The following is a 113,647-nucleotide window of genomic DNA, read 5'->3' as shown; positions in this document are numbered from 1 at the left end:
GTTTTTGAAAGCTTTCCGATCTTTATTTGTTTCATTTTAAAGTTTTCTACGGGTAGTCTTTTTCGGATCAGGTTAACGTTATTATCAAGCGATTCAACGAATGCTTCTTTCGGGCCGATAACGCTGAATTCAACCTCAGGGGCAGAAACGTTTCTTGTAAAATTTACCGGCGCCTTGATAATGGCGCATTCCTTTCCGCCTTTACCAGGCCTTATTACAACAGATCCATGTAGTAAGCCGTCGTTTATTTTTTGCAAATCATCAGTGATGATAATATTTTCAATCGGAACTTCCGCTTTTAAATCTTCGAGCGTCTGAACAGATTCTTTTTTGATATAAGGCATAATATCCCGATGCAACGTATTATCGTCTACCATCGTTTTCAAGTAATAGATAAGAAACGGCTGAGGATTTTGCGGAAACTCATATTGCAAAAAATCTTTAGACTCGCTGAACAGTGCGATTAAATCCGGCAGCTCTTTTACCCCTGTTTCCTTCTTTTTCTTCAACCATTTGAACATCGCTGAATCACCGCTTGCTAGTTTATTAATAGTAATCAGTCTTACCCTAAGCCTTCCTTTTAAACCGTAAGAGCATAAAAAAATGAACCCTGGATTGAGGGTTCACGCGTTCTTTTTCTCGGATAGTAAGGTGATATTCCGTTCCTTTAAAAAATCTGCTGCCTCCCGGACAATCTGGGGTTGAATGCCATACGTGCTTTCAATCATCTGGATCCACTGTTGTTCATCATTAAACTCGATCATTCTCCGGCTTTTTGCAGCGAAGATTGTTAATGTTGTGTTCCTTAAATAATAGGTGCTCCGATTTTTAAAAATAACAGCTGTAATTCTTCTCATCATATCGTTTTCATCTTGATCGAGATGAGATTCGTTAATATCGTTTGTAAAATCTGCTTCTTCCACAGGTTCCCATACAATCGTTTTGCTGACAAACGTTTTTCCGTTAGACTTTCTATCTATAACAAACCTGTTCCTATCACTTGCAGGCTTGATCACAATCTCTTCCCCACATCTAGAAAGAGAGACTCCGTTCTGTATAAAAATAGGCTTCATAATCGGCGAACCATATCCGACATCAACATAAAAGGCCCTGTTTTCAATGACTACCATAAGTCCTATATGCCCCGGTGATACGAGAACCAGGTGAACATCAAAGCCCAATACCTCAAGCAGCCGTTTGAAATTTATATTTAACGTATAACAATTTCCGCCCCAACCGTTTATCTCCAGGTTTTTTACAAAAGTTTCAAAAGAAGGAACAAAAGCGTTATTTTTTGCGGTTTGATAATAATAAAATTTGCTGAACGTTTCATAAGGAACTGAATGCAAATGATGCTTAACGAGTGCTTCAAGATAGTGATAGGATGGAATTTCGCGGTTCAATTGCAATCGTTTCAAATAGGTATCAACAAGAGAGTTGTTATTGTACTTGACTGTCATTGCGATTCCTCCAGTAAGATGTCGCTTTCATTTTATCATATTATTTTGACGATTCGACAGCTTTTATCTCTTCCTGTCGGTGAACTCGAATACGAACCCCGACAATCCTTGAAACTTTAAGCAGCGTATTCAGGGATAAGCGCACAAAAAAAGGCCGACTCAAAAGCAAAGTGCCAGGCACCTCCAGCACTTTATTCAGATAAACTTTATACCAATGCTTATCTGAATAAAGTGCTAAACGGAGAGAGCCAGACACTTATGAGTCAACCCATTTTTTATTATTGTCCCTGAGCTAACGAATAGCCAAGTTTTCCATTGAATGTATAAAGATTTTCAATTTTAATCCAATCTAGATCTGCTTCTTCTATTCTGGATAAAAGGGAGCGAATCATTTGATGGGTTGTTTCTTTCCCTTCTTCCGGTTGGAAGCGGCAGCGCCAGTGATCGGAAAGAAATGTTTCTGAAAATCCGTTTGGATATACTTTAACCCCTCTGTTCGTCATCATGATGAGCTTCAAATCAGGTCCTGCGATTTCTTCCAGTTTTTCACCTATTTCATTTGCAGACAGCTCATTGTTACATAAGAACACATCTACACCGTCTAATTTACGGTCCACATCGTAATTTAAGCTTTTGGTCGGTTCAGTCTTTTCTTCAGACACAGCTTTGCTGTATGTTACCGGCTGCAGCTTTGATTCAGGCTTCTTGCCAAGGCGCTCTACAACGGCTCTTGCGAATTCAAACGTTCCGACTGATTCCTTCCCTTTTGCCATGTCACCGGTTAGAACACCGTCTTCAATTGTTCTTAACCATGCGTTGTGAATTTCCTCAGCGATTTCTGGCTGTCCGATATGAACAAGCATCATGATCGCTCCGTGAAGCAAACCGGACGGGTTTGCAATTTTTTTGCCGGCAATGTCCGGTGCGCTTCCATGGATCGCTTCGAACATCGCGATCTGCTCTCCGATATTGGCAGAGCCTGCAAGTCCTACACTCCCTGCAATCTGCGCAGCGATATCAGAGGCGATATCTCCGTACAGATTAGGCATCACAAGTACATCGAACTGTTCTGGCGTATCCGCTATTCTTGCCATCCCGATATCTACAATCAAGTGATTGCTTTCGATTTCAGGATACTCTGCGGCAATTTCCTTGAAGACAGTGTGGAATAAACCGTCACTTAGTTTCATGATGTTATCCTTTACAAGGCATGTTACTTTTTTGCGGTTGTTTTTACGAGCATATTCAAATGCATAACGGATAATTCGCTCAGAACCGGGTCTTGAGATCAACTTTAAGCTCTGGACAACTTCTGGAGTCTGTTGGTGTTCAATGCCAGCGTAAAGATCTTCTTCATTTTCTCTAACGATAACCAGATCCATGTCAGGGTGTCTGTTCTCGATAACAGGATGATAAGATACACATGGCCTAACATTCGCATATAGGCCCATCGCCGTACGAATCGTTACGTTAAGGCTTTTATAGCCGCCACCTTGAGGAGTTGTGATCGGAGCTTTCAAAAGAACTTTAGTACGTCTCAAGGACTCCCACGCTTCATCTGGAATCCCTGTAGAATTTCCTGATAAGTAAACTTTTTCTCCTACGTCGATAAACTCCGGATCGATCTCTGCACCTGCTTGCTCCAAAATATGAAGCACTGCTTCCATAATTTCCGGGCCTATTCCATCACCTGTCGCAACAGTAATCGGTCTTTTTTCTGCCATATGGTCCCTCTCCTTTTTTCATGTTGCAGATTGCATATTAGAAACTGTTTTTAATGTAAAAATGCTTTCCATCCAAAAGACAAAGATTCCTCTATATATTAAAAATGTTCCCTGTTTAAAGAGTAATAACCGGAGGAAGGCATTTATTAAAAAGACAGTATGAGAAAACGTGTGCACCGAATACAGTTCTGCACATCAAAAAGCCGGCGTTGCCTAAAGAAAAAAATAACGCTCTTTAGACTTTTGCCGGTTTAGCTGTTTTTAAAACCAACAGAACGAGTCGATTCGGTTTCCAAAAGTTATTATAGGAATGATGAACTATATTGTCAATTTAAACCCTCTGGTTCACCGCATAAGTTGTAACAAAATAATTCTTTCGGACGATTTCCCGGGAAATCCCATGAAAATTGTCGTCTTGCAAATCCTTTGTTTCAACCATTCGACACATCCATTCCCCGTCATCATCGACATGGGGCTATACACTTAAAAAAGAAAAATATATTTTGTCAGCCATGCGACATAATAGGCACCAGGGATAAAGAGTATTTGAGCCAGGAGGGTCCCAGAAAAGCGGGCAAGGACCATCATTGCCGTCATGTTCCTGAGCCTCATATAGGAGCCGGGAGTCTTCCCAACTTCGTCAGCTGTGAGGGAAATCTTTGGATCGACGAACAAAACCAACAGGATGGTAGCGATCCCATTGACCAGACCGGAAGCCATGATTGCAGTAGACGCTCTGTCTGGTGCAAGGAGTGCAGCATAAAGCGCTGACAGGACCCCTATTGTATAGACGGCAGTAACGACCATATTTGTAAAAAATAACGATTTTGGAATATCACGAAAATCGATCGATCTTATATCGCCTGGCGATACACTCCTAAACAGCAATATCATTCTTCTTATATAGGATAGTTTTAACCTTTTCCAAAACAGTCCTATGACAGATCCTTTTTCCATGCGCAAATGAAGGATCGCCCTTGAAAAAACAGCTACAAATGTCGGCAAAAGCAGGATTCCCAGTATCGTGCCTACAGAAGCCGCTCCTATAATGACGCGAAACTGGCTTTCTACAAAATCCAGGCGATTATCCAGAGGCGCTACATCAAGCAGACTTCCGGTAAAAGGCTGTTGAACCATATTGGCCATGCGGGAAACGATCACCATCAAATTGAACAGGGACAGAGCGGAAGCAATAAAACCAACACGAGCACCCGAAATCCTCGTAGAATAGGCAAGAGTTTCTATGCAATGAATCAACAAAATAAACAACGCGATCACAACCACTTTTCCAGTAAGAAAATCCAACTCCCTCCCCCTTTCAAACCTCTCCTCTTAAGACCCCTCTGAACCTCTCAGCTACACTAGAAGTTATCCACACTTTTAGAGGGGTCAGATCCCATTTCCCATCCTTCTATTGCCTTGACCAAGATAGAATTCTTCGGTTCCTTCCTTCAGGGCATTTAGCTTTTCACCAACAGCAAGGCCGAATTGGACGTAGGCGTGTCCCTGGGCGGTGATGACATTTCCAGAGATAACAACTGGTTTGTATGTAAAATTTTTCTCGTTAAAGCAGCCAAGAAATTGCCGTTGTTCTTTCGAAAATGTCACCGTGTACGGGATATGTTCAAGGAGGCCTGCTTTCGCAAGAACATAACCTCCACCACAAATTGACGCAACTAACTTCTTCTGGCTGTGAAACTCCTTGATGAGCGAAAACAATCGGTCTGCATCTTTCACATAGTAAAGGTCTCCTCCGGGAACGATGATTCCTCCAAACTCACCACTTTTGATTTCTGACAGCTCTCTATCAGGCAAAACAGTGATGCCTGATTCTCCTTTTACAGGCTGTCTGCCCAATGCTACTGTTTCGATACTATATTTCTCTTTTAAAACAGAAGCCACAACTGTTACTTCGAACTCACTGAACGTCGGATAGACAAGAAGCAGTATTTTCTGTTTCATCGGCTTCCCCCTGTGCTAATGAATATCTTAATCCTATCACAAAGCTAAAAGTCATTTTGAAATTTTATAACATACTGGAAACAAAAAAAGGCCCGTTCCCTAAGAACAGGCCTGCTTTGCTTATTGTAAAGCAGCTACATCTTCCACAATTTCTTCCGTCGGCACATTGGAAACTCCACTATATTTCTTCACGACCGTTCCTTCTTTATTTACAAGGTAAAAGGAAGTACCGTGCAAGAACTGGTCAGAATTTGGATCTGCGGAAACCGCTGCTTTAAAACTGTTTTTTGCAAATTCTTCAATTTCATCAAGCTTATACCCGGTCAAGAAATGCCAGCTTGAAAGATCGGCATCAAACTTCCCGGCAAACTCTGTGAGCGCTTCTGGTGTATCTCTTTCAGGATCCACACTAAAAGAAACAATTTCATAATCAAGTCCCTTTTCTTCCAGCTTTTGCTGAATTTCAGCCATATTGGCTGTCATTGGAGGACAAACGGTATCACAGTTTGTGAATATGAAATCAGCGATCCATACTTTTCCTTTTAAATCTGATAAACCAAGTTCCTTGCCATTTTGATCGGTATAAGCAAAATCTTGTACTTTCCAGTCAAGATCATTCGGCACATCCTTGCCACAGGCTGAGAGTACAAGCGCTCCAACAAGCAACATGCTGATAAACAGCAAACTTTTTTTATTGCGAACAGAAATCATTCCTTAAAGCCTCCTAAAATTTTCAACTCCATACACTATAAGACTAGAAATATTCAGGTTTGTCAATAATAAAAAACGTTTAAAACTTTAATCAAATCTTCACATCTTTAAAAAGATTAAGTGTGCTTTGTTTGATATGTTAAATCTAGCATACCACTAACAAAATTATTAGGGGGGACGAAACAAAAATGTTTACTAAACTGTTAAAAATAAGTGGTGCAAGTTTGTTGATTTTTAGCATGCTCGTACTGGCAGCTTGTGGCACAACCAATAACGACTCACAAAATGGGGATGGTAAGAATGGCGAAGAGACTGAGCTGAAACAATTAAAAGTCAATGTTGATTTACCGGAAGACATAAAACCCGGCGAGGAAGTAACGATTAAAGCTGCTGTAACTTACGGAGAAGAAAAAGTCGAAGATGCAGATGAAGTTATGTTTGAAATCTGGAAAAAAGGATATGAAGACAGCAGCGAAAAAATCGAAGCGGATCATAAGGGAGACGGTGTATATGCCGTAACTACTACCTTTGAAGAAGATGGCATTTACTATATAGTTCCGCATACAACCGCGCGTGACCAGCACACAATGCCAAAACAGGAGGTAACCGTAGGGAATCCTGACCAATCAGCCGCAGATGATAAAAACGATGAAGGTGACCACCATGCGCATAGCAGTATAAACATTCACTTCATGGCAAGCGAGAATATTCAATCCGGCAAAGAAACAGAACTGATGGCGCACCTAAAAGAAAATGATCATCCCTATGCACAGGCCGAAGTTAGCTTTGAACTGTGGAAGGAAGGCCAGGAAAAGCATTATTTTGTAGAAGCAAAAGAAACTGAGGAAGGCACTTATAAAGCTGCCACAACCTTTAAAGAATCTGGTGAATATACCGTAACCGTCCATGTGAAAAAAGGCGAAACGCATGAACATCAGGAACAACAGGTTACCGTAAAGTAAAGAAAATCTTTCGAATAGCGAGTTTAGCCGAAGATAGAGATGATTGGCTATCTTAAATGCTTCTAAACTGACTGAAATTTAAACACAAGGATGTCCTGAATTGCTGAGATTCAGGACATCCTTTTTAGGTTATAGTTTTTGGCCAATTAGCGACTGTTCCATGTCCCTTATTTTCAAGAAACAAAAACCTGTTTAACGACATTTTCATCCGTCGTCTCTACAAAGTCTCCGCCTGTAAACTCACTGATCGCAGACCGCCAGAAATGCTGTGCAGGCTTATTTGAAAGTATCTGGGTAACGATCCATTTCCCTTTGAACTGTTTAAAAGCCTCAAATGCAGCAAGCTTTCCGACCCCATTCCTGCGGTACCTTTTCATTACAAAAAACTCACTGATATAATATTCTTCTTTATCCTGCAAAACCAGTACAAATCCTGCGAAGTTCCCGTCGACTTTTATAAAAAAAGGCCAGCGGTTCTCATCTGTCCAATAGTGGTCAATATAAGTATAGCCATAATACCCGTGTTCGTTCACGTCGATATTAATAAACTCACTGAAATCATAAAGATAAAATTCCATCAGTTGCTTTAAGACAGATTTATCTTTTCGCAGGGCTTTTTCAATTATTATATTCATTTTTTCCTTCTCCCGTTTTCTATCTTTGGTTAAGCGAGATCACCATTCCCGTTTTATCGTCCGATTTTTTCAAACGGATATATCGTGTGCATTCAGGATCCGCTTCTTCCATTTCTTCGATCCAGCGTGCATACCTCTCCAGTCCCTTTTCTGAAATAATCGAAACAGTTCTTTCCCAGTCTTCTGCAGGCTCTCTCTCTTTTGCAGGAAGGAATAATCCATCTGACAGAATGATAAGGTACCTGATTTGATAAGCATTAATTTTACCGTATTCAAGGAATGACACGGCTTCTTCTTCCCCATTCAAAACCCCGTATCCTTCTAAAGTGTTACTCTTTGTGCGGTTCTCTCTCAGCACATCACGCGTATAATCTAAAAGCTCGGATGCTGTTTTCATTCCTTTGCCGATTCCTTCTTTCCAGCGATTCAGCGATCGCTCTTCCAGATGGCCAACCTGAGAAACGGTTAACGGGCGAACATGGTTGTTTTTATACACAGCAAGGATCATACAATCACCTGACTGGACGTATTCTATTTTTCCTTCGTTTAGTTTTACAAGTGCGAGCGCTGCTCCCCATCTATTTTCTTTATGCCCTGTATCGATCCGAGCATCTTCCATTTCCCGTTGAATCAATTCGTTTCCCCGCTCGACAGCCTTTTCTAAATCTTCACACTGCTTTATGTTCTCCAGGCTTTGCTTAAGTAACCGCGATGCAATATATCCCCCGGTCTCTCCCCTTCTGTTTCTATACTTATCGATCGAACTCACCCCATCGATCACACCAAAAATTCTGGCAGATTCGTTACGTACAAGGGCATCTTCGTTAAATTCGTTTGAACCCTTCCTTGTATAAGCTTCGACTTTATAGTTCACTCAAATCCCTCCTAATGCCTGCTCTTGCTGAAGTTCTGTAACAGCTTCCTCATTTCCTGCTTACCCCTAAGTAAAATTATAAAATGAATATTATCTTCCTAAAATTTCCTTTCAAGGTTATGATAGATTTATCACGAAGTTACTTTGGAATAAGACCAGGGGGATTCCAGGATGAAAAAATTCACGATACTAATCTGCTTTATTTTGTTGATAACAGGATGCACAGAAAATAACGGACAGGTCGAGCTGTCACTCGAAACGAATAAAGACACTTATTCTACCGATGATGATATTAACGTGACCGTGACGGTTAAAAATATAGATAAAGAACCGATCGACTTTACGGTTCTGGATAGCTGTGAGAATGGGATCCAGCTTTCAGTCGAAACAAACTATTCTGCTGCTTTGGTTGAGAAAAACACAAATAAAGAGTGCGAAGAAAACCTTCAATACAAAACATTGCAGCCGGGTAAGAGTTTTTCAATTGAAAAGACCTATCTCCCTGAACTTGATTTCTTTGTGGAAGAAACTATTCCTGCCCCGGATGACGAGTATACGCTCACTGCTGTTTTTCTAAAAGGAAAGCTGGAGACCGCCGGGCCGAACCCTGAATATGATCCCCCTGTAACCCAGAAGAAGATCAAGATCACTGGCGGGCCTCACATTATCTCCTGGAGAAAAGCTGAAGAAACCGTAAAAAAACAAAAAGAATATAGAAAATGGATAAGCGATCATACCGGAAAGAAAGTTGCCAGAAGAAAGGATGGCCAATTTTATGTTAACCAAAATGACCAGTGGACAAAGGTTGGGGAAGAAACGTACCATCAGGCATTAAAAGAAGAGCCAACACTGGAATACTCATTTACAGAAAACAGCTGGCTATTTCACTCCTCGTCAATTCTCGGAACCGCTCCTCATTCTATTGAGATAAAGTTAGATGCAAAAACAGGCAAAGTGCTGGATATAACGAACTAATAATTTATTTAAGGCTTCACATACTAACTTTAAGGAATGAGGTGAAGCCTTGATGTTCGATTTTATACAAGAATACCTTATCGTCATTCTAAGAATCGCAACCATTCTCCCTTTATTGTTAGGGATAACATTGTTCATGGGAAAGCGTTCGGTCGGCGAAATGCCTGTTTTTGATTATTTGGTGATTCTCACACTTGGCTCTGTTGTGGGAGCTGATATCGGCCAGCCGGAAGTTAAACATATGCCAACCGTTATCGCTGTTATTTCCATCGCCTTATTACAAAAGCTGGTAGCAACTTTAAAGGTGAACAGTAAAACAATCGGCAAGCTTTTAACTTTTGAAACGACCATAGTGATTCAAGACGGGAAATTCCTTAAAGAAAATATGCACAAAATTAAGTATTCCATTGACAACATACTAACGATGCTTCGTGAAAATGGCGTCTTTAACGTTGAAGACGTAGAGCTTGCTCTTGTTGAACCAAACGGAAAACTAACTGTTAGTCGAAAACCGGAAGCCTCGTCTGTGACGAAGCAAGAGTTAGGGATACACACAGGCGGAAGTAAAATCGCTTTTCCCGTTATATTTGAAGGGAATATACAACAGGAGGTTCTATCTTCTCTTGGCTTGCCTGAAAATTGGGTACTCAACCAGCTTCAGGCCAATGGGATTTCGGATATTCGGGAAGTTTTTTTCGCTTCCATAACACACAAAAGGGAACTTTACATTTCCCTTTACAATGAGCCTATAAATAATGACTATCCATTAATAAGGTAAAACTTCGCTTCTCGTTTCTTTGCATTGCTTTTCTTCGTTGTACGAACCATTCCAGAAAATAAAAAAGAGCCCGCCTCACCGCTGATGAGAAGGACTCTAATGTTCATTTTATAAATGCCCAGATCCAATATCCGATGCCCCATAATAAAGAGAAAATTAACAACCCGATTAAAAGGCGAAGGTTATTTCTTTCATTCATCTTCATTACTCCTTTTATCCATGACTTGCTCCTGTTCCATTTTTTCGCTTTTTTTCTTAAGCAAAACAAGAAACAGCGCAAAAGCACCGAAGACAACGACAAATATAACAATAGACATTACTAACAAGATCGTGCTTAATTCCATGTTTCGCCACCCTTTCTATCATTCAAGCCGGGGGAGGTCTATTTTAAGAAAGCAAAGCTAAACCACCGAGAATGACAACAGCCAGAAACGGTAAAACAAACGTAAGAATAATTACGGCAGCTTCTGTTTTGTGTTCTTTTATTTTATTTAACATAGAGGCTAGCCCCTTTCATCAGCTATTTCATATCACTTATTATAGTAAACTTGTACAGATGCCAAACAGAAAAATATGAAAGTTTCGGAAACAAATTTAACGAAATTCTTTCCAAAGCATAGAAAAATTTACGGCATTATTTTCTATAAGAATATTGATTATCAGCTTGTGAACCCGTACGGAATGCATATCAGGGACACAGCGCTTATACGATAACTAATTCATTTTTGCCCGTTTGGCCTTTTTCATTTCTCTGAAAAACAGACTCCTCTATTTTTCATCATACCATAATCTTTTCCAATGGAAATTAGAAAGCTTATCCAGCAAGAAAAGAAAATGTTTTAATGGTTATTCTATAAAGGAATACAAAGAATGAAAACCTATTTTACCCTTTTACAGAAGGAGGGACTGGTAATGAATACTTATGCAGAAACATTAGAGGAAGTAGTACAATTCGCAAAAGAAGCAAAGCAAAACGGCGAACAAGGAACGCTTTACTTACATCAAAGAGAATCATCTCCAGAAGGAACTGTATTGTCTGATGAAGACACTGGCACTAACCTTCAACAGCAGGTCAAGCTTGTTTTAGAAACATCAAATGGCCATATTTTCTATGCAGGAGACTTCGAAGAAGAACGTTTTTACAAGATGGCACTTGAACAGATTGACCATATCAAGGAGTACTATCCGATCGAAGAAGCGACCGAGGAATCCATCGAGAAAAAAGCAAATCATAAGTAAGAGACTGACTCAAAAGTGTCTGACTGCCTCCGATTAGCACAAGTTCTTGATAAACGTCTGTTTTTCAAGAAAAAGGCTGGAGGTGTCTGGCACTTCACTTTTGAGTCAATCCCCTTCAGAAAAATTCTTTTTCTATTTTTCGTCTGCAACTTGCTGGCTTTCAGTATGAATCGGAACAATTTCCACTAACTCTGATCCCTTATGGCCACTATTGTCAGCGATCGGATTATCCACCGCTTCTGTATAATGAGCCGTAAAGAACCAGCATACACCTACTACCACACCAATGAACAGTATGGCCAAACCTCTTGAAATCACTACTTTTCCCCCTAAATTCGAATACCTAAAATACTTTCTCATCCCTATAAACGAGTTTAACAAATAAAATGTTTCAAGAATAGACAAAATAACCTAAAAAATAAAACATTTTGATTACTCCCCCCATTCTGGACGAGGGATTTTTTATCCACAGTTTTCTGGGGGTCAGACCCCCTGTGCGGTTTTTCACAAATACTTCACACAAACTTTGGGGTTTTAGTTGAGATTCGCTTCATTCCCCTCTACAATACATAGTAGGACTAAGTATGTCTTATAGCTTAAATTCATTGATTCGTTTCCTTATTTATGGACTTCTGTCATATTCCAGAGGAGTATTAGAAATACTGGAAGAATAAGCAAGAAACAATTAATGTTTTTGCAATTTTGGAGGTGTTCCAAATGTGGGAACAGTTAGCTACTAACTTTAGTTTTAGCGCCATCTGGAGCCCGGCCCTGATGGTTGGTGCAATACTTGTTGCTGGCCTTTACATCATGTTCACAGGTCCATGGCGTGATAGCTTTAAGGAATCGTCCCGGGTTCCTGTATATAAGAAATTCATGTTTTTATTAGGGGTATTTATTTTTTACATGGGATTGGGCGGTCCTCTTTACATCATGGGCCATTTATTGCTGAGCATTCATATGCTTCAAATGGCACTTGTTTATATCGTTGCTCCCCCTTTAATCCTGGCAGGACTGCCGGCATGGATGCTTCGTCCTGTCTTAAACGTTAAGATTATAGGAAAATTAGTCCGTGTCTTTACATTCCCGATCATTTCACTGATTTTGTTTAACGGCCTTTTCTCTCTCTATCACTTGCCGGAAGTTTTTGACTATTTAATGGTACACTATACAGCCCAGACTATTTTTGTAAATGTACTGATCTTTGCTTCGTTTGCTATGTGGTGGCCTGTTGTTACTCCAGTGCCCGAATTCGATACGTTGTCCGGAGTAAAAAAACTGGGCTACATCTTTGCTGACGGGGTGCTGTTAACGCCAGCCTGTGCATTGATTATTTTTGCCACCCATCCACTGTATGCTTCTTATACAGATCCAACCGTGTGGGCGAATGCGATCGGATATTGCATCCCATCTGGTGCTAATGTTTCACCTGAACTATTCAGCCAGATGAAACCGATGGATACGATGGAAGACCAACAGCTTGGCGGCATCATAATGAAAATTGTTCAGGAAATCGTTTATGGTTCTGCCCTTGGATATATCTTCTTCCAGTGGGCTCGAAAACAGCGGGAACAGGATGCTGCGGAATTAAAGGCATCAGATCTTCAAATGAATAAAGCATAAAGCGGCCGGAACAAAAAGTTTTAGCCAAAAGAAAATCCGATCTGTGATTCAAAATTCTTCAATTAGAATTCGAATCAGTTCGGATTTTTCTTTTGGGGCGTTTATTGGATTTCGCCTTCCACGGGCGGCTGGTTTCCCACGTCGTGCCCTCGGGAAGCTAAGGGAATGCAGCTTAATGCTTTTGGTGCCCCAACACCAAAATTATGATTGCACATTTCTTTTATGGATGATCCACAGACGAATGAAGTTTCCGATCCAAACCCCGATCACCATTGCCAGTAAGGGAATAAACGTTGGAGGTATCGGAATAATATACGGAATCGTATCAGAAAACATGACTCCGATTGTAGAAAGGTAAACAGCTGAGACGAATGGAATAGAAAGCAGGGAAGGTATTGACCGATCTGATTGTTTCAGGGCTTCATAATAAGAATCAAAGATAGCGAACAAATAAAGACATGGGTAAAACATAGCCCACTGATAGTCGGTCACTTCAATCGCTTTGTCGATATTCCCTTGAAAGCTATAAAGGATATTAAGATTAAGTTTTGCATTTACATTTATTAAAATCTCAAGGAAAATAAATAATATACCTTTTATAAGCTTTCCGTTTAAAACCTGTCCAAACCCCGGGAGAGCGATACTCCATAACAATATCTCAAGAGGAGAATTTCTTTTCCGCATGTTATCCAATTCCTTTTCCGGTAATAGTTGCAAGGTAAATCCTCCTGCTATCAAAGATACTAATAAACATAGTAAACGTTTCAACAAAGCTTGGAATTTAACGGATGTCTATTTTTTTAGAATGGTAAAACTTTCTACCCAATCGAAAAAAACTATACCGTTTCCAGCTTTGTAGAACACAAAACGAGACCGATCAACGAAAAATAATGGTTCCCCACCATCTATTCACATGACTTCCAACCAGCCATTTTACTAATATTTCCATTTAGACCCATTACCATTCTCCTTCCTTGTTCCTATTTCCTGGAATGATGAAAATGCAATTGAGCCTTCAGTAAACCAAAACAATTAAACGCTTTATTTATGGTTGCCTGTTAAGTAGTGAGGATTCGTCCATTTTATTCCAATTGATCTTAACGAAGAAGGAAACATTTTCAGAACAAATAATCTTTAAAAATAACCATACTAATCATGAACGAACATAAAAAACAGGAAGGAGGATATCTATGCTTACTTCCAACCAACTACAACAATTTAAAAACCAACTGGAAAAAGCAAAGCAGGAACTTTATGACCGGCTTGAAGCAAACGATCATTTTGACCTGGAGAAGGCTTATATAAATGAAACGATGGGCGAATTATCGAATTATGATAACCATCCGGCTGATAATGCGACAGCTCTTTTTGAACGTGAGAAAGATGTAGCATTGAATGAACACCTGGAAAAAGAGCTTAAAGATATAAATGAAGCGCTTGGACGTATCGAAAACGGAACTTATGGACGGTGTGAAGTATGCCGCCAGCCAATAGCGATTGAGCGGCTTGAAGCTCTTCCAACAACGACCCATTGTAAGAAAGACAGTCCGGATCAGTTTGTATCTTTAAAACGGCCAGTTGAAGAGGATATATTAAGACCAGCTTTTGGTGAGTTTGAATACGATGAATTGGATGCCACTTTCTTTGATGCTGAAGATTCATGGCAATCTGTCGCATTTTACGGAACATCCGATACTCCATCAGACTTTTTTGCTCAAAGTAAGTTAAAATACGAAGATATGTATATCGAAGCGGAAGAGCCTGTTGGTTTCGTTGAAGATATTGAAGCATTTCTTACGTCCGATATAGATGGTGAACCGTCCGGAGTCGCTTATAATTTTTACCACCAGCAGTATGAAGATCAATTAGATGCAAACGATGCGATGTCTGTTGTCGGAAATCTTGGCAATCCGGAAATTGAAGGAATTGAATAACATTTTGCGTCGGTAAGGGGCAACCTTCCTTTTATAAAAATGCCAAACACCATGCTGCTTAACATTAGAAGTTATCCACATTTTTGCGGGGGTCAGACCCCCGCTATTCTTTTACATCCATGACCACATACCCATGCTGTACTCCTCCAACATATACGTCCAGACGCCAGAGACCCGGGTATGGGAAAGACATATTGCATGGAAAGTGGGCATCCGCTCCCATGAGTGGCCCTTTTAGCGGTCCTCCCCCATTCACTAATGCCTGCTTCACTTCCCCTGTTCCTTTATGGGTCGCAGTAACTTTCACATCGCCTTCATTTATGTCTCCCCAAAAAAGCCAGGCGAACTTTTCGACTTTTCCTGCGTTAACAACCGGGCTACGGAGTCCTATTTTATTCTCAATCCCCATAACTTTACTTCCGTCTGGAGTTGTAAAATACTTGCTCTCCTGCCATTCCTTCTCCTCTATTTCTGTGTTATCTTTTTTAAAAAGATAACTGATCAGTTGATCCAGTTCCCTGTCTTTTACCATGATTAAATAATAATCCCTGCCAAAACTAAAATAGATCGGCACTCCTGACTCGACCGGTTCCTCTATCCCCTGCACCCGGTAGCGATAGGGGAACTCAATGGTGCTTTTTAATTTCTTTACATTTATACTGTCCGCTCTTTTTTCAGGATAATAAACAACTGTAACCTCTCCGATACTGGTATCCAGGACTGCAGCCTTATTAGCCCCGTTTAGGCCAGCCACCCCAAGCTCCTTAATGTCAAGGATGTTAATTCCTCCTGATTGGACAAGAGTAAGCGCCAAATCCTTAAGGTAGCTGAATTTCCTGCCCTCTTGCAACCCTTCAGGCAGGGAAACCAACATGAACCTTTCAACAACTTCTCTTGCTGACATTTCATTAAAATACGGAGTATGAAAGAATACTTCATAATAGCTATCCGGCTCTTCCACTGACTTTATATAATAGTGAATCGTTTGAATAGCGTTCATGGACTTTACATGCTCAAGTGTCCTCTTTGTCCTGTATGGTAAAAAGTCTACTTCCTCACTTTCAAAGAGCGCCTGGCTGGAGAGTCCCTTTTTAAACTCCTGGTGGGAGATCTTCCTAATACCACCGACTTCTTTTCCACCTGACATAAAGGTTTCGCCGCTATCTGCAGGTACCCGTGTAAATTCAAATGTTCCGCTTAAACGATATGTTTCTTCTTTTACTGCTTTTCCGTTATCTTTGGCGTCCTGCGAAGGGAGAGGTGCTACATTCGGCGGGGAATCTTGCGAAGCACTGTCTCCAGCTCTTCCGCTATCATAGTCCAGGTTATTGAGGCCGATGACAAACGCCGTGACAGCGAGAACACCAAGTAACGGCTTCATCATCATTCCCAACCTGTCATTCTTTCGTTTTTGAGAATCATGTTTTTGCCGTTCCAGTACAATCGATCTTTTTATCTGTTCTTTTGTAGTGGGATTCAGTTTATGCATAGGAAATTCTTTTAGCCGTTCTAATTCATCCCTGTTGTTCTCTTGTTTCATCGATCTTCCCCCTCTCCACGTTCATCATCTGCTTCTTAAGCGCTTTTCGTGCCCTGTGAAAGGTTAAAACCACTTTTGCTTCACTCCACCTGAGCGCGTTCATTGTATCTTCTACCGACATCTCAAGTATTCCCCTCATCACAAGTACATCCCGGTAACTCTGTTTAAGCTTCATGATCTCCGTATAAAGGTCATTTTTTTCTTCCTCAAAAATGATCTGTTCCTCCGGCTGCTTTCCCCCTGACACCTGTTTTATAAAGAATTTTTCAGGAAGGTAACGTTCCCATCTTTTTTTGCGAAAATGATCGATCGCAATGTTTCTGGCGATAGAAATAAGCCAGGTCTTTGGATTCGACCTTGCTTCAAACCGTCCCCCGTTTTTAATGGCTCTAATAAAAACATCCTGGACAAGATCATCCACCTCTTTGGACCCGGTATAATAAACAAGGAAGTTATATACATCATCACTGTACAAGTTAAACCATTCTTCTATTTCATAGGACGTATCCATTAGACCCCCTCCAAAATCCTTTTCCTATGGTATTAGACGTTTCAGAAAGTTAAACATTTCACTTTTTATAAAAAATTTCCAGTTATTTCTTTCGTTGTTGCCAGGGTACCACAATGCTCCTCTATTCTAGATGCAAAAAACTATCCACAAACAAAAAAGTGTGTGCCTACACCGACACACACTACTTTCTTCCCGTATTCTATTTTTCCTCTTTTAAAGAAATACAACTTTCGACTATCGATTTCTCGTTCGGACCTATCCTTTCTACAAGGACACAACTGATTTCTGCTTCAAAAAAGTGAAGAAAATCTTCTGTTTCCTCCAATGCCCCCATAAGTTCGTTCTCATTGTTAAAGCGGCCAACGGTTAAATGCGGGTGGTAGGAAAGCTGCCTGTTTAAGTCCTCCTGCAACATCCCGGTATACAGGGCATCGTGCATAGCGATGATCTCATCGTTTCCTTTTTTTACATTGAGAAACAAATACTCTCCTTCGGAACCTGAAATGCCTCTTAACCGGACTGTAAATGGCTTGATATGCTTTAGTTTTTGCTTCACATGGTTTTCCACTTCTGCTGCTGTCCATTCACTTTCAAATGGAAAAACAAGTGTAATATGAGGCGGGATTTTTCCGAATAAAGGATCATATTTTTCACGCAGCTCATCGATTCGTTCTCTGTTCTTAAAATCGGGAAAAAGACAAACGGTACGTACCGGCATCCGTTACATCTCTTTCGGAGCGTCGATGCCAAGCAGGCGAAGCCCTTCTGTCAATACCACAGAAACAGATTGTACGAGCGATAAACGTGCATACTTCTGTTCTTCATTTTCCAGAATACGTACAGCTCCATAATATTTGTTGAATGCCTGAGCCAGGTCCACAATGTATTTCGCTACCTGAGACGGATCGTAATTGAGAAGGGCGCGACGGACGGCGTCAGGAAACTCCATCAGCTCTGTTACAACAGGCCATGCTTCTTCATCGACGATTTCAACTGACGCATCAGCCGGTTCATAGTTTCCTTTTCTTAATAGTGAGCATGCTCTTGCATTTGTATATTGCACATAAGGTCCTGTTTCCCCTTCGACTCGAAGCATATCTTCTAACGAAAACTCGATATCGTTTTTCCGATCGTTTTTCAAATCGTGGAAAATGACAGCGCCAACCCCAACTTCCTTCGCGATATGCTCTTTGTTTTCAAGCAATGGATTCTTTTCTTCAATGTTGCGCTCTGCAAGCTCGATCGCTTCGTTTAGCACTTCCTCAAGCAGTACGACTTTTCCTTTTCGGGTTGACATTTTCTTGCCATCCTTCAGCATCATGCCGAATGGAATGTGATGCATTTCATCTGCCCAGTCATAACCCATCTTCTTCAGCACTTCAAATATTTGCTTAAAATGGAGGCTCTGCTCATTTCCAACAACATAAAGTGCTTTCACAAATTCATACGTGTCCTGGCGGTAAAGCGCCGCTGCTAGATCACGAGTAGCGTAAAGGGTAGCTCCGTCCGATTTACGGATCAAGCATGGAGGAAGCGTTTCATCCTCGAGTTCTACCACCTGAGCTCCCTCTGATTCTGTCAACAGGCTTTTTTCATTTAATAGGTCAATGACACGATCCATTTTATCGTTATAAAAAGCTTCACCGTGATCGGAATCGAACGTTATCCCAAGCAGTTCATAGATGCGGTTAAATTCCTGTAACGATTCTTCCCTGAACCATTCCCAGAGTGTAACTGCTTCCGCATTGCCATCTTCCAGGCGCTTAAACCACAGTCTTCCCTCCTCTTCCAGAGCTGGATCTTTTTCAGCCTCTTCATGGAATTTAATATATAATGAAAGCAATTCTTTAATCGTATTTTCTCTAACGGCTGCTTCATCGCCCCACTTTTTATACGCAACGATCAACTTTCCGAACTGCGTGCCCCAATCTCCAAGGTGATTGATTCTCACAGGTCGATATCCGGTTTTCTCCAGGATCAATGCAAGTGCATTTCCGATTACAGTGGAACGAAGGTGCCCCATCGAAAAAGGCTTCGCGATATTAGGCGAAGACATATCGATCGTTACGGCACCGCCTTTTCCGACATTCAGGTTCCCATAGTCCTGTCCACTTTCCATCACCGTTTTAATCACTTCAGACGAAACCATTTGTTTATTTAAAAACACATTCACATACGCTGCAACTGGTTCAACTTTTTCAAACAAGTTGCTTTCAATTGCTTCGGCAGTTTCTTTTGCAATTTGATTTGGAGCCTTTCTCTGGATTTTCGCTAGCTCAAAGCATGGAAATGCAAGGTCACCATGATCAGCATGCTTCGGCTTTTCGATCATTGACTCTATTTTCTTTGCATCAAGTGCTCCATTCAAAGCTTTTTCCAGATTTTCTGCAAACTGTTTTTTATAGTCCATGTTATTTCCTCCCTTTTTCGTTCCATAGAATATATACAAACAAAAAACTCCCGCCTCTTTTTATAAAGAGACGAGAGAATATTCCCGCGGTACCACTCTTCTTGTTCTGCACAGCAGAACCAGCTTACATGCATAACGGCGCACTTCCGGCAAATCCTACTAAGCTGTTGTTCAGATTTGCATCGAGAAAGTACGGTTCGTTATTTTATCCGCATCAGGCTCCCACCGCCCCTGACTCGCTGGAGCTTCCTAAATAACTACTCTCTTTCTCATTGACGTTACATCATTAAGTTAATCCTATTATAGCCAAGTCTAGAAAAATTTCAAACAAAAAATGGATAAATTTGAATTCAACCGGTTCTTTTAGCCAGCTCTTGTATGCAAAAAGCGACCTGCTGCAAACACAACTGATCGCTTACTTTATTATTTTACGGCTAATTTATTCTCTTTCACATTCGATGCATGTCCATCTTCATATCCTTCAGAATATGCTTCACGATAAAGGTTGGTCATATACATGTATACCAATTGCTTCACTTTATTGTCAGCCTCAATCACTTCAAGATGTTTTAAACATTTATCAACCGCTAATTTTTCCCTGGTTTCTCTATTATTTTCCAAAGGGATAACCTGCCTTCCAGAATATAAGTTAATTCAAGCGTACCCCTTTGTATATGATTCGTACATCGTTTGTAGCATATTGTAAAACCTTTGTAACACAATTATCGAATTCAGTTACTTTTTTAAATAGACTTCCACAAGGAATCAATGAAACAGCCACAGCTCGGCTTTGCGATCCATTTCCCTAATAAATTCGCTCTTCGACTCCGCATACTTTTCCATATCATCACAATATTTTTGGGCAAGCTCTGCTTTTAAGCTTTCATACTTTCGTGCTTCTTCCGGATGGGCCCTCATATAATCCCTAAAATTAACATGGCGCTTTATTTCCGAGTTTCCCTTTTCAAACACATGGATATGATGCGTTCGATTGTTGCCTCCTTTACGGAAAAATCGCCTTCCTTCAATGCCATGCTCTCCCATAGCTTCATATCCCAGTTGTTCCATTGCGTTGTTCAGCCGGTCAACTTCATGAATATCTTTCACTTCAAGCAGGATGTCAATCACTGGCTTCGCCTTGATTCCAGAGATCGATGTACTGCCGATATGATAGGAATTCTCCAGCTGGCCGCCAAAAATCCCTTTTATCTTTTCCTCCTCCTCTAGATACTTGTTCTTCCATTCTGGATTATGCTCTTCAAGATAAACTTTCCTTTTATCTCCCATCTGCTAGCTCCTTTTACAGTTTATTTTTAAAAACCCTTTGTAAATCGGCTTTGTTCGTGTATGAAAACCCTGCTGAAGAGTACCCACATAGACGGACTCTGCGACTGCTGCAAGCCCAGAATAAGAAAAGAAAACATTGATATTTCCGGGAACTTCTACCTCGACAGCATGCTGAAATTCTGACAAGGACACCATACCATTTTAACTGGAATTGGTGATGCCATCGTTCTCCTGCATCATTTCCTTCTAAAGCTGAATACTATTCCAATCTTCCCGTAAGATACTATACATCTTTTTATCAATATATTGTCCATTAACGTACTTGTTTTGCCTTAACGTCCCTTCATATTCCATCCCAACTTTTTGCATCACACGCTCGGAAGAAGGGTTCGTTTTGCTGCACCTTGCCTGAATACGGTTAAGTCCCATTTCTTCAAAGCCATACTTGATCATCGCTTCGACAGCTTCTGGAGCATATCCCTCACCCCAGTATACCTTCGATAGGACATAACCGATTTCACCCATATGATCACTTTCATTTAAAACGCCAAAACCGCAGGCTCCGATTAACTTATGATCTTCCTTATGGACAATCCCCCATGTAATTGATTTCCTTTCTTCAAAAGATTTCTTTACATGCTCTATGTAGTCGTAGCTGTCCTCAATCGTTTCGTGTTGTTTCCACATTGTTTCTTTTGCAACGTCATAGTCCGAGGCATATGCAAAAATGTCCACTGCATCTTCCTTGTTTATTTCCCTCAGCAGCATCCGGTCGGTATCAAGCTCTAGTAATTCGCTAAATATATCTTCCATTGGCTTCATCCTCTTTCCTCCTTCAGTTTACAACAATATCTGCGTGTCAAAATGCTCTATCTATCATCCATTTACCCTATAATCATAAAATAATGAATAAAACTTTTGTCCCGTTTTTTCAATCCAAGAAAAATAAAAAGACCAACCGATTAAGCTGGTTGGTCACTTTAATAGAGCGTTTTCAAATAAAAATGATCCAGAACACAATCAGGGGAATTGCTATCAAAACTCCATAGAGAAACCATTTTAAAAAACGCACCTTGTTCCCTCCCATATATTAAGACGGTAAGGCTTGTGGACAGGTTGCAATTCCATCCATTTTTTTAGTAATTTTTACCCGGTATTTTTGTAATGCACACTTCTCAATCGGACGATGAGTTATCATCACTTTCTGAAATGAAAATTTTCTTTCCGCTATTCGAATAAGCTTCTACGATTACTTTATTCTTAGAAGCATCCCCTTTTTTGCTTATCAGCCAATAGCGCTTTTGGCGATGGGTTAGAATTTGAGCTTCTTCTAAAGCCTCGCCGAACGAAACATTGACCTTTCCAATATCATGGTCTAAGACTTCCCCATAAAAAACTGTTTGATAAGTTCCGTTTGCTTCTGGAGCATTCTGTCCTAGTAACCATGTTGAACCTATAAAAGATAATGGTTTGTCATCAGTAACACTTCCTGAACTGCTTCCGGTTGAAGACCATCCCTGGTCTGTGTTACGGAAATGGCTGATCCCTATCTCCTCATCCTTTTTGTAAAGAACATAACCAGCATTTTTATCTCTATGTTCGTAAATAACATTCTCTTTGTTAATTCGCGCTTCCAACAGAGCCTCTTGGAATGTTGCAGGCATCCGCTCAGGGTCGGAATCTGTGTTTCCCTGATCCAGGGCACACCCACCCAATATCAGCAAACAAATTAAAATGAACAAGGGCCTTCCCATGCTTATTCTCCCTTTTCCTCTTCTGCTTCAATCTCATCTATTTCCGGGCTCTTTCCTCCAAACCAGGTATACTTTATGTGATAAGGAGTTTCTTTTCTAACAAGATTCCAGGTCGATTGCTCTTTCACTTTTAATTCAACTGGTTCATCATGATTCTTCGATTCCACAATAACAAAGTAACCATCTTCATTGTGGGCTTTTTCTATCACTTCACCATGATGTATTTCTTTCTTATGTAAGTATGTCACTGTTCCACTATAATAGATCAGGGCAATTCCTGCCACAAAACCCGCTATCGTGTACAAAACCTTTCTATTCATCCCTTTATCCTCCAATTAATTACTTTTTAAGCAATTTAAACTTACCATAAAGAAGTTTTCCGAACAAAGGCTCTGGTAATGCAGGGATTTTTTTTATCTGAATCGAAATGAACAGAAAGGAGGTTTGCATATTATGAGACCAATTGCAAAAGAAGCAGCAAAAACCTTCATCTCACACTACTTTCCTACTAGTTCGCTCGCTATTCTTGGCGGAAGTATCCTGAGAGGGGAAGAAACGCCTACATCTGATCTTGACATCATCATTCTTGATGAGACGCTAAATAAAGCTTATCGCGAATCGTTTTTCGAAAACGGATGGCCGATCGAAGCCTTTATACATAACAGAAAATCAATTTATGACTTTATGGAATCCGATTGTAAACGCGGCAGGCCATCCATGCCAAAGATGCTCTTAGAAGGAATCGTACTAAAAGATATAACAAAGCTTGCGGATCAATTAAAAGAAGATGCAAAGAAAATGCTCTTAGAAGGACCAGAACCATGGACTGCAGAACAAACCGCACTCGCCCGTTATAGCATCACTGATTTATTGGATGATCTGGAAGGCTCTAGAGAACCGGCCGAGGATTTGTTTATCGTTAATAACCTTGCGTATAACCTCCATGAATTTATCCTGAGGACAAACAGGCAATGGATCGGGCAGGGGAAATGGATCGTCCGGGCATTAAGAAATTATGACCAGGAGCTAGCCGATCGTTTTGTTTTAGCTTTTGATAGCTTTTATCTATCCAGGGAAAAACGGGAACTGATTGCTTTCACAGATCAAATTCTCGACCAGTATGGCGGACGCCTTTTTGAAGGGTTTAGCCTTGGGAAAGACTAAAGAAAACTCGCTGATCGTCAAACCTTAGGTGAAGAAAGAGGCATAGTTGCACTTGATTTAAATACTTAAACTTTTCCACGACATCGTGCATCATCCTTTCCTATAAGGTAAAACAGCAGGGCAATCTACATCAATCAATCCTGTTCAAGAGATAGCACGATGTTTTCTTCTTCTCCGTTCCATTTCATTGTTAATTCAAGTTTCTCTTTATGGGACGGTTCAAAGCTTTTCACCTTTTCTTGCCACCTTGAAGAATCCTGGTAGCTGTTTTTTTCACCATCAAGTGTAATTCGGTTGCTCGCCGTAACGAATTTTCCTTTCAAATGATATGTGGCATCGCTCACCTTGCCGTCCCCTGTATATTGCAAATAAATAGAATCATAATAGTTCCCTTTTATGTCTGAGACGGTATATATGGCGTGCCAATGTTCACTTTCACCGGTAAAAAAATAGTTACCTGCTTCTTTCGCTGCCATCTCTACCTGTATACAACCAGTTGTCGAAATCAGTAGAAATACAAGAATTAGCATTCCTGTCACTTGCTTCTTCATGAAGTCCTCCCCAGCGCTGTATTGCCAATGTGTTATTTTCTATATTTTAACATTATTCAGAAAAATACCAAAATGAAAGCCCTTACAATTTAGTGTAAAAAAAGAACCTAATCTAATTAACTAGGTTAGGTTCCTATCCGTGCCTGTTAAAGCCTTCTTTCATAAACGCCCTCACGTAGTAATAAAGGGATTCCGTTTAACCTACCTTTAATTTGCCTAAAGGAAGAGTCTTTTGGAATCCTATATTTTAGCGGAACAGTATATTCTCTCGTTTCATGGGGTTTGATGCCCAAATTCTTTGAAGAAAATGCTTCCATTACTAAACTGTAGATCTCATCCTGATAACCATTGTGTAGCTGAGCAGTAAATTGAATCTCTTCATCACTATAATTTGTAATGGAGAATGAACAGCTTCCTGTTAAGATATTGTTTTCAGTATCATAGATGCAACTGCTCGAACCGTTGTTATAAGCAACCGCATAAATACCGTTAGCAAAGGCTGCTTGAAAAGATATTAAAATTAACCCGGTTAAAAATATTGGCGCAAAAAACGCCAACAGTGCCGCTTTCACTCCAAAAAAATGATTAATAAAATATAGTGTGAAAATTAGCAGGAAGAACAAAATTATTCCTGCATAATGGATTCCCTCACCATTCTCTGACCATGCAGGAACTCCCGCCCTCTCCATCATTTCTGCCAGTATAACCTGATCATTTGGATATTTTATAGAAAAAGTTACTAAGATTCCATATATGACAAGTATTCGTGTTTTAGTTAAAAATGGCCTTCTCATTCTCCGGGACCTGCTTCAGGATTTTTAGTCGAAACCATGATCTTATATAATGTAACACGATCATACTTTTTAATATCCTCAAGATAAGAAGGGTCATCATCTACTCCCAACACAGATAACGTTCTCATTTCATTGCCGCTGTTTTCAGCGATCATCGCAAGTGTGGTAGCCTTTCCTTCTTCTAAAACCAGAGGTTCTTCAAGTTTATCAAATCCGCTTATCGCTGGATTTTCAATATTTTCCATTGTGGTAGAGCCACGTGTATAGTCGGTGTCAGTTATTACGCTGATAGCCAACTCTTTGTTATCGTTCATATACGCAGTATTAACAAACAACAGTCGGGAATCTTTGTCTTTTAATTCATCGACCTTAGTCAGCTGTTTTTGGGTTTTCTGTCCTTTTTCCATTACTTCCACCCAGCTTTTAATCCACATTTTCTTATCTGTATGCAAGGAAATTTTCCCGATAAAATAATTGCTGCCCACCGCCGCATTCAACAGGATTTCATCTTCTTTTGATAACTTTGCAGGTGAAATCTCGGCAACTCCTTCCTTGCCGGAACTACAGCCAACCAGCGATAAAACGCCTAAACATAAAAAAATCAGTAACGTTCTTTTCATTTTTCACCCCGTCATTATTTTCCAGAATATTATTATAATTTTACCACCATCTTTCTATGTTGGGAACTACTCAAACGAAGGGGTATCTTATGATTGCTTTAAAGCAACTGAACATATGCTACGAAATTTTGAATACTTGCTCTGAAGGTCCGCATAGCTGCTCTGAAGTCACGAAAATGTTCTCTGAACCCCGGAAACCAGCTCTGAAATTCTTATCACTCCTCAATTATCTGAATCCATTAAACAAGGGACCGACTCAAAAGCAAAGTGTCAGCCCCTTTTTAATTGATGCGATTGTAATTTTCATCATCCAGATAAACTTCTTGTACTTCAAGATTCTAGTAATCTTCTTATTTCCGTTCCTGCCCACCTGCCAAAGAAACGGCAAGTTTAGTACGAATGAAGGAAATCCAGTCTCCCATGTTTTTAATATGTATAATCCGGGAATTAACCTTGTAGAGCCGAAAAATGGAATCCAATTCAACTAGGAAAGGATGAGTTACATTGGCTAAAAGTAATGCTCAATATCAACCAATTGGAGAAGGTGGATTCACGCTTACCGATGCTCAGGAAGTGACCTACGCCCACGAATTTAAAAAAGCAGATATTGCAGGCGGGATCCGCAAGCGAAAAGTACGCAAAGCAAAACAAAAGAATCCTAACTTATTGACTTCTAATGAATAATAAGGAAACTTAAAATTCTCACGAGATAAAAAGGGCCGCTCCATCTTTTGGGCGGCTTTTTTCATTCACTCTTAACCCTTTTTGATAATTGCCTGATATCCCTTTTTGTTTAACTCCTTCAAAAGGGCAGACGCATTTTGCTGATTTTTAAATGCACCAATCTGCACATAGTATAAATCGGTAGCGAGCCCTTTTGCTTTAGAAGTATAAGGAAATCCAAGTGTCGTACACATTACCTGTACCACCGCCTCCGCAAACCTCATTCGATCGCTAAAACTTTTTAGCTTCTTCCTATCCCGGTTTGAATCTAAAAATCCATACTCCACAATAATAGTTTCTACCTTACCGGTTTTTCGATGCATGTAGTAGTAATCGTCCCCAGAAGTCCCCTTTTTGCTAAATACCCTTCTAAGCGGCATTCCTTCTACATTCAATGACCTGCCAATACTTTTCGCCAGTTTCCCATCCGAATGAATCGAATGGATCGTTTCACAACCGGACCCTCCCCCTGAATTATAATGGTTGCTGATACAAAACCGCGCTCCTGACTGCCTTACCTTTGCAGCTCTGGCTTCAGGGGAAAGGGCTTGATCTCTGTCTCTCGTTAATAGAACAGGGATGCCAAGCTCCTTAAAGCGCTCATGCTGGTACAACGAAACTTCAAGCGTCCAATCTTTCTCCCAGATGCCATTCACAACTGCACCTGGATCAATCCCTCCATGCCCTGCATCGATAACTAACATCTCCAACCGCCTCCTTCCTTTTTCAGTTATCCACATTTTTCAAGGGGGTCAGACCCCTTATTGATTCGTTCAATGTGTCCAACTTTTTCTCGATGCGGTGCAATAGGTACAGTGTGACCACAATCGGGAATCCTACGTCGCTTATTAACGGAATCAAGGGTTCCATTTTCCTCCTCCTCTCGGGTAAAATCACTTTAAAGGAAACTAGCAGATCAGCGAGCCCTATATATGAAGGTCGGAGCACTAGTTTCGCTTTTACTATAGCCATACCGTTTGTTATTGTTCTGGATTACTTTTTGTTTCAAATTTATGCATTCTTGTAGTGATAGAAAAGGGAGAGCCCACGCTCTCCCTTCTTTGACTAAAGGATTTCTATATCACTTACATTACGCTCGATAAGACGCGCGCCTTTTTTCCCGACAATATCGCCGCCGCTCGTTGAAAAGATATTTTGAGCAACTACGACATCCATCGCTGCTGCCACTGCAGCCGGGTCGATAGGATCGATAGGGTCGTTAAGTGAAAGCGAAGTTGTTTTGTTATCCTGGGTAATAAATTGCAATTCCAGCGTTTTAGCCATCATATATCCTCCTTTCTCTTATTATTTCCTCCCACTATGCCTGTAGGTCCGAGGAGTCGTTACGCTCGATCTCAAAAAGCACGTGTTGTTGGAGCGGTGATAAGGCTGTTGCCACTGCATATAATGCATCGGATGCAGCGGATGGCTTCACATTGTTAAAGTTCTTGCTGCGAAAGATCGACTTTCCATCCTGATCGACTCCTACTTCAAATACAAGCCTTAACTGAGTGTCCATTAAAGTTACCGTTGCCATGTCGTTCACCCCCTTTCACTTTATATATCGATTCAGCCGAACAAAAAGGGGCAAAGCAAAAAAATAACCGGGTCAGATGGCATAGTGGGAACATGGTATACTAATAACTGTCAAAATTGCCTGGAATAGGCTCTGGCTCTGGAACTTTAAAAAACCTGCAACCTTTTTTCTTTCGGAACGTCTTTATTAATGAAGCATACATAAAACAATGCAATGGAGATGGTGAAGATGGGGGACACCATTAACAACCCGGATCAAAAAGTAAAAAATATCGAAGATTACCATAAACTGAGCAAAATGCAAAAGGCGTTGTTCCTGGAAGAGTTACTGGAAAATTACGGGGAAGCGATCGTTCGCCTTGCCTACACATATGTGAAAGACTGGGGAAAAGCGGAAGATATAACGCAGGAAGTGTTCCTAACCTGTTATTTAAAGCTCGATACATACCGGGGCGAAGCATCCTTAAAAAACTGGATCTATCGAATAGCGATCAATCGTTGCCATGATACGTTAAGAAGCTGGTCGTTCCGTAATATTTTTGTTACTAACGTGATTAATAAATTTATGAGATCAGAAGAAGCCTCACCCGAATTTTCCATTGTCCAGAAAGAAGAATATCGGAAACTAAGACAGGAAATACTCGATCTTCCATTAAAATATCGAGAGCCTTTTATTCTTTTCTATCATGAAGAATTAAGTGTAAAAGAAATCGGCGGTTTGCTAGAGTTGAAAATATCAACTGTAAAATCTCGATTATTTCGCGCTCGCCAGTTGTTGGAAGCAAAACTTGGACCGGAAAGAGGGTGAGAACACTGCAAAACGAGCACAAAGAGTTAAAGGAATCTGTAAAAGCCGCTATGTTTCAAAAAGAAAGGTTAACAGAAACGAAACGGGATAGAATGCTTGAAAATATACTGCTGAAAAGCCACGGCCAGCATCCCAGAAAAAACAGGATGAAAGACTGGCTTAGCGTAGTAGTTTGTGTCGCGCTGCTGGTGGTTGGTTCTGTCAGTGTGTTAGGCAGTGATTTTCATTTCTGGGACAATAAAAAAGGCGACGAGGAAGTAAAGAAGCCGTATATTAGTGCTGCCTATATAAAAAGGGCTGAAGAAATCGCATTGCGTGAAGGAGATATTACGTCTATAGGCTATTATCGAAAGCCAAACTTTTTGAGCCTTCAATTATCGGTGCGGGATGATATCAATAAAGAACAAATGATTGCTGCATCAGAGGACGTCCTTAAACTTCTCTCCCACTTATTTAAGATGGATGCAAACAATTCAAACAACATGGGAGACTTATGGAACTATTACACCGTTGAAATTGAGATCGACTATCACATTAGTGAAAAGAACTATTTTGGGGACGGCAATTCCGTAGTATTAAAGGGATATAAATCAAGAGACTCCAGTGTTATTTTATGGCGCGAACCAGGAGAAAGCGAAAAAAAGGATTCAAAATATAGCCTGCCTGACCTATAGAATCAGACAGCCTGGTAAAGAAAACTTCTTGAATCAATAATCCATTAAACGAGTCTGGCACATAAGTAAGACGCTCGAGTCTAAAACGAATGATTCAGGATAAAAAAGTTTAGAAAGTTACTTCTTTTAGCGATTTAAACTTCATTTGTATATGGTAGAAAATCCGCATTAAATTTATAAAGGGTTTCTCTTACTCTAGTCGAGTGCTTTAAACCGCTTCGGCATAATACTTCGCTGAAGGTGATTTCCTGAAGAAATAACTTTGTTACTCTTCCACTAGCGAAGTGTATTTTCGGAGCGGGTCGAGGTACCCCAGTATTGTTTAAAAATGCAGCCGATATATGATGAACAATTAAACCTACAAAAACGGTTTAAAAGAAAAATCCGATCCTATTCTAGTTCTTATTAAAGAATGTTGAATTAGCTAAAATACTTTTGCCCCAGCCCCGGTTAGTTTTCACCATCTATTCTCCTAGTAATCGATCTGTTTTGTTATAATTTTTTCGATCCACTTCCACGGAAGCGTATTCTTCAAGCGGACAGAAGCCTTTACTCCCTTCCCTATTGGGTAACGTAATGATGGATTAGCGGTATCGGCGACTTTTACCATCAGCTTAGACACCTCTTCAGGATCACCCGCTCCTTTGGAAATTTGCTTCACTTGCCCTAACATACTCGATAACTGGCTCTTATAAGCAGAGTTTGGCTTTTCTGTAAACTCAGCAAGGCTCTTTTCCCATATGTCAGTTTTATAAGAACCAGGTTCAATCAACACAACATGGATCCCATATTTTTTCATTTCCAGCCTTAAAGTCTCACTGTATCCTTCTACCGCAAATTTAGATGCAACATAAGGTCCCATGCCTGGAAATGCAACCCTCCCGCTGATGCTGCTAATATTTAAAATCATTCCGCTCTTTTGCTTTCTCATAAATGGCAGCACTGCATTTGTAACAGAAACGATGCCAAAGAAATTTGTATCGAACTGCCTTTTCCATTCATCAAGTGGGATGTCTTCAATAAATCCTCCAGCTGCATATCCTGCATTATTGACTAACACATCTATTCTGCCAACGCTTTCAATTATCTGGCGCACCTTTTCACTCGCCTGTTCCCCTTCGTTAACATCCAGTTGTACAATCTCTATTAATTCCGTTAGACCTTCTGTTTCTGCAAGCTGGACAAGTTGATTTTGTTTCCTTAAGTCACGCATCGTTGCGATAACATGGTAGCCTGCTTTTGCAAAACTCAGACTTGCCATCAATCCAAATCCGCTGGAGGTTCCTGTAATTAAAACTTCTTTCTTATCTCTCACTCTTTCACCTCATCATTACATTCTTGATTACTATAATTCTAGCTCACCATAAATAAAACTCGCTAATCAGCAATCTTTTTGGGAAGACGGATGCTTAGTTGCGCCTATCTATATTCTAACCTTTTCAGCGGTGTCGAGCATTCTCCTTTGCTAGAAAGGAACGCGCGGAATAACATACCTCCGTATGCCTCACCTTCTTTTTTCAATTCCGCAGATGCCGAGAGACCCGGAAAGACATAAGCATTATTTCCCTTGTTGAACCTGCCATAGTAACTTACTTACTGTAATACAAAAAAATACGGCTGCCCAAGATTAGAGCGCCGCATTCAGCTTTTATCTACTCGAAACAGTCTGCCTCATATCTTCACTTTCAGCTCTTTCCTGGTAAGACAAAAATTGAAAATCCTTTTCAGAAGCATAATTCGATAGAGTCTTCGGCTTTTTCTGTTCGCCCTTTTTCTTCTTTTTTACAGCTACCGCTTCACTCCGTTCAAGAGAAACCTTAATCCCCTCTAACATAAGATTAAAGGCCAGAACAGTAACAGTAAAAAACAGGATTGGAACAAGCGGAATCCAGGTTTGATAAGCAAGGTATTGATATGTAAAGCCGATGAGCCCCGACCACTCATAAGTCGAAGACATATACTCCGTCCCAAGAAGGTCAAAGCTTACGTTCGTTCCTCCAAAAAATAACTTTAACAAACCTAGATGCAGTAATAAAATAAGCACACTAACAATCTGTTGAACAAAAACAAGAATTAACCTCGGCCAGAGATGTGGCATGACATGCTTCCTTAAAATATGAAAACGAGATCCACCAAGTGTCCTAGCTGATTCGATGAACTCCCGGTTCCAGATTGAATTTGTTTCGTTTGATACAAGCAACGTGGTTGTTGGAATAGCTACAAGAGCCATAATGATCACCTGAAAACCGACTCGTTCCAGGAATGTGTATTGATATGTGCCAGTCATTCCATCCGACATAATCACACTGGATAACAAATAATATACGAGGAGCGCAATCGGAACGTAATGCATGGAATCAACAATGCCAGTTAGATATTTTGTTGCTTTCCTAAAGTATGTTCCTGTAATAATTCCTGCCAAAACAGAGAAAACAACTCTCAAAAAAGCGATCACTACCGCCAGGCCGATTGTATATTTTGCCCCGATGAGAATTTGCTCCCACATATGATATCCGTGCTTATCTGTTCCAAGAGGAGGTACTTCAACAGGAGAAAACGGCGATTTCCCTTCAAGGGTCCCGTCTTCGGAATATTTTAAATCTGTCTGAGGCAGATAGTTGTCCTCTGCGATCTGGTAATAAATGCTTCCTGCAAACAATGAGAAAACAAATAAAAACCCGATAATAAAAAGAGGATTTTTAAGTATTTGCTTTGCCATTTTGAACCCCCCTTTGCTAATTTCACTGGTTAGAAGCCTCGTGCAGCTCTGTTTCATAAATAAATTCAAACTTTTCATCCTTAGGCACTGGCACGGACAGGGATGCATCCCTGAAATGATTCTTCCTGCTTGTTCCTGGAGAATCTTCCCGGTCCAGCGTCTGTTTGATCGCCTGCAGCATCAAATTGAAACCTAAGATCGTCACAGCAAAAAACGCGATTGGAGATAACGGAACCCATGGTGTGATGGTTAAATATCTCCAGGTACTCCCTATAAGTCCCGACCATTCATAAGTAGTGGATAAGAAGTCCTCTGCGTTACCTGTTATACCGAACTGGATATTTGTCCCTCCAAAAAACAACTTGAGTAGCCCTAAATGCAACAATAAAAGAAGGGCTGATACCACTTGTTGGATAAAGACAATGGTCAACCTCGGGTAGAGATGGGGAAGTATGTGCTTTATTAAAATATGAAATCTGTTTCCCCCAATGGTTCTGGCAGATTCAATAAATTCTTTTTTCCATACGGAGTTTGTTTCATTAGAAATCAGTAAAGTTGTCGATGGGATCGCGATTACAGTCAGCAGGACGATTTGAAAGACCACCCGCTCTGCAAATGAATATTCAAAAGCGCCTATAGCCCCATTTTCATTTAAAACAGTTAAAAGAAGAAAATAAGCCAGCAGGGAAATTGGAACATACTGAATAGAATCGATAAGCCCAGATAATTTTTCCATTCCCTTTTTAAAATAGGTACCGGAAACTACACCGAAGACAAATGAAAGCAGCACTCTTAACACTGCAATAATCAACGCTGCGCCAATCGTATATTTTGCTCCGATCAGTATTTGTTCCCAGAGATGGTAACCATAGTTATCCGTTCCAAGCGGTTTGGTTTCCAAGGGGGTAAATGGAGGTTTACCAACCAACATTCCATCGCTATCATACTTAAGTTCTGTTTTCGGCAGAACATCACCGCCTATGTAATGGTAAAGTATACTGCCGATAAGCAAGAAAGAAACAAGAATGAACCCAAGAAGGAATAACGGCTGCCGTAATAACCGCTTGATCATTTATACGATCGCCTCTTCCTTCGATACTTTTTCTGCCAGCAGCTGCCACAATGCCAGCAAAATGAATAGAGGAATAAAGAGCAAAATGAAGCTGATTGTAAAAATCTCCGGCGTAGGGTGCTCAAAAATAAACATGACAATCCCTCGCAGGTTGAATACATATTCCAGAATAAACAGGTTAGACAGCGTAAACCAGATAATCGATTTGGAATGGTAAAAGATTCCGATCAACGTGTTCCTGAACACATGTACCATCAAAATCACTTGCCTGTTCAAACCCTTTGTCTTCGCAAGATCGATATATTGCTTTTGCATTTCTTCTTCAAAGACAAGGAGCATGATCCGATAAAAAAATACAGTCGGTAAAATCGCTAAAATTAAAATAGGCAAAGCATAAGTTTTGTCATAAGCCGCCACATCCAAAAGAAGAATATCGGTTTTCTTATAAAACCAGATAATACCTATTTGAGCGAGCGCAATGATAAACACATCCGGAAGCGATTCAAACAAAAAGGCAAACAGCTTAAAACCTTTCTTTCCTTTTCGAGGCAGCATCATCGTAATAAAGGTAAAAAACAATCCTAAGATAAAAGCAAGAAGCAGCGCTCCCAATAAAACGATGAGCGAATATTGAAGCGGTTCAAGAATGTGAGGAAATAAGAAGTATTCTTCCTGTCCCGCACGATACTTTAATTCTCCTATCGTAAAGAGTGTGCCAAACATCCCTTTAACACTTTCAATATAGCCTGCAGGATTTATGGACAATCCGTTGAACAGGCCGGGCAGTGAGCCCAGTAAAATAATTCCCACAAAGGCAGACAGGAATTTAAATGAAAAACGATAGATCCCTCTTGTCATTAAGTTTATGTCCCTCCTAATAACCCGCGATTTTCTGTTTTTTTAACAGCTTGATCTGTGCCAATCTTCCTACACCATTATAGACGGAAATTTTTCCTAAAGGTTGCAAAATTTTTAATTTTTTTAATTTATCCTCCTTCCAGCGTCCAGGTTTAAGAGAAGTTCAGTATGAACCTTATTCATAATGAATACGAATGTAATATCATGATTGTTTTGAAAGGAGGAAAAGAAATGGGCCCTTCCTCATCTATCCAATCTTTCGAAGAAATTAGAACGAAGTACGGAAACGAGAAACTCAAAAAAGCATTCGTAAAAGCAGTGGAAAGAAACGAAAAGCAATCAGTTCAATTATTGAATCATTCCAGCATTGAGTTCGCCACCCTGTATCTTTTACGGGATGAACTTTCTTCTCGTTCGTTGATCCGATACCTTAACGAAAGAAACAAAACCGCCCTGTCCATTGTTAATGACATCCTGTCTGAAAGGCGTACACCTGAACCTGAAACTATGTATGCAATTTGTGATGAACCACAGCATCTCCACAGCATATTGAGCTGGATGTTGTTGACAGGAAAAAATGAAAACCTATCGATGGACTATCGGCTCGTAATCGACAGATGTGCAAGCCTGTTAACTACGATTTATCGAGAGCAGACAATCCTCGAGGATGTCGTGGACCTCATGTTTGTTCGCAATAAGAATAATCATTCCTACCATTACTTGACCTGGTCCCTTTTCGAAGCAAGGGAGCCTTCTGCAATGGTTTATATCGCTGAGTATTTTCGATCGGCTGATTCAGAAGACGTAGATTTTTGCACACAGCTTCTTCGGTTCATCCCTGAAATCAACGAAGACAATAATTCAGAAGCAAATCACACCTTATTTTTGCGATGGTATGAAGCAAACCTGCCGTACTTGTTTTATAACGGGGAAAGTCTGGATACGGCCAAACATCCTGTCCCATATGAAGTGGCACTTGATGCTAAATATCTTGGCAGGCCGGCTAACCTTAACACTGGGGGAATCCTCGGTTTATTAACAGACACCGAAGAACAGCTTTTAAACGCTTATTATAAAATATCGAATAAAGAGCAAATCATGCTTTCAACTTATTCCTTCCGTCTAAGAAAACACGATCTCACCCGATGGCAACAGTGGATACAGACTCCTTTCCACGAGCAACTAGCCCTTGCGAAGGAGGAAACACATGATTAATATCGCAGGAAGGCCCGTTTCACCTGAATCTTTAAGCAACGGCCTGCCAGGCGGGCCGATTGCCAATAAAATTATTGCGATCATGGCGAACAGCCGGGCTGTTTATTACTTTAGTTCTGAATCTGAACTCGAATTCGAGGTTAGAATGAGACTGGCAATCATCGATAGTGCCAAAGCTCTTTTCCAGAGCCGAGCACAATTTGCAGATTTTTACACTTCCCGGTGTAATCCTGCTTATTGGGACTTAACTGAAAACGGGGGCTTCCGCCTCAAGCCGGGCGTACCTGCTTCCGTTGCTATTAATGATATTTTTGTTAACGGAGAAATGTATGCTTTTGAATGTGCGACAGCAATGATCATGATTTTATATAGAGCAACTTTACAGGTCTTGCCTGAGCAGAATTTTAATCGCCTATTTGCGAACATGTTTCTCTGGGGATGGAAATACGACAAGGATCTTGCTATTGTCCACCGGATTCCTGAGGACTATCTTCCGGGTGATATTCGTTATTTTAAAAACCCCGATGTTAACCCCATGACACCGCAGTGGCAAGGTGAAAATGGAGTGGATATGGGCGACGGAACTTATTTTGGACATGGGATAGGAATCAAGACTCCAGAAGGGATCATCGAATCGTTAAAACAGAGGATGAAACCCGGAGCAACTCGCATGCCTTACTTGATGGCTCCGGCTACCCGTCCTGGATTTAAATACCTGTACCGTTTCTCTTATGCTAATCGTGAAGCAGAGTCCGGTACCGAAATAAGAGTGTTTAATGAGGAATTTGTTGAACAGAAGGTTTCTTTGGATGAATATTTCCAGCAAATGGACGATTATGCCACTCGATACATAACCGTCCGGTTCGGATAAAATTGCCAGTTCAATCACTCATAAATTTTGGAGGGAAATAACAAACTATTCCAAAAGGAGGAGTGAAAATTGAATCGATTTTTCCGAATGGCTTTACTTATTGTTTTATCCTTTATACTGCTCGTTCCCCTTGCAGCAAACGCAGCAGAAGATAAAAAAGAACAAGAACCAGAATACGCTAAATGGGGTAAAATCGCTCTCCAGGCTGTAAAAGAAAAATATCCAGACTGGAAAGAGACAGATTTTCTTTTTAAGGAAAAGAGTAAAACGGAAGAAGGAAATGTACAGCACACGTTTAACGTGAAATTAAGCAAAGGAGAAACAACAAAAGAACTCGAGGTTAAAGTAATTCACAATCCCTCAACCGGACAGCCTGTTTTAGTTAAAATTAAAGAACTTTCTTAGCTAAAAGCTTGCAGAAATGCAGGCTTTTCCATTCGCTCACATGGGTAATACCTCCTATTTATATTCTCCTAAATACAGAGCCTATTTATCTATACCTTTTTATTTCGCGGGACGAAATAATTATGTTCTGAAAATATAAAATAGTCCGAATAGAATCTGACATTTTTCGAAAATATCCCCTATACTTGGTATTACAAATATTGAGGAGGTATTTTCTTGAAGAAAAAACGAATTATTCCAGTGATCGCTTTATCCTCTGCACTCCTTGCAGGAACTCTTTCCCCGATTCAAGGCCAGGCTGTTCAAAAACAAACTACTACAGAGGCGATCGCCCAAAAATACGGAATCGAAAAAGGGAATAAACCGCTCTTTGTTGTTGAAAAACAGTCTGCTATGCAAAAAGCAAGCACTCCTCAGGAGGCACTTAAGTATCTTGAAAACAATAAAGAAAAGGTTAAAATAAAAAATCCAACAGCAAGTTTGAAATCAACAAAGCAAATTGAAGATAAGCTTGGTATGACGCATGTCCGATTTCAGCAAACAAAAGACGGTATACCAGTAGAAGGTTCAGAGGTAATTGTTCATTTCGATGAGAATAATGCTGTAAAGTCTGTTAACGGTTACTATAATCAATCTGTTGAAGATACAGCAGTTTCTACAACTCCAGAACTTTCTGGTTCAGTGGCGCTCAGCAAAGCTAAAAAGTCAGTTAACGCTCCAGATCAGCTTGATTATGAACCAGCAACTGAACTTGTCATTTATCCATATGATGGACAAAACTATCTGGCTTATAAAGTGAATGTAAATTTCCTCGGAGAAAAACCAGGTAACTGGTTCGTGTTCGTCGATGCGAAAACGGGTGCCGTTATTGATCAATATAATGCATTGATGCATGCTGATGGCTATAAAGCAACAGAAGGAACAGGAACTGGTATTCTTGGCACTCAACGCAAATTACATACCACTCTTAAAAACGATAAAAAAGATAGAGAAGGTACTGAGTTCTACTTATATGACAAAACACATGAGGATATTGAAGGAATATACACCTATGACTTTAAAAACCAGTGGCGCTCAAGCAGTGTCCAGCTTCCAGGGGAGCTTTTCTCTGATAATGATAACTCCTGGAACACTCAATACGACCGTCCTGCGGTAGATGCTCACTACAATTCAGAAGAAGTGTACAAGTATTACAAAAATGAACATGGCCGCAATTCGATCGACGGCGAAGGCATGGCGATTAAGTCGAGTGTCCACTATGGCGATAACTATAACAATGCTTTCTGGAACGGTTATCAAATGACATATGGTGATGGTGACGGAAGCTTCTTTATCCCGCTTTCTGCAGGGCTCGATGTAGCTGCCCACGAGATGACCCATGGTGTGACAACCCACTCTGCAGGGCTAAAATACCGTTTCCAATCCGGTGCGCTGAATGAGGCCTTCTCAGATATTTTCGGAGCTCTTGTCGATGCGGATGACTGGGAAGTCGGAGAAGATGTCATGGCGCCTGATGCTGTTGCATCAGGAAGAACATCCCTGCGAAGTTTGAGCGATCCGAGTAAATATCCTGTTGGTTCAGCCTATGCCCCATATGGAAACGGTGATGGAATGTATCCTTCCAATATGAGTGAATTTTATGACCTTCCAGTTGGGTTAGATAATGGCGGTGTCCATATTAATTCCTCCATTATTAACCATGCCGCTTATCTGACTGGCGAACAAATCGGAAAGCATAAACTGGGACAGATTTATTATCGTGCACTCACTGTCTATTTAACAGCTGATTCTAATTTCAGCGATGCTAGAAAAGCACTGATTCAATCAGCAGTTGATATTTACGGTGAAGGAAGCGCAGAAGCTGTAGCCACAGAAGATGGACTGAATCAAGTTGGCATAACCGAATAAGGTTAATGTCGGGGATGACTCAAAATGAATGTGTCGGCCCCTCCAACACCTATCTAGAAACAACTTGTACTATGTATAGCTAGATTGTGTGCAAACGGAGGGAGCAGGCCTTTATGAGTCATCTTCTTTTTCATGTTTTAGTTCATGGCTATAAAGGAATTAAACTGTATAAATCATGGAGGTGATTTTCAATGGATAAAAAAAAGCGTGATGATGAAAGGAACACATCCCCTCTTACCGACATGGATGAAGAAAAAAGCCCTGACGATATTGATCCGAACAACCCTGATACAGAGGAAACACCAGAACCATTTGATGAACAAGAGGAAAAAAGCCCTGATGATTTTCAATAAAATGTTGATTTTTGAAAAAGGCTGGAATAAACTATATACAATATAAGGAAAAGAAGCATAGAGGAAGAAGAGTAAACAAAATGAAAGCTTCAGAGAGCTGATGGTTGGTGAAAATCAGTGCGGACATTTTGTTGAATGGGCTTCCGAGCTCCAAACCGAACGGGAAACTAGTAGGCTTTGGCGAATTGTCTCATCGTTAAAAGAGACCAGTATTCGTTGCAGCGCAACCGATACTTCGAGCGGGCTTGAATTAATTCAAGCTAATGAAGGTGGCACCACGGGTCTTCCGTCCTTTACTGGACGGGGACCCTTTTTTTATTTTTTGCTCAGCTGTGCTTTAAAGGGCGGCCTCGGATGTGGCTGAAGTTTCGTCATGCTCTTCATGTAAGAAGCTTTAGTTGCAACCGACTCGCCTGAGCCCAATAAACTGCCTAATATTGAAAGGATGTGATGACAATGACAGATGGCTGGTGGTATATCCAAACATTAACCAGAACTATAAATCCAAAACACTCATGGAGGGATTTCAATGAATAGAAAAAAAATCGTCTCAGGAATCAGGCCGACAGGAAACCTGCACATCGGAAACTATTATGGCGGAATGAAAGGGCTGATCAACCTGCAGGAAGATTACCATGCCCATTTTTTTATAGCAGACCTTCATTCCCTGACAACTCATCCAAACCCAGAAAACCTTAAGAAAAATGTATTACAAATTGCAAGGCATTATCTCGCTGCAGGACTTGACCCGGAACGTTCCGTTTTTTATGCCCAATCAAGCATAGCTCCAGAAATTTCCGAGCTTCATACTTATTTAAGTATGGTCATGCCTCTTGGTGATCTGCTAAGATGCCCCACTTTTAAAGAAAAGGCAAAAAAGCATCCTGACAATGTAAACTACGGACTGGTCGGTTATCCGGTTTTGATGACAGCAGACATCTTGATTCATAACGGAGATTATGTCCCTGTTGGAGATGACCAGCTTGTCCATCTTGAAATCGCAAGAACAATTGTCAGGAAATTCAACCTACTATATGGAGAAACCTTTCCACTCCCCCAGCCTATCAAGGAAAATGCAGTTCGAATTCCGTCACTTTCGGGCCAGGGTAAAATGAGCAAATCGGATTCCCAGGATTCATTTGTCTCAATGGATGACTCTCCTACAGAGATTAATAAAAAAACAAAAAAAGCCTATTCCGATCCAAAGCGCGTTTATAAGAATGATCCCGGTAATCCTACTAAAAACGGTTGTAACGTCTTTCACCTTCATAGTTATTTTACGGATGGAGACCGTTTGAACGCAATTAAGAAACAATGCCTTCAGGCTGAAATTGGTTGTGTGGATTGCAAGGCTTCTTTAACGAGTTCTATTCTTTCGATCATTGAACCGTTCCAGGAACGACTAAGGGGAATAACTGATCATGATGCAGAAGGTATATTGCTGGACGGGAAAATAAAGGCAAAGGATTCAGCACAACAGCTTATAGCAAATGTACGAAAAAAAATAGGTTTACAAATGGTTTGATCTCTTTATTCGTTTACCATAATTTCCGCAGTAGCCCTGCTTTTTCGCCCAACCGTTTTTTGTAAACCTTCATAGGATAATAGTGTAAGAGAACCTTACAAAACTTGCTTCAAGGAGGTTTTTTTCATGAGCTACTATGGATATGGTCGTGGATTCGCGTTAATCGTTGTATTGTTTATCCTACTGATTATCGTTGGTGCCGCTTATGTTTATTAATCTCCTCTAGACAAAGGCTAATTTGCCTTTGTCTTTACATATTTACATGCTTTGAGGTGAGATAAGGGTGAGACAGAGAAAAGTTCTTCCAGAGTTAGAAACCGATCATTTATTGTTTAGGAATTTTCGTTCCTCTGACCTTGAAGAGCTGTATCGATTGTTATCGAACAGGAGTGTTATGCAATATGATGGAACGCCTTTGATCAAAAACAGGTATGAGGCTGAATATTACCTGAAGAATCTTTTAAACCAGGGGAATTCTTCCGGAGATAGTTCAATCAGGTGGGCTGCTGAAGAAAAGAGAAGTCGTGCACTTATCGGAACGATTGGTTTTCAGTTGTGGGACCAAAATAACCACCATGCAGAATTGGGGGGAAATATGATTCCCGCCCGCTGGGGAAAAGGGTTTTCCAGAGAAGCACTTAGTGTTATTCTTCCATTTGGTTTTCAAAGCATGCGCTTGAACAGAGTCAGCGCGGTAGTAAGAACAACAAATCGGCCAGCCTTAGCTGTTTTAAATAAACTTAAGTTTAAAAGAGAAGGAATACTGAGAGATTACCATCATGTAAACGGGAGATATGAGGACGCATACCTCTACTCCCTGCTGAAAAAAGACTATTTTAAAAAAGGTTGACTCTACCCTGATACCACAGGAAAAGTCAACCTCTTTATTATTGGCTATTCCTCTCGGGAGGCGGTGCAAATAACGCCGCAAAAATACCCAGTATCGGAAACAATAACGTTAAGTAGAGGATCTCGGTATATCCGCCAAAAATATCATAGGCTATTCCAAACGGAAGAGGGCCAAATGCCGAACCGATTACCATCGTTGTCATAGCAACTCCTTTTATGCTGCCAAGATGCTCCCTGCCAAAGTAATCAGGCCAGATGATATTTAAGGTAATACGTTCAATACCGCCGATCATTCCCCAGATAATCCCGAATAAAACCGCTAATATAAACGTGTTTACATGGTTCAGCATCAGAATGAAAGTTATCTGCCCGAGAAACGATACCGCAAGGACAATATGAACCTTTACTCTCTCTAAAATAAAACCGGAAACCATCGTAACAGGAAAGCCTACAACAGCCATTATACTAAGAACTGTAGCAGCAGTCGTCGTCGATAGTCCATTGCCCCCGAGAATAGAAACCAGATGAAACGTCAAGCCAGTATTTACAAGCGCCGGAATGCTTACACAGAATAGAATCAGCCAGAACGCCCTCGTTCTCATTGCTTCTTTTAATGTCCAGCTTACGTCTTCATCAATGCTCTGAAGCTCTTCTTTCTCTTCCTTTACCTTCTTCGGATTCGAAGCATCATCAGGCAGTAATCCGATATCCTCCGGCCTATTTCTGACGAAAAAATATGCTAGCGGAACGAACACAATAAGCAATATTGTTCCCCAGATCCTCCATGTTGTTTGCCATCCGAAACTGGTGATCATCCAGGCATTAAGAGGTGGAAATGCAGCAGAGCTTAAGAATCCACCGATAGCCATAAAGCTCAAGGCACGCCCCCTCTTTGCAATGAACCATTGTGGAACCAGGGTATTCGGAACCAGTGTCATCGACCCCTGGCCAAACAGACGGATCAAAAAGAACCCAATGAACATCATAATTGGCCCGATAATAAAACTGTTCCAAAAACACGCGACGGCAAGCATCGTTCCTACTAACACGGCCATTTTACGCTGTCCGTGCTTGTCTACCATTCTTCCTATAACAGACAGTAACAGACCTGCCAGAAGTGTTGCACTAGAATAAATTCCTGATACAAGAGACCTGCTCCATTCAAAGTCTTTAATATAGTAATCTATAAAAACGGAAACAGAGTATGTTTGCCCAGGACCAGAAAAGAAAACTCCTAATGCGGCTATCGCTACTATCAACCATCCGTAAAAAAAAGGAGTACCAATAGGTTTACTAGTTGTTGCTTCTTTCATGATCGCACCTCTTTTTCTAAATCCTTTTTCTGCACCTTTCTCCATTTTATCGAATAAACAGATAATTCCAAAGAAAAACACCCGGATATCCTCCGGGTGTTCTCATGTTAACGGGTGATCACTTCAATGACTTCTACATTTGACATACCTGTTTGAAGCTCGAAAGTTCCCAGCTGAACTGCATTTTCCAAACCTTTATTCTCAAGAACATTTATAAATTCTTCCGCATTTTGAATAATCTTTGCCTGCTGAAGCGCTTCGGCTACTTCACTGCTGGCCATTCCAGACTCAATGGAAAAATTGAGCGGCTTTACTTCTTCTTCCGCTTTCTTTTCCGCTTCTTTTTTATCAGCTTCTTCTTTATCTTTATTAGCTGCAGCTTCCTGTATTCCTTTATTCTCGTCTTTTTGCTCACTTGCAAACTTGCTAGATGTTTCGTATTCCTTCTTATCGACCGCAACTAATTGATTTTTCTCAAGATACTGTTCAGCTATCTGCTTTTCATTTACCTCTTTTTCCCCATCGCTGCCTTCTGCCTTTGTTAATGGAGCAAGCAAAAAATAATAAAATGTTAAAAGCAATGCTGCAATGAACATTCCTGTTGCAAGGCCCCTTGCTTCTTGCTTAGACATTCTTTCCGCCTCCGTCAATCGCATCCGTTCTCTTCTTAATATTTTTAACTTCCTTCATTAACGATATATACACATCGTCAACCTGTCTTTGTAGTTCTTTGGCGTAATCCTTTGAAAAAAAGGAATAAACAAAGAAACCGATCGAACCGAGAAGCAACAAAAAGATAATTACTAACATTTACTCTTTCCCCCTAAAAACTTTTTCTATAGATTTTACCCCCACTAACTCTCAGGAATAATCGAAATATGTAACACATGGTCTTCCCCCTAATCATAGACCATCGTTTACAGGTTTCGAACAGAAGCATAAATTTATAGCCTGTTTAACCCAAATTCACCGATTTTTTCGACAGAAAAAATCGACACTATTCGACTAACTGTTGTTATCTTACTAAACTATTTTGATTGTAACAATGGGTTAACAGCACTAAAAGCGCGAAAAAGCCGTCCAACTGGTTGAGTTGGACGGCTTTTTCAGGTGATCACTTCTACAAAATGATGGAGAATCCTTGCTGTGAGACCCCAGATGACATAATTCTCATAGTGGTAAAAGTACTCATCAAAAGATCCTCTAGACCATTTATAGTCTTCTCCGTTAGGAATAAGATGAAAAGGAAAAGTTTCTTCAGGTTTAATGTGTAATTCAATTGTATGGCAATCTGGCGGCTTTTCTATAAAAAATTGAAGCGGTACTGTGAAAACCTCATGCACTTCCGCTTGATTGAGCGAAAGCTGTGCATCAGCTTCAATGACACCGACAAATGGATAGATCATTGACCGAAAGGAGGTGACAACATAATCTAGCGATGCGAGCGGCTTAATCTGGTCTTTCGTGACCCCCAGCTCCTCACACGTTTCCCTGATTGCTGCGCTTTGTTCATCCTTATCGGCCAGGTCTACCTTTCCACCTGGAAAACAAATTTCTCCCGGCTGCCTTCGCATATGTTTGGCGCGTACCTCAAACAAAACATGAACTTCGCCGTTTTTTTCGATCAAAGGAAGAAAAACAGCAGATTTAAAAAACTTTTCGCTTCCTAAAATTTTGGCCTCTCTGTTCTTAACGACTTTACTTATTTTGTCTAACTCTTTTGCCAATCTTCATTCTCCTCTTTCTGCCTTTATTACTTTTTCGATATCTTTATCTATTATCCTTTTTCCTTTAGAATCAAGATAGAAAAAACTATGATTGGAATGGAGTATGAAAACGTGCAAACTACGATCGCAGTACTAACCGACGTTCACGGTAACTTCCCGGCTTTAAAAGCTGTATTAGATGAAATCGACAAGATGAGTACAGCAGAGCATATCTATTGCCTTGGCGATATGATCGCAATCGGCCCTGACACTAATAAGGTTCTGGAAACCCTTTTTGCTAGAGACGATGTTTCGATGGTCACAGGCAATCATGAGGATGAGGTTCTCAAAATCCTTAATGGAGAAACCCGTACTGCCAGCGGAGGCGAAGGGAAACATCATAAATGGATAGCAGACAGGCTTGATCCTAAGTATATTCCGATGCTAAATGGCTTGCCCCGTGAAATTCGGACTAACATAAACGGCCATAACCTTTTATTCCATCATTATCATCAAAACAAAGAGGGCCAATTTTCACCAATCGAAAAAACTCCGCGCGAAGAGAAGCTGGATTACCTGTATATGGACGAGCAAGTGGATTTTGTTGCATTTGGACACCATCATCCTGTCCATTTTTTCGAAACGAGCAGTGCCATCTATTTAAATCCGGGTTCACTCGGCTGTTTTGATAAACCTTATGCAAGGTATAGTATAGTGAAGATCGATTCAGAAGCGATCAACGTTTCCATGAAAGAAGTGCCTTATAATAATCAAAATTTTTTAGAATCCTACAATAAGCTGCAAATTCCTGAAAGTGAGTTTATCTTAAACATATTTCACGGCAATCAACATTTATAATACAATTGAAAAGGTCCCAACTTCCGATTGAAAAAAATTGGCCATCTGTTAGAGGGGTGTACTGTAATAAGTATTATTGGAAGCCTTTAGTGTTATCATTAAAAAGTTTTTGCAATACTTCTTAATTTTTTCCATATTTTACATTGCAAATTGATGACACCTTTCCCCGGCTTGCAGCGTCTTATTGGCTAGAGGTGATACAAATGAAATGGAAAACAGGCGTTACTTTATTACTTTTTCTTCTCCTTTTAACTTCTTGCGGAGAAAAGCAGAAAGCTACTGGAGAAAATACCAATCCACCAAATGAGAATAATGAACAGCATAACGGCGGAATAGCGGCAGGATCGTTAGAACCTTCCCTGGATTTAATGAGTTCTGAAAAAAGCTCTTTTGTGTTCCAGTATCAAATTAAGAACCAAACGGAACAAGTGCAGCAAATTACTTTCCCGTCTTCTCAGCAATATGATTATGTTTTAAAAGATAAGAATGGGGATGCCTTAAAGCAATACTCTGAAGGTAAGATGTTCACTCAGGCCGTAAAGCAGGTTGAACTTGCACAGGCTGAATCGATGGAATTCGAAATTGAACTTTCGGATTTAAAACCAGGAACGTACACACTTGAAGTATGGCTAACTGCAAACGGTGAAAAGGATTATCGGCAGTCTGTTGAATTTGATGTTTCCTAACCCTAATCCTGTATATGTGAGCATTCTCCTTTGCTAAAAAAGCTATGCTTTACTATACGTTAGAAAAGGACAGGCTTTCGCTTGTCCTTTTGGTTATTGTTGAACTGGCTCTTTCGAAGAAATGCCATGAACCTTTCTTGTTTCCAAAATTTGATCGATATGATGGAGGGCATGGCCCATAAGCGGCCGAATGCGGTGGATAACCTTCACTTCTGTTCCCTCCGGAATTTTAACAGAGCGTTCCAGTGCGTCAGGAAAGTGCCTCAATAATCCACTGATATGCGAACGGATCCCATCGAACAGTTTCACTTCTGCCTCAATCGGCCTGCTGGCATAATCCAGGCCTACAGCCCAAACATCCGGATCATACGAATTGGTGTTTAACGTCCTACCCGGTTCTGCAAGTGCAAATTTTACCCCTGCAAGGGAAGTCGCATCAGAATCGACGATATGAAGAACAATTTGCCTGATCGTCCATTTTCCCGGTGCTCTTGCAAGGTCTAACTCCTCTTCGGTCAAACCTTCAATAGCTCTTTTTAGCCTTTCAGGTGCTTCTTCATAGAAATCGAGAACCTCTTCCGTGCTCAATTCCCTGCCTCCCCAAAAGGATAAAATATAGCCATCAGGATCCTCCACCGTAAAATTTTCATCGCCCCATTCTTTATTCACATAAGACGTTTTATTCTTAGTTGCATCGCTTACTTTTTCCCTGTAACTCTTTAAATCGGATCCCCCGAAATATAAACATTTCCCTGGTTCCGGCTTATCGAATACAGGAGCAAGATAATCCTTTAACTCTTCTTCCGTTTTCTTTTCGGTTATTAACACCGACTGTTGTGATGGAGAAAGAGCCATGGCCACTCCATTTTCTTTATTTAAAAGGTTAACCTTAAAACCAAGAACTTCTTGATAAAACCCAATCGATTCCCCTAAATTTTTTACGATTATCCATTTATCTGCTTTTCCAGCCATCTAGTTTCTCCCCCTTTACTATTTCGCAATGCTTTATTTTTTAGCAATGATTAAAAAACGGTGGGATGGTATGTCGAGATAACCATCTTTTTCAATCAACTCATGGATTGATTTTAAACGGTTAAAGTAGCGATCGATTGTAAAATCAGTTACTTGCCATGGAATTGCTTTTAAATAATATACGAGTGCGCCAATATCATAATACCGAGTATTTGGAAATTGCTCTTGTGCCTTCAGGATTTCAAATCCGGCTTCTTTCATTTCATTAACAGCATAAGCCAGATCCCAATGGGAAAACTCTCCGTTAATAGGAGCTTCCAGCAACGCATTGATCGAAATATCATTTTTTCCGCCAACCTGCTGGGTGATAAACATTCCTCCGCATTTTAAAATCCTTTTCAATTCAGAGACCGAATATGCTTCATGCCTGTTGATAATAAGATCAAAAGTTTCATCCTCGTATGGAAGCTCTTCATCATCACTAATTTCAGAAACATTTACTCCAAGTGGCTCCAGTCTTTTTTTAGCAATTGGAACATTGGGTTTGTATGCTTCCGTTGCATATGTGTTAGCAGGAAAAGGCAGAAACATTGAGAGGAACTCTCCGCCACCTGTCCCCATGTCAAGCATTGAATCAGCTCTCCTTAACTCTGGAAGTATTAAACTCGTATAGCTCCAGTCAAGCGGAGACTCTGCCATTCTTCCCGTTTTAGATATGTAAGAAAAATCCCATCCGGAAAAAGGCCGTTCTGCTTCAGAAATCAGAAAATCGAATAAAGTTTTTTCGGTCATTGGTAGCCCTCCGTCATTTGTCTTTTATATAATTCGATTTGAAATATCCTTCTCCTCTTTTTCATCTTTTCCTTAATAAGAAAGAGAGCCTATCTGATCAGACAGGCTCTCAAAAAAGAATATGTTATTGTCCTCCAATAACACCGCAGGCAATTCTTTCTCCATCTTGTTCAGAAGTTCCATATAAAACTAATGAATTGGCATTGCCTTCTAGCAATGTCTTTCCTTCTCCCTCTTCATCAAAAGTTAAGTTGTCGACGGTAAATTCAGTAACTACCTTTCTATTATCCCCAGCTTCAACTTCGGGAATGTCAGCGGCTAGCTCTTTATTGTCCGCTTCTACGTCTGCCTTGAATTCCGGCGCTTCACATACATTACTTTTAACGATACTCATCTTATGCTTTCCCTGTGGGATATTAACTAAATCCACCTCAAACTGGACACCGCCGCTTTCCTCTCCATTCAAAATAACACGGCCAATGTTTTCCCCTTCAGGATCAGCCATCTCTACTTCTACTTTCTGATTATAGTCTCTATCATCCTCTGCATTGTTGACTGCTTCTTCTTCACTTTCTCCTATATTCTCGTTTTGCGTTTCTCCACTCGTATTATCGGAATTCCCACAAGCCGTTACAAACGTTAAAACCAGGACGAGTAACAGGAAAGATACTAATCTTCGAGTCATAACGAACCTCCCACCAAATTTATCCTTTGGTAATTTCATTCCACTGGTTTGTACAAAATAAACGTTTTTGGGCCTGTTCTATGTATGATACTACTTTATGAAAAATGATGTTGAGTGTAGGAAACGGTATTGGAATAATTTCTTGCGAGCGATTGGAAATAAGCAGTTTGTACCGCTAAAATTGCAATTACAATTGCATTGTCAATGTTCTTTTTCATCTTTGTATTCAAATAAGGAAGGCCTGCCGTATAAAACGCAGCCTCTCTCTCCAGTAGTTTTTCAAAACTATAATCCGGATTATCGCCTGACATTTTCATCAACTCATCAATCTTTTCAAAAATAGTAGAATACGCAAGATAAAAGTCAATAGGATCCATTAAGTCATCAGTTCGGTCCGCTGGATTGTTAAATAACATTTTAAGCAGTCTTCGAATTGACTCAAAATCGAGCACTGTTTTTAAATCTTCGACAATCAAAAGAATAGCCGCCTGTTCGACTGCATATTTCTTTCCTCGCTGCGGGGAGCCGATCAGCTCTTTCACATCTCGTTTCACCCAATTCTGTACTGCTGTAGGAGTAAGGTTCGTAAATGCCAGCTTGTTTCCGAGCGAAACGACTTCATTGATAGAAAAGCCAACGTTTTTGCGATCAGCTTTTAGTAATTTATAAAAAACAGGCGGTAGCACCGTTGATACGAACGACTCAAATTCACCCTTCTCATGGCCAGAATATAAACACATTTCCTTCCATATGCGGTAGAGAATCTCATTTGGTGAATCCCCCGCATTTTCTTTTAATGAAAGAAGTAGGGAAGCCATATCCTTTCTAGCGATTTGTAAATCTTCCATAATACACCTCAAATTTGACGTTCATTTGAACTTATCTTAAGTCTTCTGTAAAAAAATATCAACAATAAAAAGTGCCAAAAAATAGAAAAATAAGTTCAAAGAAAACATGTTCCGTTATTTACTGAAGTTTGGTCCAACATGGATGTTTTACAGTTGTAACGGAACTTGTATCCTTAAATATGCTTTTTCTAAGGCTGTTTTCTAAAAACTTGTTTAGCGCAAAAGCGATAAACCTGCGACGTAACGGATGGATGACCGCTGCGGAAATACACTACACTTTCCGCGGGCTCGCGCTGAGCCTCCTCACTCGCAAAGAACGCCTGTCTGGTTCCGGCTCACAGTACCAGGGGATTTCCCTCACCTCCTTGCGATAAGGCAACATCGGCTCTCTTTCGTTCGTCGTGTTTTCTGTATCTCCATACGGCTCAGTCCAATCCATACGTCCCTGGGCGTTCTTCGCCTTCACCTTTCTACACTTTGGGGTCTCAGTCGTTTTCGCTGCCCCGCAGGACAACGAAGGATACAGCAGCAAGACATCGCACGAAGAAAATGTGAAGTTTATTTTCGAGGAGTCTACGTGTATTTCCTTTGCCCGCGGAAAGCGAACTGCCCGGAGTGGAAATCAATGCTGCTGGGAAGCTTATAAAGAAACAAGGAATGCGAAAAGAGCCTTTTCTAGAAACTTAATGTGAATGTCTTCTTAATTCAAGCTTCGAACCTTTTCCCTCCATCTGAATCGTTGAATGATTGACATCAAATTCCTGTTCCAATAACTCTACTGCATTCTCTAAAATCTCATCTCGATCCTGTGATGGTTCCACAACGAGATGACACGTTAACGAAGGGAATCCAGAAGTAATCGTCCAAACGTGAATATCATGGACACTCACGACACCCTTTATTTTTTCAAGCGCTACCTGGATTTTATCCACTTCTACGTTCGGTGGTGAGCCCTCCATCAAAACATGCACGGAATCTTTTGTTACTCTCCAGCCGCTGATCAAAACAAGTACACTCACAAGGATACTCGCAATCGGGTCGGCATAGCTCCATCCCAAAAACATGATCAGCAACGCTGCAACAATTGCGCCGATCGATCCTAAAATATCTCCAAGAACATGCAAATAAGCACTACGCAAATTAATATTTTCGGATGTATCGCCCTTCAGCAAAATCCAGGCAACAAACAGATTGACCAGCAGCCCGATAATCGCGATGATCAGCATACCCGTACTTGCAACATCTGGCGGAGATAAAAAACGGTGATAGGCTTCCCAGAAAATATATAGGGAGATCCCAAGCAATGCCACCCCATTAAAGAAAGCAGCTAAAATTTCAAATCTTTTATACCCGAAAGTTTTAGCGGGATCCGCGCGTTTTTCACCTAACTTGAATGCCAGGAGACTTAACCCAAGTGCAACTGAGTCGCTTAACATATGAGAAGCATCAGAAAGCAAAGCCAAACTGTTAGTAATAAATCCTCCGGCCATTTCAACGACCATAAATACCGTAATAAAAATAAAACTTATTTTAAGCGCTTTCTTATTGGCACTGTGACTTGAATCATTATGGTTAGCACCCACATTTATCTCTCCTTTCTTCACTATCTTCCCCAAACGACGTCGAGCACTTTCCTCTAACAAAAATTCAATCATTTTTATACGAAAAAAGGGTCCGCAATTTGCACGGCCCCTTTGTGTTATTTTTGCTCTTTGCTTATTAACCTAACGTGTCTATGGCACCTTTTACTTTTTTCGCAAAATCAAGCGGGGGTTCGACAGTTTGAAAATGGATGTAAAGGATAGTGGGCTCAGAGTAGAACCAGTGGTTATGAAGTGCCGTGATCGTTACTTCCTGTTCAAGTAATTTCTTCATAAATGCGGGTACTTCTTCTTGTAAAATAACTAATTCACCCATATTTAAAGCTTTTCCATCCTCATCTAAGGACTCAAAATGAATTTCGCCTTTCACTTCGCTTTTAAACTTCTTCCCCTGCACTTTCACATCGAGATCTCTTGGAACCTCTACTGAACATACTCCTTTTTCTGCTTTACCTTTTCCACCTAAGATTGTTGAAAATTCATCACAGAGGCTTTTCATGTCAGCCATTTTTACACTTCCTTTCGTATTTCTTTCTATATATGGAAATACCACATTACAGGTAAAAGGAAACAAAGAAACATGTATAAGAATGGGCTTATCCAATTCGTATTTATTAAAAAGGAGAGCACAGGGTGGGCATGGGTGAATATCCTATCATAGTAAAGGAGGGAACTTGAATGAATCTTAATTATAATCTGGTTAACCCTTACAGTATGCAGCCTAATAACAATGAATTAGTCAGTCCTTACAGCATGAATCAATCACCGTCCGGCGTGATGGGAATGATGAATAATAACATGGTTCAAGGAGCTATGTTCGGAAATACAGGGCCTCAATCTGTTCAGGGAATAATGGATAAAAAGCCGGAATTAGTTAAGGGTGCCTTTCAAATGATGAACGGAGATATGCATACTCTCTGCAAAAGATATCTAAATTACCATATAAAGGCTCATATGCAAAATGGTATGGAGTATGAAGGAATAATTACAGATGTTGATGAACGAAACATGACGTTGCTAGTTCCAGAAGAAGTGGGCGAAGAACAAGTCGGGAGAGACGGAGATGAAAGGCAATTCGGATATAGAAGGTTCCGTAGATTCAGGCCGTACCTGTTTCCACTTGCTGCTGTCGGCTCAATGAGCCTCGTGCCATTTTTTAGGCCTTACCCTTATCCTTACTATCCATATTACTAGAAGGAACGAGAGCAAAAAACCTGGACGTTTTTTGCTCTCGTTTCTTTTATTCATCAAAATAACCGGTTAGCTGTTATTGGCCGTCTTTCTCTTCTTTTTCTTTCGCATACGGATTTTCTTCAAGATTACTTTTTGGGTCAAGGTTTGTTTTAATCTCTAAAAAGGGACCCTTGGGTACTTCTGCTATCAGCCGGTCACTGAGCTCTTTGAAATCCGGCATCATTTCATTACCTCTTGTCTCTTTCATTTATAGCACCTCCTATTCTTTTTAGGATGATAAAGTTCAGGAAGGACTATGTATGGTGATTTTCTTTATTTTTTTTGGGGGAGGAAAGGAGCCGTTGATGATCTAGCAAAAAAAAGAGGGGACTCCCCCTCAGCCTGTGGTGATATTGTCCTGGCCATCTTTTTGATTTTGATAAGCGATCAAGACAATTTCTTCGTTTGTCTGTTCTCGAAGTTCATTTTCTAACGCTTGCAATTTTTGCAAAGTTTCATTTTTCAAATGTGCGACAGGGAATTCTCTTGGTTCCATACTTTAACTCCTTTATAAATTTTCTCGCTGTTGTGCTATTTCTTTTTCAGCGATATATTCATTACTTTCTTCCATATACTTATGCTGTTCAACCGAGTCACCTGGATAGTATTCTTCGGTTCCGAAGACATTCTTAGAATTCAAGTCTGTTCTCATCGTCATTTCTGGATTCAGTGGAGTGTTTGTGATGATGTCAAACTCTTTTTCCCTTTCTTTCATAGGATTCACCTCCATTATTAAAATGGTACAACTTTAGATTATTCATACCCTTTTCTATGATAAACAATAAAAAGAGCGGCTGGACAAAAGTATTTAGCCAAAAAAAATCTGAACTATGACTCAGAATTCGAATCAGTTCAGATTTATTTTTTGGACCGTTTTAGAAGGAATGTGTATTTTAATTCATTATTATGACTCCTGAATAACGAAGCCTACTTTTCCAAATTGTTCTGCCCGGTCAAGGTGCTTAAAGGCATCTATCGCCTGGTCTAATGAAAACATGCGATCGATAACCGGGAAAATGTTTTGTTCCTTGATAAACGATAGCATCGCTTGGAACTCTTCTTTACTTCCCATCGTTGAGCCCAGCATATTAAATTGCCCATAAAAAAACTTGCGGATATCGATCTTTACTTCATCTCCGGCAGAAGCTCCAAAGGTAACAATGGTTCCTCCAGGACGAAGCTGGTCTAACGACTTATTGAAGGTGGCTTCACCAACGCTATCAATGACAAGATCAACTTTATCAGTAATTTCCTGTCCCCAGTCGCCATTACTGTCGATTGCCAGGTCAGCTCCGAGTTCAAGGGCATGGTTCCGTTTCTGTTCCGAACGAGAAGTAACGATCACGTTTGCTCCTGCTGCCTTTGCATATTGAAGTAAGAATGTGGCAACCCCGCTGCCAATTCCAGGTATCAAAACGGTCTGCCCTTTTTTGAGCTTTCCACGTGTAAATAACGCACGATAGGCAGTTAATCCAGCCAGCCCAAGCACTCCTGCTTGCTCCCACGACAATGCCTGCGGCTTAGGTTCCACATTTTCCTCTGGCAACACAATGCTTTCTGCAAAAGTCCCATGGTCTGGAAATCCAACAATTTCAAAACCCTGAGGAGGTGCCTCACTATTATGGATCCAGCCAAGTCCCGGATTAATGATTACTTCATCGCCTTCTTTTAAATTGTGCACTCCTGCCCCAACTGCTTCAATTATGCCCGCCCCGTCCGATCCGATGATCAAAGCTGGGTCCTCTGGTTTATGCCTATGTAAAACGAACAGATCACGATGATTTAAGCCTGCAGCCTTTAGTCTCACTTTCACTTCACCTGCACCGGTAGTGTTTTCAGGCATCTCACTGTAACTTAATCCTTCTATCCCTTCCTGTCCTGCATGTGTAATTGCCTTCATACTTAACCTCCATTCTTATTCTTGAATTTCAAAATCGACAACAATCGTATCTTCAAGACCTACTTCTTTTAAATAAGTAACCACTTTTTGGTGCTCAGGGTGCGGGCCATATGTTTCCAGGGAATCCCTTGATTCAAACCTGACTGTTAAACCCACACCGTAGCCTTTACTGCGGTCCGAAAAATTATGGTTCGTTTGCAGGTCAACGATTCCAGGTATCACTTTGGCAAGTGCTTTTAACCTGTTCATTCCTTCTTCTTTTTGTTCTTTTGTTGTTTGTTCCTTAAACTTAAACATAACCATGTGTTCGATCACAATATTCTCTCCTCATCTGTTTGGCGTCTATTATTTTTTTGTGTAGACTTCTTGAACCTAGTTTAGCCCATTTAAGAAAGTAAACCAATCCTTCTGCTCTATCCGCTGAAAGGCTATTGGATGGATTGTTTTATTGGGAGAACGATCGAAATGGTTGTCCCTTTCTCGAGTTCACTTTTGATACTAAGTTTTCCTCCATGGTCTTTTATAATTTTAGAACATATCATTAGGCCGAGCCCTGTTCCTTTTTCTTTTGTACTGTAAAATGGCTCTCCAAGTTTGCTGATTCTATCCTCTGCTATTCCGGGCCCTTCATCTTTAATTTCTATCTTTAACTCGTTTTGCTGTTCGTTTGTTTCGGCTGAAACGAAAATTTTCCCATGATTTTGGTTTTCCATCGCTTCGACTGCATTTTTCAAGATATTGATCAAGACTTGCTTTAGATGGTTTTCCTCTGCTTCAATAATCGGTTGGGATAACCGGTATGTTTGAATTATTTCGATATTTTTCAGGTTAGCCTGGCTTGTCAGTAAAGTGATAACATGATTTAAAATAGAAAGGATGTTAACCCGGTCGTATTTTGCAGCCTGAGGCTTTGCCAGGACCAACAGCTCTCCAATGATCGATTCAATTCGTTTTAACTCTGATAGCATAACATTGTAATAGGTCTCCGTTTCATCCTTTGCATCCTTTTGCAGCAGTTGCAAAAACCCCTTCAACGAAGTTAACGGATTTCTAATTTCGTGGGCAACACCTGCAGCAAGCTGTCCGACCACCGACAACTTATCAGACTTCCTTAACAGCTCCTCGGTATTATTTCTTTCGGTAACATCCCTGAAGGAAACAACCGCCCCGGTAATGATACCGTTTTCTTTTATAGGTGTACAAATATAATCCACGATAAAACTGGTGCCGTCCTGCCTTCTGATGTACTGATTAGAAACTTCCACCGCATCGCCGTTAACCAGAGATCTGTAAATCGGATCATCTTCTATTTTTATTAGTGCTTCATCCTGGTTTGTTAACAGTTCACACATCCGCATTCCGATAGCAGCTTTTTCTGAAATGCCGATCATTTCTGCCGCTGACTGATTGATAAAAGTTATTTCCCCGGATTGGTTAACGCCATAGATTCCATCCCCTGCAGACCTTAAGATTAACTGAAGCTGTTCTCGCATCCTTACCCTTTCTGTTACATCTCTCATAATAACCTGAATTGCGGATTGGCCTCTATAGCAAATAGGAGAAGCAGAAACGGAGCTGTTAATAACCTTATTCTTAGGAAGAACAACTTTCAGTTCAATCGATTCCAGCTGATCGCTTGTTTCCATCATTTTGGCAATTCTTTCTCGTACAAGCGGCCGATCTTCAGGATGAATATAGTCAGTAATAGAAACACCAGAAATATCTTCCGCCCTTTTAAATCCGAGCAGTTTTAGCCCAGCAGGGTTCATATACATAAACTTTCCTTTTGAATGAACAGCGATCACATCTGGTGATGTCTCTACAAGGCTTCTATATCTTTCCTCACTCTCTTTTAAAGCACGTTCTGCCGATTTCTTTTCTGTAATATCCCGATGGGTCGTCGTTCCCCCTACGATCATTCCGTTCTCATCAAGTATCGGAGTAAATGTACAGGAGACATCAAGGATACTCCCATCTTTTTTATAACGCTGTGTTTCGAAAGAATAAATTTCTTTCCCATTCAATACATTTTCGAGTACCTCTTTTGCCTGGTCTTCCCATTGATCAGGAATAAAAGATTCCATTTTTGCTTTTTGTCCAACAAGCTCTTCTTTTTTCCATCCGAACATTTTTTCAAACGATCTATTGACCTCTATAATTTTATTTTCGTTATCAAAGATTAAAATCGCGTAGGCAGTACCTTCTAAAATGGACCAGAGAATATTTTCCTCATTAATAATAGACATGTTATGTTTCATTTCCTTCCGTCCTTCTTGTTAGTAATTATTAATGTGAAATTCCAATTAATTACTGTATATTAATTCGAAGTTTTTAAAGCGTTTCCTTTTAAAATATAAAAAAGTTTCACCAAACAAGAGAGTGGCTAACATCCAGAATCTGTGTTTGTGAATTTTGTTGCTATTTAAACAGAGGAGTGGTTGGTTTCCTATTCAGGATGCACGCTTTCCGCAGTTCGGACGGTTAGCCTTTCGCGGCGCAAAGTATCAGGGAGCTGACTTGTGTGTCAGCTTCCTGATTCCATCATTATTAGAGGTCATCAGGTCCGTTATTTGTGAAAAATGGGCATTTTTAAAAAATTATAGGTCATCTGTTCCGTTATTCACAGCCAAAACGCCTATTTTTATTCGATTTTGAGCAAATAGCGGAACAGATGACCTCATTTATTCTAAAAGTAGTGTTTTTTTAAAAATAGCGGATTCAATGCCCTATAATTTCAAACCCCGGATCCCCCTGGCATTACAATCCTACAGGAGAAGCTGGAGGCGTAGTTTCCTTTATCTAATCGTAAACTTTTAAACGACGTCCAACACTCTTCTATGCTAATAAAGTAAGCTTTCCTATACAGCAAAAAAAGAACCTTTCCATAAAATCGGAAAGGTCCTACTCTACTCATCCTTTTTTGACAATGATGTCGCCATCTTGAACGGCAACTTCAACTTCTGTAACGTTTCCTTCTTCCATTACTAAGTCGGCGATTCCGTCTTCAACGTATTCTTCAATCACGCGGCGGAGTGGTCTTGCGCCGAATTGAGGATTGTATCCCAGTTCTGCTAGTTTTGCTTTTGCCTCTTCTGTCACATCAATATCCATTCCCTGTTCATTGATGTTTTCTTTAAGTTCAGCAAGCATCAGGTCAACAATTTGGACAAGGTTCTCTTTGGTCAACTCTTCAAATGGAATGATGCCGTCAAAGCGGTTCAGGAATTCTGGCCGGAAATAGCCTGATAGTGATTCCATTACGTTTGTATAGTTTTCAACCGCATCAAAACCTACAGTCACTTTTCTTTCTGATGTTCCAGCATTGCTTGTCATGATGATAACAGTGTCTTTAAAGCTTACAGTACGCCCCTGGCTGTCAGTCAGACGTCCGTCCTCAAGAATTTGCAAGAACATGTTCTGGACATCAGGGTGGGCTTTCTCGATCTCATCGAGCAGAATGATGCTGTATGGCTTTCTGCGCACTCGTTCTGTTAATTGCCCAGCCTCTTCATGGCCCACATATCCTGGAGGTGAACCGATCAACTTAGACACGGAATGCTTCTCCATGTACTCACTCATGTCGAGGCGAACCATGGCTTCCTTATCTCCGAAGAGTTCTTTAGCCAGCGTTTTGGACAATTCTGTTTTACCTACACCTGTAGGACCAACAAACAGGAATGTTCCGATCGGGCGATTTTTTCGTTTCAAGCCGGCACGGCTTCTGCGGATCGCTTTTGCCACTTTTTCTACGGCCGCTGTTTGACCGATAACATTTTCGTTAAGACGCTCTGCAAGATTTTTCATTTTTGCTTGTTCGTCCTCCTGCAGCTTGCGGACCGGAATGCCGGTTTTCCTTTCGATGATCAATTGAATCATCTCCAGGTCAACAGTTGCCTCTTTTTGCTCACTGTTAACAGCTGTTTCGAGTTGCTTTTCAAGTTCAGCTTCTTCGTCCCGGAGCTTTGCGGCTCTTTCATAGTCTTCTGCTTCAGTCGCTCTTTTCTTTTCAGCCGCGATTTCTTCCAGGCGCTTTTGGATATCGTCATGGTTCCGGCCGGTATTCATTAAGTTCACTTTTGATCCAGCTTCATCCATCAAGTCAATCGCTTTGTCGGGCAAGAAGCGGTCTTGAATGTAACGGTTTGAAAGTGAAACGCAGGCACGGATTGCATCATCACTATAGTTTACATCATGATAATCTTCATATTTAGATTTTAAGCCTTTAAGAATCTCAATGGCTTCTTCAACGGTAGGCTCATTGACCATAACAGGTTGGAACCGGCGTTCTAAAGCCGCGTCTTTTTCAATTTTCCGGTATTCTTTCAGAGTCGTCGCACCAATAAGCTGCAGCTCGCCTCTTGCAAGCGCGGGCTTAAGGATATTCCCTGCATCCATCGATCCTTCTGCAGATCCTGCACCGACAAGAAGATGGATTTCGTCAACGAAAAGAATAACATTTTTTCGCTGCTGCAATTCGCCGATCAGTTGTTTCATACGCTCTTCGAACTGACCGCGGATTCCTGTGTTAGATACTAATGAAGCGACATCAAGCAAATAAATTTCCTTGTTCAGAAGCTTTGATGGTGCATTACCTTCCGCGATACGAAGCGCAAGTCCTTCTGCGATAGCGGTTTTCCCTACTCCAGGCTCACCGATCAACACTGGATTATTTTTATTTCTACGGTTTAACGTTTCTATTACTCTTTCTACTTCTTGTTCACGACCGATAACAGGGTCGATCAATCCAGCTTTGGCAGCATGGCTTAAGTTTTTCCCTAACTGGTCAAGTAAGCCTCCGCCTCCCTGGCCTCCATGTTGGGTTTTGGGTTCGGCATGGTGGCTTGAAAATCCGTTATCCTGGTTCGGGGCTTGCATGAACCCTTTAAAGAAATCATCAAAAGGATTGTGTGATGAAGGAGTCTTCATCTCGTTTCGCACTGTTGAATAACAGCTCTGGCATAAGTGTAACTGCTTTTTGTTCCCGTTGATTTGAATGTTCATCTGTACATTCGCCGGATTTACTTTACAGTTTTCACATCTCATATGGTGTTTCCTCCCTATGAATTTATATATCTTTTATTTATCAACTGTTTAAACACGTTATTTGAAAAAGAAAATGTGTAAGGTTTAAAAGGTCAAAATGTTTCGTTTGACTTTGACTAACTTTGACCTTGTAACCTTATTATACTTTGACCTTTTCTGACTTTCAAGTAGTTTGCCTAATTTTTTTTGTCGAGAACTCCCGGGATTGATTTATCTATGTAAAAACAGGAAGAACATCCCCGGCTGAGGATGCTCCTTTTTATACTATGCATTGCAGTCGATCGGCATGGACCAATCTTTAATCCAGCCTCTTGCTCTCATTGCGTTTGCCAGTCGCCCAACACCTACAAGGTATGCAGCATCACGCATGTGTACTTTCTTTTCCTGTTTCATTCGGTAAACATCATCGAATGCATTAGTCATTTTGGTAAATAGTCGCTCGTTTACTTCCTGCTCGGTCCAAAAATAATGCATGGTGTTTTGCACCCATTCAAAGTAGGAAACAGTTACACCACCTGCGTTACATAAAATATCAGGAATGATGAATACTCCGTTTTCTTCCATCGCTTCGTTGCCTTCCGGTGTTGTCGGACCGTTCGCTGCTTCAGCAACGATTTTTGCTTTAATTGTTGGTCCTGTCATAGAAGTGATCTGGTTCTCCAGTGCTGCAGGTACAAGAATATCGCAATCAGCTGAGAAGAGCTCTTCATTTGAAAGGCCATCATAATTATTAAAGCCTGCTACTGTTCCTTCTTTTTTTACATAGTCCATCAATTGGTCGATATCAAGACCGTCTTCGTTATATACACCGCCGCCTGCATCAGTAATGCCCATCACTTTCACACCGCGTTCTGAGAGAAGTTTTGCAGTTATAGAACCAACGTTTCCGAACCCCTGGATTACTGCTGTCATTCCTTCTAACTCCATTCCAAGCCGCTTTGCTGCATCCGCGATTGTAAAGACAACTCCTCTTCCGGTCGCTTCTACTCTTCCCTGGGATCCGCCTAAAATAATAGGTTTTCCAGTAATCATCCCGGGAACATTCTTCCCTTTGAGCCGAGAAAATTCATCAAGCATCCAGCCCATGATCTCCGGAGTAGTATTGACATCCGGTGCAGGAATGTCTTTTTCAGGTCCTATAATAGGTTCAAGCTCACGAATAAAACCACGACTTAACTCCTCGAGTTCACGTTCAGATAATTCTTTAGGGTTAACGATGATGCCCCCTTTACCGCCTCCATACGGAATGCCTAAAATTGCCGCTTTTAAGGACATCCATATGGACAGAGCTTTCACTTCATCTTCATTTACATCAGGGTGAAACCGAACACCGCCCTTTGTTGGGCCTAGAACATCAATATGCTGAGATCTCATCCCTTCAAATTCCTTTACTTCTCCATTATCCATCCGCACAGGGATAGAAGTTTTTAAAACTCGTTTTGGCTTTTTTAATATCTGATAGAAGGAGTCCGGCAAACCAAGTGTGTCAGTTGCCTCTTCCATCAGTTTCTGAACAATTTCATATGGGTTACTTATCTCCACCCCATCCTTTTTTTCCATGACAGGCATTTCCGATTTGACCTGCGCTTCTACTTTTGGCTTATGTTCCATTGCCATTTACACATTCCTCCTTGTCCGAATCAATTCTTTCATTGTGTATATTCCATTTAATCACGTTTGCCAAACACGGATTTATTTCCATTTATTAAGAAACTTCTTGTTTTAACAAGATTATTGTGATTTTAGAAGGATTTTTGGAAGAAATAGTCCAATATATACAGTAGATGTTTTCGGAAAATTTTAAAAACAAGTATAGTATATTGCTAGTTTGGACATCATAAAGATAGATTAAGAGGGAGGTAAGAATATGAACGATTCAGTCTACAGCCTTATTGTAGAGTCTACTATGATGCGCTTGCCTAATTGCTATGAAGATACAGAGGATTTCTTTATCGGGTTTAACGACCTGGATAACCCTTATCTTTTGCTGCCTACTCCTAAAGAAATGTTTGATAATGATGATCTTTTTGCCATAAGACTTGTTCCTGATCCATTAAATAAGTTTAGATTTGAACTCGACTCAAACTTTACCAGGCTATCGTTCAGTCGATTTACTACTTTCTTTGATGATTTAACGTATTATTTTGGTCCGGATGAGAATATGCTCGAAATGTTTCTGCGCAGCGCTTCCTATAAAACCTATGTGGAGTGGATCAGTAACCTTTATTTTAAGCGTATTGATGATCTGATCGAAAAATATAACAGCTCTGACATTCCCTCCATGAAACTTTCAATAAAAGCAAAACTTTCGAGGCTCCTGGTGGAAGCATAGTCTCAAAAAGTTTCTGTTTTAAAATTCGCTTTGTTGGGGAATTTAACAATGAGGTGAATAATAATGAGCGATAATAAATTTTCCCAACAAGAACTGGAACACTTGCTTAATGAGTGGAAAGGCGATAACGTAATCATCCAAAAAGAAGAAATGGATGATAAAGACAAAACCATTATGAAACTTGAGGATTTTTCATTTCAAGAACGGGATCAAACGATAGATGACTACACATCAGAGATGTTACTTCAGTTAAAAGGAGAAGGAAAAGTCATTTCAGACCAATCAGCCGAGCCTTTGCCTTTTTCCCGTTTTGAGATTCCCCTGGAAGAAGTAAGCCAGATGCACCTTGATGAAACGAGCATCCAATTAAAAACAGAACGAGGATCCTACACCATTTCGCATAACACCCATTCATAGATGTTGTATATAAGTAAATAAGGTACGATATTGGAGGACTTATCTAAGGATGGTTCTCCATTTTTATTGATTTTCTTTTTGTATTTGTAAAGAAAGAACAAGCTCTTATCGCTTGTCCTTAAGGAAATCTATTCAGGGTAATGCTCAAATTCATCGATCAGTGACTCGTAATCTGCCTTGATTTCCTTGAACTCTTTTTGAAGCTCCGAACTAGCAGCGTTGATTCTATTCTTGACTGCCCCTTCGGCTGTATCCATCTTTGTTTGGACATTTGCAATCGCCTGTTGAAATTCTTTCATATATGCGGAATCCGCTTTCGCCTTTGTAAAAAGAATTTTCGCCTTTTCCAATTCATTCTTAAATGTGTTTGTTTCAAGCATATTTTTATTCCCCTTTTCATGATATATTTCTAATTTGTGTAAGAGGAAAAGTATTTATGCCTGGCGTTAAAGTTTCTTAAGATAAGAATATAACGACTGACAGCACTCATAACATGTAAAATGAAAGTAATGATAATGAAAGGAGGAAGACTGATGGAAGTGGAACAAAGCAATCTAACCCAGGAAGAAAAGACATGGGGGATGCTTTCTCATCTAACGGCTTTTGCTGGCTTTTTAATCCCGTTCGGAAACATTCTGGGTCCTTTGATCATCTGGCTGATGAAAAAAGAAACAATGCCTTTTGTAGATGAGCAGGGAAAGGAATCGCTTAATTTTCAGATCAGCATGATGATCTACGGAATTGTATCCGGTATATTAGTATTTATTATTGTTGGTTTCCTGCTGCTTGCTGTTGTAGCCGTTCTGGAAATCGTTCTTGTGATCATGGCATCTGTTAAAGCGAATAACGGGGAAAGTTACCGATATCCGTTAACGATCCGGTTTATTAAGTAAGGCTTATCGATATATGATAAGCCTTACTTCGTTACCCCTGATTCCTGGATGTCTACTTTAACAGAAACTTTGATATCAAGCTCGGGATAGATCGTCTGCCACTCTTCTTTCGTCCAGCTTCTAGAATGTTGTCGCACTTTTTCCCCAATGCCGAACGAGTCCACCCCTAACTCCTGGCATCTTCTTATTAATTCTTCTGCTTTAACCTGTATCTCTTTCTCCATCTTTTTTTCGATGTCTGTTACAATATTTTTTCCGGTGACCTTTGTTCGGTTATATTCTTTTATAATCCCATTCAAATTCAAGTTTACCGTAATTTGAGGACGGCCATCAGGGTGTTTGACTTCCACTTTTCTTTTTGATTTTAGATTTTGGATAAAAACATAAGCATCTTTTTTAAACTTTAACGTATAAGAAGCATTTTTAAAATTTCCTGATAACCCCTTAAACATAAAACCTGCCTTATAATTAATAGCTTCTACATAATTATCACCTTTAAAAAGTCCGAGTTGTGTTATTTCAACCGTATCCTTCCTTTTTTTTATGATCGGCAAGAACGGGTCTTTCCCTTCTTCAAGATAGTCATTTAGAAACAAATGAAGGTTTGTTTTTGGCAGGGATTCTGTTTTGATGTTTTGTTCGATTAATCTCGAAAGGAAAATGCCAAGGTCCACATTGCTGTATTGCTTGTCCATTAACTCTTTAACATTTCCATCGACAATAGCAAGATATACGTTGGCTGCGATGCTCGGATCTCTTCTCAGATTATCCAGAAGATCGGCGAGACCCTCTCTTGCAAGTTCCTTACTGTAAAGTGCGACGAGCAGCTTTCCACTTACAAGCGGCTTAGAGGATTGGGCATTAAGCTTATCTCGATTTTCGTTTATAAGATGTGCCTGTGAAGTATATTGTTCTGTATTAATGGAAAAGTCAGGATTATAAATCGGAATCGACACAGTTCCGATCAATTTCCCATCTTCTCCTTTATCATATCCAACCACTGTTACCAGGCTAATATCATCGATTATTTCAACTTCATTGCCGCACCCGCTTAAAAACAACAATAAAATTACTATGGGGATTAACCATTTACGCTTCATGCTTGTCCCTCACTTTCCGAACAACATGATAGACGACAGCCAGACAGGGAATATACGCATATAATACATAAAACCCAATTGTTGAAACATAATTGTTCAATTGATCGATGGCCTGGCGGTCCTTGAAGGGGAGCATAAGGATAAATAGAGCAATGATGCTAATTTTTAACCCCGTATACTGTTGCATATGAAACACCCTTTTAAGCCCCCTGCTGAAAGCCCAGACTGATATGCACACATTCGGGAGAATAATCAGTGCCCACGAGGAAATACCGATATATTCAAATCTTTCTACAAAAGGCATCTCCACTATTTTAAACATAGTAAGTGTTGGCCATATAGTTGTCGCAAGCTGCTCTTTGCTAAAAAATGCAAAGGTAACGACCGCAACGAGCAAATAAAGTATAGTAGTGAACTGAAAGCCAAGCTGTGCCCAGATATGGGACTTTCTCTTATCATTTATAAATGGAAAATACATTAGCAACGTCGTGAAGCCAAGGTAACTCAATGTCGTACTTTTAACTCCTGCCAAAATGTCGATCGGCGCATGCGAAAAGATAGGAAGAAGATCTCCAAAGTCAGCATAACGTAACGGAAAAACAATTGTCAGGATAAGGTATAAAGGAAAAACGACACCCATGAAAGCAATACCGGTAACCGTCCTAATCCCGCCAGCAACGATATAGTATACTAAGCCCAGAAACGCAAAGGCATATGGAAAGATACTGAGCTGAGGGAACATCCACACTTGAACAACTTCAATATAAGTTCTGAGTACAGCTAAAGCCATCATAAAATAATAAATCAGAAAAAGAACACTAAGAATATTCCCTATTGTATTCCCAAACGCTGTCCGGTGGATTTCAATAAGATCCCCTTCCTCTTTTAACAGCATCGAATACATAATCTTTATAATGATACTTCCTCCTATTCCAGCCAAAAGGACAGATATCCATGCATCGTATCCGGCTTTCTCAGCAATATAACGCTGAAACCCGAGGATTCCCACCCCAACTTGGACAGCATGGATCAGGAAAAAAACCAGATTAGGAGATATTTTGTTTTGGTCGTTTACCTGAACCTTCATATAAATGCTCCTTAACAAAGAAAGTTATCATTAATCATCTATATCTGATTTTCGACTTATATGGTCTCGTTTCTTTTTAGCATGTTGTTCGCTAAATCTTACTGTGTCCTGGGTTTGAAGCTGAACAGGGCGCTTCCCCAAATAAGAATAGGGCAGCCGGATAATAGCATCCTTCCAATCTGTGATTCTTGGCGGATAAATCGGCTCAAGGTAAGGTCTTCCGAGAGAAGTTAATTTTAATAAATGGGCGATTAAGAAGCTAAAAGCCAATACGATTCCAACAAACCCCCAGATTGCCCCCAAAACTAAAAACGGAAACCGGATCAAGCGAATCGTGTTGCCCATCCGATAGATTGGAGTAGTAAAGGATGCAAGTGCTGCGAGCGCAACAATAATTAAAAGGATATTACTTGTTAATCCAGCTTCAACAGAAGCTGTTCCAATAACGATTCCTCCTACGATACCGATCGTCTGGCCAACCTTTGTCGGCAACCGTGCTCCGGCCTCTCTTAGCAGTTCGATCGTTAGTTCAAGAAAGACCGCTTCAAAAAAAGGAGGCAATGGAATGTTGCTTCTAGAAGTGATCAACGTTGATAACAAGTCTTTGGGAATCAGTTCATAATGGTACGTTATAGTCGCCACATAGATCGGCGTTGAAAGAATCGAAAAAGCTACCGCAAAAATACGTATGAGACGAAAAGCTGATGCTATGTGCCATGACAAAAAGTAATCCTCAAAAGCTGAGAAAAACTCGGTGATCGTTGTCGGTCCAAAAATCGCATGAGGGGAGCCATCCACAAGAATTGCCACTTTTCCTTCTGCAAGAATGGCTGCTACCCGATCTGGTCTTTCTGTGTCAATCAACTGCGGGAAAGGAGAGTTATGATTATCTTCAATCATTTGAGCAATGAACGAGCTGTCAGTGATCGTGTCAAAATCAATCCCTTTCACCCTTTGACGAAGAGTGTTCACATTCTCCTCATTACTAATCCCCTCCACATACATAATGTACGTTCTTGTTTTAGATAATTTCCCGACTCTAACTTCTTCGATTCTTAGATTAGGAATCGGAAGGCGTTTTCTTACAAGGTTCAAGTTTGTATCGACCGATTCCACGAATGCTTCTTTCGGCCCAATAACGCTAAACTCAACCTCCGGGACAGATACTTGCCTGTTTTTATGGGTAGCCGCATGGATTATTAGTCCTTCGTTATCATGTTCATGTAACTGGATAAACACATATCCTTGAAGGATTTTATTTTTTATTTTCTTCACATCTGAGGTGATTTCCACATCTTCAATCGGAATCACTTCTTTAAATTTTTCGAGGGATTTTAACGTTTCTTTATTTACATACGGAAGAATATCCCGATGTAGGATTTTTGATTCCACAAGCGTTTGGAAATAGCTGATCCAGTATCCATGAGGTGATTGTTCGTAATGGAAATGGATAAAATCAGAAGAAGCTTTTAGTTCCTTAAGTAAACTATCTAAAGTCTCGACATTGGTTTCTTTATTCTTTTTTCCGAAAAGCCACTTCATTTTCATCCCCCCATTCTGTTTTTCACCATGTCTATAGTAAAATTGTTCCTCACAAGCCATTAAATTATTTACTTTAATAAGCGTTAGGATGTTAATCATTTACGTTAATAACTTTTATTTCACAGGAGATACTATGGTAACTAGTTATCTCAAGAGGGGGTTAAATAATGGAAAAAACGAAGAGCAATAAGGCAACTGTCTGGTGGTTTGTAATCGGAATCTGGCTACTGACGTTAGCACTTATCATCGGTTTGTTTATTACTACTTAATGCCATTGCCGAATTATCTATTGTACGGCTAAAAAAAGTCACATAAAGTTTTAATTAGTTTGACCCCCAGGGTGCGGTTAGGGAAATCACATCCAGGGGGGCAATTTTTTTGCCAGATTCAGTAAAGAAGGAGGATAAAGCCTCCCCTATAAAAGGGTAAAGTTCAATATGGGTTAATAAGGACCCTTTGTGACAAGGAGGCTTTTGATGTTTAATTTTTCAGATATATGGATCTTTATCCTCGCGCTGTTGTTGACCCTCCCGCTTGTGACAGCCATTCATCAGGCAGGCCACGTTTTTTTTGCGCGAATCTTTGGCGGGAAAATCAAATTTGCGATCGGTGCGGGGAAAACGATCATCCGTATTGGTCCTCTGGAAATAAAGAGGATCTATTTTATGGACGGATGGTGCCAGTATAGCGATATATCAGTCAACAAGAAATGGGCTCATTTATTGATATACTTTGGGGGGTCTCTTTTTAATATTGCTTCTATTCTCATCGTGAATTCTCTTATTCATATGGGCGTTCTTCCAGTCCATCTTTTCTTTTATCAGTTTGTTTATTTCTCAATCTATCTCGTTTTCTTTTCACTATTCCCGCTTCAATACCGGGACGGGCATCCAAGTGACGGAAAAGCGATTTATGATCTTGTAAAATATGGCAAGCGAGAAGACCCTGTTGATTAATGTTTTAATAGCCCTTTACAGGGGAACTGAAAAATAAAGGATCAACATAAGGAGGAAAAATAGAATGAACCAATATACGATTACCCCAAACAAAGATGTAACAGGATGGTATGTAGAAATTGAAGATGTCGCACCAACGAATTTGTATCAAACAAAAGCAGCAGCTATTGAAGAAGGAGAAAAAATAGCCAAAAATAATAAGCCAAGCAAACTGGTTATCATGGATGAAGACCATAACGTTGCGGAAGAAAGAACATTTGGCGAATAAGTGTACTGTTAGCCCTCTGCTATACTGGAGGGCTTTTTTGTTTGCCTGGTTTTCGCTTCCTCCAGGTGCACGCTGCTATGTTCTTTTCGTTCCCATTTCCGAAAAAGATTTTGATAATTCCATATTGTTCTGATTCGTCTGCTAGTTTATGATAGAAGTAATAAATAGGTAAAAAGGAGCAATGGAATGAAATTTACGACCTTTAATAAGAAAATGTGGAACCTTTCTCTTTTTGATCGCATTGGCTATGACCATCGTTTAAAAATACTGCGGATCGAGTTTCTGAACGGCCGTAAAGTAGAATTTGATGAAGTGAATGAACATACTGTTTTTCATCTTGTGGTTGCTCCTAACAAAGAGAAGTTTTATTATGATTTCATCAAGAATGTATTTTCAGGCAGAACAATTGAATCATGACCGTTTCTTCGGTATGATTTTATTACGGGGAAGCAACAAAAAAAGGACAGGAATGACTCCTGCCCATTTCTTTAATGCTGTAAGTTTTTATTAGTCACGGTCGCTTCGGCTACCGCCTTTTTCTCCGATTTCTTCATAGAATTCTCTATCATGGTTTTTAGAGGTTGCTTCTCCACCTTTTTCTCCGATCTCCTGATAGAATTCCTTATCATGACTTTCAGATGTTGCTTCTCCACCTTTTTTGCCAATCTCCTGATAGAAATCCTTATCATGGTTTTCAGAGGTAGTTTCGCCGCCTTTTTCTCCGATATCCTGATAAAACTCTTTGTCATGGCTTTCAGATGTGGCATCTCCGCCTTTTTGGCCGATTTCCTGATAGAAATCTTTATCATGTGTTTCCGATGTTTTTTCTCCACCCATGCGACCTGCTTCTTCTACCGACATTTTCTCGTTATCTTTACGATTCTTAGCCATTTTTAACAATCCTCCTTAGAAATTTTTTACAATTTTATTAGTGTCGTTCAATGTTTCACCTCAAAGGCAGGTGATTAGTTTTCTCCGCCTTTTTCACCGATGTCTTCATAAAACTCTCTGCCGTGACTCTCGGAAGTTGCTTCTCCACCTTTTTCTCCAATTTCCTGGTAGAATTCTTTATCATGTGTTTCAGACGTTTTTTCGCCGCCTTTTTTACCGATTTCTTGATAGAAATCTTTATCATGTGTTTCCGATGTTTTTTCGCCGCCCATGCGGCCTGCTTCTTCTGTCGTCATTTTTCCATTATCTTTATTCTTAGCCATTTGAATCATCCTCCTTATTAAAGTTAGTAGAATAGTAAATCTTTAATTTAACTATCGACGTTTTAATTAGTCACGGTCGCTTCGGCTGCCGCCTTTTTCTCCGATCTCTTCATAAAATTCTCTGCCGTGACTCTCGGAAGTAGCTTCTCCGCCTTTTTCTCCAATTTCCTGGTAGAATTCTTTATCATGATTTTCGGAAGTAGCTTCTCCGCCTTTTTTGCCGATTTCCTGATAGAATTCTTTTCCGTGAGTTTCAGCTGTTCTTTCGCCGCCCTTTTGGCCGCCTTTTTCTCCGATATCCTGATAAAATTCTTTATCATGGCTTTCAGATGTTGCTTCTCCGCCTTTATGGCCGATCTCCTGATAGAAATCTTTATCATGTGTTTCGGATGTTTTTTCTCCACCCATGCGGCCTGCTTCTTCTGTCGTCATCTTATCTTTATTGTTCTTAGCCATTTGAATCATCCTCCTTCAGAAAGTTTCTTGTTTTCTTGCGCTACACTTGCACTATTCCACGTAAAGGGAGAGGTCTAAACTAATCTGAGAAGAAGTTAGTAGATTCCTACCACGCAAAAAAACAGCTTTTTAAATAGGAATAATTATGGTTTGCAAATCGTAATTATTACTATATAATAAGACAGAATGAAGCGGAAAGGAGAACTGGCGATGCATTTTAAAAGAGCTATTATATTTCTTTCTTCGATATTGCTAACAGTCGCTCTTTCGGGCTGTTCAGATAAAAATGATAATAGTGCAGATCAAAAGGCAAGTGATGATGGCAAACTCCAGGTCTATACAACGCTATATCCTCTGGAGGATTTCACAAAGAAGATCGGCGGAAAACATGTTTCTGTAGAAAGTATTATTCCTTCTGGGTCAGATGCCCATAACTTTGAACCAACTACAAAGACCATGATGAAACTAGCAGGCGCAGACCTGTTTATCTATAATGGGGCTGGTATGGAAGGCTATGCCAAAACGATCCATGAAGCGATGGAAAATGAAGATGTCACCATTCTTGAAGCTGCTCAGGGAATCGATTTGCTTAAAGATACTCATGAACACGAAGATCATAGTGAAGGGCATGAGGAGCACGGCGATCAGGATCCGCATATTTGGATCGATCCTATCCTGGCTACTGAAATGGCAAAAAACATTAAAGATGAGTTAGTTGCTTTAAAACCTGAAGCAGAAGAAGATTTTGAAACAAACTTTAATTCTTTAAAAGAAAACCTTCTTGCACTGGACAAATCATTTCAGACGATGGTAGGCAACAGCCAGCAAAAACAAATTCTTGTTGCACATGCTGGTTACGGTTATTGGGAAAAGAGATACCAATTGGAGCAAATTAGTGTTACGGGAATATCTCCCTCGAATGAGCCTTCCCAAAAAGAACTTAAAAGGCTAATCGAAAAAGCAGAAAAATACAATATCGACTACATTTTGTTTGAACAGAACGTAACACCAAAGCCAGCAAAAGTAATCCAAAAAGAAGCTGGTTTGAAACCACTTCGCCTTCATAATCTGGCGGTTCTAACAGAAGAAGACATTAAAAATGGGGAAGATTATTTCAGTTTAATGGAAGAAAATCTTGCTACACTGAAAAAGGCATTAAATTAGGCGATAACTACAATAAGTGATTTATTAAGAATCGCTGTTCCTTTTTTATCAAACTTCTGTGAAAACGTTAAATCAACGTCTAGCCCTGTAATTTAAAAAGAGGCCTATCACTGATAGGCCTCTTGTATCTGGTTAAATTGGGTAAATCTCAATCGTCCTCTTATACTTTTTTGAAAGTTTCTCCAAAGACTTTTTGACATTTTCAAAATCATCTTTATCAATTCCACATGCAATGCTTACTGGAAATCCTTTGTCTTCCATTGGAGTTAGCTCTTTGATCATTTTTTCAAAAGACTTGAGCCAGGCTGGATAGTTTGTTTGTAATCCCTGCGGACGATATTGTCCATACAGGTTGGCAATCACTCGTTTATGATCGCCGGAAACCGCGAAAGAACACTTGCCTAGCCTTTTCTTTGGCGGAAATGGAAATTCCTCATCAGCCTTAGCTGCTTCCGGGTACATTTGTTTAACTCGCTTGCCTAATCCTTCTTCCATACTATTAAAGCAATCACACTGATGAGCAATGACAGAACAGTCGCTTTTAAAGATATCTCCCTTTTTAATGCGAATCAACAAAAGCACTCTCCTTTATACCCTTTTGTTTGATTATACTGAAAATTCTACAAAATTCAACCTCTAATTTTTGGGAACATTTTTTGCTTCCTGCCTTTTCTACTAAGTGGTTGACCGCATTTTAAATTTTGTGTCAGGGCTGTAGGCGGAAACGTATGATAACTTTTAAACGACAAAAACCTACAAATCCAGCAATATCAAGCATTATAGTGATAGGCAAACGTTTTTAATGACCCTTTTTGTATGCACCCATTTTTCTTGAAAATGCTTTGCATTGGTATATTCTTCTTATCTGTAGCACCTATATAGTAAGAAGCTCCTGATTTTTTTAAATAGTCAAGAGCTTTTCTATGTATCATAACTGCTATTCCTTTCCCTCTTGCATCCGGTATGATTCCAAAATAAAATATTCTTCCTTCATCTTCTGTTCCGGGTTCGATGACCGGTATCATTATTCCGATTGGCTTCGATTCGTCGTACACAGTTAAACAGGCATGTGCATATGCAGGGCCAATTTCTTTTTTCATTCCCTCAAACTGTTCCTCAATCGTCAGGCTGGATGGTTTATTATAAGAACCTTCAATCACCTTTTGCCAGATCGATATGAACCCTTTTTCTCCAACTTCCTCCAGGTCCCTTATTTGAAAGGGAATCTCTGCTTCTTCCAAACTCTCGAGATTTTTCTGAAATATGAGCATTGAGGATTCGTAAACAAAGTGGTTTTCTCGCAACAACCGTTCCGCTTTTTCTACAAAGGCACGCTCAGTTTTAAGCACCACGCTTAGTTTTTGGATCTTCTTTTCTTCGCAAATAGCCATCAATTGATCAATGTTTTCTTGTTGTGCAGAAGGTATAAGTGCTTCTAAGTTTTCGATGATGATGTAAAATGGCTCTCCGTTCAAGCATTTGATTTTTGAAGAAATTCCTTTCATTGCAATCTTCTCCTTTTAAAAACTCGACGATCGGCAAGTATTCTCCTCTGCTAAAAAGTCCATTCCTATACTGCAATGAAAAAACGAAGCTATTTTTCTTCGTTTCTTCTTATGTCTTGTTAGAATTCCGGCAACTCTTGTATCGGTTTTTTTTGATGATAGGTTACGTTAGGAAGTGTAATCGTAAAGGCTGTCCCTTTATTTCGCTCACTCTTCACCTTGATTTTCCCGCCCATAGCATCGATTACTCTATAACAAACCATTAAACCAAGGCCTGTTCCTTTTTCCTTGGTTGAATAAAAAGCTGTACCTATCCGCGATACCTGCTCTTCTTCCATTCCTACCCCATTGTCAATAATCTGTATAGAGGCAAGCTCATCTTTTGCCTTTAACAAAAGTTTTACTTCCCCCTGTTCTTTGCATGCTTCTATTGCATTTTTTACAAGATTGATCAAACTCTGATTGAACCTCGCCGAATTTCCCACTACGGATGCTTCTCCCTCAAGATCGATCTTCAGCTTTACATTATTGATCGTTGCGTAAGGAGATAGAATATTAAGAATATGCGAGAGGGTACTTCTTAATGGAATCTCTGTTATTTCTTCAGCCTGGGGTTTTGCTAAAGATAGATAATCGTTGATAATCAATTCCGCTCGGTCAAGCTCTGTTATCGCAATTCTTATGAACTCGTTTCTCTTTTCCCCTGTTAGGCCTTCATGGGAGAGCAACTGTAGAAACCCCCTGGTTGAAGTCATAGGATTTCGAATTTCATGGGCCACAGATGCTGCAATTTCGCTTACAACCTGCAGCTTTTCCGTTCGCTGCAACTCAGACTCCATTCTGAATCTTGCAGTAACACTTTCTATCATATAAATTATCGCAAAAAACAACAGCAGCCTGACAGCAAAAAGTATTGTTGCTTCCATTATAAAAAAGAGGGAGGTTTCATAAATATAGAATGAAGACGCAATAGCAGAAAAGGAGATTACAAACGTTAGTACCGTTGCGCTCAGCAATTTCTTCTTCAAATCAAATTCCTGAAAAGGCTTAACCAGAAAGAATGCAATGATGATGAAACTATAAGCAAGGAAAGTAACGAACACTCCGTTCCCTCCGAGATAGAATCTGTATGTAAACATCGTTATAACAGTAATGAGGCCCGCTTCCACTCCTCCATAAAGGATGGCGATCATAACAGGAATGATTCTAAAATCAACGATATGTTCTCCATAGGTGACAATAGGGAACGTCATCACAATTACCGTAAGGACACTGCACAGGATTCCAAATAAAATCTTTCCAGTCTTGTTTCCTATTCCTTGATCTCTAGAAAAGAGAATGTGATAAAGGAAAATAGGGAAGAAAACGATAGAGACTTGAAATAAAACACTTTCAACAATCGGTAACAACATATTGGAAGCTCCTCTATAAATATGATAAAAGTCCTATGGAACACTCATGATTCCATTATAATTTGAAATGTTGTTATTTTTAACTCTTTTTTGATAACATTTTATAAAATCTACATAACTTAAAATATTTCTTATAGCCGTTTCCAATAAAATTAATCGAGTGGAAAGAAAGGATTCTGAATATGGACAGTGTTTTAGTGGGCAGTACCTTATCAGCGCTAGCCACCGGCGTTGGTGCGATTCCAGTTTTACTTTTCCAGCAGGTTACCCATCGCTGGAGAGACATATTGCTCGCCTTTACAGCAGGTATTATGATGGCTGCCTCAGCTTTCAGCCTCATTCCGGAAGCTCTGGATTCTTCTAATTTTTGGGTTTTAGCAGTGGGGCTCCTATTTGGTGCTGTTACTCTTACTGTACTTGAACTATACATTCCGCACATCGATCTTGGCCATGAAAGACGGAAAATACCGTTTGACAGGAAAGCGTTGCTGATTATCTCGGCGATTACATTACATAACCTTCCTGAGGGTTTATCGGTAGGTGTAAGTTATGCTAGTGAAGATGAAGGACTTGGGGGATTAATAGCATTTGCTATCGGATTGCAGAATGCCCCTGAAGGATTTTTGGTCGCGCTGTTTCTTGTACAGCAGCGTGTAAATAAGTTTAAAGCTTTTCTTATTGCAACCATGACAGGTGCAGTCGAAATTATAACTTCCTTAATTGGATATAGCCTTACGTCCATCTTTGGCGATCTTGTTCCGTATGGACTTTCTTTTGCTGCAGGAGCAATGTTGTTTATCATTTATAAAGAATTAATTCCTGAATCCCATGGAGATGGACATGCTAGAGGAGCAACTTTTGCGTTTATTATCGGGCTTTTAGTTATGATTTATCTTATTAGATGGAGTGGCTAAATCTGAAAAAGTTTCACAGAGAACTGAACTGCTAGTGGTAAAACTATTTTTATATTCATAACTGCTTTAAGGGTATACTAAAGCTATATAATGTGAGAATCAGTGAAGCAATTCGAAGCAATACTGTCCGCACCCGATTAAATTTAGTTATCTTTCCAATTAAACCGGGTATATAACGATAAATGCATGATTTCAAAAGCATACATCATACAGGAGGTGGAACATATGATCATTGTTTATATTAGTATTGGTATCGTGGTGGCTGCTCTTCTTTATTTAGGATTTTCAGCATATAACACATTTAAATCAGCAAAACCTGCGTTAAATGAACTTTCTGAAACCGCGGCAAAGTTTCAGAAAAAAACCGAAGCCATTACAGAGGAAACAAACAGATTGTCTAAAAACCAGCAACAGATCAAGTCGGATATCAAATATAAAAAACAGGCCGTTAAATATACGGTTGATGCTGTAAAACAAACACCTGAGCCTTTCAAAGAACTCTGGCAGGATATCAAGACGGTTCCAAATCCAGAACGGATAAACGAACCTCATGCAAGAGAAGCCGAAGAAACCGGGGAAAAGCTGATCGATCTATGGAGCAAATGGAAGCTTAAGCTCTCTAAATAACGAGTAAGAGCGGGGAATACACCCCGCTCTTTATTAGTATATTTTAATTAATATTCTGATCACCATTTTTGTTTCCCCACTTTGTTTTAGGGGTAAATAGTACTACTAATTGAAGGCGAGTCAGGTGAGATGTTATGAAGCAAACAAGACAATTTCTTATGTTCTTGGCAATGGTGTTTTCAGTGTACGCAGTTCTTTTTTTTAGTAGTTTTCCTGTTAAGCTTGCAGCAATTTGTATTTATTTTTTAATTTTGTTATCGATCAGTTATGTGTTAATCCTGGAAAACCGGTCTCCTTATAAAACCCTGCTCTGGATTTATGTGTTGTTCTTCTTTCCGGTTATAGGTTTTATCTTTTTTATTTACTCCGGGCAGCTTGAAGTAAAGGGACATTTGTTTAAATCAAAGAAGGAGCAAAACATGGCTTCCCTTAAGAAGTATATTAATTTCCAGGCTTCTCCAAAATGGCACGATTTAAGTGATAGAGACCAATCGTTTTCCAACCTGATCGCCAGAATGGCAAATAGCCCGATCAGCTTTTATTCTTCTACTACCCTTTTAACCAATGGGGAGGAAACCTTTCCTGCAATCATCAATTCTTTAAAAAGGGCAGAAAACTACATTCATATGGAATACTATATTTTCCGTTCTGATAAGATCGGCAAAACCATCCTCGACCTTTTGATCGATAAAGCGAAACAGGGGGTTGAAATTCGATTTCTTTATGATGCAGTCGGAAGCTACCAGCTATCCAGAGAAGATATACATTCCCTTGAGGAGGCTGGAGTTAAAGTAAGCTGTTTCCTTCCTATCAAGCATGGTTTCTTCAACCAAAAGCTGAACTTTAGGAATCACCGCAAAATCATTGTGATAGATGGAAAGGTCGGCTATGTCGGGGGATTAAATGTTGGAGATGAGTATGCTGGCTATACGAAAGAATATGGTTATTGGAGAGACTCGCACTTGAAAGTCAGCGGGGAAGCTCTCCGCCCCCTGCATCATGTGTTTTTGGCTGACTGGGCCTATCAAACAGGCGAAGAGCTTGATTACGATCATTATCTTGAAACCTATGAGGTAAAGGGGGACGGCGGTGTCCAGGTTGTAGCAGGTGGCCCCGATACAAGGCAGGGAATAATGAGCGACCTTTATTATAGTATGATTACCGATGCAAAGAAAACGATATGTATCGCTACTCCCTATTTTATCCCTAACAAGGCTATTCGAGCGGCTCTGATCATGGCTTCTTTACGTGGTGTGCGAGTCCAGTTGCTGGTGCCCAATATCAGCGATAGTTTCTTAACTGAATATGCAACAAAATCTTACTTTCCAGAACTTATGGCAGCCGGAATCGAAGTCTATGAATACCAGAAAGGCTTTTTGCACCAGAAAGTCATGATTATCGATAGTGAAATCGCAACTATTGGTACAGCTAATATGGACATGCGGAGCTTCCACCTGAACTTTGAAGTGAATGTCTTCCTCTTTCATACGACAAGTGTCGATGAAATGGTCAAAGCATATACGGAAGATTTATTAAAAAGTGTAAAGGTCAGTCCAGATGCATACAAACTTCGGGGATATAGTAGAAGAACAAAAGAGTCTATCGCAAGATTGTTTTCCCCTATCCTATAATCCTGTTTTGATAAGTCAATCTTGTTGAACTCTAGGACTGACAGACTTTTCCCATCTCGAAGTTGTTTTTTTCATGGACAAAGTTGAGCCAGGAAAAATCGAGCTTACTGGAAGGCATCCGAGAAACAGAAAAGATCGGCCAAAGGTCGGTATATTCAGCCAGAGAGCCAAAAGCCGTCCAAATCAAATCGGAGTATCCAGGTGTAGGATTCTTTCTGTTCAAAAGTTGGTGATCATCGTCCAGGGACTCGATGCCATCAACGGTATCCCTGTACTTGACATAAAGCCTTATATGAGGGAGTTCGGCCCTGTTGGAAATGTTATCCAGACAGATTGGGCAACAGAGCTAATGAAAGACTATTATAGATAAAAGAAGCCGGCGGCTGCCGGCTTCTTTTATCATTTATTCCAATCCCTCTTTAAGAGAGCGTGCATCATAAGGTCGAAAAATTTTCCGTTGGAGTAGCCATAGTCCTGAAGAAGCCCTTCTTCCCTGAAAGAAAATTTAGCCAGGAGTTTTCTTGAAGCCATATTTTCTGGAGCAACGGTCGCTCCGATTCGATTTAAGCCCATCTCGTTATAGGCATACGGAATCACCTTATTTAACGCTTCTGTCATAATACCTTTGCGAAGAGTATTAGAAGACAACTCATACCCAACCTCAGCGCGAAAGGATCGCTTGCTCCAGTTATGAAAGCCGATTGTTCCGATTAAGTTATTTGTTTCTTTTAAAATAATTCCCCAACGGATCGCCTGGTTTTCTTCAAATCCCTTTCTAAAAGCGTTAATTAATTGTTCCGCTTCTTCTTCTGTTTCAAAAGGTTCCATTCCATAATATCTCAATGTTTCTTTGTCTGAGAATATATTAAAAATTTCCGGAAGGTCTCCCTGGTTGATTTCTCTTAGCAAAAGACGAGGTGTCTCTAATGTAGTAAAGGATAGTATTGTGGTCATCTTGTCCCTCTTTTCTCTGATTTCTTAGATGGTATTCGGTATCTCTAGTTAAATTCCTTCTCTAAAGAACATCAAAAAAAAGGGGGCCTGAAAAGTAAGGGGGGCTTTTCAGGCAGGGAAAAACTAAATATTTCTTAGGGGGTTCTCTACTAAAGACGAGCCCAGTCAAAAAAAGTTTCATAAAAGATGAAGTTTTTTTGTTCTCGTCCCTTTATTCAAAACTGGTGATCTTTTTTACCCAGTCAGGAAGCTTGCCACTGATATAAACCCTTTCAATTTCTTCATTCCTGATCGCCAGTTCATTTCGTTCCTGTTTCGAAAGAAGCTCAAACGGAATCGGACTTTTTCCTAACTTCACTTCAAAAGAGTCTTTCTCTAGCCTTTCCACCTGTTCTTTTACCTTATTGGCGTAAGCATTCATTTGCTCGAGTTGCTGGATTTGATACAAGTACTCTGCTTTCATCCGCCTTAACTCTCTTTTCTTCTTTTCTACATGCTTTAAAGCTGCATCCATCTCTCTTTTTTCGCCGGCTTTGACAGCAAAGAAAAGATCATTCAACCGATTCTGCCTTTCCTTTTTTAGTTCCTCTTTTTGCTCATTTAAATCCTGGATACGCCAGTTTATCTTTTTGAGTTCATCCCCTGGTGATGCCTTGCTGCCTCTATCGTTCATTTTAGCAAGCAATTCCTGGCGGTTTTGCTTCAATCTCATTTCAAGCTTTTCAATCTTGCCAATCTGGTACTCGTAACTTTGATTCACTTCAATAAAACGATTATATTCCGGAAACACTGTGATTGATTCCTCCCGTATAAACGTTTCGTCAGGAAAGTCCATTTCTCGTCTCTTCCTGGCATTTTTGATTTTGCTTTTTAATGATATGATGGAAATTGAAAATAAAAATAAATATGAATACGACCAACTCCGGGGGTAGTTTAAATGAAAAAACTCTATATTGTCAGGCACTGTGAAGCAGAGGGACAGGAACAGGAAGCCCCGTTGACTCCAACCGGCCGAAAACAGGCGGAAGCTCTTGCTGATTTTTTGGAACCTCTAAATATTGATAGGATTGTCAGCAGCCCTTTCTTGCGTGCTCTCCAATCTATCGAGCCGCTTGCGATTCGGATCGATGAACAAATGTATTTGGATGATCGTTTGGCGGAACGGAAATTGTGTGACCGAGAAATAGATGATTGGTTGGAAAAGCTAAAAGCCTCCTTTGAAGACATGGACATTTGCCTTGAAGGTGGCGAATCCAGTAACGAAGCGATGGACCGGGTTGTCGAAGCATTGGAAGAGTCCATTCGAACAAAGGATGAGCATATCGTATTCGTCTTGCATGGGAATATCATGGCACTGTTATTAAAACACTTTGATCCTTCGTTTGGTTTTAAAGAATGGAAACAATTAAGTAATCCAGATGTATTTGAAGTACAATTAGAAAATGGGAATGCCTCTGTTTCTAGAATATGGAACAAAAGGTAACACAAGTGCAACAAAAAGGAGTCACAGCTATGTCCGTTAACCGATACCACTGTTGTGCAACTTGCAAACACTTTCAAGTGATCAAAGAATCTTCTCGAACTTATCATAAATGTGAAAGACTTGGATATGAAACAAAATCGACCTATCGATTCAACTGTTGGAACCCTAAGGAGCATGTAAAGAAGCTAATTGAAAAGGAAGCTCGGAATACGTCGGGTTGAATCCCCTTCCCGAAAGGTGTATAGATCATAAGAGAAGTGAACAAATTATCTATGAAAACTCTGAGAAAGGGGATAAACATGGATAAATCACAATGGAATGAGGAAGCTTCCCGGAACAACAACCTTAGTTCGGCTACTTACAGAAAAAGCAAGCATGTTCCTGTTTTAAATGAGGAAAAGTCCTATGATAAAAGCACTTCAAAAAAAACTCAAAAATAATAAGGGGCAGACTCTTAAGTGTCTGCCTCCCTCCGTTTATGATCTGCACAAATTTTCCTGGCTGATGAACTGAAGGTGTCTGATACTTGTTTTGATTCAAGCCCCTTTTCTATTCCATTATTTTTTATCTTCAAATCGATCCTTTGCAAAACCAATAATCCCCGGCATCATCAGGCTCTCAGTCTTTGAGCATAAACAAACTCGTCGAGTGTAGCCTGAAGGCAAAACTAAATGAGCTAATTTTCTTTATACTCTTGTCTTAAAACTAGTAGCTTCATCGAAAGACGTTTTGCTGCAATTTATACTTTCTAATAGCGCGAAAAACCTGAAACGGTTGTTTCAGGCGGTGTACGATACATCTTCAAGAAGATGCCTTTTTTTCCATTTTTCCAGTTCGTTTTGAGAAGTATTCCAGCTAATCCAGGAAACCATAATCTTAATCTTTTCAGACTCCACAACCCAGTACTCCCACCGACGTTCAAGGACATTCTTATAGATTCCTGTTCGATTAACGTGCATCCCTTCTCCTCCTCATTTTTGGTATAGTAGTTTATTACCCGTTAATAACAATTTTGTAACAGAAACTTTAATAAAATTACGGGAATTTCTTGTAACTTTCCCTTAAAAGAGAACAATACAGGTAAAAAGGAGCACGAAATAAGAGTGCTCCTTCATCACAGGAGGAAGGATGCAAAGGCTAAAAGCTTTATAGCAATCCTGCAGCAGTTTCTGTAACTTGGCTAACAAAAAAAGAGCTGGCACATCCAAAACCAGACATTCCTAAAATCATGTTTCGATCCATATTGAATCTTCTGGAGGTCTGTACTTTTGAAATTGAGTCATGCTCTTTAATCGAGACGGTCAATGCTTTCTTCCATTTTTTTATAAGTCATTGGTCCAATGACTTTTTCTTTTATAACCCCTTCTGAATCAATAAGAAAAGTTGTAGGCATCGTTATTACGTTGTAGGTTTTCTCCCCTACTTCTCCTTTCAAATCCAGTAAAACAGGAAAAGTAAGCTGATAATCCTCTACAAAATCTTTCACTTTCTCTCTTCGGTCCGGAAGTTCAAACTTCGTCATATTCACAGAAACAATCGCTGCTTCACTGCCATGTTTTTCATAAAATTTCTGCATATCGGGCATTTCTTTTTTGCAGGGCGGACACCAGGTTGCCCAAAAGTTTAACAATACAGGCTTCCCTTTAAAATCTGACAGAGATGCTTTTTCACCAGATAAAGTAGTAAGAGAAAAATCAGGAGCAATGTTCCCTTCTTCAATCCCTACTGCCCTTTCCTGGAAAAAAGCACTGTATATCCCCCATGCTAGAGCAGCTGCAAGTAATAGTACGATGATCTTTTTCATTTATAACCCCTCACCAAACAACTTGATCTAAACATGCTCTTATTTTATCATGGGAAGTTACTGGGCTGCTGCTGCATTTTTAACAAAACAAGAAAGAATTACAGCAATAGACAACATTGCAATTATTACTAAAATAAGGGTTTGAAAAGACAACATTGCCGCTAATACAGAAGCAGTACTCGCTCCCGATAATAAAATGAAAGCATATATCGACAAGGCTTTTCCTCTTTCGCCAGGACTATGTTTGCCGATAAGGGTAACAATAGATGGAATTGTGACCGAGATGCCAGAAACATAGATGACTGAGGCAGCTGCAAGCAAATAGAAACTATAAAGGAACAACATTGCTATAACACCACTTATAGCAACAATAAGACTGGAGGTAAGAACGATATAAGGACCGAATCGATTTAACAAGGTACCTGTAAAGAGGGCAGCTGCCATCCCGATAATTCCGATTGAACGAAACAGGATAATACCATTTGGAGAAAGATAAAAGTTTGCCACGAGATGATCTCCAACCGACCCATACATTCCTACGAATGAGAACAACAAAGAAAAGGTAATCCCATAGCAGTACAATACAATCGGTTTTCTTACAAACTTAAACGAGTTGCTCTTTCTTAGTTGTGTTGTTGCTCGTTCTGAAGGAATACCGAACGATATCGCGATAAACAAAATAACATAACATACGGCTAAAGGGATAAACACAGTTGTCCATCCGTATCGCACTGTTATCCAGGAAGCTACTAACTGCCCAAAAACTCCCGACAACAGGAAAGCTATATTGATTAAGGATAAAACCATCGTTTGCTTTTGTTTCGGGATAACTTCAAAAACATAGGCGTTTGCTGCAGGTGCGAACGAAGCGGCAAAAAAGCCCTGTATTCCCCGTGCCAGCAAAAATAAATAAACGTTTCCCGCTTCTCCCGTCAAATAAGTGATAACAGCTGTAGCTCCCATACCAAACCAAATAATCTTCTTTTTATTGAACCTATCTGAAAGGGCACCAAAAAATAAGAGCCCAAACGCATAACAAAGCGAAAAAGCACCGCTTCCCCATGCCGCTTTTTCAATAGAAGTCCCAAAATAATCGGCAACATGAGCTGTGATCGGTAATAGTAAATAAACGTTCGAAACAATCAGCAACGCTGAGAAAAAGAAAAGCAATGGCACCATAAACGTAATCTTTTTACTTGTTGCTTTTACTTCCCTATCCACTATTCATCCCGCCCTTTGATACATAGGTATGCATCATAAGGACCTGTAGTGTGAATCCTTAGCTCATTTCCCTTTTAAAACGGGCATCCTCCACAAAGATATTCGGTTCGTCAATCGCTGTATCGCTTGCCAGAACAAGGCCAAGAGGGCTCGTTTTGTCTCCCCTGTTTACAATCGTAAACGAAACACCTGATTTGTTAGCCTTTTTTATGTACTTTGACATTGCTTCATAAGGTAGGTCTCCGTTCAAATAGAGATGGCAGTTCTTATTCCGCTCTATTGCCCTGGCCGCTTCCTCGTACAAGTCTTTTGTTAATACCTGGTTGTAGGTCAATGCAATTTTTACCCGTTCTCTGATAGAAGACAAAAAAACGATGCGTTCAGCAGGTTTTGTTTCAGGCGTTCCAGTCATACCCGCATTTAAAATATTTTCCATTTCTTGATTCAATCCAATCCCCCTCCATTTCATCTAATAGTTTATCTCATTGCAATCCTTTTACAAGGAATTTAGGAATGTTCCAGCGAATTGGTAAAAGATAAATTCTAAGGGAGTGAAGATCTCATTAAACTTTTTGAGTTTACTTTAGACACCGCAAGGCATATTTCCCAGTATAATTCAAACTTTCACATGACACCTCTAACAAAGGGGGAAACTGGCTTTCATGCTGGCTGCATGCATATTCAGGAACAAAATATCGTAGGGGAGCATGATGCTGTAGTAAACCAGCTGTTTCTCGTTGTATCAGGAAGCGGCTGGGTGGCTGGCGAGAACGGCAAAAGGATTCCTATAGAACAGGGGCAGGCAGCTTTCTGGATTAAAGGAGAAACGCATACAAGCGGATCAGAAGAAGGAATGACGGTGATCGTACTGGAAGGCGAAGACATCGTCCCTTCTCCAATGATGAAGGAGATCGATTAGCAGTAACGAACACTGTGATCGAAGAGGCAATCTGTACTTTATGGAGAAGGCAAAAAGGACACTCAGTCCGCTATTTATCCATATCAGCTACTTTTTAGATCCTTTTAGGACATCAGATCACTTATTTCATGAAAATCTAATCAAAATGCTTCCAATTAACCTATATAAGAGATCCTATGTCCTATAATCTTGAAAAGGTGTGTTTTTTCACAAAATAACGGAACCAGTGTCCTCAATAATTGGGACTTCATAAGAAAAGAATGGCGCCATAAGTCACGCCATTCTTTTTCATTCCGTTAGTGCGTTCAATTAGAAGGAGCTTTCATTTTTTCCTTTTCTTTCGGCATGTAAGATTCTAAGAGGTGAATCCGTTCCAGCATTGTTGGATGCCCATAGCGGAAGAACTTGACCAGGCCTGGAGGGTTGACCTCACTCAGTCCGTTGATCGTAAGTTCCTGAAACGCTCCGATTGCGGCCTCCGGATCCTCTGTCATTTCAATCGCATATACATCCGAGTCGTTCTCCGCACTTCGCGATACCGCATTTTCAATCGGCCCAACTAAAAAGGAAAGCAAAGAGAAGATTAGCAGAAGTACCGGAAGCGATGCGATATCGTTAATACCGCTTACCCCCCATTTTTCCCCGTATCTGGCTACTGCCCATTTCAGCAGCTTTGCCCCTATATACAGGCCTATTAAGCTAAGGAAAATCGAGGCAAACAAATTAAAGTAAAGGTGATGCATCACAAAGTGCCCCATCTCATGTGCCATTACAAACAATATCTCGTCGTCTTCCAGTGTGTTTAATGTTGTATCCCACAACACTATTCTGAGATTGGAACCGATCCCTGTAACATACGCGTTTAGAGCATTCGTTTTTTCAGACATATCTACTTCGAAGACCCGTTCTGCCGGGATATCGGCTCTTGAAGCCATAGATAATATTTTTTCTTCTAGCTGTTTGTCTTCAAGACGGTAAAAATCATTGTAAAGCGGGTCGATCACTACCGGCTGAATAAACATCATAAATACCGTAAAAGGAACGGAGAGCAGCCAGGCGTACAGCCACCATTTTTTCGGCTTCCGGTTCATGAAAAAATAAATGACAAACACTGTAAGAATCATAAACAGGTTGCTGACCCAGAAGCTGATAAACAAATCCTTCATCCAGCTTGAAAAAGACTGGGTGGAGATTTCATAGGCCTGGGATACTTGATAGTTAATATAATCCAACGGAAAGGTCAGGATTAAATTAATGCACATTAGCAGGATGACATAGATGGCGATTTGTACAAAAGAAAATCTTGATATCCCTTTGCTCCAGTTTCGGAACACTCTCGAAAGGCCAAAATACAGCACAAACAAATATATGCCCCATTCTAATGGAATCGAGACAAAGTAGATCAACGATTTAATTCTAGAAAACTCATGGCTTAGTTCTAGCTGCCTTGCATTCATAAATGTTGCAGGGTCTGCCGATGTTCCTTTATACACATTTGGAAGCTCCGTATTTGCACCAAAGAACAAATACCAGCCAATTAAAAGTGTATAAATAACAAAAAGGACCCCAAACCAGATTGAAAACCGTTTCTTCACATAACTGTCCCCCTTGTCCTCTCTTCTCATTCTTTACTATTTGTACTTGTCTTATCACCAATTAGAACCAAAACCCACTGTTTTATTTTTTTCAAGAAAGGGAAGTATTTTGAATAGTATTTTATTCACACGACTGAGGTGGTACTTATCGGATACCTTTTTATTTTAATATATTGTGTCATTGTTTTCCTTGTAATTGAGATTTCGGTCGTTCTTTTTATTTTGACGGGACTCGAAAAGGATGTAGCAAGGTTCCAGGCGATCTCCATCATTACCAGAACAGGATATACGACAAAAGAGGCTGAAACCGTTTCAAGCCATCCTGTTAGGAGGCATATCGGTGCTTTTCTAATACTGTTTGGATTATTTTCACTTGCTGTCATCATCTCCAGCATCAGCACTCTCCTGGCTGATAACTTTTATACAATGAAATCCATTTATATCACAATTGCTCTTGTTATCATTTTACTTCTGTTAAAAACACCTGTCATACAAAAAAACATCAGTAACAGGATTCAAGAACGAGAATACGAAAAATACGTCCTACAGGATCTGCCTATCGATGAAGTCCTTTTAGTCAGGGATAGTGATGTTTTAATCGATCTTGAAGTATACAGTGATTCTGATTTATTAAACAAAACAATAAAAGATGTGTTAGTAGCCGATGAAGATATTAATTTCTTATTTATTAAAAGAGGAGATGTTGTTATAAGAAAAGAACGATACTTGACAAAAATTTCCGAAGGAGACAAATTATTTCTTTACGGGAACAAATACGATATAAAAAAAGTATTTGATGAAGATTTGAAACGGTATAAAGAAAGAAAAAATATTGATATACCCATTAGCTTTGATTCTAATTAACCTTTCGAACCCGGCCAGCCGGGTTTCTTTTTTTTCAAAAATACAAAAAGAATAGTTCAGGCTAAATAAGAAATACTATTCAAGCGTTTAATTTTTTCTTTTAAAAGGAGTTGTAATTGCCGTTGTCAGCTCAAAAACCAACAGGACTATCCATCACGGCGATCAGTTCAATCCCCTTGATCCTTGTACTCGGGAACTCGATGCTGATTCCGATTTTACCAAAAATGAAATCTGAATTAAATATTTCGCAATTCCAGGTAAGCCTTGTGATCACAGTATTTTCCATTGCGGCAGCAGTTTCAATTCCGATACTAGGTTATTTATCTGATCGTTTTTCAAGAAAAGCGATTATTATTCCCGCTCTTATACTTTATGGATCAGGCGGTTTACTTGCCGGAATGGCAGCTGCATGGTTTGCCAAAGCCTATTTTTGGATTATCGCAGGAAGGGTCTTACAGGGAATCGGTGCTGCAGGAACCGCTCCGATCGCTATGGCTCTGACGGGTGACCTATTTAAAGGCGGGGATCAGAGTAAAGTTCTCGGACTCGTAGAAGCATCCAACGGGTTCGGAAAAGTAATTTCCCCCATTATCGGTTCATTATTGGCACTATTGTTCTGGTATGCCGCATTTTTTGCTTTTCCAGCTTTTGTTATTGTTTCAGTTCTGCTCACCTTGTTTTTTGTCAAAGAAAAAAAGAAAAAGGAAGAGCCTCCAACGCTAAAAAAATACGTCAAAGGATTATTCACTGTATTTAAACATGAAGGAAGATGGCTGTTTACTGCATATCTGGCAGGTTCGACTTGCTTGTTTACGTTATTTGGCATTCTATTTTACCTGTCGGATGTCCTTGAAAAGCAATATAACATAGACGGTGTCATGAAAGGGCTGGTCCTTGCGATTCCTCTTTTATTCATGACAACCACCTCCTATATAACAGGAGCTAAAATCAAGAAAAACCAGTATCTGATGAAGACATTGATTGTTATCGGCCTGTTATTAATGACAAGTTCATTTGCAACGCTTGTGTTTTTCCAGAAGCTGGTGCCATTTATTTCTGTTCTGGTTTTCAGCAGTATCGGAACCGGGCTTGTCCTTCCTTGTATTAACAGTTTTATTACAGGTTCAGTAGGAAAAGAAAAACGCGGATTCGTTACATCTCTTTATGGGTCTGTCCGTTTTCTTGGTGTAGCGATCGGCCCTCCTATCTACGGTTTTCTGATGGGATGGTCAAGGGCAGGCATGTTTCTCTCTACAGCAGGATTAACACTGTTTGTAGCACTTCTCTCTGTTCTTCTTATCCATGTTAAAAAAGAAGGAAGCGAAGGAAAAGAAGCCAAGCTTGGAGATACTTTGTTCTCGAAGCTGCAGCTTAAATAGTTCAACAACGAAATATTTTAAGATGACGATCTCCAGGAGGTAAACACGATGCAAATTTACTTTTCACCGGAACTTTTACAGCCGGAGTCCCAGGTATTAAATATTATTGATCAAAATGGCAAAGCAGTAGGATATTGCGCATTTATCTTTGATGAGAAAAAAATGTACGCTTACGGCCAGGTAGAAGAAAATGTGAGTGAAGACTTTAAAGATTTGGTTTTACCGTATATTAAGGGGCTGTCTAAAACCAAACCGGAGCTCGATGTATTTTCTTATTTAACAGTCGGCGGAAAGAAGCTGGATATCAGCCAGGAAGAGGGGCAAGAAGGATAACCTATCCTTCTTACCTTTTCCTCCATCCCACCGATAAAGCGAGTGGCTGTTTTAGTTGGAATCGATAAACAAAGTCAATGACCTTTGTCGAAAGCCACTGGCATAAAACTGCATACACCACGACCGACATATTTACTACAGAAGCTGTCAAAATAAAAATAATTAAATTAATCCAGAACATTGCCTTTCCCGGGGGACATCTTCTATACGATGCGATTACAAGAGCCGGGATCACCATCCCTCCGCTTGATGCTCCGTTTCTGATCAATAGTCCTACACCTAATCCAAAGACTAGTCCTCCAACTATTAAGTCAATCCATAAAGATACATGGGGCATGTACATTGTCTTGCCAATCACATTCACCGTATATGAAGTGATCGTAACGGAAAACATTGTTCTCATTGTCCATCCGTACCCAAAGCTATTTATGGCAAGAACCAGAAGTAAGAAGTTAACGAGCCATAGTGAAAATCCAAGCGAAAGATGAAACCAATGGTTCAAAAGAATAGCAGTTCCTGCCGCCCCACCGGATGGGATCCCATGCGGAAACAAAAACAAGGACATCGCCAGTCCCTGCAGGACAGCTCCTCCCAGCAAAAAAAAGTACCGGTTTACTTCTCGCTTTATCAGCCGTCTATTCCATAACACTATCACAACCCCTACTCCGTGTTTAGGCTTGTTTAAATGTAATTTAAAACCAGTTTATTTTATGAGCCTGCAACTTATGTATAAAAATAAGCATTCACTTCATGTAAAAATAAAAAGCAGAGCTTCGCCTGCTTTTTTAAACGATTTTTTTCTTAACTAGAAGGCCGATCACCTTTTCTACAGCTTTTGCGATTGATTCTGTGTCCGTTTCAAGGGTCAGCGCTGGGTTTGTTGGTTCTTCATAAGGGGACCCGATTCCAGTAAAATCGTTAATCTCTCCGCTCCTCGCTTTTCGATAAAGTCCTTTAGGATCCCTGTTTTCACAAACTTGAAGGGGACATTTGACATAGATCTCGAAAAATTCGTCCTCATTGAACAACTCGCAAATCTGTTCCCGGTCCTGGCGAAAAGGGGAAATAAAAGCAGTTGTAACGATACTACCACTGTCAACAAAAAGCTTCGCAACTTCCCCTATACGACGAATATTTTCCTGCCTGTCTTCTTTAGCAAAGCCCAGATCTTTATTTAATCCATGTCTTATGTTGTCTCCATCAAGCACATAGCTATGGATCCCCATCCGATAGAGGGCATGATCTACTGCATTAGCAAGGGTAGATTTTCCGGACCCTGACAATCCGGTAAACCAGAGCACACAGCTTTTATGATTATTTAACCGCTGCCGGTCCTTTTTTGTGATTGTTGTTTGGTGCCATTTTAAATTATTGTTCATTGTTTCCTCCCCCTTCCACCTCCTACTATCGTTGGACAGTCACTTCATTCATCCCTCGTATCAACACTTCGATTACTTCCGGACGGCTGAATTGTTTTGGCGGTTTTTCACCGTTCCTTAACATTTGTCTCACTTTTGTTCCTGATAAGATAAGACGGTCCTCAAGCCCATGTGGACATGTTTTATCAGAAGCCATGTTTTCGCATTTGGTACAATAAAAACTATGATCAAAAAACAGTGTTTTAATCCCAAGCTCCTCCTCTGTAAAATTGCTGAAAATCTTCTGGGCATCATATGTGCCGTAATAATTTCCAACACCTGCATGATCACGGCCTACTACAAAGTGAGTACAGCCAAAATTTTTCCTGACAATCGCATGAAATACCGCTTCTCTTGGTCCAGCGTACCGCATTGCAGCTGGAAACACAGATAAAAACACCCTGTTTTTCGGATAATAATTTTCTAACAGGACTTCATAGCTTTCAAGCCTAATATTTGCAGGAATGTCATCCGGTTTTGTTTCCCCCACTAGCGGATGAAGCAGGAGGCCATCCACAGTCTCAAGCGCAGATTTTTGAATGTATTCGTGGGCCCGGTGGACTGGATTTCGCGTTTGGAAGCCTACAACTGTGCTCCAGCCTTTCTCTTTAAAAATCCTTCTTGTTTCTTCTGGTTCAAAATAGTAACCGGTAAAGTTTTCCCTAACCGGTCTTCTTGTTAGGATTATTGGACCTGCAACATACCAATCGGCCCGGTTCATCAGTTTCTCCACGCCGGGATGCACCAGTTCTGTAGTACGGAACACATGCCTGGCTTCTACTGTTTTGTCCGGCTTATATACTTCTTCCACCTTTATATAGCCATAGGAAACTCCGTCTTTAACTAATTTTACTTTCTGGCCTGCCACTAGATCTTCAGATACTTTTTGCGAAACAGGAAGCGTAACCGGAAGCGACCATGGCTCTCCGTTGGCCAGACGCATGTGATGGACAACGGAGTCATAATCTTTTTTGCCAAGAAATCCTGTTAAGGGACTGTATCCACCGTTTGCAATTAGTTCAAGATCACTTAGGGCCATATCATCCAGTTCAATTTCTCTTGCCAGCGTCTCCACTGATTGTGTAACATCGATTCGGTTAACCAGCTTTCCTCCATGCGGTTTGCTTAGACACACAGCTAATCCCCCTATCAAGTCATTCTGTTAGTTACCGAAAGTGTAGCCCGCATTCCGTTTTGGTGTGCTTTGCCCACCTGCCTGAACGGCTGTCGCCTGTTTCAGCTGCCGGGACTGTGCACATTTCACATCCAATACTCGGATATCCACGGTCGTGCAGTTCATTGTACGGCAAATCATTTAAATTAATATAGGTCCATATATCTTCCCAGGTCCACTGGATTAAAGGGCAAATTTTAACAGATTTAAACTTTTCATCTTTGTTAATATATTCTGTTTTTGCCCTTGCAGGCGATTGTTCTCTCCTCAACCCTGATATCCAGGCCTCTGCTCCAGCCAGGGCTTTTTCAAGCGGTTGAATTTTCCTTATATAACAGCACCGATTAGGATCCCTGTGCCAGAGTTCTTCTCCGCATTGTTCTGATTGTTCTTCTAGCGTGAGTTCAGGTTTAAGGAATTGTATATTCAATAATGGGTATTTTTCTTTCATCTGTTGAATTAAACGGTATGTTTCTTTAAAGTGAAGGTCTGTATCAAGGAATACGATTTTCGCGTGTTTTTCCACTTTATAAATCAAGTCGATCAACACGATACCTTCCGCCCCAAAGCTACAGGCATAAACAAGTTTTTCTCCATAAGTCGCGTATGCCCATTTAATAACTTCCATGTAATCCTTCAGGCTTTCTATTACTTCCTGTGCCTTTCGATCGTTCCAGGTGTTGTAAGATAACGCTTCATTCATTCCTATCCCTCCATTTAACGGCAATCAGATAGGTTTACCGGATTGCTTCCGTTAAATCGGCCAAAATTTCCAACTGGTTGTTTTCCATTAGTATCCGATTCATAAGGTTTATATTTCCTACTTTTTCAATCGACTTTACAGCCCTAATCCACGATCCGTGTCCAAATAAGAGAATGCTATCATAGCGGCTGTATTTTTGAAGAAAAGTAATGATCCGCCCTTCAAAATCTACTAACTTCTCTCCAAGTGAAAGCTGTAATGGGTCTTCCACCCACTCGGGGGTTTCGTTTATCATCTCCGATTTCGGTCTTCCTTCGTATATACCGAAATCGAGCTCATCGAGAAGAGGTTCGATCGTTGTGGCCTGATAACCGTATTGTTCAGCAGTTTGCTGGGTTCTGATCAAGGAGCTCGTTAGAATGAGATCAAAAGGCTCTGCCTGCTTTAACTGTTTTTTATTCTCAAAAATTTTAGCTTTATAGTTTGTTATTTCATATAAAGAGATTGGTATATCCCTTCTGCCCTGCAGCAGACCTTTTTTATTCCAATCAGTAGGAAGATGTCTTATCGCAACTAATCTCATTCTGAACCTCCATGAAAAATGTCTCATTCCTTAATCCGCAACGCTGTGCTTCAAGCAACAGAACATCCTGGATTTTTACATTGCCGAGATTTACGTTAGGGCCGATCTGATTAATAAAAAACATCTGATGCTTCGCGTGGGGCGCTTCAAAGATCACTTTTTGTGGATCAATATTTTGAAGTATGTCTTTTAACAAGCCATCCCTTACTTTTCCGGTTTTATCATATATGCCCGCTGTTCCTGAGTCTCTGCCTTCAGTTATGACATATTTACAGCCAGCTTCTAACAGTGCATCTAATTCCGCTGTCCATTGAGACAGAGGCATCACTATTTCTGCATCTTTTGATCCGACTTCACCAATCACGTTGAAGTTTTGTTTAAGAGTAGAAACCAGGTCAAGGCGCTTATCGATATCGATATCGAGCACACCTGTCGAAACTTCAATCCATTCCACATTATGCTTCGCCAGGAATGTCAGGTAATTATCCAGTTTACCCTGGTGATAGAACTTCTCAAACAGGGTTCCGCCAAAATAAGGTTTGACATTATGTTTTTTATATAACGCTAATTTTTCTTCAATGTTTGGTGTTACATATGCAGAGCCGACTCCGATTTTAGCGATGTCGATATAGCTGTGGTAATCCACCAAGATATGCTCAAGCTGTCCTACAGGCATTCCGAAGTCAACGATTGAAGTTATGCCATACTCCCGGTCTTTTTCTGTCCGTACTGGCAAGTTCAAGAATTCCATTAGGCAAACACCTCCTAGTTTCGTATGTTATTCAATGGGCGAATGATGAGTGCGCGTTAGACAATGGTAAATTGTAAGATTTCGAAAAAGGACAGATGGAAGATAATTTGGGAGCTCATTTTTTAGGAGAGAGCAAAGGGTTATCGCTTCGGGGTTCGAATATAAACAAGAGCATAAAAAAAACCGCAAAGTGCGGCGGGTAATTAATTATTAAAGACTTCCTCCATACTATGGATTACGGATAGATCTTTATGCTCTACTTCAGGGCGATGTGGCTGGATAAACAATGCTTTCATGCCCATTGAAAGAGCAGGTGCAATTTCATTGATAAAGTTGTCTCCAATTGAAAGCACATCTTTTGGGTCGAGGTTATATGTTTCAAGCAATGTTTGAAAATGCTTTTCTGTGTTTGCCGGCTTAAGCGCGGATGTGATCTTATGATGGAAAATACCATCTAAGTCAAGCTCATTTAATAGTCGCTCTACATCATCAGCGTCACTGTTCGTCATTAAAACAAGCTGTTTTCCATCCTTCAGTTGATGCAACCCTTCCTTTAAGCCTGGCGTTTTTGTCAGCTGGAATTCATCGGTTACCATGTATTCCTTAGTGGCAATATAACAGGCATATGTTTCCTTTACCGACAATCCAAAATGTCTGCCAGTCACATAAGGAAGCCACCAGCCATCACCGATCGCAATCATGCTCTCAAAATCAAATACCAGCTTGTCACTATAGGTTTTTTCGACTTCCTCTTTACTCCATTCTGTTGCATCCCAGTTATGTACTTGTACAACTTCCAATGATAAGGGATCCAGCGTCAATACTGTGTCCCTTTGGATATCATATGCTTTTCCGATAGACACGATATGTTCTCCTGCTTTCATTCTTTGATAGTTTTCTTCAAACCTCTCTTGAAGTTCATCAGGGAGACGCTCTTTCATCAAATTTCCGTAATAATCAAAGTGATCTGTATCCTCGTAAAGTGTCCCGTCAAGGTCAAATATGATTAATTTAGCATCGTCTATTAAATCTTTCACAATCCTCGCCCCTTTTTTTCAAAAAAACTATACTAAGTTTACGATAAGATACATAAAGAAACAAATTATCAAGCATGAAAAAAATGTAATCTTTTGTACTAAATTGTAAAAAAAGTGTAAAAGTAATGAAAAATATATGGTAAAATTTAATAGCGTCCTACATACTGGGACTTGTGGCATGGTTCTCATGACACCAATCGACAATTTTTAGGGGGAAAAGGAAAAATGAAGAAGCTTTTAAGTCTTATGCTTGTTCTTGTTCTTGCATTAGGTCTTGCTGCTTGCGGAACAAACAACGAGGAAGGCGCCAATAATGGCGGAAACAACGGCGGAGGAGAATCCGGCGGAGAGACACCTGAAAAAATCATTATGGGCTTTGTACCTTCTCAAGATTCTGATGAAATCGCTGGCACAGTTGAACCTCTTGCAAAACAGCTTGAAGAAGAAATCGGAATTCCGGTTGAAGGAAAAGTTATGACAAACTATTCCGCTCTTGTTGAAGCAATGGGAAGCAATCAAGTTCAAATTGGTTTCTTACCTGCATTCGGTTATGTACTTGCTCACCAAAAACACGGTGTTGAAGTAATTCTTAAATCTGAGCGCCATGGAAGTGACACTTACCGTGCGCAATACGTTGTTCGCGCTGACTCTGGTATCGAGAACCTTGAAGACTTAGAAGGAAAAGTATGGGCTGTTCCAGATCTCACTTCTACAAGTGGTTTCTTATTCCCGGCAGCACAAATCATGGACAAGTTTGACGTGAAAGATGTTCAAACTGAATTCTTCAGCGACACAATTCAAGCTGGCGGCCATGACAATGCGGTCATCTCTGTATTAGAAGGCGATGCAGATGTAGCAACTACATTTGACGATGCCCGTACTACTATCGAGGAAGACTACCCTGAAGTAATGGACAAAACAAAAGTTATCGGTTATACAGAAGATATTCCAAACGATACGATCTCTGTGACGAAAGAACTTAGCGATGACCTTCAAAAGAAAATTAAAGAAGCATTCCTTTCTTTCAATGATAATGAAGATATGATTAAAATCATGAACGAAGTGTATAGCTGGGATGCGATTCGTGAAGCAAACAACGACGAGTATAAAGTTGTAGCTGACACATACGAAAAATTCAAAGATACCATTACGCTTGACTAATAAATGGATTGATTAAAGCGGGGAGAAGCGTGCTTCTCCCCCTTTTTTTGGGCAAAAACATAAAGATATTATGCTAAATTGAAGGGGAATCAAAATGATAGAATTTAAAGATGTTTCTCTGGTTTATCCAAATGGAACACAGGGGCTAAAGAACGTTAACACCAACATCAAAGAAGGCGAATTCGTTGTTATTGTAGGCCTTTCGGGTGCAGGAAAATCAACATTTATCCGTAGCATCAACCGTCTTGTTACACCAACGTCCGGCCAGCTTTTAGTGGAGGATGAAAATATTCTAGCCTATAAAGGTAAGTCAATGAGAAAACTCCGTACGAAAGTCGGAATGATTTTCCAAAACTATAATCTTGTAAAACGTTCTACGGTTATGAAAAACGTTATCTCCGGTCGTCTTGGTCACACCGGTACTTTTAAAAGTATCTTTAACCTTTATCCTAAAGAAGACTTTGCGCTGGCTTATGAAAGCCTTAAGCGTGTAAATATAGAGGAAAAAGTTTATTCCCGCGCCGACCAATTGAGCGGCGGGCAACAGCAGCGTGTATCGATCGCCCGTGTTTTAACCCAACAGCCGAAAATCATCCTGGCTGATGAGCCTGTAGCGAGTCTTGACCCACCAACCTCCCACCAGGTTATGAAATATTTAAAGCAGATCAACCGTGAAGATAAGATTACCACGATCGTTAACCTTCACTTTATCGATATGGCGATGGAATATGCCGATCGCATTATCGGCATGCGTGCCGGGGAAGTGGTGTTTGACGGACCTGCAAGTGAAGTAACAGAGCAAACGTTTGAAGAAATTTACGGCCGTAAAATTCGCGAAGATGATATCCGGGGAGGGAAAGAGGAAGATGAGCAGCACTCCTAATGTCACTTCTAAAACGCCGACAAGTGTCGTTTCGGGTAAAACCAAAGCTAGAATGACAGCAATTCTGTCTGTCATAATCGGATTCTATCTCTGGAGTTCATTTGAAACGGATTCGTTTATAACAAACTTTGATGCTGAATTCTGGACTAATACCTGGAATATGGTGATCCAGCTTTTCCCGCCTAACTGGAACTATGCACAGGTTGTATGGCCAAAGCTTATCGAAACGATTCATATGGCGATCATTGCCACAACGATCGCAGCAATCCTTTGTATTCCTTTGAGTTTGCTGGCCGCCAATAACATCGTTACAAGTAAGTTTCTTTACAACATTGTGAAAGCCTTTTTAAACATCCTTCGTACGATTCCTGATATCATATTAGCCGTTATTTTCGTTGGGTTGTTTGGAATCGGTGTATTCCCGGGAATCCTTGCCCTTATCATCTTTTCCCTGGGGATTCTGGCCAAGTTAATCAGTGAGACCATCGAAGCGATTGACAATAATCCTCTTGAAGCAATCCGTGCTTCCGGTGGTAACACGCTTCAAGTAATCTGGTATGCAGTAGTTCCTCAAATTCTTCCGCAGTTTGTTTCATTTACTTTATATGTATTTGAGATCAACATTCGTGCCTCCGTCGTTCTAGGACTTGTAGGAGCGGGCGGAATCGGGTTATTACTGCAGCAACAGATTAACTTTTTGGCGTATCAAAACGTATTCACTTTAATCGTAATCGTATTTGTTGTTGTGGTCATTATCGACTATATCAGTAATAAGCTAAGGGAGGGCCTTCTATAATGGAAATGAACATGCCTCCTAAACCAAAAAGATCGTCAAAAAAGCTAGTAAAAAGGTTTATTATAAGCATTTCGTTAGTCGCCCTGTATCTCTGGACATTTTTATCGATCAACGACATCATCAAATGGGACCGGGTATTCAGTGAAAGAACGATTACAAACTTTGACCGGGTAATACCGAAGCTGTTCTCTCCTGATTACGCTTCATTCGGAAAAGTAATGGAGAAAATGGTCGAAACATTGTTTATTGCTTATGCAGGTTCGCTTATGGCAGCGATTCTTGCCGTACCGTTTGCCTTTCTTGCAGCATCCAACATGGTCCGCAATAAGTTCTTGAACACCCTTGGAAAATGGATTTTAAACGCTGTCCGTACTTTTCCAGAAATCATGCTTGCATTGATCTTTGTTGCGGCGATCGGCCCGAACGCGTTCGCAGGGGTTCTTGCAATCGGACTGCATTCGATCGGTATGCTTGGTAAACTGTATTCCGAAGTAATTGAGTCGATCGACATGCACGTTGTGGAAGCGATGGAAGCGAATGGAGCAAACAAGATCCAGATCCTGTTTTACGGAATCATTCCTCAAGTAATCCCGGAGTTCTTGTCTTATGCGATTTACCGTTTTGAAATCGACGTAAGGGCTTCTACGATTCTTGGGATTATCGGAGCTGGAGGTATCGGTACGCTCATCGTTATCTCGGTTGCAAACCGTAACTGGAACGAAGTCGGCATGATCCTTCTTGTAATTATCGTGGTCGTTACGATCATCGACTACCTCAGTGCCTTCATTCGTAAGCGGATTGTGTAAAAACGTTGGAAAAAATAAAAAAAAAGCAAAGCCGGTAGGGGTGCCGGTTTTGCTTATTTTAATGCTCTCATTTTTGCTTGGCCAATTAAAAAGGTGATGCGCGCATCCAAAGTTGGAAAAAATCATCGTAGGGATTGTCTCCCATGGTAGCTTCATTCCCAGAATTTTGAACAGCCAAACTCTTCCAAATAAATTCAGTCAAATCCTACTATTTCCCGTCTGCCAAAAACTTTTCGATCGCATGTGCTACACCATGTTCTTCATTGCTTTTAGTAATAAACGTGCACATTTTTTGGATTTCTTCCTCTGCATTTCCCATTGCAGCTGAGATGCCGGCTGCTTTAAACATCGACACGTCGTTGTAGTTGTCTCCAACGGCCATCGTTTGTTTTAAAGGAATGTTCTTGCGCTCTGTAAAGTTTTTTAATGCAATACCCTTTTGTGCATTCTGATGGTTTATTTCAAGGTTATTATACCCGGAAGTAGTGACCACTACATTTTCGATTTGATCAATCTGCTCCCTTACCTTTTCAAGTGCAGGGTCTTTTGAAAAGCTAAGCAGCTTGTAAACTTCGATATTGGGCTGTTCTAAAACTTCATTATAATCCGTAACATGGATCAGTTTTAAATCTTCAAACTGCTGCTCTGCCCCTTTTACAAGTTCTTCCCTGGTCATATCAGGATTGGCGTTCTTCATAATACCGATAATAATCTTTATCGTCCCTTCATAATCATCCGTGTATATCCCATTGTTGGTGAAGACCTGATAATAAATATTATTGTCTTCTAAGGTTCTCTTCATCTGTTGAACCTGATCTAATTGAAGCGAAACGCTCGCAAGAACACTGCCGTCTTCATTTCTTATCTCGGCTCCGTTATAGCAAATAGCTGGTAACGTGAGGCCGGAACGTTCGAGCGGACGCAATGCACCAGTGTACGCTCTTCCGGTTGCAAGAACGACAGTAACGCCTTGCTGCTGTGCTTTTTGAATCGCTTCGATGTTTTCTCTACTTACTTCCTGCATTTCGTTCAATAACGTACCGTCCATGTCGATCGCTATGCATTTCATCATATTCATCCTTTTCTAGAATTAGAGTGCAATTTAATATTTACAGTAAACCATATTCCCTTCCATTTTCCAAATGGTTCGTTTTATCGGATGAAGTATGATAGCTAAGTATTCTGCCTAAAAAGGGTTACAGCATTCGACTGGTATAAGGGAAACCCATTACAAAATTAATGTGGATTTCCTATCGGCTTTTTCACAGACAAAGTATATTTTCGTAGCGGGTTCGGCACCACAATATCGTTTTAATGTAATGGATAGTCGAAAAACTAGAAATAAATAATAAAAAAATCCGAACTAATTCCAATTCTGGTGAAAGAATTTTGAATCATCGTTCGGATTTTCCTTTAGCTAAAGTATTTTTTCCAGCCTTTTACTTACCTCTATTTTCAATGTAAAAACTAACAAAAGCACTAACAATCTCAATGGACTGAAAAACCATCAGGGAAACAGCTGTTAACGAGAACAAACCGATTACGATAAAGCGAAACCACATATGGTTCCCTCCCCGGGCGCTTTTTGAACGAATCATTTTGTTCGACCACTTGCAAAAGAAAAAATTATTTATATATTTTAAAAAATGCTACAATCAGATAAAATATGCATAAACACTTAAAACAGCTATCGAACTCAATACTACAAAAATCAAGTTAGCGCCAAAATACGCGGCGATAAAAGCAGCTGCTGCGCCAACAATACCAAACCAAATATCTTCGTTGATTGTCAGGATCCCTGGGAAAATAAGAGCTCCCAGAATCGCAAACGGCACATTTTTTAAAATGTTTTGCACTTTTGGATGAATATGTTCTGAATTAAAAAAGACAAGCGGAACCATCCGGGGTATATACGTTACAACTGCCATGCCAAGGATGATCAATATGACTGATTCATTCAACCGGCTTCTCCCCTTTTCCTGTTAGTATTTCGATGGATACTGCAGAGATTAGGGTCGCCATAACAATCGACCATCCAGCAGAAAAATTCATCACCGTGAACAAGCTGTTTAGAACAGCTGCAACCACTGCAAGATAAAGCACTTTGCGTTGTTTTTTCACCGATGGTACCAACAGGCCTATAAACATGGCGTACAATGCGACTCCCATTGCTTCCTGTAATGTTTGCGGCAATGCAGAACCTATCAGATGGCCCGCACCAGAAAAGATTACCCAGCTGCTGTATGCGACCAGGCATAAGCCGAACATAAAACCAGTCGTTACTGTTCCTTCTCTTGTCGCTGCGACTGTAAATGTCTCATCCGTGATTCCAAAAGCATAGAGGGCTTTTTTCCATATCGAATCTTCTTCAACTTTCTCATTAACGGAAGCACTCATTAACAGATGCCGAATATTTACGATGAATATTGTAAAAACGATTTCCAGTGCACCGGTTCCGATAGCAAGAAGGCTCAATGTGATGTATTGTGCTGCTCCAGCATATACAAACATACTCATGGCGATTGTTTCAAATAGCGATAGTCCTGTTGTCTTTGCCAGCAATCCGTAAGTTAGCGCTACGGGCATATAGCCTATCGCGATGCTAAGCCCTGCCTGGATTCCTCTTATAAAGTCGGAACTCCTTTGCTGGTACGCAGTCGATGCCTGCATATGCTTCCCTCCTCCAACTCACCTGTTATAATATATTAAACATATTGTATGTTATAATAACACATAATGCAATTAATTGTTGGAAAATTTTATAAATGGATACATATCCCTATTTTTAACATAGACAGGAGATTTTTCATGGAAAAAGTAGCGCTCAATCGAATGATCGGAGAGAACTTAAAGAAGTTGAGAGAGGAGAATCATTTGAGTCTGGATAAGCTTGCACGTTTATCCGGAGTAAGTAAACCGATGCTTGCCCAGATTGAAAGGGGGGCATCGAATCCTACTGTGAGCACTCTCTGGAAAATTGCAAATGGACTCGGGGTTTCTTTTTCTACATTTTTAGAAGAGGAAGAACCGATTGTAAAAAAAGTCGACAGGAAAGCGATCGAGCCGTTAAAGGAAGAGACAGGTAAATTTCATGTGATTCCACTCTTTACAATGGAACCTGGAAAGTCATTTGAAGTTTTCTCCGTTATACTTGATCCGGGCTGTGACTATCAATCTAATGCACATCCGAACGGTGTAGAGGAATACATTCTTGTTGAACAAGGCAAGATGGAAATCAAGATTGAACAGGAAACCTATACACTTGAAGTTGGGCAAAGCATTCGCTTCACTGCCGGGTTTAAGCATTATTACTTAAACAAAACAGATGAACCATGCCAGGTTACGATGATTATTTATTACCCTCCGCATAAAAGCTAAAAGATAGTATATTATTTTAGGCTCTTTTCGCAAACTTTGTTGCTTAATAAACTTCACAGTTGAGAGGAACTGCGACGCAATTGCCACATTGATTTCCACTTCGGGCAGTTCGCTTTCCGCAGCGGTCATCCATCCGTTATGTCGCAGTTTATCTCTTTTACGCAATAGCAACAATCTTTTTAGAAAAGAGCCTTATTTTAAAATTAAATAAAGATGCTTTTTAATAAGAAAAGCGGCGTGTGGCATTCCACACACCGCAGCTGGTCAGACGGCATTTTTGATAGCTAGCTTATTCCAAGTGATGACCTGCAAACTTCTTAGCTCCAAAATAGCCTGCAAATATGATCATGATAATCGCGATACTGATTAGTAGTCCAATTCTTTCGCTATCCTGGAACCATGCCCCTGCGATTGCAAAAGCAATTAAGGCGATACCGAGGTAGGAAGAAAATGGAGCACCTAACATTTTAAAATATGTTTTTTTCTCCGGGTTTTCTTCATATCTACTACGCGTCTTTATCTGTGATGCAAGGATTACAACCCAATTTAAAAGCAGCATAATACCAGCAGCTGTTGTCAGGTATTCGTAGACTTTATCAGGGAGTATATAAGAAATAAAAATCATTACTCCGAGTGCAAAACCATTCAGTCCTAATGCTCTCACCGCTACTCCCTTTTTATTAAACTTTGCCAGTTTTGACGGTGCATCTCCGTCCCGCCCTAATGAGACGATCACTTTGGTAACCGAAAACATCGCCCCGACCATAGTTGAAAAAGCAGCCGTGATCAAAATGATGTTAAAGAGGGAGCCGATATAAGGGACATGAAAGACAGACAATGCTGTGACAAAAGGGCTCTCATCTTCACTTATCGCTGCCCATGTAACCATCGAGACAATGAAGAAGAGGGACAGTATATAAATAATCGCCAGAGCGATTACCATTGCGATCCCTGATTTCGGCGTGTCGTTCTTATCTTCCAGTTCGCTGGACATCAAACCGACAACAGCGATGCCCCCAAATGAAAACAGGACAAAAATCAGCGCTGTCCAGGAACCCATCGCACCATGGGGGAACCACTGTGAAAAGCCAACGCCCCCTGACTCAACTGAACTTACAGGATGAATAAAGTGAAACAAATAAAGTAAGCCAAAAACAATAAAACCGATAAGCGTTGCAATTTTCACAACTGCAAAAAGGGATTCAATCGTACCGAAGTTTCTCACTCCAAGAAGGTTGATCCCAATCCCAGTTGCAGTATACAAAACCATTAGCAGCCATAAAGGCGCTGCCGGAAACCAGTATTGCGTGAACAATGCCAGTGCAGTAATTTCACTTGCCATAATAAGAATGCCAGAGATCCAGTACATCCACCCGCTCATGAATCCTAACGGCCTACCGAAAGCTTCTTGCGCATATTTTCTAAATGAGCCAGTCTCTTTATCATGAACTGACATCTCTGCGAATGCACTAAAAACCAGAAATGCTACAATCCCTGCAATCAGGTAATCGATAAGAACTGAGGGTCCAGCTCTCTCGATGGACAATCCTGTACCTAGAAAGAATCCAGCTCCGATAATCGAACCGATTCCAATCAAAGACAACTGCCACCAGTGCAGCTTATGGCCTTCTCCCCTTTTAGCTTTTTGCTTTTGCCGATGCTGGATGGTTTGTTTAACAACATGTTCATTCCGCAAGTTAACGCGCCTTCTTTCTAAAGAAAATTGCTCGATTAGGAGACCTATATCTATACCCTTCCTTGCAAAACTCATTCATGAGAAGCCGACATCCTATAGGATGTTAACAAAATTGCAACAAAAACACCACAACCTTATAGGTTGTGGCTAATTCTAATCGGATTACTTTTTTTGAAAGCCCTGGTGGTGGTTACCTTTTAGTTTGTACTCACGGGCTTTTTCTTTTTGGCAGGCGGGATGTGGATCGCCTTTTCTTTTAATGCTTCACTTGCTTCAAGCCAGCCTTCATTTAAGCTCGGATGAGGATAATAAGGGTACATAATATCCTCGTCTCTAGCAACCATTTCCATGGCGAGAACACCTTTATCGATCAGCTCTATCGCTCCCTCGCTCATAACATGAAAACCTAAGACCCTATCTGTTTCAGCATCGGAAACAAGCTTCATAACACCATCTTTTTTCCCGATAATACTCGCAAACCCGTTTCCGGCCATCGAAAATTGGCCTGTTTTCACATGATAACCTTCTTCCGCAGCTTCTTCTTCTGTTAAGCCTACTGCCGCAATAGGCGGGGCGGTGTGTACAACAGTTGGAATCAAGGCAAGGCTATGCTCAGATGGTATTCCAGCGAGGCATTCTGCCGCTGTCTTTCCCTGCTTTGCCGCTTTGTTAGCAAAAGCCGGTCCTGCAGTGATATCTCCTATTGCAAAGATGGACGGTACTGAAGTCTGGCATTGGTTATTGATTTCAATAAATCCTTCCTCATTTAACGTTACATCTGAAAATTGGATACCGACATTCTCAAGATTTGGACGGTGTCCAACCGAATAGAAGAAGTGGCTTCCTTCTATGGTTATCGTTTCACCGGAGGAATGGACGGTCAGCTGTACACCGTTTTCATTTGTTTTAAGCTCTTTTACTTCTGAACCTTTTATCAGTTTAATCTTATTTTTCTTTAACACTCTTGTTAGTTCTTTTGTGATGGCATTATCGAATTCAAATGTATCTTTTTTATCATCTAACACTAATGTTACATTAGAACCAAGCATACGGAAGCTAGTAGCGATCTCAAGAGAAATATAATCTGACCCGTACACAACTAAATGTTCGGGCAGCTCCTCTAATTGAAACACGGAATAAGGACTTAATATCCGCTCGTGTAGTTCTTTAAGAAATTCCGGAACCAGCGGAGTACTTCCAGTAGCAATTATGGCATTTTCAAAACGGAACGCTTCAAACTTTTCATCCTGTTCGATGCCAATTTTATCATTTGAAGTAAAAGAAGCGGTCCCCTGGATCACTTCCACCCCATTCGCTTTCAGCAGGCCTTCAACACCTTTAGAAAGACCGTCTACCACATTTTTCTTTTTGTTCTGCCATCTTTCAAAAGAAAATTCCGCTTCCCCAACGGATATTCCAAATTCCTCTAAGTTCTTGGCATCCTTGAACTTAGAGGCTGCCTGTGTTAACACCTTGGAAGGAATACAACCATGATGCAGGCAAATGCCCCCTGGCTTTCCTTTTTCCACAAGCGTCACTTCCATACCGAGCTGGGCAGCTCTGATCGCCGCTGAATATCCTCCTGGTCCTCCGCCAATGATGATGAGTTCTCTTTCTTCAAGAATTTCGCCGACAACCATTTAGACCAACTCCAATAGCATGATGGATGGATTTTCAACATATTCCATGAATCGATTCGTAAATGCAACGGAAGCACCGCCATCAATCACTCGATGGTCAAAGGTTACAGAAACATTCATCATCGAGCGAATAACAATTTGATCTTCACCGCGTACGACCGGCATCTTTTTCGTTTTATGGAAGGCCATGAGCGCTACTTCCGGATAATTGATAATCGGTGTGGCACCTGTGCTGCCAAGCGGGCCAACATTGCTCACGGTAAACGTTCCGCCTTTTAAATCCGCATGGGTAAGCTGGTTCGTTTGGGCCTTTTTAGTCAGCTCTTTGACCCTGCTGTGAATTTCTTTAATCGAAAGGTTTTGTGCATCCATTAAAACAGGTACGATCAATCCTTCTTCTGCATCTGTTGCAATGCCAAGGTTTATGTGATCGTGCAGTACAATTTCTTCTTTTTCCTCGTCAAGCCTCGAATTAAAGATCGGAAACTCTTTTAATGTCAGGGCAAGCGCTTTCAAGAGAAAAGCAGGGACTGATATTTTGATTCCTTTTGAATCCTGCAACTCTTTTTTTAGCTCCAGAATGTTGGTAACATCCACTTCATCGAAATGGGTGACGTGTGGAATGGTATATAACGACTGTGTCATTTTTCTGGCGATCTGCTTGCGTCTACCTTTAAACGGGATCGTTTTTCTTTCAGCTGGTGCCCCGGTTTGTGCCTCGGTTTTCTCAGCAACTTGTTCAGCAGAACTTGAAGATGCTGCCTCCGTTTGATATTCTTTGGCCGTTTCACCGTTGTTTAAATAGTTATAAACATCTTCATCGAGTACTCTTCCGGCAGAGCCAGTTCCGGTTACCTTTTCAATATCAATGCCGTTCTCACGCGCAATTTTTCTTGTATATGGAGCTGCTAGCACACGGTGCGTCTTATCGTTTCCCGGAGATCGGCTTAACAACTTTTCAAAAGACCTGGTGTTTGAAGCAGGTTCCTTTTCTGCCTGTTTAGATTTCTGTACAGCCACAGGCTCTTTTGATTCAGTTTCTATCGTAACAAGGGTTGTTCCTACTTCAACAACATCACCGGGTTTTACAAGCAATTCTTTGATTTTCCCAGCAGAAGGAGCAGTTAATTCCGCTGTTACCTTATCCGTTTGCACCTCAAGTAAAGGCTGGTCAACTCCTACCATTTCGCCGGGCTTTACAAGCAAGTGGATTATTTCTCCCTCTGTCATTCCTTCCCCTATATCATGAAGCTTTACTTCTACCATTTTCCCCCTCCTAAAAAGAAACAGCTTTTTCGATTGCCTTTTGTACTCTCGTGCTGTCCGGTATATAGTCATCTTCTAAGTTAAAGAACGGCATCGGCGTATCGAATCCTGCCACACGTTCGATCGGCGCTCTCATATATAGGAAAGAAGTATCGTTGATAAGAGAAACGATATCGCTTCCAACTCCTCCGGATAACGGCGCTTCATGGACAATCACTGCTCGCCCTGTTTTTTGGACGGTTTCTGCAATAATGTCTTTGTCCAGCGGATACAGGGTCCGAAGATCGATAACGTCACAACTTACCCCTTTTTCTTCCATTTTTTCAGCAGCATCCATCGCTACTTTCACCATTGCTCCCCAGGCAAAAATGCTAACATCTTCTCCTTCTTTTAAACGGTTCCCTTTTCCGATTTCTACCGTATATTTGCCTTCAGGAACTTCGCCTTTTCCAGCCCGGTATATTTTCATCGGCTCTAGAAACAGAACGGGATCAGGATCTTCAATACTTGCGATGAGAAGCCCTTTCGCATCGTATGGGTTCGAAGGAACAACAACTTTAATCCCGGGCATATGGGTGAAAAGTGCTTCTGCGCTGTCACTATGGATCTCTGGAGCCCTCACGCCTGCACCATACGGAGCGCGGATAACCATCGGAACGGTAAAACGACCTTTTGTACGTGCCCGGATCCTTGTTGCATGTGTCATGATCTGGTTGAACGCAGGGTAGATGAAGCCCAGAAATTGAATTTCCACTATCGGAATAAATCCATTCATCGCAAGTCCTATTGAGGTTCCGACGATTCCGGATTCTGCAAGCGGGGTATCGATGACCCTTTCTTCTCCAAAAGCTTCGCATAACCCGTCAGTTGCACGGAACACACCTCCGTTCACCCCTACATCTTCCCCAAGGAGTAAAACACGTTCATCCTCTTCTAGCATCGTCCGCAGACCATCAGTCACAGCTTGAACAAGCGTCATCTTTTTCGTATTAATCGCTACTGTCATTATCTTTCACTCCTGTCTGCAAAGAATGCTTGTTTTTGCTCCTCAACAGGCCAAACATCAGTGCCAAACACATAATCGAACATAACCGCTTCGTCGGATTTTTCCACTTTTTCCATTTCCTCTACCGCTTCATCCAGACGGCGTGATGCATCTTTTTGCACCTCTTCGGCCCATTCTTCATCCCAGTATCCTTGCTTTTGCATGAATTTCTCCAGCCTTGTCATCGGATCATATTTTTCACGGCGTTCATGGCTTTCATGCTGGTCACGGTATTTTGTTGGGTCATCTGTTGTCGTGTGTGCACCGTATCGCCATGTTAATGCTTCTATTAAAGATGGACCTTCGCCGTTCCGGGCTCTATCTACAGCTTTCTTTGTTTCAAAGTAAACGGCGAAAATATCGTTACCATCTACTCGAACGCCAGGAATATCATAAGCTAAAGCTTTTTGAGCTATCGTTTTAGACTTCATTTGCTTATTGATCGGGAGGCTGATCGCAAACCCGTTATTCTGGTTAAAAAAGATTGCAGGAACATTAAAGACGCTCGCAAAGTTTAACCCTTCGTGAAAATCCCCTTCAGAAGTTGCTCCATCTCCAAAGTAAACTAGAGAAACGCGATCGTTACCCTTTTTCTTGTCAGCCCAAGCGGTTCCCGTTGCATGGAGGATTTGAGACGCAATCGGCACTGCAGGAGGAAAAATATTCTTTCCTTCCGGCGGAACACAGCCTTCAATAAATCCTCTCCAATATAAAAAGATATTTTTCAATGAATGGCCAAAAGCTGATGTTGCACCGTGGTCACGATAGGTCGGGAACATCCAGTCTCCGTCTTCTAATGCAAGCGCACTTCCGATTTGTGCTGCCTCCTGCCCCTCGAACGGCACATAAGTTCCGATTCTTCCCTGCCGTTGAAGATTTACACCTTTACGGTCAAACAACCTTGCAAAGATCATTTTCTCGTAAAACTTCCGGGCAAGCTCTTCTGTTATTTCCGATTTATAGTCGTCATTGACCATATTTCCCTCTCCATCAATAATTTGATAGGTCGGAAACTGGCTTTCTATGCTTGTATTCATACCGACACCCCTCTTTTTCCCGTAAATTTGTCTTAACTCCGAATCGCCCATTTTGCAGGCTTTGCATGATTAAAAAAGCTGTTCCGTCTTTTTCTGCGTTCGATTCGGTCCTCACAAAATTGGTTTGCGGCAATCACCGTAGAAACATTTCGTTTCTCGGCCTGTTGGTAGATTTCAAGCAACGTATCATAGATTGCTCTTGTCTTTTGTAACACTCTTTGTTTATTTGGCGTATACAGTTCGTCTGCTACCTGGATCAAACCGCCGCTGTTAACGATATAGTCGGGTGCATATAAGATTCCTTTTTCTTTTAACAAGTCTCCATGCCGTGTTTCAAGCAACTGGTTGTTTGCAGATCCAGCTATTGCTTTTACCCTCAACAATTCGATCGTTTCATCGTTGATAACTCCGCCAAGCGCACACGGAACAAAGACATCTGCATCTGTTCGGTAAATCTCTTTTCCTTCCACTGCTCTTACTCTTCCGTTAAGAGATTCCGCCTTCATCAAAAGATTATTGACCGCAGCTTCGTTAATATCTGTCACATAAAGGTCTGCCCCGAATTCAAGAAGTGTTTCCGCTACTTTAAAGCCAACCTTTCCAAGTCCCTGGATGGCATATGCCCTTCCTTCAAGAGAAGTAGTGCCATAAATCATTTTGTTTGTGGCTTCAAGCCCGTAAATTACACCCTTAGCTGTTGGTACGGAGGAATCTCCGTTTCCGCCATACTCCTCTGGAACTCCTACAATGCAATTTGTTTCTTTCAAGGCGTGAACAAAGTCTTCGGGCGTTGTTCCCATGTCGGTTCCGGTATAGAACCTTCCGTTTAAGGACTCCACGAACTGTCCAAAAGCTCTGAACAATTCAGGACTTTTGTCACTTAACGGATCCCCGATAATAACCGCCTTTCCGCCTCCAAAGTCTACATCAGCTGCAGCACATTTATATGTCATTCCTTTTGAGAGCCTCAATACATCTTCCAGTGCATCATCCACCGTTTTATATGGTCTCATCCGGCAGCCGCCAAGCGCCGGACCTAACGTCGTATTATGTATAGCTATAATTGCCTTAAGCCCTGTTTCAGGATCGTTACAGAACATTACCTGTTCATGCTCATTAATACGATCAAACAAAGCTTTCACCCCCTGTCTATGAAATCGCTTTCAAAAAAACCCTTATGAAACACTTAATTCATCCAACTTTTTCTTTATAGCTTCTTTAGGTAGAATGAACTGGGTGACTTCCCCTTTTCCAACCAGTATGTCACCGTTAAACACCTCTACGTCACAGATAACAGCTTTTCCTTTTAGCTTTGTTAAAGTTGCCGTTACCTTAATTTCAGCACCTGCAGGAGTTGGGTTATTATGTGAAGCTGTGACACCGCCTCCGATACCTTCTTCATGGTCTTCCAGATAAGGCAGGATGATCTGTCTTGCTGCCCATTCCATATGATAGACCATCGAAACGGTAGAATAGGCCGGGTGAACAACGTTTCCTTCAAATTGTGCAAACATGTCTGGTGTGACTGTCGCATAAATGGTAGCCTTTTGGCCGATTTCCATTCCAGGTTTCATGCCGTACCTCCTATGACTATCCTCGATATAATGAATAAAATATATGACGTTTAATTAACGCTATAATATCATTTCGTAAAATAATCGTCAATTAGTTGTCACAAAATTTGAACTTTACTGACGTTGTGACGCGTTGCAATGATGGGGAGGTTGGGAGGGTACGAGCACTACTACTTTTTTGCTCTCCCGGGCGACTCTTTTGTGATCTCAGCATCTTACATGCGAGCATGACGCTGCTGAGATCACAACGAGTCTGGTCGCTTCGCTTTTGTAAAGAAGATTTGGTAATCTTCTTTTTGGGGAGAGCAAAGATGTTTCGCTTCGTGGTCTTCGTAAAACCTTTTGGAGGGGATGCTGGGGAGCAAAATTATAGGTCATTTATTCCTCTATTTGTTGTTTAAGCGATGGTTGGGAGAATTTATAGGTCATCTGTTCCTCTATTCATTTAAAAAAGCCGCAAATAACAGGGTTAATAGAGTAATAGCGGAACAGATGACCGTTAATTTTTAATACAGGCCATTTTGTCACAAATAACGGAACAGATGACCTCTTCTACCCACATGGCCGCTCCCTCCGCCTGTTTCCACATACATAAAAAAAACAGCATATCGCCTGGCGATATGCTGCTCTTTTCTCTATTATCCCAGCAAAGCGCGGTCGCTTGCCATTTTGGATCCTCGTATTCTTTGGAATTCGTTCAGGAGGTTTTCGATTGTCAGCTCCTGTTTTTCTTCGCCTGATACTTCAAGAATGATCTGGCCTTTGTCCATCATGATCAGCCTGTTTCCAAGGTCGAGTGCCTGCTGCATATTGTGGGTAACCATGAGTGTTGTCAGATTATATTTTGCTACGATTTCTTTCGTTAAGTTAGTGATCAGTTCCGCTCTGGATGGATCGAGTGCCGCTGTATGCTCATCAAGGAGGAGAATTTTGGGTTCAGTGAAAGTTGCCATCAATAAAGATAACGCTTGCCTTTCTCCTCCTGACAGCAATCCAACTTTAGCGTTAAGCCTGTCTTCAAGGCCAAGGTGCAAAGATTCCAGGTATTCCTGAAAGCTGTGTCGCAGTTTTTTCGTTACGCCTTTTCGCAACGTTCTTTTTTTGTCTCTATTGTAAGCCATCGCCAGATTTTCTTCTATTGTCATCGTTGGGGCTGTACCTGCCATCGGATCTTGAAAAACCCTGCCAATAAACGAAGACCGCTTGTATTCAGGAAGGGAAGTAACATCTTTTCCGTCAATGAAAACCTTTCCTATATCAGGCGTTAAGACACCCGATATCATGTTCATAAGAGTTGACTTTCCGGCTCCATTACTACCGATTACCGTGACAAAATCTCCAGGTTCAAGATGGAGCTGAATATCGTCTAATGCCACTTTTTCATCAAGGGTTCCCTCGTTAAATACTTTGTGAATCCGATTTAGTTGCAGCATATTCTTCCTCTCCCTTCGCTGTAGCTTCCTGGAGCCTTTCAGATTGTCGTTTGCGCTTTCGAGATTTTTCCTTCTGGGCGTCCACCATTTTTGGAACGATCAAGGATAAAACAACGATGGTAGCCGTGATTAACTTCATATCTCCTGTTTCGAGAAAATCAACTCGTAATGCAAGCGTCACAACGATTCGATAAATAACAGCCCCTCCGATTACCGCAAAGGTGGTTACCGCGATCGTCCTTGTTCCAAAAATCGCTTCTCCAATGATAACGGAAGCAAGACCGATAATAATCATACCGATACCCATACCGACGTCTGCAAAGGATCCGTATTGCGCGATCAAAGCCCCTGAAAGCGCTACCAGGGCATTGGATAGTCCAAGTCCTAAAATCGTAAGTTGATCAGTGTTCGCTGAAAAGCTTCTGATCATCCGTTTGTTGTCCCCGGTCGCCCTTAAAGCCAGGCCGACCTGTGTTTTCAAGAACATATCCGTTAAGATTTTAATAATAATCGTAAGAATAATCATGCTGAACAGTACAGACCAGGTAGCCGGCAAACTTTCGCCTAATCCGATAGCAGATCCGATACTGTTGAACAGGTTATCAAGTCCCATAGAAGCCCATACACCTTCTATTTTCGTAAAAAAAGATTCTTCGTTCAATAATGGCACATTCGACCTTCCCATAATACGGAGGTTGATAGAATAAAGGGCAATCATCATCAGGATCCCGGAAAGCAGGGGATTTATTTTTCCTTTCGTATGCAGCAATCCTGTCACACACCCTGCAAGAAAGCCTGCGATAACTGCTACGAAAGTCGCCAGAAAAGGATTTTGTCCATTCACTATCATGATCGCTGCAATCGCAGCTCCTGTTACAAAGCTTCCGTCAACAGTTAAGTCCGGGAAATCCAAAATCCGAAATGAGAGATAAACTCCTAGAGCCATAATAGCGTAAATGACACCTGATTCTACTGCCCCGAATAATGCTGTAATCATGTTATGTCCTCCCCTCACAACTAAGGGCCCGAAAAGAAGGCCTGCTTCTCTTCGAACCCTCGACCTGTTGTATTATTTGATTTCCGCCTTGTCTTCCCACTCAGGCTTGATCTCGATTCCCATTTCTTTTGCCGCTTCCTTGTTGATCACAAGCTTCAAGTTTTGAGGATGCTGAACTTCTAACTGATCAGCCGTTTTTTCGCCTTTTAGGATCTGAGCCGCCATAACGCCTGCTTCATAACCAATGTCAGCGTAATCGAATCCGTAAGCTGCAAAAGCTCCTCTTTCCACAGAATCAAGTTCTCCGGCAAACATCGGAATGTCATTATCATATGCAACGCTGATAACTGACTCAAGAGCCGATACGACAGTGTTGTCTGTAATGATGTAGATCACATCCGCTTTTCCTACAAGGGCTTCAGCAGCCTGCTTAACTTCAGCAGAAGTGGAGACGCTCTTCTCAACAGCTTTTAATCCTGTCCCTTCCATTGCCTTTTTAACAATGTCTACCTGGGCAACAGAGTTTTGTTCTCCAGCGTTATAAATCATACCTACCGTTTTTGCGTCAAATTCATCTGCGATGAACTTAATGGTGTTTGGAATCGCATCTGGGTGTGTATCTGTTGTTCCAGTAATATTTGGACCCGGTTTATCAAAAGATTCTACCAGCTTTGCTCCAACCGGATCTGTAACGGAAGTAAATACGATCGGTATGTCCTGTGTTGCATTTAATGCCGCCTGTGCACTCGGCGTGGCATTAGCAAAGATAAGATCGACCTTATCCCCTACCAGGTTTTTAGCAATGGTGTTGGTGTTGTTCATGTCTGCCTGTGCATTTTGCACATCGTATTCAACGTTATCCCCTTCTTTTAAACCGTTATCCTCAAGGCCTTTCTTAAAGCCCTCAAACGCCGCATCAAGGGAAGGGTGTTCAACGAACTGTGATACTCCTACTGTATAGGTTTTTCCATCACTTTCCCCGCCGCCGGCACTGCCGGAGTCACTATTTGTTGAAGCGTTGTTGCTTCCACAACCCGCTAAAGCCATAACACTGATTATCGATACACCTACAAGCTTTTTCCAACCTCTTAACATCCCTGTTCCCCCTTATATTTAATAGATTCTCTGCCAATTCTATTTGTATAAATGGATTACTTTCACCCCTTTATATATCAAATTAACTAAATAGCGTTATTTTATCGTTATATTATCATTGGAACTAAACGAATGTCAACGAATAGTCTAACAATTTATAATATTTTATATTTTAGAAATTGAAGGTATTTCACCGTTTTTATTTGCTTAAAATACTATTGGAAATAATAGAATCAGAGAGTTTAGTAACGGGGGTCTCCCCCATGAAAAATGGATTATCCGAGTACTTCCTTGATTTTTTCCACTGCAAAATATTTAGGAGTTTTATACCCTGCATAACATTTATTCCACAAAAAAAGCCCCTTCGGAAATGAAGGGACGGAAATTCCGCGGTACCACCCTAATTGACACTAAGGACCAACTCATAATTTTAACGATGAAGAATCACCGGGCCTGTGGCCATGCTCCATATATGAAAATTCATCATCTATTCCCCTTAGTTCACACCATCCACTAAGTCTCTGCTTGCTGTAGAATAACGATTACTTCTATACTTCTTTGCTTTTATAATATTCACATGTCACTTTTACACTTTTATGCTTTTATGCGTTTAAGTATTGATAATATCTTAAATCGCTATAAAGGACTTGTCAAGCGTTTCTAGTAATTTTTCTGAAGATTATTTTTTTTACAGCTTTATTTTAAGAAACCTGCCGATCGCTGTCCTTAAGGAGGATTCTGGGGAGCTGATTGATGGAGACTTAAGTGCGCTTATGTATATTCTTAAACTTTTAACGACGTCGAGTCTCCTCTGCTAAAAGTTTCACTCGCCTATACGGCAAAAAAGATGCCCCTATTAAGGGCACCATGTAATCATTTATTTTGCGTGGACGTGAATTGCTTTAGTTGCTCGCTTGCATTGTCTGCAGCTTCTTTTGCCTCTTCGATCATCTTTTCGATAACTTCTTTTACACTTGGAGCCGAATCGATTAGCCCTGAAATTTGGCCTCCGTTGATAAACCCCTCATCAAGCCTGCCTTCAAGAGCCCCTATCTTATGTTTCTCCTCATTTGTAAGGTTTTGGAATTCTTCTGCAGACAGACCGTTTTTTTCAAGCTCCAAAAGTTTTTGGGAATACGGTGTTTTTAATAGTCTTCTAATTTTGCCTGCACTTCTTCCTACAATATGTGTTTCTGTATCGGATGCGTTTAAGATATGCTCCTTGTAAAGCTGATGAACAGGAGCCTCTTTTGTAGCAATAAACCTTGTACCCATCTGTACCCCCTGTGCACCGAGGGAGAGTACTGCAGCGAGTCCGTTTCCGTTTCCGACGCCTCCCGCAGCAGCAACCGGAATAGATACCGCTTTTACAATCTGGGGAATAAGCGTTAGAGTTGTCGTCTCCAGGTTGGAGTTAATTCCCGCAGCCTCGTATCCTTCAGCTACGATCATGTCAGCCCCAGCCTGCTCAGCCTTTATTGCATGTTTTACAGAAGCGACAACACAGATCACTTTAACCCCTTTTTCTTTAAACTTTGGTATATATGGAGCCGGATTACCTGCAGACAAAGATACAACCGGAATATTATGCTTAAATACCAGCTTACCGAGTTCCTTGACGTATGGTGTAACCGATAGCGGAATATTTAAAGCGATCGGACGGGAAGTTCTTCTTTTTGCTTCCTTTAGAATTTCCTCTACTTCTGCTGGAGCCATCGTGCCGGCCCCGATCGTCCCCAGGCCACCTGCTTCCGATACAGCAGCAGTAAGAGGAGCGTTCGAGATGTTTCCCATCCCTCCCTGAATAATTGGAAAAGATATATCCAGTAAACGACATAACTTATTCATCCTATTACTCCTTTCTGGATGCCGAATATACTTATACGTTTTTTGTTAACGTCGTAAATAAAATGTTATACTAATGATAACGCTTAAAAAAAGATTGAACAATAGAACATTTTAAAATTTTCTACTAATAGGGGGATTTAACGTTGCTATATCCATATAACGGGATGCATCCAAAAGTTGATGACAGTGCCTTCATTGCTCCGGGAGCCAGAATAATCGGTGATGTTTCGATCGGCAAGGAGTCAAGTATCTGGTTCAATACCGTTATTCGCGGAGACGAGGCGCCTATTACCATCGGGGACAGAACCAATGTGCAGGATAATTGCACCTGCCACTTATATGAAGGCTCTCCGCTTGTTCTTGAAGATGAAGTTTCGATTGGGCATAACGTCATCCTTCATGGCTGCACAATCAGAAAGGGTGCACTGATCGGCATGGGTGCCATCATTTTGGATGGTGCTGAAATTGGTGAGGGAGCTTTTGTTGCGGCCAATACGCTTGTACCTCCAGGCAAAAAAATACCGCCCAAAACAATGGTCATGGGTTCTCCCGGAAAAGTGGTCCGTGACTTAAATGAAAAAGATTTTGAATTGAT

General features: G+C 40.6%; 129 protein-coding genes, 2 pseudogenes and 3 other annotated features (2 of these 134 running past the window's edge). Of the genes and pseudogenes, 43 read left to right on the top strand and 88 right to left on the bottom strand.

Annotation, left to right across the window (positions count from 1 at the left end; all coding sequences use genetic code 11):
* The 6 genes from FCL54_RS06685 to FCL54_RS06660 all read right to left on the bottom strand — a co-directional run.
* A protein-coding gene (locus FCL54_RS06685) for a spore germination protein (protein ID WP_138124549.1) crosses the window boundary here: on the bottom strand, nt 1-521 show its beginning. 967 nt of this gene lie to the left of the window's left edge; 521 of the gene's 1,488 nt are visible here — the first part of the coding sequence; its start codon is at nt 519-521; the stop codon falls past the left edge of the window.
* 102 nt (nt 522-623) lie between these two features.
* Nucleotides 624-1,460 carry an arylamine N-acetyltransferase gene (locus tag FCL54_RS06680; protein ID WP_138124546.1) on the bottom strand — a complete coding sequence of 279 codons (837 nt, stop codon included), beginning with the start codon at nt 1,458-1,460 and terminating at the stop codon, nt 624-626.
* 278 nt (nt 1,461-1,738) lie between these two features.
* Nucleotides 1,739-3,184: an NADP-dependent isocitrate dehydrogenase gene (locus FCL54_RS06675; RefSeq protein ID WP_138124543.1), complete on the bottom strand. Its 1,446-nt coding sequence runs from the start codon at nt 3,182-3,184 to the stop codon at nt 1,739-1,741.
* A 483-nt stretch (nt 3,185-3,667) separates the two neighbouring features.
* Nucleotides 3,668-4,489, bottom strand: a complete 822-nt coding sequence (locus FCL54_RS06670) for a lipid II flippase Amj family protein (RefSeq protein ID WP_171016718.1) — start codon at nt 4,487-4,489, stop codon at nt 3,668-3,670.
* 84 nt (nt 4,490-4,573) lie between these two features.
* Nucleotides 4,574-5,146 (bottom strand): DJ-1/PfpI family protein, encoded by a 573-nt coding sequence (locus FCL54_RS06665; RefSeq protein ID WP_138124540.1) that lies wholly within the window; start codon nt 5,144-5,146, stop codon nt 4,574-4,576.
* 120 nt (nt 5,147-5,266) lie between these two features.
* Complete coding sequence (locus FCL54_RS06660; protein WP_171016717.1) at nt 5,267-5,857, bottom strand: SCO family protein; 591 nt, start codon at nt 5,855-5,857, stop codon at nt 5,267-5,269.
* Nucleotides 5,858-6,045: 188 nt separating this feature from the next.
* Here FCL54_RS06660 and FCL54_RS06655 point away from each other — a divergent pair, with 188 nt between their 5' ends.
* Nucleotides 6,046-6,819: a FixH family protein gene (locus tag FCL54_RS06655; RefSeq protein WP_138124538.1), complete on the top strand. Its 774-nt coding sequence runs from the start codon at nt 6,046-6,048 to the stop codon at nt 6,817-6,819.
* A gap of 173 nt (nt 6,820-6,992) precedes the next feature.
* Here the strand turns inward: FCL54_RS06655 and FCL54_RS06650 are convergent, their stop codons facing one another.
* Complete coding sequence (locus FCL54_RS06650; RefSeq protein ID WP_138124535.1) at nt 6,993-7,454, bottom strand: GNAT family N-acetyltransferase; 462 nt, start codon at nt 7,452-7,454, stop codon at nt 6,993-6,995.
* A gap of 19 nt (nt 7,455-7,473) precedes the next feature.
* The gene (locus FCL54_RS06645) at nt 7,474-8,328 is read right to left on the bottom strand and encodes a protein phosphatase 2C domain-containing protein (RefSeq protein WP_138124532.1); all 855 of its coding nucleotides are present in this window, start codon (nt 8,326-8,328) and stop codon (nt 7,474-7,476) included.
* A 171-nt stretch (nt 8,329-8,499) separates the two neighbouring features.
* Between FCL54_RS06645 and FCL54_RS06640 the strand changes: the two genes are divergently transcribed.
* Both FCL54_RS06640 and FCL54_RS06635 read left to right on the top strand, forming a co-directional pair.
* The gene (locus tag FCL54_RS06640) at nt 8,500-9,303 is read left to right on the top strand and encodes a hypothetical protein (protein ID WP_138124529.1); all 804 of its coding nucleotides are present in this window, start codon (nt 8,500-8,502) and stop codon (nt 9,301-9,303) included.
* A 52-nt stretch (nt 9,304-9,355) separates the two neighbouring features.
* Nucleotides 9,356-10,081, top strand: coding sequence for a DUF421 domain-containing protein (locus FCL54_RS06635; RefSeq protein ID WP_138124526.1), 726 nt, complete (start codon nt 9,356-9,358; stop codon nt 10,079-10,081).
* 191 nt (nt 10,082-10,272) lie between these two features.
* On the opposite strand, the gene FCL54_RS23850 is transcribed toward FCL54_RS06635, so the two are convergent.
* Entirely contained in the window at nt 10,273-10,425 is a 153-nt protein-coding gene (locus tag FCL54_RS23850) for a hypothetical protein (RefSeq protein ID WP_171016716.1), read from the bottom strand.
* 568 nt (nt 10,426-10,993) lie between these two features.
* Here FCL54_RS23850 and FCL54_RS06630 point away from each other — a divergent pair.
* Complete coding sequence (locus tag FCL54_RS06630) at nt 10,994-11,320, top strand: hypothetical protein (protein ID WP_138124523.1); 327 nt, start codon at nt 10,994-10,996, stop codon at nt 11,318-11,320.
* Nucleotides 11,321-11,452: 132 nt separating this feature from the next.
* Here the strand turns inward: FCL54_RS06630 and FCL54_RS06625 are convergent, their stop codons facing one another.
* On the bottom strand, nt 11,453-11,638 hold the full coding sequence (locus FCL54_RS06625) for a hypothetical protein (protein WP_138124520.1): 186 nt from the start codon (nt 11,636-11,638) through the stop codon (nt 11,453-11,455).
* Between the two features lie 399 nt (nt 11,639-12,037).
* Here FCL54_RS06625 and ctaG point away from each other — a divergent pair, with 399 nt between their 5' ends.
* Complete coding sequence (ctaG, locus tag FCL54_RS06620; RefSeq protein WP_138124517.1) at nt 12,038-12,943, top strand: cytochrome c oxidase assembly factor CtaG; 906 nt, start codon at nt 12,038-12,040, stop codon at nt 12,941-12,943.
* A 201-nt stretch (nt 12,944-13,144) separates the two neighbouring features.
* On the opposite strand, the gene FCL54_RS06615 is transcribed toward ctaG, so the two are convergent.
* Nucleotides 13,145-13,660 carry a hypothetical protein gene (locus FCL54_RS06615; RefSeq protein WP_246055157.1) on the bottom strand — a complete coding sequence of 172 codons (516 nt, stop codon included), beginning with the start codon at nt 13,658-13,660 and terminating at the stop codon, nt 13,145-13,147.
* Nucleotides 13,661-14,133: 473 nt separating this feature from the next.
* Here FCL54_RS06615 and FCL54_RS06610 point away from each other — a divergent pair, with 473 nt between their 5' ends.
* Nucleotides 14,134-14,877 (top strand): TraR/DksA C4-type zinc finger protein, encoded by a 744-nt coding sequence (locus FCL54_RS06610; protein WP_138124514.1) that lies wholly within the window; start codon nt 14,134-14,136, stop codon nt 14,875-14,877.
* 103 nt (nt 14,878-14,980) lie between these two features.
* On the opposite strand, the gene FCL54_RS06605 is transcribed toward FCL54_RS06610, so the two are convergent.
* The 9 genes from FCL54_RS06605 to FCL54_RS06565 form a co-directional block, all read right to left on the bottom strand.
* Entirely contained in the window at nt 14,981-16,417 is a 1,437-nt protein-coding gene (locus FCL54_RS06605; protein WP_138124511.1) for a hypothetical protein, read from the bottom strand.
* On the bottom strand, nt 16,392-16,928 hold the full coding sequence (locus FCL54_RS06600) for an RNA polymerase sigma factor (RefSeq protein ID WP_138124508.1): 537 nt from the start codon (nt 16,926-16,928) through the stop codon (nt 16,392-16,394). Before FCL54_RS06600 ends, FCL54_RS06605 begins: the two co-directional genes overlap by 26 nt.
* Before the next feature lie 199 nt (nt 16,929-17,127).
* Nucleotides 17,128-17,646, bottom strand: coding sequence for a 2'-5' RNA ligase family protein (locus FCL54_RS06595; RefSeq protein WP_138124504.1), 519 nt, complete (start codon nt 17,644-17,646; stop codon nt 17,128-17,130).
* A 3-nt stretch (nt 17,647-17,649) separates the two neighbouring features.
* The gene (gene argS, locus FCL54_RS06590) at nt 17,650-19,338 is read right to left on the bottom strand and encodes an arginine--tRNA ligase (RefSeq protein WP_138124501.1); all 1,689 of its coding nucleotides are present in this window, start codon (nt 19,336-19,338) and stop codon (nt 17,650-17,652) included.
* Nucleotides 19,339-19,401: 63 nt separating this feature from the next.
* Nucleotides 19,402-19,620: a binding site (T-box leader), on the bottom strand.
* 141 nt (nt 19,621-19,761) lie between these two features.
* Nucleotides 19,762-19,959: a hypothetical protein gene (locus FCL54_RS06585; RefSeq protein ID WP_138124498.1), complete on the bottom strand. Its 198-nt coding sequence runs from the start codon at nt 19,957-19,959 to the stop codon at nt 19,762-19,764.
* A gap of 144 nt (nt 19,960-20,103) precedes the next feature.
* Complete coding sequence (locus FCL54_RS06580; protein WP_138124495.1) at nt 20,104-20,625, bottom strand: GrpB family protein; 522 nt, start codon at nt 20,623-20,625, stop codon at nt 20,104-20,106.
* Nucleotides 20,626-20,871: 246 nt separating this feature from the next.
* Nucleotides 20,872-21,447, bottom strand: a complete 576-nt coding sequence (locus tag FCL54_RS06575; protein ID WP_138124492.1) for a GNAT family N-acetyltransferase — start codon at nt 21,445-21,447, stop codon at nt 20,872-20,874.
* A 353-nt stretch (nt 21,448-21,800) separates the two neighbouring features.
* Entirely contained in the window at nt 21,801-22,379 is a 579-nt protein-coding gene (locus FCL54_RS06570; RefSeq protein WP_138124489.1) for a hypothetical protein, read from the bottom strand.
* A gap of 2 nt (nt 22,380-22,381) precedes the next feature.
* Complete coding sequence (locus FCL54_RS06565) at nt 22,382-22,699, bottom strand: hypothetical protein (protein WP_138124486.1); 318 nt, start codon at nt 22,697-22,699, stop codon at nt 22,382-22,384.
* 133 nt (nt 22,700-22,832) lie between these two features.
* Between FCL54_RS06565 and FCL54_RS06560 the strand changes: the two genes are divergently transcribed.
* Entirely contained in the window at nt 22,833-23,543 is a 711-nt protein-coding gene (locus FCL54_RS06560) for a nucleotidyltransferase domain-containing protein (RefSeq protein WP_138124483.1), read from the top strand.
* A 134-nt stretch (nt 23,544-23,677) separates the two neighbouring features.
* Here FCL54_RS06560 and FCL54_RS06555 read toward each other — a convergent pair whose 3' ends face one another.
* From FCL54_RS06555 to FCL54_RS06545, 3 genes are all read right to left on the bottom strand, one after another.
* Nucleotides 23,678-24,094: a hypothetical protein gene (locus tag FCL54_RS06555; protein WP_138124480.1), complete on the bottom strand. Its 417-nt coding sequence runs from the start codon at nt 24,092-24,094 to the stop codon at nt 23,678-23,680.
* A gap of 146 nt (nt 24,095-24,240) precedes the next feature.
* On the bottom strand, nt 24,241-24,888 hold the full coding sequence (locus tag FCL54_RS06550; protein WP_138124477.1) for a hypothetical protein: 648 nt from the start codon (nt 24,886-24,888) through the stop codon (nt 24,241-24,243).
* Nucleotides 24,885-25,508 (bottom strand): hypothetical protein, encoded by a 624-nt coding sequence (locus FCL54_RS06545; RefSeq protein WP_138124474.1) that lies wholly within the window; start codon nt 25,506-25,508, stop codon nt 24,885-24,887. The genes FCL54_RS06550 and FCL54_RS06545 overlap by 4 nt, the downstream gene beginning before the upstream one ends.
* Nucleotides 25,509-26,012: 504 nt before the next feature.
* Between FCL54_RS06545 and FCL54_RS06540 the strand changes: the two genes are divergently transcribed.
* The gene (locus FCL54_RS06540) at nt 26,013-26,192 is read left to right on the top strand and encodes a YfhE family protein (RefSeq protein WP_425467106.1); all 180 of its coding nucleotides are present in this window, start codon (nt 26,013-26,015) and stop codon (nt 26,190-26,192) included.
* A gap of 71 nt (nt 26,193-26,263) precedes the next feature.
* Here the strand turns inward: FCL54_RS06540 and FCL54_RS06535 are convergent, their stop codons facing one another.
* The 4 genes from FCL54_RS06535 to FCL54_RS06520 all read right to left on the bottom strand — a co-directional run bounded on the left by FCL54_RS06535 (nt 26,264) and on the right by FCL54_RS06520 (nt 27,768).
* Nucleotides 26,264-26,935 (bottom strand): N-acetylmuramoyl-L-alanine amidase, encoded by a 672-nt coding sequence (locus FCL54_RS06535; protein WP_171016715.1) that lies wholly within the window; start codon nt 26,933-26,935, stop codon nt 26,264-26,266.
* A gap of 22 nt (nt 26,936-26,957) precedes the next feature.
* The gene (locus FCL54_RS06530) at nt 26,958-27,101 is read right to left on the bottom strand and encodes a YvrJ family protein (protein ID WP_138124468.1); all 144 of its coding nucleotides are present in this window, start codon (nt 27,099-27,101) and stop codon (nt 26,958-26,960) included.
* A gap of 195 nt (nt 27,102-27,296) precedes the next feature.
* Nucleotides 27,297-27,515, bottom strand: a complete 219-nt coding sequence (locus FCL54_RS06525; RefSeq protein ID WP_138124465.1) for a DUF2922 domain-containing protein — start codon at nt 27,513-27,515, stop codon at nt 27,297-27,299.
* Between the two features lie 34 nt (nt 27,516-27,549).
* The gene (locus tag FCL54_RS06520; protein ID WP_138124462.1) at nt 27,550-27,768 is read right to left on the bottom strand and encodes a DUF1659 domain-containing protein; all 219 of its coding nucleotides are present in this window, start codon (nt 27,766-27,768) and stop codon (nt 27,550-27,552) included.
* A 228-nt stretch (nt 27,769-27,996) separates the two neighbouring features.
* Here FCL54_RS06520 and FCL54_RS06515 point away from each other — a divergent pair, with 228 nt between their 5' ends.
* Together FCL54_RS06515 and FCL54_RS06510 are read left to right on the top strand one after the other, a co-directional pair.
* The gene (locus tag FCL54_RS06515; RefSeq protein WP_246055156.1) at nt 27,997-28,575 is read left to right on the top strand and encodes a sigma-70 family RNA polymerase sigma factor; all 579 of its coding nucleotides are present in this window, start codon (nt 27,997-27,999) and stop codon (nt 28,573-28,575) included.
* Nucleotides 28,572-29,249, top strand: coding sequence for a hypothetical protein (locus tag FCL54_RS06510; protein ID WP_138124459.1), 678 nt, complete (start codon nt 28,572-28,574; stop codon nt 29,247-29,249). The genes FCL54_RS06515 and FCL54_RS06510 overlap by 4 nt, the downstream gene beginning before the upstream one ends.
* Nucleotides 29,250-29,721: 472 nt before the next feature.
* Here the strand turns inward: FCL54_RS06510 and FCL54_RS06505 are convergent, their stop codons facing one another.
* The 4 genes from FCL54_RS06505 to FCL54_RS06490 form a co-directional block, all read right to left on the bottom strand.
* Nucleotides 29,722-30,564 carry an SDR family oxidoreductase gene (locus FCL54_RS06505; RefSeq protein WP_138124457.1) on the bottom strand — a complete coding sequence of 281 codons (843 nt, stop codon included), beginning with the start codon at nt 30,562-30,564 and terminating at the stop codon, nt 29,722-29,724.
* 333 nt (nt 30,565-30,897) lie between these two features.
* Nucleotides 30,898-31,968: an ABC transporter permease gene (locus FCL54_RS06500; RefSeq protein ID WP_171016714.1), complete on the bottom strand. Its 1,071-nt coding sequence runs from the start codon at nt 31,966-31,968 to the stop codon at nt 30,898-30,900.
* Between the two features lie 22 nt (nt 31,969-31,990).
* A complete protein-coding gene (locus tag FCL54_RS06495; protein ID WP_138124451.1) occupies nt 31,991-33,040 on the bottom strand; it encodes an ABC transporter permease in 1,050 nt (349 codons plus the stop codon).
* On the bottom strand, nt 33,041-33,898 hold the full coding sequence (locus tag FCL54_RS06490) for an ABC transporter permease subunit (RefSeq protein ID WP_138124448.1): 858 nt from the start codon (nt 33,896-33,898) through the stop codon (nt 33,041-33,043).
* 168 nt (nt 33,899-34,066) lie between these two features.
* Between FCL54_RS06490 and FCL54_RS06485 the strand changes: the two genes are divergently transcribed.
* From FCL54_RS06485 to FCL54_RS06455, 8 genes and pseudogenes are all read left to right on the top strand, one after another.
* Nucleotides 34,067-35,113: a hypothetical protein gene (locus tag FCL54_RS06485; protein WP_138124445.1), complete on the top strand. Its 1,047-nt coding sequence runs from the start codon at nt 34,067-34,069 to the stop codon at nt 35,111-35,113.
* Nucleotides 35,106-35,984, top strand: coding sequence for a protein-glutamine gamma-glutamyltransferase (locus tag FCL54_RS06480; protein ID WP_138124442.1), 879 nt, complete (start codon nt 35,106-35,108; stop codon nt 35,982-35,984). The genes FCL54_RS06485 and FCL54_RS06480 overlap by 8 nt, the downstream gene beginning before the upstream one ends.
* Nucleotides 35,985-36,053: 69 nt before the next feature.
* On the top strand, nt 36,054-36,389 hold the full coding sequence (locus tag FCL54_RS06475) for a DUF3889 domain-containing protein (RefSeq protein ID WP_138124439.1): 336 nt from the start codon (nt 36,054-36,056) through the stop codon (nt 36,387-36,389).
* Nucleotides 36,390-36,605: 216 nt separating this feature from the next.
* Nucleotides 36,606-38,297 (top strand): M4 family metallopeptidase, encoded by a 1,692-nt coding sequence (locus tag FCL54_RS06470; protein ID WP_138124436.1) that lies wholly within the window; start codon nt 36,606-36,608, stop codon nt 38,295-38,297.
* 191 nt (nt 38,298-38,488) lie between these two features.
* On the top strand, nt 38,489-38,650 hold the full coding sequence (locus FCL54_RS23845; protein WP_171016713.1) for a hypothetical protein: 162 nt from the start codon (nt 38,489-38,491) through the stop codon (nt 38,648-38,650).
* Nucleotides 38,651-38,699: 49 nt separating this feature from the next.
* Nucleotides 38,700-38,947 (top strand) — a binding site (T-box leader).
* Between the two features lie 232 nt (nt 38,948-39,179).
* Nucleotides 39,180-40,175, top strand: a complete 996-nt coding sequence (gene trpS / locus FCL54_RS06465; protein ID WP_138124433.1) for a tryptophan--tRNA ligase — start codon at nt 39,180-39,182, stop codon at nt 40,173-40,175.
* Nucleotides 40,176-40,310: 135 nt separating this feature from the next.
* Nucleotides 40,311-40,391, top strand: a pseudogene (locus tag FCL54_RS06460) (YjcZ family sporulation protein); the annotation flags it as partial.
* Between the two features lie 67 nt (nt 40,392-40,458).
* Nucleotides 40,459-41,025, top strand: coding sequence for a GNAT family N-acetyltransferase (locus FCL54_RS06455; RefSeq protein WP_171016712.1), 567 nt, complete (start codon nt 40,459-40,461; stop codon nt 41,023-41,025).
* A 37-nt stretch (nt 41,026-41,062) separates the two neighbouring features.
* Here the strand turns inward: FCL54_RS06455 and FCL54_RS06450 are convergent, their stop codons facing one another.
* The 4 genes from FCL54_RS06450 to FCL54_RS06435 form a co-directional block, all read right to left on the bottom strand.
* Nucleotides 41,063-42,337, bottom strand: a complete 1,275-nt coding sequence (locus FCL54_RS06450; protein WP_138124885.1) for an MFS transporter — start codon at nt 42,335-42,337, stop codon at nt 41,063-41,065.
* Nucleotides 42,338-42,444: 107 nt separating this feature from the next.
* A complete protein-coding gene (locus FCL54_RS06445) occupies nt 42,445-42,969 on the bottom strand; it encodes an MltG/YceG/YrrL family protein (RefSeq protein WP_138124424.1) in 525 nt (174 codons plus the stop codon).
* Nucleotides 42,962-43,147 carry a hypothetical protein gene (locus FCL54_RS06440; protein ID WP_138124421.1) on the bottom strand — a complete coding sequence of 62 codons (186 nt, stop codon included), beginning with the start codon at nt 43,145-43,147 and terminating at the stop codon, nt 42,962-42,964. The genes FCL54_RS06445 and FCL54_RS06440 overlap by 8 nt, the downstream gene beginning before the upstream one ends.
* Nucleotides 43,148-43,443: 296 nt before the next feature.
* Entirely contained in the window at nt 43,444-44,064 is a 621-nt protein-coding gene (locus FCL54_RS06435; RefSeq protein ID WP_138124418.1) for an NUDIX hydrolase, read from the bottom strand.
* Between the two features lie 111 nt (nt 44,065-44,175).
* Between FCL54_RS06435 and FCL54_RS06430 the strand changes: the two genes are divergently transcribed.
* Entirely contained in the window at nt 44,176-44,901 is a 726-nt protein-coding gene (locus FCL54_RS06430; protein ID WP_246055155.1) for a metallophosphoesterase family protein, read from the top strand.
* Nucleotides 44,902-45,104: 203 nt separating this feature from the next.
* Nucleotides 45,105-45,587 (top strand): BsuPI-related putative proteinase inhibitor, encoded by a 483-nt coding sequence (locus tag FCL54_RS06425; RefSeq protein ID WP_138124412.1) that lies wholly within the window; start codon nt 45,105-45,107, stop codon nt 45,585-45,587.
* Between the two features lie 93 nt (nt 45,588-45,680).
* Here the strand turns inward: FCL54_RS06425 and FCL54_RS06420 are convergent, their stop codons facing one another.
* The 6 genes from FCL54_RS06420 to FCL54_RS06395 all read right to left on the bottom strand — a co-directional run bounded on the left by FCL54_RS06420 (nt 45,681) and on the right by FCL54_RS06395 (nt 50,993).
* On the bottom strand, nt 45,681-46,559 hold the full coding sequence (locus tag FCL54_RS06420) for a VOC family protein (protein WP_138124409.1): 879 nt from the start codon (nt 46,557-46,559) through the stop codon (nt 45,681-45,683).
* Between the two features lie 33 nt (nt 46,560-46,592).
* Nucleotides 46,593-47,351, bottom strand: coding sequence for a class I SAM-dependent methyltransferase (locus tag FCL54_RS06415; protein WP_138124406.1), 759 nt, complete (start codon nt 47,349-47,351; stop codon nt 46,593-46,595).
* Between the two features lie 124 nt (nt 47,352-47,475).
* Nucleotides 47,476-48,036, bottom strand: a complete 561-nt coding sequence (locus FCL54_RS06410; protein ID WP_171016711.1) for a hypothetical protein — start codon at nt 48,034-48,036, stop codon at nt 47,476-47,478.
* A gap of 95 nt (nt 48,037-48,131) precedes the next feature.
* A complete protein-coding gene (locus FCL54_RS06405; protein WP_138124400.1) occupies nt 48,132-48,884 on the bottom strand; it encodes a DUF1836 domain-containing protein in 753 nt (250 codons plus the stop codon).
* Between the two features lie 683 nt (nt 48,885-49,567).
* A complete protein-coding gene (locus FCL54_RS06400; protein ID WP_138124397.1) occupies nt 49,568-50,467 on the bottom strand; it encodes a cation diffusion facilitator family transporter in 900 nt (299 codons plus the stop codon).
* A gap of 136 nt (nt 50,468-50,603) precedes the next feature.
* Nucleotides 50,604-50,993 (bottom strand): DUF1259 domain-containing protein, encoded by a 390-nt coding sequence (locus tag FCL54_RS06395; RefSeq protein WP_138124394.1) that lies wholly within the window; start codon nt 50,991-50,993, stop codon nt 50,604-50,606.
* 170 nt (nt 50,994-51,163) lie between these two features.
* Between FCL54_RS06395 and FCL54_RS24255 the strand changes: the two genes are divergently transcribed.
* Nucleotides 51,164-51,679, top strand: coding sequence for a hypothetical protein (locus FCL54_RS24255; protein ID WP_210238522.1), 516 nt, complete (start codon nt 51,164-51,166; stop codon nt 51,677-51,679).
* 73 nt (nt 51,680-51,752) lie between these two features.
* Here the strand turns inward: FCL54_RS24255 and FCL54_RS23840 are convergent, their stop codons facing one another.
* The 8 genes from FCL54_RS23840 to FCL54_RS06360 all read right to left on the bottom strand — a co-directional run bounded on the left by FCL54_RS23840 (nt 51,753) and on the right by FCL54_RS06360 (nt 60,221).
* Entirely contained in the window at nt 51,753-51,926 is a 174-nt protein-coding gene (locus tag FCL54_RS23840) for a hypothetical protein (RefSeq protein ID WP_171016710.1), read from the bottom strand.
* 129 nt (nt 51,927-52,055) lie between these two features.
* Complete coding sequence (locus tag FCL54_RS23835) at nt 52,056-52,214, bottom strand: hypothetical protein (RefSeq protein WP_171016709.1); 159 nt, start codon at nt 52,212-52,214, stop codon at nt 52,056-52,058.
* A 12-nt stretch (nt 52,215-52,226) separates the two neighbouring features.
* Nucleotides 52,227-52,433, bottom strand: coding sequence for a hypothetical protein (locus FCL54_RS06385; protein ID WP_138124391.1), 207 nt, complete (start codon nt 52,431-52,433; stop codon nt 52,227-52,229).
* A 189-nt stretch (nt 52,434-52,622) separates the two neighbouring features.
* On the bottom strand, nt 52,623-53,618 hold the full coding sequence (locus FCL54_RS06380; protein ID WP_138124388.1) for a zinc-binding dehydrogenase: 996 nt from the start codon (nt 53,616-53,618) through the stop codon (nt 52,623-52,625).
* A 15-nt stretch (nt 53,619-53,633) separates the two neighbouring features.
* Nucleotides 53,634-53,933 carry a Dabb family protein gene (locus tag FCL54_RS06375; protein ID WP_138124385.1) on the bottom strand — a complete coding sequence of 100 codons (300 nt, stop codon included), beginning with the start codon at nt 53,931-53,933 and terminating at the stop codon, nt 53,634-53,636.
* 113 nt (nt 53,934-54,046) lie between these two features.
* Complete coding sequence (locus FCL54_RS06370; RefSeq protein WP_138124382.1) at nt 54,047-55,876, bottom strand: PAS domain-containing sensor histidine kinase; 1,830 nt, start codon at nt 55,874-55,876, stop codon at nt 54,047-54,049.
* Nucleotides 55,877-56,528: 652 nt separating this feature from the next.
* Nucleotides 56,529-58,661 carry an ATP-dependent Clp protease ATP-binding subunit gene (locus tag FCL54_RS06365; protein WP_138124379.1) on the bottom strand — a complete coding sequence of 711 codons (2,133 nt, stop codon included), beginning with the start codon at nt 58,659-58,661 and terminating at the stop codon, nt 56,529-56,531.
* A 264-nt stretch (nt 58,662-58,925) separates the two neighbouring features.
* On the bottom strand, nt 58,926-60,221 hold the full coding sequence (locus FCL54_RS06360) for a Glu/Leu/Phe/Val family dehydrogenase (protein ID WP_246055167.1): 1,296 nt from the start codon (nt 60,219-60,221) through the stop codon (nt 58,926-58,928).
* Nucleotides 60,222-60,528: 307 nt separating this feature from the next.
* On the opposite strand from FCL54_RS06360, the gene FCL54_RS06355 reads away from it, so the two are divergent.
* Both FCL54_RS06355 and ymzB read left to right on the top strand, forming a co-directional pair.
* The gene (locus FCL54_RS06355; protein ID WP_138124376.1) at nt 60,529-60,993 is read left to right on the top strand and encodes a hypothetical protein; all 465 of its coding nucleotides are present in this window, start codon (nt 60,529-60,531) and stop codon (nt 60,991-60,993) included.
* A gap of 63 nt (nt 60,994-61,056) precedes the next feature.
* The gene (gene ymzB, locus FCL54_RS06350) at nt 61,057-61,410 is read left to right on the top strand and encodes a protein YmzB (RefSeq protein ID WP_138124373.1); all 354 of its coding nucleotides are present in this window, start codon (nt 61,057-61,059) and stop codon (nt 61,408-61,410) included.
* Nucleotides 61,411-61,538: 128 nt separating this feature from the next.
* On the opposite strand, the gene FCL54_RS06345 is transcribed toward ymzB, so the two are convergent.
* Entirely contained in the window at nt 61,539-61,790 is a 252-nt protein-coding gene (locus tag FCL54_RS06345) for a hypothetical protein (RefSeq protein WP_138124370.1), read from the bottom strand.
* Between the two features lie 153 nt (nt 61,791-61,943).
* Here FCL54_RS06345 and FCL54_RS06340 point away from each other — a divergent pair, with 153 nt between their 5' ends.
* On the top strand, nt 61,944-62,303 hold the full coding sequence (locus FCL54_RS06340; RefSeq protein WP_138124367.1) for a DUF4870 domain-containing protein: 360 nt from the start codon (nt 61,944-61,946) through the stop codon (nt 62,301-62,303).
* Between the two features lie 23 nt (nt 62,304-62,326).
* On the opposite strand, the gene FCL54_RS06335 is transcribed toward FCL54_RS06340, so the two are convergent.
* From FCL54_RS06335 to FCL54_RS06325, 3 genes are read right to left on the bottom strand one after another with little or no spacing between them, the layout of a single operon-like run.
* Entirely contained in the window at nt 62,327-63,403 is a 1,077-nt protein-coding gene (locus FCL54_RS06335; RefSeq protein WP_138124364.1) for a Ger(x)C family spore germination protein, read from the bottom strand.
* On the bottom strand, nt 63,393-64,490 hold the full coding sequence (locus FCL54_RS06330; RefSeq protein WP_138124361.1) for a GerAB/ArcD/ProY family transporter: 1,098 nt from the start codon (nt 64,488-64,490) through the stop codon (nt 63,393-63,395). Before FCL54_RS06330 ends, FCL54_RS06335 begins: the two co-directional genes overlap by 11 nt.
* 30 nt (nt 64,491-64,520) lie before the next feature.
* The gene (locus FCL54_RS06325; protein ID WP_138124358.1) at nt 64,521-66,032 is read right to left on the bottom strand and encodes a spore germination protein; all 1,512 of its coding nucleotides are present in this window, start codon (nt 66,030-66,032) and stop codon (nt 64,521-64,523) included.
* A 476-nt stretch (nt 66,033-66,508) separates the two neighbouring features.
* On the opposite strand from FCL54_RS06325, the gene FCL54_RS06320 reads away from it, so the two are divergent.
* The 3 genes from FCL54_RS06320 (at nt 66,509) to FCL54_RS06310 (ending at nt 67,673) form a co-directional block, all read left to right on the top strand.
* A complete protein-coding gene (locus FCL54_RS06320) occupies nt 66,509-66,988 on the top strand; it encodes a hypothetical protein (protein ID WP_138124355.1) in 480 nt (159 codons plus the stop codon).
* 64 nt (nt 66,989-67,052) lie between these two features.
* A complete protein-coding gene (locus FCL54_RS06315; protein WP_138124352.1) occupies nt 67,053-67,256 on the top strand; it encodes a DUF2188 domain-containing protein in 204 nt (67 codons plus the stop codon).
* A gap of 186 nt (nt 67,257-67,442) precedes the next feature.
* Entirely contained in the window at nt 67,443-67,673 is a 231-nt protein-coding gene (locus FCL54_RS06310) for a KTSC domain-containing protein (protein WP_138124349.1), read from the top strand.
* Nucleotides 67,674-67,763: 90 nt separating this feature from the next.
* Here FCL54_RS06310 and FCL54_RS06305 read toward each other — a convergent pair whose 3' ends face one another.
* From FCL54_RS06305 to FCL54_RS24795, 3 genes and pseudogenes are all read right to left on the bottom strand, one after another.
* Entirely contained in the window at nt 67,764-68,147 is a 384-nt protein-coding gene (locus FCL54_RS06305; protein WP_138124346.1) for a KGG domain-containing protein, read from the bottom strand.
* 80 nt (nt 68,148-68,227) lie between these two features.
* A pseudogene (locus FCL54_RS24800) lies at nt 68,228-68,470 on the bottom strand (KGG domain-containing protein); the annotation flags it as partial.
* 66 nt (nt 68,471-68,536) lie between these two features.
* Nucleotides 68,537-68,926: a KGG domain-containing protein gene (locus FCL54_RS24795; RefSeq protein ID WP_138124340.1), complete on the bottom strand. Its 390-nt coding sequence runs from the start codon at nt 68,924-68,926 to the stop codon at nt 68,537-68,539.
* Between the two features lie 210 nt (nt 68,927-69,136).
* On the opposite strand from FCL54_RS24795, the gene FCL54_RS06290 reads away from it, so the two are divergent.
* Nucleotides 69,137-70,090, top strand: coding sequence for a metal ABC transporter substrate-binding protein (locus tag FCL54_RS06290; RefSeq protein ID WP_138124337.1), 954 nt, complete (start codon nt 69,137-69,139; stop codon nt 70,088-70,090).
* Nucleotides 70,091-70,222: 132 nt separating this feature from the next.
* On the opposite strand, the gene FCL54_RS06285 is transcribed toward FCL54_RS06290, so the two are convergent.
* The 3 genes from FCL54_RS06285 to FCL54_RS06275 all read right to left on the bottom strand — a co-directional run bounded on the left by FCL54_RS06285 (nt 70,223) and on the right by FCL54_RS06275 (nt 73,007).
* Entirely contained in the window at nt 70,223-70,663 is a 441-nt protein-coding gene (locus FCL54_RS06285; RefSeq protein ID WP_138124334.1) for a macro domain-containing protein, read from the bottom strand.
* A gap of 197 nt (nt 70,664-70,860) precedes the next feature.
* Nucleotides 70,861-71,595: a GNAT family N-acetyltransferase gene (locus tag FCL54_RS06280; RefSeq protein WP_138124331.1), complete on the bottom strand. Its 735-nt coding sequence runs from the start codon at nt 71,593-71,595 to the stop codon at nt 70,861-70,863.
* Nucleotides 71,596-71,714: 119 nt separating this feature from the next.
* Nucleotides 71,715-73,007, bottom strand: coding sequence for an ATP-binding protein (locus FCL54_RS06275; RefSeq protein WP_138124328.1), 1,293 nt, complete (start codon nt 73,005-73,007; stop codon nt 71,715-71,717).
* A 182-nt stretch (nt 73,008-73,189) separates the two neighbouring features.
* Here FCL54_RS06275 and FCL54_RS06270 point away from each other — a divergent pair, with 182 nt between their 5' ends.
* The 4 genes from FCL54_RS06270 to FCL54_RS06255 all read left to right on the top strand — a co-directional run bounded on the left by FCL54_RS06270 (nt 73,190) and on the right by FCL54_RS06255 (nt 76,549).
* Entirely contained in the window at nt 73,190-73,921 is a 732-nt protein-coding gene (locus FCL54_RS06270; protein WP_138124325.1) for a ZIP family metal transporter, read from the top strand.
* A 225-nt stretch (nt 73,922-74,146) separates the two neighbouring features.
* Nucleotides 74,147-74,548, top strand: a complete 402-nt coding sequence (locus FCL54_RS06265; protein WP_171016708.1) for a DUF948 domain-containing protein — start codon at nt 74,147-74,149, stop codon at nt 74,546-74,548.
* A gap of 134 nt (nt 74,549-74,682) precedes the next feature.
* A complete protein-coding gene (gene cls, locus FCL54_RS06260) occupies nt 74,683-76,179 on the top strand; it encodes a cardiolipin synthase (RefSeq protein ID WP_138124320.1) in 1,497 nt (498 codons plus the stop codon).
* Nucleotides 76,180-76,216: 37 nt separating this feature from the next.
* On the top strand, nt 76,217-76,549 hold the full coding sequence (locus FCL54_RS06255; protein WP_281281353.1) for a TrmO family methyltransferase domain-containing protein: 333 nt from the start codon (nt 76,217-76,219) through the stop codon (nt 76,547-76,549).
* Nucleotides 76,550-76,578: 29 nt separating this feature from the next.
* Here FCL54_RS06255 and FCL54_RS06250 read toward each other — a convergent pair whose 3' ends face one another.
* Together FCL54_RS06250 and FCL54_RS06245 are read right to left on the bottom strand one after the other, a co-directional pair.
* Nucleotides 76,579-77,133 carry a GNAT family N-acetyltransferase gene (locus FCL54_RS06250; protein ID WP_138124314.1) on the bottom strand — a complete coding sequence of 185 codons (555 nt, stop codon included), beginning with the start codon at nt 77,131-77,133 and terminating at the stop codon, nt 76,579-76,581.
* 211 nt (nt 77,134-77,344) lie between these two features.
* Nucleotides 77,345-77,968, bottom strand: a complete 624-nt coding sequence (locus tag FCL54_RS06245; RefSeq protein WP_138124311.1) for a hypothetical protein — start codon at nt 77,966-77,968, stop codon at nt 77,345-77,347.
* A 102-nt stretch (nt 77,969-78,070) separates the two neighbouring features.
* Here FCL54_RS06245 and FCL54_RS06240 point away from each other — a divergent pair, with 102 nt between their 5' ends.
* Nucleotides 78,071-78,616 carry a histidine phosphatase family protein gene (locus FCL54_RS06240; RefSeq protein ID WP_138124308.1) on the top strand — a complete coding sequence of 182 codons (546 nt, stop codon included), beginning with the start codon at nt 78,071-78,073 and terminating at the stop codon, nt 78,614-78,616.
* A gap of 779 nt (nt 78,617-79,395) precedes the next feature.
* Here FCL54_RS06240 and FCL54_RS06230 read toward each other — a convergent pair.
* The 4 genes from FCL54_RS06230 to FCL54_RS06215 form a co-directional block, all read right to left on the bottom strand.
* Entirely contained in the window at nt 79,396-79,575 is a 180-nt protein-coding gene (locus FCL54_RS06230) for a hypothetical protein (protein ID WP_138124302.1), read from the bottom strand.
* A gap of 329 nt (nt 79,576-79,904) precedes the next feature.
* A complete protein-coding gene (locus FCL54_RS06225; protein ID WP_138124299.1) occupies nt 79,905-80,420 on the bottom strand; it encodes a peroxiredoxin family protein in 516 nt (171 codons plus the stop codon).
* A 57-nt stretch (nt 80,421-80,477) separates the two neighbouring features.
* On the bottom strand, nt 80,478-81,641 hold the full coding sequence (locus tag FCL54_RS06220; RefSeq protein WP_138124296.1) for an MFS transporter: 1,164 nt from the start codon (nt 81,639-81,641) through the stop codon (nt 80,478-80,480).
* A 58-nt stretch (nt 81,642-81,699) separates the two neighbouring features.
* The gene (locus tag FCL54_RS06215; protein ID WP_171016707.1) at nt 81,700-82,089 is read right to left on the bottom strand and encodes a YueI family protein; all 390 of its coding nucleotides are present in this window, start codon (nt 82,087-82,089) and stop codon (nt 81,700-81,702) included.
* A gap of 225 nt (nt 82,090-82,314) precedes the next feature.
* Here FCL54_RS06215 and FCL54_RS06210 point away from each other — a divergent pair, with 225 nt between their 5' ends.
* The gene (locus tag FCL54_RS06210) at nt 82,315-82,560 is read left to right on the top strand and encodes a cupin (protein WP_138124290.1); all 246 of its coding nucleotides are present in this window, start codon (nt 82,315-82,317) and stop codon (nt 82,558-82,560) included.
* 305 nt (nt 82,561-82,865) lie between these two features.
* On the opposite strand, the gene FCL54_RS06205 is transcribed toward FCL54_RS06210, so the two are convergent.
* A complete protein-coding gene (locus FCL54_RS06205) occupies nt 82,866-84,155 on the bottom strand; it encodes a M48 family metallopeptidase (protein ID WP_246055154.1) in 1,290 nt (429 codons plus the stop codon).
* A gap of 222 nt (nt 84,156-84,377) precedes the next feature.
* Between FCL54_RS06205 and FCL54_RS06200 the strand changes: the two genes are divergently transcribed.
* From FCL54_RS06200 to FCL54_RS06190, 3 genes are all read left to right on the top strand, one after another.
* A complete protein-coding gene (locus tag FCL54_RS06200) occupies nt 84,378-85,019 on the top strand; it encodes a TrkA C-terminal domain-containing protein (RefSeq protein WP_171016706.1) in 642 nt (213 codons plus the stop codon).
* 122 nt (nt 85,020-85,141) lie between these two features.
* Nucleotides 85,142-86,398, top strand: a complete 1,257-nt coding sequence (locus tag FCL54_RS06195) for an MFS transporter (RefSeq protein ID WP_138124282.1) — start codon at nt 85,142-85,144, stop codon at nt 86,396-86,398.
* A gap of 48 nt (nt 86,399-86,446) precedes the next feature.
* Nucleotides 86,447-86,731, top strand: a complete 285-nt coding sequence (locus tag FCL54_RS06190) for a hypothetical protein (RefSeq protein ID WP_138124280.1) — start codon at nt 86,447-86,449, stop codon at nt 86,729-86,731.
* Between the two features lie 10 nt (nt 86,732-86,741).
* On the opposite strand, the gene FCL54_RS06185 is transcribed toward FCL54_RS06190, so the two are convergent.
* From FCL54_RS06185 to FCL54_RS06155, 7 genes are all read right to left on the bottom strand, one after another.
* Nucleotides 86,742-87,380: a YitT family protein gene (locus tag FCL54_RS06185; RefSeq protein WP_246055153.1), complete on the bottom strand. Its 639-nt coding sequence runs from the start codon at nt 87,378-87,380 to the stop codon at nt 86,742-86,744.
* A gap of 136 nt (nt 87,381-87,516) precedes the next feature.
* Nucleotides 87,517-88,110: an adenylyl-sulfate kinase gene (cysC, locus tag FCL54_RS06180; protein WP_138124279.1), complete on the bottom strand. Its 594-nt coding sequence runs from the start codon at nt 88,108-88,110 to the stop codon at nt 87,517-87,519.
* Nucleotides 88,111-88,135: 25 nt separating this feature from the next.
* On the bottom strand, nt 88,136-89,284 hold the full coding sequence (gene sat / locus FCL54_RS06175; RefSeq protein ID WP_138124278.1) for a sulfate adenylyltransferase: 1,149 nt from the start codon (nt 89,282-89,284) through the stop codon (nt 88,136-88,138).
* A gap of 31 nt (nt 89,285-89,315) precedes the next feature.
* Complete coding sequence (locus tag FCL54_RS06170) at nt 89,316-90,026, bottom strand: phosphoadenylyl-sulfate reductase (protein ID WP_138124277.1); 711 nt, start codon at nt 90,024-90,026, stop codon at nt 89,316-89,318.
* A 34-nt stretch (nt 90,027-90,060) separates the two neighbouring features.
* Nucleotides 90,061-90,609 carry a histidine phosphatase family protein gene (locus tag FCL54_RS06165; protein ID WP_138124276.1) on the bottom strand — a complete coding sequence of 183 codons (549 nt, stop codon included), beginning with the start codon at nt 90,607-90,609 and terminating at the stop codon, nt 90,061-90,063.
* A complete protein-coding gene (locus tag FCL54_RS06160; RefSeq protein WP_138124275.1) occupies nt 90,575-91,360 on the bottom strand; it encodes a phosphosulfolactate synthase in 786 nt (261 codons plus the stop codon). Before FCL54_RS06160 ends, FCL54_RS06165 begins: the two co-directional genes overlap by 35 nt.
* Nucleotides 91,361-91,563: 203 nt before the next feature.
* On the bottom strand, nt 91,564-92,397 hold the full coding sequence (locus FCL54_RS06155) for an HAD family hydrolase (protein WP_138124273.1): 834 nt from the start codon (nt 92,395-92,397) through the stop codon (nt 91,564-91,566).
* A gap of 225 nt (nt 92,398-92,622) precedes the next feature.
* Between FCL54_RS06155 and FCL54_RS06150 the strand changes: the two genes are divergently transcribed.
* The 4 genes from FCL54_RS06150 (at nt 92,623) to phnE (FCL54_RS06135) (ending at nt 96,043) form a co-directional block, all read left to right on the top strand.
* Nucleotides 92,623-93,558, top strand: a complete 936-nt coding sequence (locus FCL54_RS06150; protein WP_138124271.1) for a phosphate/phosphite/phosphonate ABC transporter substrate-binding protein — start codon at nt 92,623-92,625, stop codon at nt 93,556-93,558.
* A gap of 94 nt (nt 93,559-93,652) precedes the next feature.
* Nucleotides 93,653-94,441: a phosphonate ABC transporter ATP-binding protein gene (phnC, locus tag FCL54_RS06145; RefSeq protein ID WP_138124269.1), complete on the top strand. Its 789-nt coding sequence runs from the start codon at nt 93,653-93,655 to the stop codon at nt 94,439-94,441.
* The gene (phnE, locus tag FCL54_RS06140; protein WP_138124267.1) at nt 94,425-95,237 is read left to right on the top strand and encodes a phosphonate ABC transporter, permease protein PhnE; all 813 of its coding nucleotides are present in this window, start codon (nt 94,425-94,427) and stop codon (nt 95,235-95,237) included. The genes phnC and phnE (FCL54_RS06140) overlap by 17 nt, the downstream gene beginning before the upstream one ends.
* The gene (gene phnE / locus FCL54_RS06135; RefSeq protein ID WP_138124265.1) at nt 95,237-96,043 is read left to right on the top strand and encodes a phosphonate ABC transporter, permease protein PhnE; all 807 of its coding nucleotides are present in this window, start codon (nt 95,237-95,239) and stop codon (nt 96,041-96,043) included. The genes phnE (FCL54_RS06140) and phnE (FCL54_RS06135) overlap by 1 nt, the downstream gene beginning before the upstream one ends.
* 208 nt (nt 96,044-96,251) lie before the next feature.
* Here the strand turns inward: phnE (FCL54_RS06135) and FCL54_RS06130 are convergent, their stop codons facing one another.
* The 4 genes from FCL54_RS06130 to FCL54_RS06120 form a co-directional block, all read right to left on the bottom strand.
* Nucleotides 96,252-97,112 carry a Cof-type HAD-IIB family hydrolase gene (locus FCL54_RS06130; RefSeq protein WP_171016705.1) on the bottom strand — a complete coding sequence of 287 codons (861 nt, stop codon included), beginning with the start codon at nt 97,110-97,112 and terminating at the stop codon, nt 96,252-96,254.
* Between the two features lie 370 nt (nt 97,113-97,482).
* Nucleotides 97,483-97,605 carry a hypothetical protein gene (locus tag FCL54_RS24565; RefSeq protein ID WP_281281350.1) on the bottom strand — a complete coding sequence of 41 codons (123 nt, stop codon included), beginning with the start codon at nt 97,603-97,605 and terminating at the stop codon, nt 97,483-97,485.
* 93 nt (nt 97,606-97,698) lie between these two features.
* Nucleotides 97,699-98,004 carry an AzlD domain-containing protein gene (locus FCL54_RS06125; RefSeq protein WP_138124261.1) on the bottom strand — a complete coding sequence of 102 codons (306 nt, stop codon included), beginning with the start codon at nt 98,002-98,004 and terminating at the stop codon, nt 97,699-97,701.
* A complete protein-coding gene (locus tag FCL54_RS06120) occupies nt 97,997-98,713 on the bottom strand; it encodes an AzlC family ABC transporter permease (protein WP_138124259.1) in 717 nt (238 codons plus the stop codon). The genes FCL54_RS06125 and FCL54_RS06120 overlap by 8 nt, the downstream gene beginning before the upstream one ends.
* A gap of 138 nt (nt 98,714-98,851) precedes the next feature.
* Between FCL54_RS06120 and FCL54_RS06115 the strand changes: the two genes are divergently transcribed.
* Nucleotides 98,852-99,421, top strand: coding sequence for a helix-turn-helix domain-containing protein (locus FCL54_RS06115; RefSeq protein WP_138124257.1), 570 nt, complete (start codon nt 98,852-98,854; stop codon nt 99,419-99,421).
* Nucleotides 99,422-99,710: 289 nt separating this feature from the next.
* Here FCL54_RS06115 and FCL54_RS06110 read toward each other — a convergent pair whose 3' ends face one another.
* The 11 genes from FCL54_RS06110 to FCL54_RS06060 form a co-directional block, all read right to left on the bottom strand.
* Entirely contained in the window at nt 99,711-101,117 is a 1,407-nt protein-coding gene (locus FCL54_RS06110; protein ID WP_138124255.1) for an amino acid permease, read from the bottom strand.
* A gap of 197 nt (nt 101,118-101,314) precedes the next feature.
* Nucleotides 101,315-102,757 (bottom strand): dihydrolipoyl dehydrogenase, encoded by a 1,443-nt coding sequence (lpdA, locus tag FCL54_RS06105; RefSeq protein WP_138124253.1) that lies wholly within the window; start codon nt 102,755-102,757, stop codon nt 101,315-101,317.
* Complete coding sequence (locus FCL54_RS06100) at nt 102,758-104,023, bottom strand: dihydrolipoamide acetyltransferase family protein (RefSeq protein ID WP_138124251.1); 1,266 nt, start codon at nt 104,021-104,023, stop codon at nt 102,758-102,760.
* 10 nt (nt 104,024-104,033) lie between these two features.
* Nucleotides 104,034-105,029: an alpha-ketoacid dehydrogenase subunit beta gene (locus FCL54_RS06095; RefSeq protein ID WP_138124249.1), complete on the bottom strand. Its 996-nt coding sequence runs from the start codon at nt 105,027-105,029 to the stop codon at nt 104,034-104,036.
* Complete coding sequence (pdhA, locus tag FCL54_RS06090) at nt 105,029-106,093, bottom strand: pyruvate dehydrogenase (acetyl-transferring) E1 component subunit alpha (RefSeq protein WP_138124876.1); 1,065 nt, start codon at nt 106,091-106,093, stop codon at nt 105,029-105,031. The genes FCL54_RS06095 and pdhA overlap by 1 nt, the downstream gene beginning before the upstream one ends.
* Nucleotides 106,094-106,137: 44 nt before the next feature.
* Complete coding sequence (locus FCL54_RS06085; protein WP_138124874.1) at nt 106,138-107,205, bottom strand: Leu/Phe/Val dehydrogenase; 1,068 nt, start codon at nt 107,203-107,205, stop codon at nt 106,138-106,140.
* Nucleotides 107,206-107,280: 75 nt separating this feature from the next.
* Nucleotides 107,281-107,679, bottom strand: a complete 399-nt coding sequence (locus FCL54_RS06080) for a thioesterase family protein (protein WP_138124247.1) — start codon at nt 107,677-107,679, stop codon at nt 107,281-107,283.
* 638 nt (nt 107,680-108,317) lie between these two features.
* Complete coding sequence (locus tag FCL54_RS06075; RefSeq protein ID WP_138124245.1) at nt 108,318-109,112, bottom strand: ABC transporter ATP-binding protein; 795 nt, start codon at nt 109,110-109,112, stop codon at nt 108,318-108,320.
* Nucleotides 109,078-110,109: an ABC transporter permease gene (locus tag FCL54_RS06070; protein WP_138124243.1), complete on the bottom strand. Its 1,032-nt coding sequence runs from the start codon at nt 110,107-110,109 to the stop codon at nt 109,078-109,080. The genes FCL54_RS06075 and FCL54_RS06070 overlap by 35 nt, the downstream gene beginning before the upstream one ends.
* Before the next feature lie 72 nt (nt 110,110-110,181).
* A complete protein-coding gene (locus FCL54_RS06065; protein WP_138124241.1) occupies nt 110,182-111,204 on the bottom strand; it encodes an ABC transporter substrate-binding protein in 1,023 nt (340 codons plus the stop codon).
* 371 nt (nt 111,205-111,575) lie between these two features.
* Nucleotides 111,576-111,772: a binding site (T-box leader), on the bottom strand.
* A gap of 305 nt (nt 111,773-112,077) precedes the next feature.
* Nucleotides 112,078-113,052, bottom strand: coding sequence for an NAD(P)H-dependent flavin oxidoreductase (locus FCL54_RS06060; protein WP_138124239.1), 975 nt, complete (start codon nt 113,050-113,052; stop codon nt 112,078-112,080).
* Between the two features lie 143 nt (nt 113,053-113,195).
* On the opposite strand from FCL54_RS06060, the gene FCL54_RS06055 reads away from it, so the two are divergent.
* Nucleotides 113,196-113,647 carry the 5' portion of a gamma carbonic anhydrase family protein gene (locus FCL54_RS06055; RefSeq protein ID WP_138124237.1) on the top strand. Its footprint extends 73 nt past the window's final position, so 452 of the gene's 525 nt are visible here — the first part of the coding sequence; its start codon is at nt 113,196-113,198; its stop codon lies beyond the right edge, outside the window.

This window comes from Exobacillus caeni (assembly GCF_005747095.1).
GTDB classification, from domain to species: Bacteria; Bacillota; Bacilli; order Bacillales; family Guptibacillaceae; genus Exobacillus; species Exobacillus caeni.
This window is presented reverse-complemented; position numbering and strand designations above follow the sequence as displayed.

Bases quoted from the DNA above. Each gene is read 5' to 3' on its own strand.
- FCL54_RS06150 (WP_138124271.1), top strand. From the start codon at position 92,623: ATGAAGAAGCTTTTAAGTCTTATGCTTGTTCTTGTTCTTGCATTAGGT.
- FCL54_RS06095 (WP_138124249.1), bottom strand. From the start codon at position 105,029: ATGACAGTAGCGATTAATACGAAAAAGATGACGCTTGTTCAAGCTGTG.
- FCL54_RS06415 (WP_138124406.1), bottom strand. From the start codon at position 47,351: ATGACCGAAAAAACTTTATTCGATTTTCTGATTTCTGAAGCAGAACGG.
- FCL54_RS06335 (WP_138124364.1), bottom strand. From the start codon at position 63,403: ATGAAGCGTAAATGGTTAATCCCCATAGTAATTTTATTGTTGTTTTTA.
- lpdA (WP_138124253.1), bottom strand. From the start codon at position 102,757: ATGGTTGTCGGCGAAATTCTTGAAGAAAGAGAACTCATCATCATTGGC.
- FCL54_RS06605 (WP_138124511.1), bottom strand. From the start codon at position 16,417: ATGAAACAAGAGAACAACAGGGATGAATTAGAACGGCTAAAAGAATTT.
- FCL54_RS23845 (WP_171016713.1), top strand. From the start codon at position 38,489: ATGGATAAAAAAAAGCGTGATGATGAAAGGAACACATCCCCTCTTACC.
- FCL54_RS06275 (WP_138124328.1), bottom strand. From the start codon at position 73,007: ATGTTGTTACCGATTGTTGAAAGTGTTTTATTTCAAGTCTCTATCGTT.
- FCL54_RS06490 (WP_138124448.1), bottom strand. From the start codon at position 33,898: ATGACAAGAGGGATCTATCGTTTTTCATTTAAATTCCTGTCTGCCTTT.
- FCL54_RS06190 (WP_138124280.1), top strand. From the start codon at position 86,447: ATGCAAATTTACTTTTCACCGGAACTTTTACAGCCGGAGTCCCAGGTA.
- FCL54_RS06250 (WP_138124314.1), bottom strand. From the start codon at position 77,133: ATGACCACAATACTATCCTTTACTACATTAGAGACACCTCGTCTTTTG.
- FCL54_RS06230 (WP_138124302.1), bottom strand. From the start codon at position 79,575: ATGCACGTTAATCGAACAGGAATCTATAAGAATGTCCTTGAACGTCGG.
- FCL54_RS06550 (WP_138124477.1), bottom strand. From the start codon at position 24,888: ATGAGAAGGCCATTTTTAACTAAAACACGAATACTTGTCATATATGGA.
- FCL54_RS23840 (WP_171016710.1), bottom strand. From the start codon at position 51,926: ATGAAAGAGACAAGAGGTAATGAAATGATGCCGGATTTCAAAGAGCTC.
- FCL54_RS06160 (WP_138124275.1), bottom strand. From the start codon at position 91,360: ATGGAATTCTTGAACTTGCCAGTACGGACAGAAAAAGACCGGGAGTAT.
- FCL54_RS06675 (WP_138124543.1), bottom strand. From the start codon at position 3,184: ATGGCAGAAAAAAGACCGATTACTGTTGCGACAGGTGATGGAATAGGC.
- FCL54_RS06570 (WP_138124489.1), bottom strand. From the start codon at position 22,379: ATGGGAAGGCCCTTGTTCATTTTAATTTGTTTGCTGATATTGGGTGGG.
- FCL54_RS06665 (WP_138124540.1), bottom strand. From the start codon at position 5,146: ATGAAACAGAAAATACTGCTTCTTGTCTATCCGACGTTCAGTGAGTTC.
- phnE (WP_138124265.1), top strand. From the start codon at position 95,237: ATGGAAATGAACATGCCTCCTAAACCAAAAAGATCGTCAAAAAAGCTA.
- FCL54_RS06060 (WP_138124239.1), bottom strand. From the start codon at position 113,052: ATGAATAAGTTATGTCGTTTACTGGATATATCTTTTCCAATTATTCAG.
- cysC (WP_138124279.1), bottom strand. From the start codon at position 88,110: ATGAACAATAATTTAAAATGGCACCAAACAACAATCACAAAAAAGGAC.
- FCL54_RS06410 (WP_171016711.1), bottom strand. From the start codon at position 48,036: ATGACTCGAAGATTAGTATCTTTCCTGTTACTCGTCCTGGTTTTAACG.
- FCL54_RS06595 (WP_138124504.1), bottom strand. From the start codon at position 17,646: ATGCCGGTACGTACCGTTTGTCTTTTTCCCGATTTTAAGAACAGAGAA.
- FCL54_RS06450 (WP_138124885.1), bottom strand. From the start codon at position 42,337: ATGAAAGAAGCAACAACTAGTAAACCTATTGGTACTCCTTTTTTTTAC.
- cls (WP_138124320.1), top strand. From the start codon at position 74,683: ATGAAGCAAACAAGACAATTTCTTATGTTCTTGGCAATGGTGTTTTCA.
- phnC (WP_138124269.1), top strand. From the start codon at position 93,653: ATGATAGAATTTAAAGATGTTTCTCTGGTTTATCCAAATGGAACACAG.
- FCL54_RS06485 (WP_138124445.1), top strand. From the start codon at position 34,067: ATGAACCTTATTCATAATGAATACGAATGTAATATCATGATTGTTTTG.
- FCL54_RS06265 (WP_171016708.1), top strand. From the start codon at position 74,147: ATGATCATTGTTTATATTAGTATTGGTATCGTGGTGGCTGCTCTTCTT.
- FCL54_RS06630 (WP_138124523.1), top strand. From the start codon at position 10,994: ATGAATACTTATGCAGAAACATTAGAGGAAGTAGTACAATTCGCAAAA.
- FCL54_RS06640 (WP_138124529.1), top strand. From the start codon at position 8,500: ATGAAAAAATTCACGATACTAATCTGCTTTATTTTGTTGATAACAGGA.
- FCL54_RS23850 (WP_171016716.1), bottom strand. From the start codon at position 10,425: ATGGAATTAAGCACGATCTTGTTAGTAATGTCTATTGTTATATTTGTC.
- FCL54_RS06330 (WP_138124361.1), bottom strand. From the start codon at position 64,490: ATGAAGGTTCAGGTAAACGACCAAAACAAAATATCTCCTAATCTGGTT.
- FCL54_RS06420 (WP_138124409.1), bottom strand. From the start codon at position 46,559: ATGGCTGGAAAAGCAGATAAATGGATAATCGTAAAAAATTTAGGGGAA.
- FCL54_RS06575 (WP_138124492.1), bottom strand. From the start codon at position 21,447: ATGAAGCCAATGGAAGATATATTTAGCGAATTACTAGAGCTTGATACC.
- FCL54_RS06370 (WP_138124382.1), bottom strand. From the start codon at position 55,876: ATGAAACATAACATGTCTATTATTAATGAGGAAAATATTCTCTGGTCC.
- FCL54_RS06405 (WP_138124400.1), bottom strand. From the start codon at position 48,884: ATGGAAGATTTACAAATCGCTAGAAAGGATATGGCTTCCCTACTTCTT.
- FCL54_RS06280 (WP_138124331.1), bottom strand. From the start codon at position 71,595: ATGAAAGGAATTTCTTCAAAAATCAAATGCTTGAACGGAGAGCCATTT.
- trpS (WP_138124433.1), top strand. From the start codon at position 39,180: ATGAATAGAAAAAAAATCGTCTCAGGAATCAGGCCGACAGGAAACCTG.
- FCL54_RS06525 (WP_138124465.1), bottom strand. From the start codon at position 27,515: ATGGCTAAAACGCTGGAATTGCAATTTATTACCCAGGATAACAAAACA.
- FCL54_RS06165 (WP_138124276.1), bottom strand. From the start codon at position 90,609: ATGAGATTAGTTGCGATAAGACATCTTCCTACTGATTGGAATAAAAAA.
- FCL54_RS06070 (WP_138124243.1), bottom strand. From the start codon at position 110,109: ATGATTACAGCATTATTCGGGGCAGTAGAATCAGGTGTCATTTACGCT.
- FCL54_RS24565 (WP_281281350.1), bottom strand. From the start codon at position 97,605: ATGTGGTTTCGCTTTATCGTAATCGGTTTGTTCTCGTTAACAGCTGTT.
- FCL54_RS06085 (WP_138124874.1), bottom strand. From the start codon at position 107,205: ATGTTCTGTAACGATCCTGAAACAGGGCTTAAGGCAATTATAGCTATA.
- FCL54_RS06355 (WP_138124376.1), top strand. From the start codon at position 60,529: ATGAACGATTCAGTCTACAGCCTTATTGTAGAGTCTACTATGATGCGC.
- FCL54_RS06345 (WP_138124370.1), bottom strand. From the start codon at position 61,790: ATGCTTGAAACAAACACATTTAAGAATGAATTGGAAAAGGCGAAAATT.
- FCL54_RS06385 (WP_138124391.1), bottom strand. From the start codon at position 52,433: ATGAAAGAAAGGGAAAAAGAGTTTGACATCATCACAAACACTCCACTG.
- FCL54_RS06270 (WP_138124325.1), top strand. From the start codon at position 73,190: ATGGACAGTGTTTTAGTGGGCAGTACCTTATCAGCGCTAGCCACCGGC.
- phnE (WP_138124267.1), top strand. From the start codon at position 94,425: ATGAGCAGCACTCCTAATGTCACTTCTAAAACGCCGACAAGTGTCGTT.
- FCL54_RS06535 (WP_171016715.1), bottom strand. From the start codon at position 26,935: ATGTTAGTTATCGATGCAGGGCATGGAGGGATTGATCCAGGTGCAGTT.
- FCL54_RS06320 (WP_138124355.1), top strand. From the start codon at position 66,509: ATGTTTAATTTTTCAGATATATGGATCTTTATCCTCGCGCTGTTGTTG.
- FCL54_RS06520 (WP_138124462.1), bottom strand. From the start codon at position 27,768: ATGGCAACGGTAACTTTAATGGACACTCAGTTAAGGCTTGTATTTGAA.
- FCL54_RS24255 (WP_210238522.1), top strand. From the start codon at position 51,164: ATGAATCTTAATTATAATCTGGTTAACCCTTACAGTATGCAGCCTAAT.
- FCL54_RS06425 (WP_138124412.1), top strand. From the start codon at position 45,105: ATGAAATGGAAAACAGGCGTTACTTTATTACTTTTTCTTCTCCTTTTA.
- FCL54_RS06580 (WP_138124495.1), bottom strand. From the start codon at position 20,625: ATGGGAGATAAAAGGAAAGTTTATCTTGAAGAGCATAATCCAGAATGG.
- FCL54_RS06290 (WP_138124337.1), top strand. From the start codon at position 69,137: ATGCATTTTAAAAGAGCTATTATATTTCTTTCTTCGATATTGCTAACA.
- FCL54_RS06210 (WP_138124290.1), top strand. From the start codon at position 82,315: ATGCATATTCAGGAACAAAATATCGTAGGGGAGCATGATGCTGTAGTA.
- FCL54_RS24795 (WP_138124340.1), bottom strand. From the start codon at position 68,926: ATGGCTAAGAACAATAAAGATAAGATGACGACAGAAGAAGCAGGCCGC.
- FCL54_RS06480 (WP_138124442.1), top strand. From the start codon at position 35,106: ATGATTAATATCGCAGGAAGGCCCGTTTCACCTGAATCTTTAAGCAAC.
- FCL54_RS06565 (WP_138124486.1), bottom strand. From the start codon at position 22,699: ATGAATAGAAAGGTTTTGTACACGATAGCGGGTTTTGTGGCAGGAATT.
- FCL54_RS06610 (WP_138124514.1), top strand. From the start codon at position 14,134: ATGCTTACTTCCAACCAACTACAACAATTTAAAAACCAACTGGAAAAA.
- FCL54_RS06240 (WP_138124308.1), top strand. From the start codon at position 78,071: ATGAAAAAACTCTATATTGTCAGGCACTGTGAAGCAGAGGGACAGGAA.
- FCL54_RS06365 (WP_138124379.1), bottom strand. From the start codon at position 58,661: ATGAGATGTGAAAACTGTAAAGTAAATCCGGCGAATGTACAGATGAAC.
- FCL54_RS06380 (WP_138124388.1), bottom strand. From the start codon at position 53,618: ATGAAGGCAATTACACATGCAGGACAGGAAGGGATAGAAGGATTAAGT.
- FCL54_RS06635 (WP_138124526.1), top strand. From the start codon at position 9,356: ATGTTCGATTTTATACAAGAATACCTTATCGTCATTCTAAGAATCGCA.
- FCL54_RS06075 (WP_138124245.1), bottom strand. From the start codon at position 109,112: ATGCTGCAACTAAATCGGATTCACAAAGTATTTAACGAGGGAACCCTT.
- FCL54_RS06245 (WP_138124311.1), bottom strand. From the start codon at position 77,968: ATGGACTTTCCTGACGAAACGTTTATACGGGAGGAATCAATCACAGTG.
- FCL54_RS06515 (WP_246055156.1), top strand. From the start codon at position 27,997: ATGGGGGACACCATTAACAACCCGGATCAAAAAGTAAAAAATATCGAA.
- FCL54_RS06500 (WP_171016714.1), bottom strand. From the start codon at position 31,968: ATGGCAAAGCAAATACTTAAAAATCCTCTTTTTATTATCGGGTTTTTA.
- FCL54_RS06440 (WP_138124421.1), bottom strand. From the start codon at position 43,147: ATGTTAGTAATTATCTTTTTGTTGCTTCTCGGTTCGATCGGTTTCTTT.
- FCL54_RS06080 (WP_138124247.1), bottom strand. From the start codon at position 107,679: ATGAAACCTGGAATGGAAATCGGCCAAAAGGCTACCATTTATGCGACA.
- FCL54_RS06600 (WP_138124508.1), bottom strand. From the start codon at position 16,928: ATGGATACGTCCTATGAAATAGAAGAATGGTTTAACTTGTACAGTGAT.
- ctaG (WP_138124517.1), top strand. From the start codon at position 12,038: ATGTGGGAACAGTTAGCTACTAACTTTAGTTTTAGCGCCATCTGGAGC.
- FCL54_RS06115 (WP_138124257.1), top strand. From the start codon at position 98,852: ATGGAAAAAGTAGCGCTCAATCGAATGATCGGAGAGAACTTAAAGAAG.
- FCL54_RS23835 (WP_171016709.1), bottom strand. From the start codon at position 52,214: ATGGAACCAAGAGAATTCCCTGTCGCACATTTGAAAAATGAAACTTTG.
- FCL54_RS06120 (WP_138124259.1), bottom strand. From the start codon at position 98,713: ATGCAGGCATCGACTGCGTACCAGCAAAGGAGTTCCGACTTTATAAGA.
- FCL54_RS06305 (WP_138124346.1), bottom strand. From the start codon at position 68,147: ATGGCTAAGAATCGTAAAGATAACGAGAAAATGTCGGTAGAAGAAGCA.
- argS (WP_138124501.1), bottom strand. From the start codon at position 19,338: ATGGACTATAAAAAACAGTTTGCAGAAAATCTGGAAAAAGCTTTGAAT.
- FCL54_RS06560 (WP_138124483.1), top strand. From the start codon at position 22,833: ATGAGACCAATTGCAAAAGAAGCAGCAAAAACCTTCATCTCACACTAC.
- FCL54_RS06495 (WP_138124451.1), bottom strand. From the start codon at position 33,040: ATGATCAAGCGGTTATTACGGCAGCCGTTATTCCTTCTTGGGTTCATT.
- FCL54_RS06680 (WP_138124546.1), bottom strand. From the start codon at position 1,460: ATGACAGTCAAGTACAATAACAACTCTCTTGTTGATACCTATTTGAAA.
- FCL54_RS06225 (WP_138124299.1), bottom strand. From the start codon at position 80,420: ATGAAAAAGATCATCGTACTATTACTTGCAGCTGCTCTAGCATGGGGG.
- FCL54_RS06660 (WP_171016717.1), bottom strand. From the start codon at position 5,857: ATGATTTCTGTTCGCAATAAAAAAAGTTTGCTGTTTATCAGCATGTTG.
- FCL54_RS06310 (WP_138124349.1), top strand. From the start codon at position 67,443: ATGAAATTTACGACCTTTAATAAGAAAATGTGGAACCTTTCTCTTTTT.
- FCL54_RS06545 (WP_138124474.1), bottom strand. From the start codon at position 25,508: ATGAAAAGAACGTTACTGATTTTTTTATGTTTAGGCGTTTTATCGCTG.
- FCL54_RS06360 (WP_246055167.1), bottom strand. From the start codon at position 60,221: ATGGAAAAAAAGGATGGGGTGGAGATAAGTAACCCATATGAAATTGTT.
- FCL54_RS06445 (WP_138124424.1), bottom strand. From the start codon at position 42,969: ATGTCTAAGCAAGAAGCAAGGGGCCTTGCAACAGGAATGTTCATTGCA.
- FCL54_RS06395 (WP_138124394.1), bottom strand. From the start codon at position 50,993: ATGGCTGACATGAAAAGCCTCTGTGATGAATTTTCAACAATCTTAGGT.
- FCL54_RS06650 (WP_138124535.1), bottom strand. From the start codon at position 7,454: ATGAATATAATAATTGAAAAAGCCCTGCGAAAAGATAAATCTGTCTTA.
- FCL54_RS06340 (WP_138124367.1), top strand. From the start codon at position 61,944: ATGGAAGTGGAACAAAGCAATCTAACCCAGGAAGAAAAGACATGGGGG.
- ymzB (WP_138124373.1), top strand. From the start codon at position 61,057: ATGAGCGATAATAAATTTTCCCAACAAGAACTGGAACACTTGCTTAAT.
- FCL54_RS06325 (WP_138124358.1), bottom strand. From the start codon at position 66,032: ATGAAGTGGCTTTTCGGAAAAAAGAATAAAGAAACCAATGTCGAGACT.
- FCL54_RS06130 (WP_171016705.1), bottom strand. From the start codon at position 97,112: ATGAAATGCATAGCGATCGACATGGACGGTACGTTATTGAACGAAATG.
- FCL54_RS06655 (WP_138124538.1), top strand. From the start codon at position 6,046: ATGTTTACTAAACTGTTAAAAATAAGTGGTGCAAGTTTGTTGATTTTT.
- FCL54_RS06530 (WP_138124468.1), bottom strand. From the start codon at position 27,101: ATGGAACCCTTGATTCCGTTAATAAGCGACGTAGGATTCCCGATTGTG.
- FCL54_RS06170 (WP_138124277.1), bottom strand. From the start codon at position 90,026: ATGAATGAAGCGTTATCTTACAACACCTGGAACGATCGAAAGGCACAG.
- FCL54_RS06100 (WP_138124251.1), bottom strand. From the start codon at position 104,023: ATGGTAGAAGTAAAGCTTCATGATATAGGGGAAGGAATGACAGAGGGA.
- FCL54_RS06315 (WP_138124352.1), top strand. From the start codon at position 67,053: ATGAACCAATATACGATTACCCCAAACAAAGATGTAACAGGATGGTAT.
- FCL54_RS06555 (WP_138124480.1), bottom strand. From the start codon at position 24,094: ATGAAGAAGCAAGTGACAGGAATGCTAATTCTTGTATTTCTACTGATT.
- FCL54_RS06065 (WP_138124241.1), bottom strand. From the start codon at position 111,204: ATGTTAAGAGGTTGGAAAAAGCTTGTAGGTGTATCGATAATCAGTGTT.